This is a genomic window from Streptomyces sp. NPDC034037, from assembly GCF_055575715.1.
In genome coordinates this window covers 113330-214888 of record NZ_JBVISC010000011.1, presented here as the reverse complement: position 1 = coordinate 214888, position 101559 = coordinate 113330, and the positions used below count along the sequence as shown (strand labels likewise).

Here is a 101559-nt window from a genome sequence, read left to right as displayed (position 1 = left end):
TTCCGACTCTATCAGACTCTTTCGTGTCCGATTTCCTCGGTGCCTTTCCGGTTCCCGCTCCGGCCTTTCGGCTTTCGCGTTTCCCTTTCCGGCGGCTCCGACTTTATCAGAAGTTCTGAGTCGGATTTCCCGCCCCGGTCGGAGCAGCTCCTCGCACACAGTGCGCGGTGCTTCCCGGTTGGGCGGAGCCGTAAACCTAACGGAGCGGGGCGCCCCGATGCAAATCGAGGTGCCCCGCTCCGGAGATCACGCGGTCAGGAGGGTCAGACCTCGACGACCACGGGCAGGATCATCGGGCGTCGGCGGTAGTTGTCCGACACCCACTTGCCCAGCGTGCGGCGGATGAGCTGCTGCAGCTGGTGGGGCTCGACGACGCCGTCCTGGGCCGACTTCTCCAGGACCTCCTGGACCTTCGGGATGACGGAGGTGAAGACCCCGTCGTCGATGCCCGAGCCGCGGGCCTGGATGTGCGGACCGCCGGTGATCTTGCCGGTGCTGGAGTCCACCACGACGAAGACCGAGATGATGCCCTCGTCGCCGAGGATCTTGCGGTCCTTCAGCGCGGGCTCACCGACGTCGCCGACGGAGAGGCCGTCGACGTACACGTAGCCGGCCTGGACCTTGCCGACGATCTTCGCCTTGCCCTGGACGAGGTCCACGACGACGCCGTCCTCGGCGATCACGATGCGGTCGTGCGGGACGCCGGTGAGGGCGCCCAGCTCGGCGTTGGCGCGCAGGTGGCGCCATTCGCCGTGGACCGGCATCAGGTTCTTGGGCTTGCAGATGTTGTAGAAGTACAGCAGCTCGCCGGCCGAGGCGTGGCCGGAGACGTGCACCTTCGCGTTGCCCTTGTGGACGACGTTGGCTCCCCAGCGGGTCAGGCCGTTGATCACGCGGTAGACCGCGTTCTCGTTGCCGGGGATGAGCGACGACGCCAGGATCACCGTGTCGCCCTGGACGATGCGGATCTGGTGGTCGCGGTTGGCCATGCGGGAGAGCGCGGCCATCGGCTCGCCCTGAGAACCCGTGCAGACCAGGACGACCTGGCTGTCGGGCAGGTCGTCGAGCGTCTTGACGTCCACCACGAGGCCCGGCGGGACGCGCAGGTAGCCCAGGTCGCGGGCGATGCCCATGTTGCGGACCATCGAGCGGCCGACGAAGGCGACTCTTCGGCCGTACTCGTGCGCGGCGTCCAGGATCTGCTGGATGCGGTGCACATGGCTGGCGAAGCTCGCCACGATGATGCGCTTCTGGGCGCCGGCGAAGACGCCGCGAATCACGCCCGAGATGTCGCGCTCCGGCGGGACGAAGCCCGGCACCTCGGCGTTCGTGGAGTCGGAGAGGAGGAGGTCGATGCCCTCTTCGCTCAGCCGTGCGAACGCGTGCAGGTCGGTCAGGCGGCCGTCCATCGGCAGCTGGTCCATCTTGAAGTCACCGGTGGCGACGACCAGGCCCGCGGGGGTGCGGATGGCGACGGCCAGGGCGTCCGGGATGGAGTGGTTGACCGCGATGAACTCGCAGTCGAACGGGCCCAGGTGCTCGCGGTCGCCCTCGACGACCTCGAGCGTGTACGGACGGATGCGGTGCTCCTGGAGCTTCGCCTCGATCAGCGCGAGGGTCAGCTTGGAGCCGATCAGCGGGATGTCCGGCTTCTCGCGCAGGAGGAAGGGGACACCACCGATGTGGTCCTCGTGACCGTGGGTGAGGACAATGCCCTCGATGTCGTCGAGACGGTCCCTGATGGACGTGAAGTCCGGCAGGATCAGGTCGATCCCGGGCTGCTCCTCCTCGGGGAAGAGCACTCCGCAGTCGACGATCAAGAGGCGACCGTTGTACTCGAATACGGTCATGTTGCGGCCGATCTCGCCGAGGCCGCCGAGCGGGGTGACCCGCAGGCCGCCCTTCGGGAGCTTGGGCGGGGCGCCGAGTTCAGGATGCGGATGACTCAAAAGACTCTCCTCACCACGCGCGCCACGTACCTCCGGGGCACGTGGCGCGTATGACGTTCGTGCAGTAGCAGTTGTTGTTGGGTGGAACGTATTCAGTTGTGAAGTCCGTGGTTACAGCTGTACCCCGCCCGCGGCGAGGTCGATCTTGAGCTGTGCCGTCTCCTCGGCCGTCAGCTCCACCATCGGCAGGCGCAGCGGGCCGGCGGGGCGGCCCTGGAGGGCGAGCGCCGCCTTGGTCGTGATGACACCCTGCGTGCGGAACATGCCCGTGAAGACCGGCAGCAGCTTCTGGTGGATCTCCGTGGCCTTCTGGACGTCACCCGTGAGGTACGCCTCCAGCATCGCGCGCAGTTCGGGGGTGACGACGTGGCCCACGACGGAGACGAAGCCGCACGCGCCGACCGAAAGGAGCGGGAGGTTCAGCATGTCGTCGCCGGAGTACCAGGCCAGGCCGGAGCGGGCGATGGCCCAGCTCGCGCGGCCGAGGTCGCCCTTGGCGTCCTTGTTGGCGACGATCCGGGGGTGCTCCGCGAGGCGGACGATCGTCTCGGTGTTGATCGGTACGCCGCTGCGGCCCGGGATGTCGTAGAGCATGACCGGCAGCTCGGTGCTGTCGGCGATCGCCGTGAAGTGCCGCAGCAGTCCCTCTTGCGGGGGCTTGTTGTAGTACGGCGTGACGGTCAGGAGGCCGTGGGCGCCGGCCTGCTCGGCGGCGTGGGCGAGCTCGATGCTGTGCCGGGTGTCGTTCGTACCGACGCCCGCGACGACGTGGGCGCGGTCTCCGACGGCGTCCAGTACGGCCCGTACGAGCTCGTTTTTCTCCGCGTCACTGACAGTCGGGGACTCGCCGGTGGTGCCGTTGATGATCAGGCCGTCATTGCCTGCGTCCACCAGGTGGGCGGCGAGCTGCTGCGCGCCGTCGAGGTCGAGTGCGCCGTCCGCCTTGAAGGGCGTGACCATGGCGGTGAGGACCCTCCCGAAGGGGGTCTGCGGAGTGGAGGTCGGAGCCATGGGTAACACGCTACTCGCTGCTCAGCACGGGGTCCCCCCTCGGGGGACGTGAGCGGACCTGACAAGTGCGGAGCCCGGCACTGCCTGCTCGGGGGTTCAAGCAGTGCCGGGTCCGTTTGATCAGGCTAGATGAACTTCACGAAGTGCCGCAATACGGACACTTCGCTCCACGTACCCGTACATCAGTGCCTTACGGCGCCACGCGTCCGTTCTTGTTGAAGGCCGCATGGGTGAGAGGCATCAGTTCCGCCCAGTACTTTTCCATCTTCTCGCCGACCATCTCGATCTCCCGCTGCGGGAAGGACGGGACCTTGGCCAGCTCGTGCTGGGTGCGCAGGCCGAGGAAGTGCATCAGCGAACGGGCGTTGCACGTCGCGTACATCGAGGAGTAGAGGCCGACGGGGAGCACGGCGCGGGCGACCTCGCGGGCGACGCCGGCGGCGAGCATCTCCTGGTACGCCTCGTAGGCCTGGCGGTAGGAGTCCTCCATGACGCGGCCGGTCAGCTCCTGCTGGGCCGGGGTGCCCTCCACGAAGACGTACTTCCCGGGGCGGCCCTCCTGGACCAGCTTGCGGGACTCGTCGGGGACGTAGAAGACGGGCTCCAGCTCCCTGTAGCGCCCCGATTCCTCGTTGTACGACCAGCCGACGCGGTGTCGCATGAACTCGCGGAAGACGAAGATGGGGGCGCTGATGAAGAACGTCATCGAGTTGTGCTCGAAGGGGCTGCCGTGGCGGTCCCGCATCAGGTAGTTGATCAGCCCCTTGGAGCGCTCCGGGTCCTTCTGGAGCTCGTCCAGCGACTGCTCGCCCGCCGTGGAGACACGGGCGGCCCACAGGACGTCGGAGTCGGTGGCGGCGTGCTTCACCAGCTCGACGGTGACCTCGCTGCGGAAGCTGGGCTTGAGGTCTTCGGTGGGGGTCTCGCTCACAGGCGGGGGTCCTTCCATGTGCATCACTCGGGCGGCGCCCACTCTATGGCCCGCCGCCGACAATCGGCCGTTCGGTGACCCGCCACGACATTCTTCGACTAATTTGCCGAAACAGGGCACCTTTTGGGCGATACGAGCGTCTGTCCAGATGAGAGAGAAAGTTCGATACCCGTGAGGAGAAGCGCGCCCCATGTTCCGTCGGCGAGAGCCCGTCCCGTTCGCCTTCATCGCCGAAGCCGACAAGTTCCGCAGCAACATCACTCCCCCGCCCCGAGAGCGCGCGTCGGCCGGTCAGATCATGGGCCGCACGCTCATAGGCCTGACCGTGGTGGCCGGTCTCGTAGGCTCCCTGCTCTTCGGGATGCCCGCCATGTCGGCGGACCAGTCGCCCGCCAAGACGCAGCAGTCCGAGGCGTCGAACGGCCGCTGACCTGCCGGGGTCGCCGGCCGGGCGGCTTCTGACCCGCCCCCACTGCCCTGAAGGCGTGGGAGGCACCCCCATGGCCCCCCATGGGTGGTAGCGGGGGGCACGGCTCGATAGCCTCACCGGGCACAGCCCATGTGCGGATTGAGTGAGGATCAGCCCGTGCCCCTGCCTTTCCTGACCGCGGACCGCACTGTCGACGACGTGGCGGACGATGTACCGCTGCCCTTCGACGACCGTGATCAGTGGCGCCGCCCCTACCGCCCCGGCCCCTGGCGGGTCGGCGCCGCCGCGCTCTCGCTGCTGCTCGCCTCGTATCTGCTCTTCGCCGCCGTGATCGTCGCGTTCGCGGACTCGCTCACGGGTGGCGCGATCTGCGCCGCTCTGGCCGTGGGCGTCATCGTCGGCTCCCTGCGCCTGCTGCGCGTGGGCACCTGGGTGAGCGCGCGCGGGGTGCGCCGGGTCGGCTTCCTGCGTACGCGGACCGTGCCGTGGGAGCAGATCTCCGCCGTGCGGACCGCGCAGCAGCCCGTGCGGTGGATGGGGCTGCCCCGCACGGTGCAGGGGCAGGCCCTCATCCTCGTACGCCGTGGTGAGGCGGCCGACGGGCAGCTGCTGATGACCGACCGCAACGCCGACTTCCTGGCCCGGCACGAGGCCTTCAACCAGGCCGCCGACTCCATCGAGGGGTGGGCCGAGGAGTACCGGCCCACGGCCTGATCAGACGTTGACCGGCTTGCCCGCGTGCAGGGCGATCGCCCGCTGCATGGCCTTGCGCGCGCGGGGGGTGTCCCGCGCGTCGTGGTAGGCGACGGCGAGACGGAACCAGCAGCGCCAGTCGTCCGGCGCGTCCTCCGTCTCCGCCTTGCGGCGGGCGAAGACCTCGTCGGCCGAGTCGCGGTCGATGCGGCCGCCCGGGGTGCGCCTCAGCTCGTCGACGGGCAGTCCGCCCTCGGCCTCCAGCTCGGCGGCGAGACGGTTGGCGCGCTGGACGAACTGGGTGTTCTTCCAGAGGAACCAGATGCCGATGAACGGCAGGATCAGCACCGCGACACCGAAGGTGACGGTGAGCACGGTGCCGTGCTGGATCAGGAGCACGCCACGGCTGCCGACCAGGACGAAGTAGACGACGAGGACGGCCGCCGTGACGGCGTAGGTGATCTTCGCTCGCATGGGGTCCGCTTCCGGGTCAGCCGAGGTCCAGGAAGTGTTCCAGGCCGAAGGTCAGGCCAGGAGTGCTCACCACCCGGCGCGCGCCGAGCAGGATGCCCGGCATGAAGCTGCTGTGGTGCAGCGAGTCGTGGCGGACGGTCAGGGTCTCCCCCTCGCCGCCCAGCAGGACCTCCTGGTGCGCGAGGAGCCCCCGCAGGCGCACGGAGTGCACCGGTACCCCGTCGACGTCCGCGCCGCGGGCGCCGTCCAGCGCCGTCGACGTGGCGTCGGGCTGGGCCGGGCTGCCCGCGCGGCGGCGGGCCTCGGCGATGAGCTGGGCGGTGCGGGTAGCGGTGCCGCTGGGGGCGTCCGCCTTGTTCGGGTGGTGCAGCTCGACGACCTCGACGGACTCGAAGTAGGGCGCCGCGAGCTGTGCGAACCTCATCGTCAGGACGGCGCCGATGGAGAAGTTCGGGGCGATCAGCACGCCCGTCTCCGGGGACGCCGCCAGCGACGTACGCAGGTGCGCGAGGCGCTCGTCGGTCCAGCCCGTCGTGCCGACCACGGCGTGGATGCCGTGGCGCACGCAGAAGTCGAGGTTGCCCATCACCGCGTCGGGGTGGGTCAGTTCGACCGCGACCTGGGCGCCGGACTCGGTGAGGGTCTCCAACTGGTCCCCCCGGCCGAGCGCCGCGACCAGTTCCATGTCGTCGGCGGCCTCGACGGCCTTGACGGCCTCGGAGCCGATGCGGCCCCTGGCGCCGATGACCGCCACGCGCAGCTTGCTCATGTCCTTCATTCCTTACGTCGAGCCCTGAGGCGTTGAGCCTTGCGTGTCAGGCGACCACGTCGTGGAGGCGGGCCGCCTGCTTGTCCTTGAGCGGGCCGATGGCCGCGAGGGACGGGCGGCGGCCGAGGACGTCACGGGCCACTTCGCGCACCTCGTCGGGGGTGACCGCGGAGATCTTGGCCAGCATCTCGTCGACCGACATGTGCTCGCCCCAGCACAGCTCGCTCTTGCCGATGCGGTTCATCAGGGCGCCGGTGTCCTCCAGGCCGAGGACGGTGGAGCCCGCGAGCTGGCCGATGGCGCGGCCGATCTCGTCGTCCGACAGGCCGTGCTGCGCGACCTGGTCCAGCTCGTCGCGGCAGATCTTCAGCACGTCGTGCACCTGGCTCGGGCGGCAGCCCGCGTACACGCCGAAGAGGCCGGTGTCCGCGAAGCCCGAGGTGTACGAGTACACGCTGTAGGCCAGGCCCCGCTTCTCCCGCACCTCCTGGAAGAGGCGGGAGGACATGCCGCCGCCGAGCGCGGTGTTCAGGACGCCGAGGGCCCAGCGGCGCTCGTCGGTGCGGGCCAGGCCCGGCATGCCGAGGATGACGTGGGCCTGCTCGGTCTTGCGGTTGATGAGCTCGACGCGGCCCGAGGTGCGCAGGGCGCGGGAGCCCTGGCGCGGGGGCAGGGGGGTGGCGTCGGTGCGCCCGAGGGCGCCGGCCTTCTCGAAGGCGGCGCGGACCTGACGTACGACCTTGGTGTGGTCGATGTTGCCCGCGGCGGCGACCACCAGGTGCGTGGGGTCGTAGTGCTTCTTGTAGAAGCGGCGGATGCGGTCGGCGTCGAGGGCGTTGATGGTCTCCTCGGTGCCGAGGACCGGGCGGCCGAGGGGGGTGTCGCCGAGCATCGTGTGCGCGAACAGGTCGTGCACGCAGTCGCCCGGGTCGTCCTCGGTCATCGCGATCTCTTCGAGGATGACGCCGCGCTCGGCGTCCACGTCCTCCTGGCGGATCAGGGAGCCCGTCAGCATGTCGCAGACGACGTCGATGGCCAGCGGCAGGTCCGTGTCGAGCACGCGCGCGTAGTAGCACGTGTACTCCTTCGCCGTGAAGGCGTTCATCTCGCCGCCGACCGCGTCGAGCGCGGAGGAGATGTCCAGGGCGCTGCGCTTCTTGGTGCCCTTGAAGAGGAGGTGCTCCAGGTAGTGCGTGGCGCCGTTCAGTGACGGGGTCTCGTCGCGTGAGCCGACGTTCGCCCAGATGCCGAAGGTGGCGGAGCGGACGGAGGGCAGGGTCTCGGTGACGACGCGCAGGCCTCCGGGGAGGGTCGTCCTGCGGACGGTGCCGATGCCGTGCTCGCCCTTGATGAGGGTTTGGGTACGGGCGACGGCCCGCGCCTCCGAGGAGGTGCGGGCCGTCGTCGTGGTGCTACGCGACGTCACTTGTCGGTGTCGTCCTTCTGGTCGGCGGCCTGCTCGTCGCCCTCTTCGCCGTCGATGACGGGGATGAGGGAGAGCTTGCCGCGGGAGTCGATCTCGGCGATCTCGACCTGGACCTTCTGGCCCACGCCGACGACGTCCTCGACGTTCTCCACGCGCTTGCCGCCGGCGAGCTTGCGGATCTGCGAGATGTGCAGCAGACCGTCCTTGCCCGGCATGAGCGAGACGAACGCGCCGAAGGTCGTCGTCTTCACGACGGTGCCCAGGTAGCGCTCGCCGACCTCCGGCATGGTCGGGTTGGCGATGCCGTTGATCGTGGCGCGGGCGGCCTCGGCCTGCGAGCCCTGGGCGGCACCGATGTAGATGGTGCCGTCGTCCTCGATCGTGATGTCGGCGCCGGTGTCCTCCTGGATCTGGTTGATCATCTTGCCCTTGGGGCCGATGACCTCACCGATCTTGTCCACGGGGATCTTGACGGTGATGATCCGCGGGGCGTTCGGGGACATCTCGTCCGGGACGTCGATGGCCTCGTTCATGACGTCCAGGATGTGCAGACGCGCGTCACGGGCCTGCTTCAGCGCGGCGGCCAGGACCGAGGCGGGGATGCCGTCGAGCTTGGTGTCGAGCTGGAGCGCGGTCACGAACTGCTTGGTGCCGGCGACCTTGAAGTCCATGTCGCCGAAGGCGTCCTCCGCACCGAGGATGTCGGTGAGGGTGACGTAGTGCGTCTCGCCGTCGATCTCCTGGGAGATCAGGCCCATGGCGATACCGGCGACGGCGGCCTTCAGCGGCACACCGGCGTTCAGCAGCGACATGGTGGAGGCGCAGACGGAGCCCATGGACGTCGAGCCGTTGGAGCCGAGGGCCTCGGAGACCTGACGGATCGCGTAGGGGAACTCCTCGCGCGTCGGCAGCACCGGCACGATCGCGCGCTCGGCGAGCGCGCCGTGGCCGATCTCGCGGCGCTTGGGGGAGCCGACGCGGCCGGTCTCGCCGGTGGAGTACGGCGGGAAGTTGTAGTTGTGCATGTAGCGCTTGCGCGTCACCGGGGACAGCGTGTCGAGCTGCTGCTCCATACGGAGCATGTTCAGCGTGGTGACACCCAGGATCTGGGTCTCGCCGCGCTCGAAGAGCGCCGAGCCGTGCACGCGCGGGATGGCCTCGACCTCGGCGGCGAGGGTGCGGATGTCGGTGACACCGCGACCGTCGATCCGCTTCTTCTCCTTGATGACGCGCTCACGGACCAGGGACTTGGTCAGCGAGCGGTACGCGGCGGAGATCTCCTTCTCGCGGCCCTCGAACTTCGGGAGCAGCTTCTCGCCGGCCAGCGCCTTGACGCGGTCCAGCTCGGCCTCGCGCTCCTGCTTGCCGGCGATGGTGAGCGCCTGGGCCAGCTCGGTCTTGACCGCGGCGGTCAGGGCCTCCAGGACGTCGTCCTCGTAGTCGAGGAAGATCGGGAACTCACCGACGGGCTTGGCGGCCTTGGCGGCGATGTCCGACTGGGCCTTGCACAGGAGCTTGATGAAGGGCTTGGAGGCCTCGAGGCCGGCGGCCACGACCTCCTCGGTGGGCGCCTCGGCGCCGCCCTTGACGAGCTCGATGGTCTTCTCGGTGGCCTCGGCCTCGACCATCATGATCGCGACGTCGCCGTCCTCCAGGACGCGACCGGCGACGACCATGTCGAAGACGGCGTCCTCAAGCTCGGTGTGCGTCGGGAAGGCGACCCACTGGCCCTTGATGAGGGCCACGCGCGTGGCGCCGATCGGGCCCGAGAAGGGCAGGCCGGCCAGCTGCGTGGAGCAGGAGGCGGCGTTGATCGCGACCACGTCGTACAGGTGGTCGGGGTTGAGAGCCATGATCGTCTCGACGACCTGGATCTCGTTGCGCAGGCCCTTCTTGAAGGAAGGGCGCAGCGGGCGGTCGATCAGGCGGCAGGTGAGGATCGCGTCCTCGGAGGGGCGGCCCTCGCGGCGGAAGAAGGAGCCGGGGATCTTTCCGGCCGAGTACATGCGCTCCTCGACGTCCACCGTGAGGGGGAAGAAGTCGAGCTGGTCCTTGGGCTTCTTGGACGCGGTGGTGGCCGAGAGGACCATCGTGTCGTCGTCCAGGTAGGCCACGGCGGAGCCGGCGGCCTGACGGGCCAGACGGCCCGTCTCGAAGCGGATGGTGCGGGTGCCGAAGGTGCCATTGTCGATGACGGCCTCGGCGTAGTGGGTCTCGTTCTCCACTGTTCTCCTACGTGTCTACGTTTCGTCTTCTCGCCGTCCGGGCCCGTGTGGTCCGGAGGCGGCGCCCCGTGGGTCCTTCGTGGACCGGGACTGGGTGGAGAAGCGCGCCGTGGGTGCGGGCCGGTCTTCGATCGAAGCACCCGGGGATGTCTCCCGGGGGCCACTACCGAGGACCGGCGGCGGCGAGGTGCGCCTCTCCCTCATGGGGTCGTGCTCCATGTCCCGGGGGCCGGTGGATCTTCCGTGATCCCTACCCGCGGGGACGTGCTTTCATCACCCACACTACAAAAGCGTCGGTGGCAGCGCGCACGTACGGCAGCGCACGTACGGCAAAGGGAGCGGCCCCCTTCGAGTGCTTCGAGTGGGAACCGCTCCCTCCACGGCGTCTTACTTGGCGCCCGCCGCACCGCGGCGGATGCCGAGGCGCTCGACCAGGGCGCGGAAGCGCTGGATGTCCTTCTTGGCCAGGTACTGCAGCAGGCGGCGACGCTGGCCGACCAGGATCAGCAGACCACGACGGGAGTGGTGGTCGTGCTTGTGCGTCTTGAGGTGCTCGGTCAGGTCCGAGATGCGGCGCGAGAGCATGGCGACCTGGACCTCGGGGGAGCCGGTGTCGCCCTCCTTCTGGCCGAACTCGGTGATGATCTGCTTCTTCGTAGCAGTGTCGAGCGACACGCGTACTCCTCGTGATGTCTTCGAGTGCCTCCGAGTGCCCCTGGTCTACATCTCAGGGGAGCTTCCGTGACTCGGGAGGCGGGGATGAGCCGTCGGGCGCGGATTCCGGTCCCGGGGACCAGGGCGCAGACAGACGGTCGTCAAACAGGGTACCAGTCGGCTTGAGCGCGCTTCGCCTCCGGCGGCGGGGCCGTCAGCTCGTCATGGCTCTGGCCTTGGCGTAGACGTCGAAGACCGCGAGGGTCAGCGGCACCAGGGTCAGGAGGACGAAGCCCTCGGCGATCTCCAGGAAGCGGCCCCAGAAGGGTGTCACACCCGCGCGCGGGCCCGTGCGCGTGCCCGCGCGCGTGACGATCAGGGCGATGCCGGTGGCCAGCGCCGTGGCCGTGGCGATCGCGGCGGCGAGCCAGACGGTACGCAGGTCGAGCGCGGCCGGGTCACCGGCCCGGGCGGCGCGCAGGAGGCCCCGCGGCGGGTCGAGGCACAGCCCCGCGCCGAGCAGGACGAGCGCCGTGAGGCCGGCGGCGAGGGCCGCCGCGACCTGCGCGGTGTAGCGGAAGAGCTGGGCGCGGGTGAGCATCGCGATGCCGGAGGCGAGGGCGAGGAGCTGCGCCCATGCGTCGTCGGAGAAGCCGAGGACGGCCGCGGAGCCCACGACGACCAGGGCGCAGCCGCCCACCAGGCCGATCAGCAGCTCGTGACCGCGGCGGGCCCGGGCGGCGACGCGCTCGACGTCGATGGGTTCCTGTGGGGTGTGCTCCGGTTCGTGGGGGCCGTGGCCGCCGGCCGGGGGCTCGAAGCCGATGGGCAGGCGGGCGAACCGCATGGCGAGCCCGGGGAGGAAGGCGAGGGCTCCCACGGCGAAGGGGGCGCACAGTGCGGCCGTCTCGGCCGGTGTGAGGTGGCGGAGGGTGGCGAGGAAGGTGGCGAGGAGGCCTACCGCCGAGGCGAAGAGGCAGGCGACGAAGGGGCCGTCGCCGCGCGGGGAGATCAGGGTGAGGATCGTGGAGGCGACGAGTACGGCCGTGCAGGCGAGCAGGAACTGAAGGCGGCCGATGCCTTCGCCGTCGGCAGGCGGGAGCAGCCCGGAGCCCGCCACGGCGAGGTTCGGCAGGGCGCCGAGACCGAGCGCGAGTGCGGCGGCACGGTCGTCGTAGACGCGCGCCCGCACCCCGGAGAGCGTCAGCAGCAGGAGCCCTGCGACGGCGGCGAGGATCCCGGGCAGGCCGTTCATGTCGTGGCGCGGGGCGGCGGTCCAGGCGACGAAGGCCAGGAGCACCGAGAACGCCGCGGCGCCGGTGAGCCCGGCGGCCCGCGTCAGGTCGGCGCTCCACAGCATGCGGTCCCGGGTCACGGCGGCCGCGACCGCTTCGGACACGTCGTCGAAGACGGCCGGGGGCAACGACTCCGAGAAGGGGCGCAGCGTCAGCAGCTCCCCTTCGAGGATGCGCTGGGCGGCGAAGGAACGGGCGCTGTCCAGGACGGCCCCGTCACGGCGTACGAGGTGGTAACCGACCGGCGCGCCCGCGGCCGGGCCCTGCCGGGACAGTCGCAGGATCTCGGGGTACAGGTCCGCGACCGGGACGTCGTCGGGCAGTGCCACGTCGATCCGGCTGTCGGGGGCGACGATCGTGACGCGGCAGAAGCCGAATCCCGCGCTGGTCCCCGAAGCCGTCGCGTGACCGGTCCGTCCTGCTCCGCCGGTCGTCGCGGAGGCCGTCATGCCCACCTGGTGTTCCCCCTCGGTCGCCGGCACCGCGCCCGCGGCGCCCCGTACGTGTGTGAGCCGCGCGGGCGCCGGTCCGCACGGTGCCGTGCGACGCGCGCATCGGCACCCTATCGCCCGGACGTCCTCAAGGATGTCAGTAGGATCACCCGTCGGTCGCCGTTCGCCCGACACGGGGTGGCGGACGGAACGCCCCGGCCCGGCAAGGGATTTGGTGCCCAGTGAGCCACATCGTCGTCAAGCGCCCGCCTCGGGCCCTGCCCTCGGCAGTGTCCGGTGAGGAAGTGGTGTTGCGGCCTCCGCCCGAGCTGCCTCGGGACCAGCAGGAGGGCGCACTGATGCAGCTGCTCCCCATGCTCGGCATGGGCGGTTCCGTCGTCTTCTTCTTCATGCCGAACTCGCATCCGTTCATGAAGGTCATGGGCATGGTCATGGTCGCGTCGACGGTGGCCATGTCGGTGGCGATGCTCATCCGCTACCGGCGCGGGGCGCAGGGGCAGTTGGCGGATCTGCGGCGCGACTACTTGCGGTACCTGCAGCACACCCGGCGTGCGGCACGGGACACCGCGAAGGCCCAACGCGACGCGCAGTACTACCTCCACCCCTCCCCCGAGCAGCTGTGGGCGCTGGTCGCCGAGGGCAGCCGGGTGTGGGAGCGCCGCGCCGGGGACGAGGACTTCGGGCAGGTGCGCGTCGGTCTCGGCCCGCAGGAACTCGCCACGCCCCTCGTGCCGCCGCAGACCGCGCCGGTGGACGAGCTGGAGCCACTCACGGCAGACGCGATGCGGCGTTTCCTCGCCGCGCACAGCACCCTCGAAGACCTGCCGATGGCCGTCTCTCTGCGCGCCTTCTACCACGTGACGATCGGCGGAGACCCCGAGACGGCCCGCGGCACGGCCCGCGCTCTCGTCGCGTCCCTCGCCTCGCTCCACTCCCCCCAGGAGCTGGTGATCGCCGTCGGAGCGGGCCGGTCCGCCGCGCCCGCCTGGGAGTGGACCAAGTGGCTGCCGCACAGCCAGTCGCCGGGGGCCGCGGACGGGGCCGGCAGCCGCCGCCTCGTCACCGGTGACCCGACGGAACTGGAAGCCATGCTCGCCGCCCACTTCCAGGGGCGGCCGCGCTTCCACCCCGAGGGCGCGCCGCTGCCCGAAGAGCCGCACATCGTCGTCCTTCTCGACGGCCTGTCGCCGCCCGCGCTGTCGGCGCTCGCCTCGCCCGAGGGGCTCCAGGGCGTGACGGTCGTGGAGTTGGTGCCGGGAGAGCCGGCCGACGGGCGTGGCGGCCTGTCGCTCGCGGTCCGCCCGGGGATGTTGCGGATCGAGTCGGGCCATGGCCTGGTGTACGAGGGCACGCCCGACGTCCTGTCCTACGAGGGGGCCGAGGCGCTGGCCCGCCAACTGGCGCCGCTGCGCGTACCGTCCGGCGGTGACGAGGCCGAACCCCTGCTGGCCAACCTGGAGTTCACCGACCTGCTGAACCTGGGCGACGCGGAGTCGGTGGACACCGGCAGGACGTGGCGCCCGCGCACCCAGGCGGAACGGCTGCGCGTCCCGATCGGGGTCGGTGAGGACGGCCGCCCCGTGATGCTCGACCTCAAGGAGGCCGCGCAGGAGGGCATGGGTCCGCACGGGCTGTGTGTCGGCGCCACCGGTTCCGGCAAGTCGGAGCTGCTGCGGACGCTGGTGCTCGGTCTCGCCGTGACGCACTCGTCGGAGACCCTCAACTTCGTCCTCGCCGACTTCAAGGGCGGCGCCACCTTCGCGGGCATGGCCCAGCTGCCGCACGTCGCGGCGGTCATCACCAACCTCGCCGACGACCTGACGCTGGTCGACCGGATGGGCGACTCGATCCGGGGCGAACTCAACCGCCGCCAGGAACTGCTGCGCGACGCGGGCAACTACGCGAACATCCACGACTACGAGAAGGCGCGGGTGGCGGGGGCCCCGCTCCAGTCGATCCCCTCGCTCGTCCTGGTGATCGACGAGTTCAGCGAGCTGCTCACCGCCAAGCCGGACTTCATCGACATGTTCGTGCAGATCGGCCGCATCGGTCGGTCGCTCGGCGTGCATCTGCTGCTCGCCTCGCAGCGCTTGGAGGAGGGGCGGCTCCGCGGTCTGGAGACCTATCTCTCGTACCGCGTCGGGCTGCGCACGTTCTCCGCCGCCGAGTCGCGGGCGGCACTCGGGGTGCCGGACGCCTACCACCTGCCGAACGTCCCCGGCTCCGGTTATCTGAAGTTCGGCACGGACGAGATGGTGCGGTTCAAGGCGGCCTACGTCTCCGGGGTGTACCGCTCGGGCACCGCGCGGGCCGCCGCGGTCAGTGGGCCGCGCCCCGTCGACCGCCGTCCCGTGCTCTTCACGGCGGCCGAGGTGCCGGTGCGGTATGCGCCGGCGCCGGTTCCGCGTCCGCGCCCGGCGGCGGGTTCCGGCCCGGGGCCCGAGGCGGACGACGCGCTCGCCGACACCGTTCTCGACGTCATCGTGCGCCGCCTGGAGGCACAGGGCCCGGCCGCCCACCAGGTGTGGCTGCCGCCGCTGGAGAGCCCGCCCTCCTTGGACACGCTCCTTCCCGGACTGACGGCCGTCGAGGGCCGCGGGCTCACCCCGGCCGGTTACGCGGGCGCGGGCCGTCTCGTCGTACCGCTGGGACTGGTCGACAAGCCGTTCGAGCAGCGCCGCGAGCCCCTGTGGTGCGACTTCTCCGGCGCGGCGGGCCACATGCAGGTCGTGGGCGGCCCGCAGTCCGGCAAGTCGACCCTGGTGCGCTCGTTGATGGCGGCCTTCTCCCTCACCCACACACCGCACGAGGTGCAGCTCTACGGCCTCGACTTCGGCGGGGGCGGCATGGCGGCCGTCGCCGCGCTCCCCCACGTCGGCGGGGTCGCCTCGCGCCTGGACCCCGAGCGGGTGCGGCGCACCCTCGCCGAGGTGTACGGCGTGCTCACCCGGCGCGAGGAGTACTTCCGTACGGCGGGCATCGCGTCGATCGCCGACTTCCGGGCGCGCCGGGCCCGCGGGGACATCCCGGTGACGGACCAGCCGTGGGGTGACGTCTTCCTGGTCATCGACGGGTGGGGCACGTTCCGGTCCGAGTACGAGGGCCTGGAACCCGCCGTCCTGGACATCGCGGCACGCGGACTTGGCTACGGCGTCCACCTGGTCCTCACCGCGTCCCGGTCCATGGAGGTGCGCGCGAACCTCAAGGACCACCTGATGAACCGGCTCGAACTGCGGCTCGGCGACACCTTGGACTCCGAGTTCGACCGCAAGGTCGCGGCCAACGTCCCCGCCGGGGTTCCCGGCCGGGGCCAGACGCCGCAGAGGCAGCACTTCATGGCGGCCGTGCCCCGTATCGACGGGGTCTCCCGCGACACCGACCTCGCCGACGCGACGGCCGCGCTGGCCGCCGAGGTGTCCCGGCACTGGACGGCCCCGGGCGCACCGGCGGTCCGCCTGCTGCCGCGCGAACTCCCGGCCGACGAGCTGCCACCGGGCCACCTGTTCCCCGACCGGGGCGTCTCCTTCGCTCTGGACGAGAACAACCTCGAACCGGTCTTCGTCGACTTCGAGCAGGACCCGTTCTTCCTCGTGCTCGGGGAGAGCGAGTCGGGCAAGTCCAACCTGCTCAGGCTGCTCGTCCAGCGGCTGACGGAGCGCTACAGCGGTGACGTCTGCAAGCTCTTCGTGGTCGACAACCGCCGCTCGCTCCTCGACGCCACCCCGGCCTCGCACCTGGCCGAGTACATCCCGATGTCGAACGCCATGGACCACCACATGGCGGCGCTGGCCGACCTGATCCAGCGGCGCACCCCGCCCGCCGACGTGACCGCGCGCCAGCTCCGCGAGCGCAGCTGGTGGCGGGGCCCGACGGTGTACGTGGTCGTCGACGACTACGACCTGGTGTCCACCTCCAGCGGCAACCCGCTGGGCGTCCTCACGGAGCTGCTCCCCTTCGCGCGTGACGTGGGCGTCCGCTTCATCATCGCCCGCTCGACGGCAGGCGCGGGGCGGGCCGCGTACGAGCCGTTCATGCAGCGGATGAAGGAACTCGGCGCGCAGGGGGTGATCCTGGCCGGTGACCCCGACGAGGGTGACCTTCTGGGCGGCGTACGACCGCGTCCGATGCCGGCCGGGCGGGGCATCTTCGTGTCCCGGAGACGGGGGAAGCCGATGGTGCAGACGGGGTTGGTGGAGGGAGACGGCTGACGGCCGTCGCGGTGCCGCCGGCGGTTCCCTCCGGAGAGCCGTCCGTTGCGCGATCCGTTGTGCCGTCTGCTGTGCCGTCCGGGGAGCCCGAGCGCGGGCTGCCGCAACGTCTGAACAGGGGAGGATCACCCCAAGTAGGGTGGACGCGCAGCTCTTTCGTCGCTCTTTCGTACGTTGTGAAGGGACCCCTCCGCCATGACCGACGCCCACGACACCGAGGCCCAGGACATCGAGACCAAGGACATCGAGGCCCAGGAGAAGGCGCGTAAGGAACGCGAGAAGGAGGAGCTCTACGCCCTGGACATCTCCGGCGCCGAATGGCACAGCGCGCCGGGCACCGAGGAGCACGAGGAACGGGTGGAGATCACCTACCTCCCCGAGGGCGCCGTGGCGATGCGCTCGTCGCTGGACCCGGAGACGGTGCTGCGGTACACGGAGGCGGAGTGGCGGGCGTTCGTGCTGGGGGCCAGGGACGGGGAGTTCGACCTGGAGCCGTCGCCGCGGAATGGCGGGGTTGCTGCGGAGTGATGTCGGGGCCCCTGCCGGGTGGCGCCGGGGTTTCTGGCGAGTGACGGCAGGGTTCCTGCCGGGTGGCGGCGGGGTCCCTGTCGACGGACGGCGGGGCTTCCGCCGAGGGATGACGGGGACGAGACGGGGTGGGCGCCTCCCGCGTGCGTCCACCCCGTCCGGCCCTCAGCCCTGCGTACGTCCGGGGCAGCACGTCCCGGCGCTCGGGCTCACTGGAAGTAACTGGCGCCCTTGAGGTCGCCGCCGCGGTAGTCGCCGCCGGCCTGGCCGACCTTCTGGCCGATCTCGACGAGAGCCCGGTGGATCGCCTCGACGTGGTTGTCCCATTCCTTCTGCTTCACGGTGTACGCCGTGTGGGCCTCGCCCTCCCAGCCCTCGGCCACCTTGGCCACGGCCCGCTTGATGTCGGCGAGGTCGGCCTCCAGCTGCTTGGCCTGGATGCCGAGTTCGGTGGTGATGGCGTCGAGGCCGCCGTATTTGACCGCGAGTTCGTCCAGGTGAACGTTTGCCATGCCTGCCCCGTTTCTCAGTGGTGGGTTCTCAGTGATGGGTTTCGGTGGGCTTCGCCGACTGATCCGGCGCTCAGTAGCTGCTGATGGCCGAGTGCTTGCCGCCGTACTGGACGTCGATGCTGTTCATCGTCGACTGGACCTGGTCCTCGAGGCCGTCCACGAGCTTCTCGTTGCCGCTGATGCCTTCGAGGAAGTCCACCAGGAGGTTGCCGATCGCCCGCATGTGCTCGTTGATCTCGGTCTGCTTCTTGTCGAAGGCGTGGGCTCCGATGCCCCGCCAGTTGCCCTCCATCATGTCGAGCGTGCCCTGGAGACGCTTGAGCTGCTTCTGGACGGAGTCGTACTTGCCGACGATCTCCTTCTTCAGAAGCGCCACTTGCTGGTTGTTCAACTTCTGGCCGTCAGCCATGGCTGGCCCCCTTCGTCAACCTTCTTGAACTTCCTGGATATGCGCTGATTGGAATGGTGCCGCGGCGAGTTCAGGAGCGGCGTCGCGCTCGCACCGCCGCGAAGGTGCCCCCGGCGATCACAGCGGCTGCGGCGATGCCGCCGAGCACCATCCACAGCTGGTCGATACCTTCGTCGGCACCAGATTCGGCACCGGCAACGGCATCGGAGGGCTGCGAGGAGGCGGCGGGAGCGGAGGCCGAGGCGGACGGAGCGGCGCCGCCGACGGCAGAGCCGGTGACCGGTGTCTTCTTGTTCGTGATCGGGTCGATATCCGCGGGCCCGGGCCTGCCCTCGCCCTTGACGACATTGCGGGCGGGACGGATCAGCCCGTAGCCGAGGTAGTCACTGGGCTCGTCCTTGGGCCAGTCGCGTCCCGCGGTGTCGATGAGGACGCGGAGGACCTGGTTGGCGGTCCAGTCCGGATGCTTGGACCAGACGAGGGCAGCGGAGGCGGAGGCGATGGCAGCGGCGGAGCTGGTGCCGCCGCCTTCTTCGCAGTAGGAGCGGAAGGTGGCGTCGCACCAGCGGGGGATGTCGATGCCAGGGGCGGCGAAATCCACGTAGGGGCCGAATTCCGAATACTTGGCGACCTTGCCGGACCTGTCGGCCGCGGACACCCCCGTGACGTTCGGGTGTGCGGCCGGGTAGTCGATGGTGTTCTTCTTCTCTGCCTCATTGCCGACAGAGGCGAACATCAGCTTCCCTCTCGAGTGCGCGTAGCGCACCGCCTCCTTGACAGAAGGCCTCATAAATTCATCGCCGAAGGACATGTTGATGATCTGAGCCTCACTGTCGGCGGCAGCTCGAATTGCCGCCGGAACACTGTCCGGCTTGTCCGCGAAGCGCTTTCCCATACCCACACGGAAGGAGATGACCTCCGCTCCGGGCGCCAGGCCCTTGAGTCCCCCTCGACCGGACCCGACAATCAGCTCGGCCATAGTGGTCCCATGGCTGCTGTAGTCGTCCAAAGGCCCGCCCGACGCTCGCGTCAGATCCTTGCCGGGCTGCACACGTCCCTTGAGAGAGGGTGTCTCCGAGACGCCCGTGTCGATGACCGCCACCTTGACGCCTTGGCCCGTGCTGGCCTTCCACAGGTCGTCGGCACTCATCGCCTCCAAGTACCACTGCTTCGACACAACGGAGTCGGCAACCGCGCAGGGCGTGAACCCCACGGACAGGAGCGCAACGACACCGACCACTGAACCTATGGATGAGAGACGTCTCCCTGTGCCGCCCCGTGAAGAGGCGTCCCTTCTGCTGTGTCGGCCGAGTCCTGGCTCCATGCCCTGCACGCTCTCGCTCACTGTCAGTCGATCACTGGTGGTACATGGCGACGCTCGCCCGGCAGACGCGTTTCATCCCCCTGGACCTCTTCACCGGGCTTCTGCGTGCTTTCGTCGTTCTCCCGGTCGGAACGTTGCCGCTTGGCCGCGGTACGCCGTGCCAGGCCGGTGCCGCCTGCGGTGAATCCACTGCGGCGGCCTCCTCCGCCAGGCGCACGATCTTTCGGGGTTCCGATCACTCCCGTGGTGCCGCCGGCGGCGCGACTTCGCGGCGCCGAGGCCCCGGGCGGGCCGGAAAGAGTGTTCGACACGGGCCGTCCCCCGACGACCCCTTGGGTTCGCTGAGCACCGGTGGTGTGAGGGGCCCCGGAATGCGGGCTCGGCGCGCCTATGGACCGCGGGGCGCCCCCGGTGACGCTGCGCCCTACGGGCGGTTGCCCGGGCGCCGTCGGCGCATTGCCGCTCCTCCCCTGAGCGATCGGGCCAACAGGAGCCGCCCGCCCGGTCGGCGCTCCAAGAGCGCGTCCAGAGCCTTCGTACACACCCCTCGGGCCGCCCGCGCCTGGTCTTCCCGGCGGCGGCGACGTCGTCGGTCCGGGCTGGACACGGCCGCCGCCCCAAGGCGCGACGAGAGTGCTTTCAGGGGGTACTGGCGGCAACGGCGCCGAAGGGGGCCCGGCTGCCGGGCTCGTGGTCTGCGGGGGCAATGTGCCGACGCTGTCGATCTCCGTACCCACCGGACGACTCGGAGATTCGATGGGCCCACGCACTTCATGGCCGGACGGCAAGGGGTCGTCGGCCGTACTCCTGTCCTCTGCGGCAACGGACGAGCCCTTGGTCTCTGGCGTGCCAGAACCGGGGCCGGAACCGACCGGGTCAAGAGACGAAGCGGGCCCGTGGGGGGCAACTGCCGCAGCCGAGGGCGAGTTCCCTTGCGTCTCCCCCGGCATCCAGGGCTTCCAGCCCGGGGACGGTTCCGGCACCCCCACGTTCGGCATCGCCGAGAACGCGGGCGGCTCCTGCCTCGCCATCCCGTCCTGTGACACCAGATAGAACGACGCCAGCCGATTCATCTGGTTGATCGCCTCTTGGCGATGCTGCTCGGCTTTGACGGCGGCCCTGAAATCCTCGTTGCCGTCGACCCGCTTCCGAGGAGGGATGTCCTTCACCGCCTTGGGGTCCGCCCGGTCGTCGCGAGGTGGCATGGAGGCCCGGACCGATGCCAGCCCCGCGCCCGCCGCGGCCAGGTGCACACTCGCGGCGTCAGCGAAGTCCGACAGCTTGTGGGTGTCCTTGACGAGGTTCTTGCCCCACTTGCGAAACGCCTGCCCCGCCTCGCCTTCCCAGTCGACCCGGTCGATATGTGCGCCCAGCTCCCCGGCGGCGGCAGCGATCGCGTCGCGCGCCTTCTGGAGTGCCTCGCCCGCGCTCTCCAGATCGCTCGGCCTGGCCTGCTCGACCAAGTCGATCATGTCGTTGAGGCTGTGTCCTTCGAAGCCCACTACGACCACCCCGTATCGGACTTGTCGCTGCCATGACCGCCTTGCGCGTCGGGCCTGCCCTCACGTTCGCGCCCGAACGCCGCGTGCTCGCGGTCGACCTTGGTCTGGATCGTCCAGAAGCGCCGGCGCAGATCGTCTTCAAGGTTGTCGAACCCGATGTCCGCGCCGTGCACGGCGATCCCCATGGCCTCGATCTGATGACCCAGCATCTTCGAGAGCGAGGTCAGTCGTTCGTGTACCTGGTCGTACTGCGAGTACAGGCCGTCGGCCTCAGGAAACGCGCTGCCAGTGCCGCTGAACGAGGTGCGGGCGACACGTTGGGAGCCGACCTTCGACGCGCTTCCGGCCGAGCACTCGAACTCGGTGAGCAGCGTATCGATGCGCCTTCGGAACGTCTTCAGCGCTTCCAGACCGCGTCTGACATCAGCACCTGACGACGGCGCGACACCCCCGTGCCCGTCCGTAGGAAGCACTAAGCCTTCCCTCCCCGTTACCCACCCGCCCGACCGCCTCGTGATCGCGCCGGCCGGTGGTCACTTATCGCGCGTGCGCCACTCTAGGCACACTCCGTGGCCGCACCAACTGCGATGTCGAGTCGGAGGGTTGGAAACCGGCCACCGTCGCCCGCGCTGTCAGCCATACGCTGCATGGTGTCGCCCTCGCTCGGCGGGCGCACCGCACCCCCTACTCAATCCGCCTGAGTACACCTACTCAATCCCCAGCAGCCAACTGGCACTACTCTCACGCACGTTCACGACGTCATCCGGAGCGCGGCTGACGTCCACCACATGGGCGCGCGAAGGAGGGAGTCACTTATGGCATGGGACGAGTGGGAGCGGCTCAAGGCCGATGCGGCTGGGCGCCAATCCGCTCAGATGGAGCTCAATCAGGCCCCAACCGCTCCTGGTGACGCGGGGGGTGGAGGCGGCACCGGGACTCTTCGGCACACCAGTAAGCCCTGGAATCGCGCCGCTCAGACGGCACATGACCTGAGGGTCGGTACCGCCCAGGCAAAGAGGGATCTGTCCGCCGGACACGAGGGCGTAGCCAGCGGCGCGGAGGGACTGGCAAGTCTCGGCGCCTTGAAAGCCGTCCTCACTTCGTGGGAGAAGCGTCTGGCCACCGTGCGGGATGAATGTGATGCGCTGGAGCCCAAGCTGCGTGGCGTCGCCAGGGAACTGGGCGAGGTGGACACCAGAGTCGGCATGAAGGCGAACGCGGTCGACTTGCCTGACCCCAGACGAGAGAGGTGAGCCCGTGCTGACTTGGCAGCAGTTACGAGATCTGAAGCTTTCGGAACTCGATGATGCGGGAGACAGCTGGGGGACCGTGTCACGCCAGGCGGACTCAGCACGTACGTCTGTGGAAGGGGGAATGTCGGGCGCATTGTCGAAAACGCAGGAGAGCGAATCGGCACAGGCCGCCGTCCGCCGACTGAAGCGGCTTGAACGCAATTTTCATTACGTCCAGACGGAGTCGGGTCTGATTCGCTCGACACTGCACGGCTTGGCACAGGAATTGGGCGCCCCTCAGCGACAGTTGAAAGACGCCTTGGACGACGCAGCCGCACTGTCTTACACAGTGAACGCGGACGGCAGTATCGATTACCCGGCCGGCGGCGAGAGTCCGGTCACCGGCCAGAAGAACCCGGGCGGAACGGCCGTGGGCCATAACGGGATGCTCACATCAGGCAACAGAGGCCTGTATCCGCCGGACAGAAAAGGCCTGTATCAGCCTGGTGCAGGTCCCGGTGACACCAAGATCCTCGTTCCCAATCCTCACCATGCGAAGGCTCAGGCCATAGCTGATCGTATCGCGCGCGCCCTCAGGGAAGCCCAAGAGATCGACGCACGGTACAGCTCCGCACTGCACAAGCTAAAGGCCGCCCCGGGCCTGAGTGTCGACACCAAGACATGGACTGATGCCGCCGCTGACGCCGATGCAGTCAGAGCAGCAGCGAAATATCTGTCCGATGAAATCCCTTACGACAAGTCCGCCACCGAGCGTATGAAATGGTGGGAGGGGCTGTCCGAGGAGCAGCGCGAAGAATATATGGCCGTATACCCGAACGAGATTGGAAATCTCGACGGGATTCCGTCGGAGGTTAGGGATAAGGCCAACCGCGAGAACTTGCAACTCCTCATGGGGAAACTCGAGGGGCAGGACGATGAAAAGTCTCGGACGCAGCTGGCAGGGCTGAAGGAAATCGACCGGCAGCTCATGTCCGGCAGTAAACCACCCATGTTCCTTCTCGGTATCGGAGACGAAGGGAATGGCCGTGCCATCGTCAGTTTCGGCAACCCTGACACGGCAAGGAATGTCTCCGCCTACGTCCCGGGCCTGGGCACAGCGTTGGACAAGGACTTCGCCAAGAACGACCTCAAACGGGCGCGCGATACGGCCATCGGGGCGCAGGGGTACGACTCGTCCAGCGCTTCGATCGTTTGGCTGGGGTACGACGCGCCGCAACTTCCCGACAAGGAGCATCTGTTGGGCAATGTCGCCGTCATGGGAACGGAGCGGGCGGAGAAGGGGGCTCCGGCCTACAACAGCTTCATGGACGGGTTGGATGCCACGAATCATCACGGGGATCCACATCTCACCGCCATCGGCCACTCGTACGGTTCTCGCACGGTGGGCGCGGCAACTCAAGAGGCCGGCGGCATCCCGGGCGCGGACGACATCATCCTCGTGGGCAGCCCTGGTGTCGGCGTCGACCACGCCGAGGATCTCGGCGTCGGAAAAGATCATGTGTTTGTCGGCGCTGCGGAGAACGACCCGGTGTCGCACCTTCCCTCCAAGAGGCAAGCAGCAGCCGGAACCGCGGGGTTCTTCACCAGCGGGCCGATAGGGTCCTACATCCTTGGTGACTTGGCGGACCAGGGAGACGACGATCTCTGGTTTGGCAAGGATCCGGCCAGCGAAGCATTCGGCGCCAGACGTTTCACCGTGGACGACGGCCCTCGTCCGTTCATTGACGGCCATGGGCCTACGCCCGCGCACTCCAACTACTTCGCGCCAACGAAGGACCACGTGTCAGCAGACGCCATCGCCAGGATCGTCTCCGGAAATTCCGACCAAATCAAAGTGGAGCGCTACCGATGACTCCCTGGCCGCGGCTGGCCGCGACAGTCGCCCTAGGTTGCACCCTGTTGATCGCAGGATGCGGTTCACCTGACCAGAAAGAGCCTTCCGGCGACAAGAAAGCACGGTCCGCCATGAATATGCAAGAGGCCGCCGAACAGGCCGACGCGATGCTCGACGCCACCTTCTCCGCCATCAAACCCGAGGTCAACTGGGCTCACGGCCCTACCACTGCCGGAAGTTGCGAGGTCTCACGGCGACGCACCGTGATGACGGTCATTTCAAAGGAACGACGCGGCAACTTCCTGGGCATCGTCGAACGCCACTGGCGGAGTCGCGATTACCGCATCACCGAGGTGAACAAAAGCAAGGAATTCCCTGCCATTTTCGCCAAGTCGCCGGATGGTTTCGGAATCAGTTTGACCATCGGAGGCGCTGGTCAGGCATTCTTCGAAGTCTCGACCCCATGCGTCACGGAGTCGAAAGTATCAGACCCCACGACCACACCTAATGGGCCGTCATACGATGATGTGTACCCCCTCCCCCGCCCCAATGTTCGTTCAGAATTTTGGTCCTCCACTGCCCCTCTGGGTGAAACCCGTAAGAACCACGGCGGGTGACGCCCGCGTCAGGAGGCACGGCGGGGGCGTCTGCGTCGGGCGTCTCGGGTGACCACTGCCGTTCCGCCGAGTCCCGCGAGCAGCACCGCCGCCCCCAGGACCACATACGTGGCGAGCCGCGCCGTGCGTTCCTGTGAGGTCTCGCCGACACTCAGGTCCGCGGGAGTCGGGGCTTCCGCTCGGGTGAGGCCCTCTGTGGGGGCAGGCGTCTCGCTCGGGTGGTCGTCTTCCGTCAGGGCGCGGACCGGGTCCACGACGCCCCAGCCGACCAGGCGGTCGTGGCCGGCCACAGAGCGTTCCGCGGTCTGCTTGATCTGGGTGGTGATCTGACGTGCCGTCCAGTCCTTGTGCTTGGCCTTGATCAAAGCCGCGACCCCGGCCGCGTACGGGGCGGCGAAGCTGGTCCCGTTGTCGGTGCAATGGCCGCCACCGGGCACGGTGGAGATCATGTCCACGCCGGGCGCCGCCACGCCCACGAACTCGCCGGACTGGGAGAAGGGGGCGCGTTCGTTGTTGCGGTCCGAGGCCGCCACGGCCAACACCCCCTCGTAGGAAGCGGGATACGTCCGCTTGACGTTGCCGCCGAGGCCGTCGTTGCCCGCCGAGGCGACGATCACCCGCTGCCGTCCGAGCGCCCTGTTCACCGCCTCTTCGAGTTCCGGTGCGGGCTTCACCGCGTCGGCCGTGTCCTGGGAGATGTTGATGACGTCCGCCCCCGCGTCGACGGCGTAGTCGATGGCCTGCGCGAGTGTCCGCGCGGTCCCGTGGCCCTCCGCGTCGTTCTGCTGGACCGGAATGATCGTCGCCTTGGGGGCGAGGCCCACGAAGCCCGTGCCCCTGGAGGGGCGTGCCGCGATGATGCCCGCGACCCGCGTGCCGTGGCCGACGAGGTCCGTCGTGCCGTTCGCCTTGCCGCGTTCGACCTTCTTGCCCTCGGCGTCCTTTACCGGGAGGTAGTTGCGGCCGCGTGCGGCGTCCACCGCCCGCGTCAATTGCGGGTTCTTCACGTCCACTCCCGTGTCGATCACCGCGACACGTACGCCTTCCCCTGTGGACTGGCGCCACAGCTCGTCCAGGAGGACGCGTTGCAGCGCCCACGGGCGGCCGGAGTACTTCTTGGACGGAAACGTGCACTGCCCCGCGGCCTCCGGCTCCGCGGCCGCAGGAGGGCACAGGGCCACCGTGCAGAGCAGTGCGGCGGCCACGGAGGCGGCGCCTCTGGCCGCTCCAGGGGCCCACGTGCGTACGTACGTCATGACCATGGCCGGCTTTCCCCGCGAACCTAGGAGCCCTGCGGCTGACGCGCCGCCGCTGTCGACAGTCGGGGCCCGGTCGGCAGCAGGTTCGACCAGGCGGCGGGCACTGGGGTCACCTCCGTGTCCCCGTAGCCGAGGCGGGTCTGGGCCTGCCGCGCTTCCTGCCGCTCCCGCTTCTGCTGCCGGGCGGACGTGCCGATGCCCTCGTCGTCCGTCGCACTGTCGCTGTTGGACTGCATGGCGTAGCGCAGGCCCGTGTCGGTCACCAGGAACACGGTGCCCGCCTCGGTCTCCGATCCCAGGAAGTGTCGGTAGAGCTGGCCCGAACCAGGAGTGACGTACGCGCTCGACGAGCCAGTGGGGAGGTCCGCCGGGAAATCGGAGCCCGCCCACGTGCTCAATGTCGTCCTGCCGCTGTCCGCGTCGACGCGCCGCAGAACGTTGCACACGGTGGTGCGGCCGCCCCTGCCCGGGGAGTCGCCGTCGGCGGACGAGGGCTTCTCCGTCGGCCAGGCGTACCGCGCGTCGAAGTCCTCGGTGGCGGGGGTGAATGCTCCGGCGCTGATGTCCCGGGCCCGGCCCGGCTGTCCCAGATGGGCCAGGCTGCGGCTGCTCAGCAGCAGCGTCGCGGTGAAGTCGGAGACCGGTGCGACCCGCCCCGGCAGGACCACGTAGTGCTGCATCCTGTCGCCGTTGTTCGCCCTCAGGACCATCCCCACCCTGTTCACGGCGGGGTCCCGCAGGCCGGGCACTTCGGCGCTGTCCCCAGGAGTGCCGGGCACCTTCGGGAAGGTGATCGGGTCACCGCGGTGCAGCGTCTCGAGCCACCGTGCGGAGACCCGCTGCGGGGTGTGGTCGGATCCCACGAGCGTGCGTGCCAGGAGTTCGTCCTTCGCGGAGACCCGGTAGGCGGTGCCGCGCGCGTCCACGACGTAACGCATGTGGTCGGGGCCGACGACGTACAGCAGCTCGCCTCCCCGCAGCCGCTCCCGCCCGTCGGTTTTCTTCTCGTCACGGGCGGCCAGCACGAACGCGGCCTTCTGGATGGCCCGGCCTCCCTGGACCTGGCGCTCGCACGCCGCCCAGCGCTTCGCGGTCCCGGCCTCCGATGACGACGGCATCCGGTCGGGGGCGTAGGGAATGCCGATGGTGGCGCCGTGCGGAATCGTGCCGTTGTCCAGCACGGACTCGTCGACGTTGATGACGTCGCCCTTGCCGTCGTCGAGGAGGAGCTTCGCCGACGCCATGTTGAGGACCGGGTGCAACTGCCGATCGCCGTGGGTCCTGAGGACGACGTACCGGGTCGTCGAGTCGCTCGCGATGATCACATGCTCTTTGGGCTTGTCCCAGCCGGGCACGGCCACCGGCTTGAACATTCCCCAGGCGCCGAAGACCGCCAGCACGATCACTCCGACGATCAGACCGGGCAGCACGCCGCGCAGTGGCCGGGGAGCACCTTCCTCCGAGCCGGAGGGAGAGGGCTGGACGAACGCGGCCAGCGTGCGGCGTTTCGCGAAGATGTAGGCGTTGAGTTCGTCTCGCCGTGATGCCATGTGCGCCAGCTTCTCCCCGTGCGATGCCGGGGCGCGTGGCCCCCACCCTTCGCTGTCAGACCGAGCCCCTACTATGCCTGTTGTGTGATCGCGCGTGCGTGGTGGGTGAGGAGTTCGAGACTCCATGGAGCGACAAGACCCCATCACCACTTGCCGGTTCAGGTGACTTACGGGGGATTGGGCTGATGGCTTCCGCACTGCGCAGCAGGGCCCGAGGACGTACGGAGGCGACAAGTCGGTTTCCGGCGAATCGAGTTGCGGACGGTTCCGCGAGCCGGGCGAGGTCTCCCGTGACGTTCCAGTTGCGGGCCCACTCGGGACCCCATGGCGCGACGCGCCTGCGAGGGCTTGTTCTCATCGAGCTCGCGGCCGCCTTGCCGCTGACCGCCTGGGTCGTGGACCCGGTGCTGGTCGCGCCGGCGGCCTTGGCCGCGGCCGTGCTCGTGCTGTTCGCCGTCGTACGTCGCCACAGGCGTCCTTGGCCGGAATGGCTGGTCGCGGCCCAGGGGCTGCGTGCCCGCAGAGACCGCGCCACGAGGTCACCGGTACCTCCGGGCACGGATCCCTCCTTCGCCCCCGCCGTGGAATGCGACCCCGCGCTGCGGACGTACGCCTGCGCCACGCGGGACCGCCGGCAGCTGGGAATGGTCGGGGACGGCACCTTCGTGACGGCGGTGCTGCAGATCGAGTCGGACTCGGCTCCACTGCGGGACGGGCGAGGGCAGCGGCCGTTGCCGCTCGGGCTGGTGCGCGACACCTTGGAGGTGGACGACATCCGGCTCGAGTCGGCCCAGATCGTGCTGCACACGCAACCCGCGCCCGCGCTGCACCTGCCGCGCGAGTCCGTGGCCGTGAGCAACTACGCTCCCCTGCACGCACAATCCGGGGCGCCCGCGGTGCGGATCACCTGGATCGCCCTCAAGCTCGACCCCGAGCTGTGTCCCGAAGCCGTGGCCGCGCGCGGCGGTGGTCTCGTCGGCGCCCAGAGGTGCCTGGTGCGGGCCGTGGACCACTTGGCGAGCCGCCTGTCCGGGGCGGGGTTCCGCGCCACGCCGCTGAGCGAGGAGGGCCTCGCCTCCGCCATCGCCACGTCGGCGTGCGCCAACCCCCTCGTGACGGCGGAGGCCGGCCGGGCCGAGGAACCGCCACGGCGGACCGAGGAGACCCCGCACGCCTGGCGCTGCGACAATCGGCGCCACACGTCGTACTGGGTGCGGCGCTGGCCCCGGCTCGGGGAGACGGGGGACGCCTCGCTCCCCCGCCTGGTGGCCACGCTGACCGCTGTTCCGACCCTGGCCACGACCTTCAGTCTGACGCTGGGCCGTGCCGAGCGGCAGGAAGTCGCGCTGCGCGGGCATGTGCGGGTGACCGGCCGCAGCGAGGCCGAACTCGCCGCCGCGCGGGACGCCGTCGAGCGGGCGGCCCGTCGGACCGGCACGGCCTTGACGCGGCTCGACCGCCAACAACTGCCCGGGATGCTCGCCACGTTGCCGCTGGGAGGCACCCGCTGATGACCGTGCCGCCGACCGCCCCTGCCCGGTCGAACTCCGCCGCCGCCCTGCCGGGCGCGGACCACGGCATTAGGACCGCGCTGCGCCGGGGCTTCGGGCTCCTCGGGCCGCGGCACGGGCGGCATACGCTCCCCGCCGTCGATGTGGACATGCTCGCGTTGCCGCTCGGTGACGACGGGGTGGTGATCGGTGTCGACGCGCAAGGCCGATCCGCCGTGCTCGGCGTCAGCCGGCCCACTCCCTACGACGTACTGCTCATCGGCGGACTCTGGACCGCGCAGGTCATCGCGTTGCGCGCGGCCGCGATCGGGACGCGGGTGGCCGTGGAGACCGGGCGGGCCGAGGCCTGGGGAGAGCTTGCGCAGGCGCTCGGGGTGGGGCCGAGCGGGATGGCCGTGCATGACGTGGGACGGGTGCCGCCTCAGGGGGCCTCGGCCGGGAGTCCCGTGTTGGTGGTGCGGGACTGCGGGATGCGGCCGCCCCGGGGGCGGGTCGTCTCCGGGGCCTGGCAGTCCGTGTTGACCGTGCTGCCCTATCTGAGTCCCGTCGCGCCTCGGCTCATTCGGCAGGCGCGGCTCGTCGGGGTGCAGCGGGTGTCGCCCGACGAGGCGGTGCAGATCGGGCGGTCGGTGGGATTGTCCCGGGAGGACGTGGAGTCGTTGCCGACGCTCTCGGACGGGGTCACGCTGTGGTGTGCCGATCGTGCTCGGCAGTACGTGATGACGCAGGCCACGGACGTCGAGACCGGATTGTTGGGTGCCGCTCGGCGGATCGATTGAGGGCGGGGGCGGGTCGTTCATGCGCTGCGGATTCGGGGCGTTCCGGGCACCGTTGAGTGGTTTGTCCGGCGCCTTTCGTGGCGTGTGGATCACCCCTGCGCCGAGCGGGGCGCGAAGGGCGGCGCGGGCGGGGTGGGCTGCCCTGCCGTGCCGGTGGTTTTGGTGATTAGTCTGGGGCGGGACGCGACGCCGGAAACCCGCCAGCGGGCCGCGGGCGTCCTCAACGGGGAGAGCCAGGCGGATCGGACGACAGGAACGGTCGCCCCCCACCACGGCACGAGGGTGCTCGACCACACCAGGAGGCATTGTGAACAGCGATCGGGACGAGATCCGCGGGGGCTGGGACACACCCGTCGATGATCAGTCCGACGCGGAGTCCGCCGCCGAGACGACGGGCGAGTTCACCATCGACTACGCGCCGCCCGCCTGGTATACGCAGAACGCTTCGGGCAGTACGGAGGAGACGCCCTCGGGGGCGTCCACCAACCCTGTTTCGGGCGGCTCCGACGACTCCGGTTCGGGCGGTTCTGAGGACTCTGGCGCGGGTGACGCCGACGGCTCCGATTCGGGCGGTTCTGACGACTCCGGTTCGGATGGTTCTGGCGGCTCCGGTTCGGGCGGCTCCGGTCCGGCTCTTCCTGCGTCGGACGGCTCTACTCCGGTCGTCTCTGGGGCGGGCGGCTCTGATTCCGAGGGTTCGGCTCCCTCTGCGGGCAGTGAATCCGCGTCGGGTCGTTCCGGCGGCGCGGCGGAGGTGCCGTCGGTTCCTGCCATGCCTTCCTTCGCTCCGCCCGTTGGGCCTGTGCCGCCCGCCCCTGCCGAGGCGCCGGTCGAGGACGCCTCGGACTCCGTGCCCAGCGTCGTGCCGAAGCTTCCGGTGGGGAGTGGGTTCCGGCCTGCCGCTCGGGATGAGGAGCCGGCGGCCGGTGGCGGGGTCACCGACTGGAGCAGCGCCGTTGCCGGGCCCGCCGCCTCCGTTCACGTGACCGGTGTCGTACCCAAGGACGAGGTCGATGCCCTCGCGGAAGCCAAGGCCAAGGCCGAGGCGGAGGCGGAGGCGGAGTCCGAGCCTGAGGCTGAGGCCGTCAAGCCCCTCGACGGGAGTGGCGACCTTGAGAGCGGGGCCACCATGCGGTTCTCCGCTCGCGCCCTCCAGCGGGAGATCGAGAAGCGCGCTGCCGCCTCGGCACCCGAGTCGAGGGAAGCGGCAGGGGCTGAGGCAGAGGCAGAGCCGGCGGTTGCGGTCGTCCCTGTCGCCCGGGGTGAGGCTCAGTCGGAGGCCGATGATGACGCCGTTGCGGGTGGCTCCCCTGCGAGTGACCCCGACGTGAGCACCGGTGGGGTAGCCAGCGGGGTCTCCGGTGGCGCCGAGCCTCCCGTGGGCGATGAATCCGTCGGTTCCCCGGCCTCCACCGGGGAGCACGGTGTGCCGCCTCAGGACTCCGCCCCCGCCGTCAGCGCTGACGACGTGCAGGACTCCGTGCCGCGCTCGTGGGCTCCGCCGCCGCCCGCGCCGCAGAGCGGCATTCCGCCGTTGCCGCCCGCCTACCAGCCCGCGGCCCCGACTTCCGCCCCGCAGTGGCCCGCGCCCACGCACGCCTCACCGCCCGCGGCCCCGGTTCAGGCCGAGCCGGCGCCCGCGCCCGCTCCGCCCGCCCCCGAGCCCGTACAGGCGCAGACTCCGCCTCCCGTCGCGGTGCCTCAGCAGGCGCCGGTCCAGCCCCAACCGCAGCCGCAAGTCCCGGTCCAGCAGCCTCAGGGTGCATACGGTTTTCCGCAGGCGGCGCCCGGCGCGCCCTTCACGCCTGCGCAGCCTCCCGTCCAGGCCCAGCCCCCCGCGCCTACGCCCGCGCCCGCACCGCAGGCCGGATACGGGTTCCCGCAGCAGGGCGCCTCTGCCGCCGCCGGGGCCAACTCGCCCGCACCCGGGGCCGGTTACGGCTTCCCCCAACCGCCCGCCCCGCAGGCACAGCAGCCGCAGGCGCAACCGCCTCAGGTCCCGCACCAACAGGCCCCGCAGCCTCAGCCTCAGCCTCAGCAGGGCCAGCCGCCCGTCGACCCCCGTACCGGCACCGCCTGGCCGCAGCCCGTGCGGCACGATCAGCGGGAGCGGACCAACCCGGGGGCTCCCCTCGGTTACACCGCCGCCGTCGAACTGTCCTCCGACCGGCTGCTGCGCAACACCAAGCCGAAGGCCAAGAGCAGCCGGGCCGGGGGCGGTTCGCGGTTCAAGCTCGGCGGCAAGAAGGAAGAGGCCGAGCGGCAGCGCAAGTTGGAGCTGATCCGCACGCCGGTGCTCTCCTGCTACCGCATCGCCGTCATCAGCCTCAAGGGCGGCGTGGGCAAGACGACCACGACCACCGCGCTGGGCTCGACGCTCGCCACCGAGCGGCAGGACAAGATCCTCGCCATCGACGCCAACCCCGACGCCGGTACGCTCGGGCGGCGCGTGCGGCGCGAGACCGGGGCCACCATCCGTGACCTCGTCCAGGCGATCCCGTACCTCAACTCGTACATGGACATCCGGCGCTTCACCTCGCAGGCGTCGTCCGGTCTCGAGATCATCGCCAATGACGTCGACCCGGCCGTGTCGACCACGTTCAACGACGAGGACTACCGGCGCGCGATCGACGTACTCGGCAAGCAGTACCCGATCATCCTGACGGACTCCGGTACGGGCCTGCTGTACAGCGCCATGCGGGGCGTGCTCGATCTCGCCGATCAGCTGATCATCATCTCGACGCCGTCGGTGGACGGGGCGAGCAGCGCGTCCACGACGCTGGACTGGCTGTCCGCGCACGGGTACGCCGATCTCGTCTCGCGGTCCATCACCGTCATCTCCGGTGTGCGCGAGACCGGCAAGATGATCAAGGTCGATGACATCGTGTCCCACTTCGAGACGCGCTGCCGGGGCGTCGTCGTCGTTCCCTTCGACGAGCATCTCGCCGCCGGCGCGGAGGTCGATCTCGACATGATGCGGCCGAAGGTGCGGGAGGCGTACTTCAACCTGTCGGCGATGGTGGCCGAGGACTTCGTACGGGCGCAGCAGCAGCAAGGGCTCTGGACGTCGGACGGGAATCCGCCGCCGCACGTGGCTCCGCCGCTGCCCGGCCAGCAGGTCGCCTCGCCCGGCGGGCAGCCTCAGCCGTACGCCCCCGCGCCGCAGCCTCAGCCCTACGCTCCTGCCCAGCCGCCGCAAGGACAGCAGCCACACCCGCCGGCACCCCAGCACCAGCAGCCGCCGGCGCCCCAGCAGACGTACCCCCCGCAGCCGGGTGCGCCCCAGGCGTGGCCGTCGCAGGCGCCGCACCAGCCCCAGCAGCCCTACCAACCGCAGCCCCAGCAGCAGCCCTACCAGCCCCAGCCGCATCAGCCCCCCGCCCACGACGGCCAGGCGCCCCCGCCCGCCATCCAGCCCGGGGCACCCTTCCAGCCGCCCCAGCCCCAGCAACCGCAGCCGCAGCCGCCCCAGCAGTAAGCTCCGTCAGCAAGACCCGTCGTCCCCAGTGGGCCCGCGCCATTCCCCGGCGCGGGCCCGTTCCCGTTCCGCCCCTCGCGCGCCGGGCGGAACGCCTGCCCACGGCGTGGCCCGCCGTACCGCCACCCCCTCACCAGCCACGCGTCAGAGGTCTTGACCAATGCGGGTGAAATTCCGGTCAACTCGTTATTTCCGCAGGCCACATGGGGTTCACCTGCCGTTGACTCGCCCAGACCGCCGCTGGTAGACACACACATCAACCCGCTGACGTCCCTTGATCTACCAGCGTGCCACCAGCCATCCCTGCGCGAGCGATGACGCGAGGTCACCGACCCATGGACACACAAGATCAGCACGGCAGACCAGCACCCCCCGACGCATCACCGGCCGCCCCCGCGCCCGCCCTCGCCCCCGGGACCCACCCGCGGAGCGACGGCACGCGCCGTCGCCGCCTGAAGCCCCTCCTCGCCGCGGGCGCCGCCGCGTTCACCCTTACGGCCGGTCTCGCCACGCCTCTCGCCCCCGCCCCGCAGCAGGCCGCGGCCGAGGACGGCGGGGGCAAGAAGGTCCTGACCGTCGCCGTGGCGCAGAGTGTCGACTCGCTCAGCCCCTTCCTCGCCCAGCGGCTGCTCAGCACCAGCGTCCACCGGCTGACGTACGAGTACCTGACGAACTACGACGCCGAGAACAACAAGGCGATCGCCGGGTTCGCCACCGACTGGAAGCCCTCGGCCGACAAGCTGACCTGGACGTACACCATCCGCTCCGACTCCACCTGGTCGGACGGCAAGAAGGCGACGGCCGCGGACGCCGCCTGGACGTTCAACAAGGTGATGTCCAAGGAGGGCACCGCCACCGCGAACTCCAACTTCGTCACCAACTTCCGCAAGGTGACCGCGCCCAGCCCCACCAAGCTCGTCATCGAGCTGAAGAAGCCGCAGGCCACCATGGCCGCGCTCGATGTGCCGATCGTTCCCCGGCACGTGTGGGAGAAGGTCGACGACCTCTCGAAGTTCAACAACGACAAGGACTTCCCCGTCGTCGGCAACGGCCCGTTCGTCCTGACGGACTACAAGGTCGACCAGTACGTGCGGCTCAAGGCCAACAAGCACTTCTGGCGCGGCGCGCCCAAGTTCGACGAACTGGTCTTCAAGACGTACAAGGACCAGGACGCGGCCGTCTCCGCCCTCAGGAAGGGCGAGGTCTCCTTCGTCGCCGGGCAGCCCGCCCTCACGCCGGCGCAGGCCACGTCCCTGGAGAACGAGAAGAACATCAAGGTCAACGAGGGGCCCGGCCGCCGCTTCTTCGCCATCGCCACCAACCCGGGCGCGAAGACGCGGGACGGGAAGAAGTTCGGTGACGGGCACCCCGCGCTGCTGGACAAGCGGGTCCGCAAGGCGCTGTTCCTCTCCGTCGACCGCAAGACCCTCGTGGACAAGGTGTTCCAGGGCAACGCCGTCGAGGGCGCCGGCTACATCCCGCCGCGCTTCTCCGACTACGCCTGGAAGCCCGCCGCCGGCCAGGAGATGACGTACGACCCGAAGAAGGCCGCGCGCCTCCTCGACGAGGCCGGGTACGAGGAGAACGGCGACGGCGAGCGCGTCGGCAAGGACGGCAGGCCGCTCAACCTGCGCATCCTGTGTCACGCCACCGACCCCAACGACAAGGCGGTCGGCAAGTACCTGAAGGAGTGGTGGGGCGACCTCGGGATCGGGCTCAAGGTCAACTGCCTCGACGACGTCTCCGTGCCCTGGTACGCGGGTGAGTACGATCTGGCGTTCGACGGCTGGTCCGTCAACCCCGACCCCGACTTCGTGCTCGGCATCCACACCTGCGCCGCGCTGCCGGTGAAGGCCAAGGAGAGCGCCGCCACCGACAACTTCATCTGCGACAAGAAGTACGACGAGCTGTACGCGCAGCAGCTGGCCGAGTACGACCCCGCCAAGCGGGCAAAGATCGTCAGGCGGATGCAGTCGTGGCTGTACGACTCCGGGTACATGAACGTCCTCGCGTACCCGAACGCCGTCGAGGCCTACCGTACCGACCAGATCAAGTCCATCACCACCATGCCGAAGGCCGCGGGGAACATCTACGGCCAGGACGGATATTGGAGCTGGTGGTCGGCGGTCCCCGCGGAGGGGAAGAGTTCCTCCAAGGACGGCGGCTCGACCGGTGTCATCATCGGTATCGCCGCTGCCGCGGTGGTGCTCGTGGGCGGCGGAGTCCTGTTCGCCCTGCGCCGCCGTTCTACCGCAGAGGACCGCGAGTAACGCATGACCGCTGACAGCAACCCCGCACTGCTCGACACCGAGGGCCCGCTGGGCCCCGGGGCCGGCGGCGGCCCGGCCGATGCCGGGTCGCCGTCGGCCCGCGGGCCACGCGCCCGCACCACCCGCGCCTATCTCCGCTATGTGGCGGGCAAGCTCGGCGGCGCGATCGTCTCGCTGTTCGCCGTGCTCGTCACCAGCTTCTTCCTCTTCCGGCTCATTCCCGGCGACCCCGTCAAGCAGATGACGGGCGGCAAGCGCGTCTCGGCCGAGCAGCTCGCCGCCATGCGCGAGGAGTTCGGCCTCGACCAGCCGGTCATGACCCAGTTCCTCGACTACACCGGCAACGTCCTGACCGGTGATTTCGGCACGTCCTACCAGTTCCACGCGCCCGTCCTCGACAAGATCACGGAGGCGCTGCCCGCCACACTGCTCCTCACCGGAACGGCCTACGTCCTCTACACGCTGCTCGGCATCTGGCTGGGCACGCGCACTGCCTGGCGCAACGGCGGACTCGGCGACCGCCTCAACACCGGGCTCGCGCTGACGCTGTACTCCGTGCCGTCGTTCTGGCTCGGACTGCTGCTGATCATCACCTTCTCGGTGGGGATCGGGCCGATTCCCGGCATGTTCCCCACGGGTGGCCTGGAGTCGGGCGGCGAGACGGGCTTCGCGTACGTCGTCGACGTCGCCCACCACATGGTGCTGCCCGTCATCACGCTGGTCGCCGTCGGATACGCCCAGACGCTGCTCGTGATGCGGTCCTCGCTCCTGGACGAGATGGGCGGCGACTACCTGACGACCGCGCGGGCCAAGGGGCTCCGCGACGACCTCGTGCGCCGCCGGCACGCCGTGCCCAACGCGCTGCTGCCCACCGTCACCCTGATGTTCGTCAATCTCGGCACGGTGGTGGCGGGCGCCATCCTCGTCGAGACCGTCTTCTCCTGGCCGGGGCTCGGCGGGCTGTTCTACTCGGCGCTGAGCGTGCCCGACCTGCCGCTCGTGCAGGGCCTGTTCTTCGTCTTCTCCACCGCGGTGATCCTGATGAACACCCTGGCCGACGTGATCTATCCGCTGCTCGATCCCCGGGTGGGCCGATGACGACCGAATCCGCACCGACCACCCCCGCCGCGCCGGTCAAGAGCGCGCGCTCCCTCGCCCGGACCCGGCGCCGGCACTCCGCGGCACGCTTCTGGCGGGAGTACCGCACGCACCGGGCCGGCCTCGTCGGCCTCGCCGCGCTCGTCGTGATCGCCCTCGCCGCCGTCCTCGCGCCGCTGCTCGTCGGCTCGGACGCGCAGAGCGTGACCGACGCGCCGGGCAGGCCGATGGAGTCGCCGAGCGCCGCGTACCCGCTCGGCACCGACCAGTTCGGGCGCGACCTGCTCGGCCTGCTGGTGTGGGGCGCGCGCATGTCGCTGACCGTGGGGCTGCTCGCCGCCGTGCTCTCGGTGGCCATCGGCACGCTCGTCGGCATCACGGCGGGCCACTTCAAGGGGTGGTACGCCACGGTGATCATGCGTGTCACCGACTGGTTCCTGGTGATGCCGACGCTGGTCCTCGCCATCGCCCTCGCCGCGGTGCTGTCCGGCTCGATCTGGACGATCATCCTGGCGATCGGCGTGACGACCTGGCCGACCACGGCCCGTCTGGTGCGCGCGCAGACGCTCGCGGTCGAGTCCCGGCCCTACATCGAACGGGCCCGGGCGCTCGGCGGCGGCCACGGCCACATCATGACCCGGCACGTCCTGCCCAATGTCATGCCGCTCGTCCTCGCGCAGACCACCCTCGTCATCTCCGGTGCCATCCTCACCGAGGCGACACTGGCCTTCCTCGGCCTCGGCGACCCGACGAGCGTCTCCTGGGGCGGTCTGCTCCAGGACGCCCGTGAGGCCGGGGCGGTCAGCGCCGGCCACTGGTGGTACCTCGCCCCGCCCGGCCTCGCCATCGCGATCGTCGCCCTGGCGTTCACCCTGTGCGGGCGCGCCGTGGAATCCGTGCTCAACCCCAGGCTGGGGGCCACCCGTTGAACGACGTACGAAAGACGCCAGGGGCCCGGCTCCTCGACGTGCGCGACCTGGAGGTGACGTACCCGAACGGCGCCGCCGCCGTGCGTGGCGTGCACCTCCATGTCGACGCGGGCCAGAAGCTCGGTGTCGCCGGCGAGTCGGGCTGCGGCAAGTCCACGCTCGCGCTGGCCCTGCTGCGGCTGCTCCCCGCGGGCACGAAGGTCTCCGGTGAGGTCCTGCTCGACGGGGAGGACGTCCTCACCATGAAGTGGGGGCGGGTCCGCGCGGTGCGCTGGGCGGGCGCCTCGATCGTCTTCCAGGGCGCGATGCACTCGCTGAACGCCGTGCACCGCGTCGGCGACCAGATCGCCGAGCCGATCCTGCTGCACAAGAAGGCGACGCAGGCCGGCGCGCGCAAGAAGGTCGGCGAGCTGCTCGAACACGTGGGGCTGCCCGCCGCCCGCGCGCAGGCCTACCCGCACGAACTGTCCGGCGGCCAGCGGCAGCGCGTGATGATCGCCATGGCGCTGGCCTGCGACCCCCGGCTGATCGTCGCGGACGAGCCGACCACCGCGCTCGACGTGATGATCCAGGCGCAGATCCTGCGCCTGATCCAGCAGCTGGTCCGTGAGCAGGACCTCGGTCTGGTGATGATCAGCCACGACCTGGCGGTGCTCTCCGACACCTGCGACCGGCTCGCGGTGATGTACGCGGGCCGCGTCGTCGAGGAGGGCCCGGCCACACAGGTCTACGAGAGCGCCCGGCACCCCTACGGGCAGGCCCTGTCGGCGGCCTTCCCGAGGATCGGGGACGCGGCGTCCCGGTTCGCGCCGCGCGGTCTGCCGGGCGACCCGCCCGACCCCTCCGCGCTGCCCACCGGCTGCACGTTCCATCCGCGCTGTCCCGTCGCCCTGGACGTCTGCGCGACACAGGACCAGACGCTGCGGGACGCGGGCCCGCACCACCGCGCGGCGTGCGTCCACGCGGGGGCTCCGCTGCCCGCGCAGCCCACCTCGGCGCCCCCGGCCGCGGAGCGCGCGCCGTGACCGAAAGCCTCCGTGACCCCGTGAAGAGGAACCGCGCATGACCACTCGCGAGCCCGGCGGCCCCCTGCTGTCCGCAGCCGATCTGCACATCGCCTTCCCCGGCCGCCGGGGCGCGCCGACCGCGCGGGCGGTGGACGGCGTCGACCTCGACATCCAGGGCGGTGAGATCGTCGCCCTGGTCGGCGAGTCGGGCTGCGGCAAGACGACGCTGGCCCGCTCCCTGCTCGGGCTCGTGCCGCCGACCTCCGGCACGGTGACGTTCGCCGGGCGGCCGCTGGACTACTCGGGGCGCGCCCTCAAGGCGTACCGCAAGCGCGTCCAGCTGGTCCTCCAGGACCCCAGCGGGTCGCTCAACCCCCGGCACACGGTGTACGAGGCCGTCGCCGAGGGGCTGCGCATCCACCGGTACGCGGGCGACGAGCGGGCGGCGGTCGCCGAGGCACTCTCCCGGGCGGGGCTGCGGCCGCCGGAGCGGTTCTTCCTGCGCTACCCGCACGAGCTGTCGGGCGGCCAGCGCCAGCGGGTCGTCATCGCGGGCGCGCTGGTCCTGCAACCGGAACTCATCGTCGCCGACGAGCCGGTGGCGTCCCTGGACGCGTCGGTGCGCGGGGAGATCCTGGCGCTGCTGCTGCGCCTGCGGGCCGAACTGGGCCTGTCCGCGCTGGTGGTGACGCATGACCTGGGCCTCGCGTGGAACATCGCGGACCGCGTCGCGGTGATGTACCTGGGGCGCATCGTCGAGACGGGCACGGTGGAGGAAGTGCTGACGGCGCCTCAACACCCGTACACGCGGGCCCTGTTGTCGGTGCTGCCGGAGGCGCCGGGCTCTCCTGTCGTCCTCAGCGGTGAGCCGCCGGACCCCTCGCGGATTCCCGGGGGGTGCCGGTTCCACGTGCGGTGCCAGGTGCTCGCCTCGGGCGAGGCGGAGGCCGCGGGGGTCGCGAGCCGGTGCCGTACGCAGGACCTGGCCGTGCTGTCCGGCGCCGGGCGGACGCAGGTGGCCTGCCACTGGGCGGCGGCCGGCGGGACATCCCAGGGGGCGCCCCAGACGGCGGCCGGCACCTAGGCGGCGGCCTCCGCGATGAGCTCGCGGGACTTCTTCACGTCGTCCGCGATGGCGACGAGGAGCGCGTCGATGGAGTCGAACTTCGCCTGGCCCCGCACGAAGGCGAGGAAGTCCACGGCGACGTGCAGCCCGTACAGGTCGAGCCCGACGCGGTCGATCGCGTACGCCTCGACGGTCCGCTCGGTGCCGTCGAACTGCGGGTTCGTGCCGACGGAGATCGCCGCCGGCATCGCCTCGCCCTGGGCGTGCAGCCACCCGGCGTAGACGCCGTCGGCGGGGATGGCGGTGTGCGGCAGCGTCTCCACGTTGGCGGTGGGGAAGCCCAGCTCGCGGCCGCGCTGGGCGCCGCGCACGACGACGCCCTCGACGCGGTGCGGTCGTCCGAGGATCTCGGCGGCGCCCGTCACATCGCCCTCGGCGACCAGGCTCCGGGTCAGCGTGGAGGAGAAGGGCCGACCGCCACCGGCCTCTCCGGTGACGTACAGGTCGATGACGTCGACCTCGTAGTCGTACGTCCGGCCGAGCTCGGCCAGGACGTCGACGTTGCCCGCGGCCTTGTGGCCGAAGCGGAAGTTGGGGCCCTCGACGACCACGCGCGCGTGCAGCTTGTCGACGAGGACCTTCACCACGAAGTCGGCGGGCGACAGCTTGGAGAACTCGCTGGTGAAGGGCAGGATCAGCAGCGCGTCCACCCCGAGGTCGGCCATCAGCTCGGCGCGCCGGTGGTGCGGGGCGAGCAGCGGCGGGTGGCTGCCGGGGCGCACGACCTCGCTGGGGTGCGGGTCGAAGGTGACGACCACGGCGGGCACACCCAGATCCCGGGCGCGCCGCACGGCGCGGCCGATGATCAGCTGATGACCGCGGTGCACGCCGTCGTAGGAACCGATGGTGACGACGCTGCGCCCCCAGTCCTGGGGGATGTCCTCCAAGCCACGCCAGCGCTGCACTTCTTTGCTCCTCGCCGAACCCGTGTATGTCACGTACGTCTGTGCGTACCCATTGCCGATTGCGCAGGTCTAAGACTGCCATGCCGACCGGTCCCCTCCGCCATCGGTGTCTCTTCGGAGGGGGTGGCGGGGGTCACTCCGGGCCGGGCCGGCACCCGGGCGCCGCCGGGGGCGAGGCCGAGAATCGTCCGGGAGGCGCTCGGGCCGGCCAGGGCGGCCCACTCCCCGGGTGCGTCGCTGAGCCAGTGCGCCACGAGCGCGGCGAAGCGCGGCTCGCGACGGGCCGCTTCGACCAGGCACCGGTCGAAGCGGGCCGCGCCTTCCAGGGTGCGCCCGAGGAGCAGTCCGACGCGGTGCACACGCGCGCGGGCGCGGACCTCGCCGCCCCGCACCGCCTCCCGGGCGACGGCCCGCAGCACGCTCTCCAGGACCGCCGGCTCGCGCTCCTTGGCGAGCAGTACGTCGAGCAGCTCGTCCCGCAGCTCCCGCGAGGCGGCGGTGCCCCGGGCGGCGAGGACGGGGGCGAGGGCGGCGCGTACCTGAGCGGGGCGGCTCCGCAGCAGACCGGCGATCAGCGGGAGGAGGACGGAGCGCGCTCCGGGACGCTGTTCGAGCAGGTGGTCGAGGTGGGCGGCGGCGGTGGTGGCCGTCTCGGGGCGGGCCTCCAGCAGGTCCCGCACCAGGTCGGCGACGCGGCAGGCGAGGGCGGGCGTGGTGCTGTCGAGGAGGCGGCGCAGCACGTCGTCGGCGTCCGGGCCCGCCGTGTGCAGCCGGGTGCCGAACGCGGCGAGCACCGGCTCGGGGTGGGTGGTCAGGGCTTCGGCGAGGGCGTCGGCGGGCAGGCGCGCGTCGCCGGCGGCGAAGCGGCGAAGGGCGCGGGCCAGGTGGTGCGGGCGGGTCGTCGGGTCGCGGACGAGGAGGGCGAGCGCCGCGCCGTGCAGGGCGTCGTCGCGGGGGCGGGCGAGCAGGGCGAGGGCCGCGTTCCGCAGCCGTGCGCGGTCGGCGTCGGCGGTGGTGTGCCGGGCGGCTCGCGGGCCGTGGGAGGCGGCGGCCGCGCGCCGGTCGGGCCGCGCGTCGCGCGCCCATCGCTCGACGGCGCGGCACAGGGCCGCGGGCTCCTCCTCGGCGAGGGCGGCGAGCAGCTCGTCGGCGCGGGCGTGGCCGCAGTCGACGAGGGTTTCGGTGAGGTCGTCGACGGCCCGGCGCCGGTGGGTGTGGAGCAGTGCCTGGGCGGCGGAGGCCACGGTGGCCTCGGGCGCGGCGTCCAGCGGCCGCGCGTCGGTGAACCAACCCACCAGATGGCGTGGTACGCCGACGGGATCGGCGGCCAGGAGGCGGGCGACGGCGTCGAGGCAGCGGCCCGGGGTGCCGGGCGGCCCGTCGCGGACGATGCGCCGCCGCAGCAGCGCGAAGCGTTCCGCCGGCCCGAGCGGCAGCGCCAGCCAGAAGGCGGCCTCGAACTCCCCGCGCTCGGCCAGCGCTTCGAGCACCGGGAAGTGGGCCGCCGCGTCCGGCACGCGCACCAGTACGCCGCGCAGCAGGTGCGCGGCCCACCACCGGGCGTCAGCGGCGGCGTCCGCCTCGCGGTCCGGCGCCTGTGCCGTGAGGTCGGCCAGCGCGTGCGTCAACTCCCGCAGCCGCTCGTCCAGTTCGGCAGGCCCCCGCTGGCGGCCGAGCGACAGCAGGGCCTGGATCACGGGGCCGACACGGTGGCGCGGCACCGGGATCGGGCGGGTGGCGGCGGGTCCTCGGCCGCGCTGCTCGGGGACCACCGGGGAGCGCGCGGTTCGCCGGTGCCGGTGGACCAGGCAGGCCAGCGCGCCGTCCACGTCCAGGTGGGCGCCCTGAAGCCAGTCGGCCACCTCTTCGTGCGCGAAGCGGTAGCCCGCGCCCGCCGGCACCAGCAGCCCTTCCGTCAGCACGGCCGGGGCCCACCCGGTGCAGCCGTGGGCGCCGGGGAGCGCGCCCCAGGGGAAGAGCGCCTCGAAGGACGCGCGGTCCAGCTCCCCCTGGCCCGGCCCCAGGCAGCGCCGTGCCGCCTCGTGGACCTGCCCGGCCACCTTCGCCGCGAGCCGGCGTACGGCTGTGCCGCGCAGGCCGTTCGGCGCCGCGAGGCGCACGGCGACCCGGAGGCACAGCAGGTCCAGGTAGGCGGCGAAGACCTCTTCCCGGCCGGGGGTGCCGGGCGGTGGCGCGTCGCGCAGGGCGGCCCGCACCTCGGAGAGGAGCCGCAGCGTCAGCGGATGCCGCGCGTCGGCGCCGGTGAGCGCCCCGTCCGGGATGCCGTACCGTGCGCGGGCCCGGCGGGCCCGCGCTTCCGGCAGGTCGTCGAGGCGCACGCACGCAGGGAACGCGGCCGGGCCGGGACCGCGGGCGCCGGGCGCGCGTAGCCCCTCCTCACCCGACGCGCCGTGCAGCAGCGCCCCGTCGAAGTGGGCCCCCGCCTGCTCCCAGTACTCGGCCCGGCAGGCGATCACGAGGCGGGCGCCCGTCTCCCGCAACCACGCTGCCGTGCCCTGGCTCCACGCGGCGAGGCGGTGGGCGAGCGCGGGCGGCATCTCCTCGGGCCCGTCGAGCAGCAACAGCAGGGGCCGCCCCGCGTCCCGCGCGAGCCGTGCCACGCGGTCCGCCGAGACGTCCGCCTGGTGGTCGCCGCCCGGTGCCTCCCGCGCGGCCGCGAGGATGCGGCCGGCCCGGTCCAGGGCCCGCTCCACCGCGTCGCCGATGCCCGTGTCGGTGTGCCGCAGGTCGGCGCCGCGCAGCCACAGGGTGGGGGCCGGCTCGGCGCCCCTGGCCCGTCGGGCGGCGAGCGCGGCCAGCTCCGTCGTACGCCCTGTGCCCGGGTCGCCGACGAGGCCGAGCACGTGCGCCGGGCCGTCGGTGAAGAGGGTGAACTCCCGCGCCACGGCCGGCCGTTCGACGGGGTCGGGCCGGGTGGCGCGGGGCCCGTCGGACCCCGCGGACGTGGCCGTCAGGTGCAAGGCGCCCGCCAGGTTGAGGTCGGCGCCGTACGCGGGCACGGTCGCGGCGTTGCGGGCGACGAGCGCGGCGAGCGGGCCGCCCGGGTCGGCGGCGGCCGCCTCCCGCAGCGGGATCGCGAAGCCGGGCGGGCGGTGGGTGACGGGCGCCTCGCCCAGCGGGCCGGGGGCGGGCTCCTGAGGCAGCAGCGCGGTGCCGAGGACGGCGAGGACCGCGCCGGACGAGGCGTCCACCACCGGTCCGCCCGCGGCCCCGCGGCCGCGCCGCAGCGCGTCGGCGCCCTCCGTGCCGATCGCCAGCCCCAGGGCGGTGCCGAGCAGGTGGAGGCGGTCGGTCGCCGGGTACGTGACCGGGGAGCAGCCGAGGACGCGGGCCTCGCGCCAGCCGAGCGCGGCGATCCGCACATAGGTCCCGGTCGGCACGGTGTCGCGCACGCTCAGGGGCAGGGGACGCAGTCCCAGCCCCTCGGTGCGCACGAGCGCGAGATCGGTGTCGGGCAGCGCCACCACGGCGTCGGCGGCCACCACGCAGGTGCGCCCGCCCGGGGCGTGCAGGACGATTCCGGCGAGTCCGTCGACGGCCTCATGACTGGTGATGACCGTGCCGTGCTCGTCGGCGGCGAATCCGGTGCCTCGGGGGCGGCCCGCCGGGTCGCACACCCGTACTAGGGCACGGTCGAGCGCCGCGGAGGCGCCCCGCTCCCCCGCGCCCGCGGTGTCCCCGGCGCCTGCGGCCCGCGGACCCCGTCCCGCCATGCTCGAACCTCCCGGCTGTTCCCCGTGTCCCGACCGTAGGTCGGCGGTGATCGGCCGGACAGGACGCGGTGCGAACGCGCCCCCTTCCGCTCCCTCGGTTCACTCCGAGCGCCTGTCCGAAGGGGTGAATCGGGGCGGCGCGGTGGATAGACCTTGAGTGGGGGAATGGTGGGGGGAGCGTGGAGCGGCGTACGGAGGTCCGCCGCTCCACGACGAAGCGGGATGCCGGCGCCCCCCGGAGCGAGACGCCGCCGCCGCACGCCGAAGCGGGAGGCCGGCGGACCGGCTCAGGCGAAGACGGCCAGGCTCTTGGCCTTGCCCCGCGACTCCTCCGCCAGGACCAGGAAGCGGCCCTCCTGGTCGAAGACGGCGACGGCGCCCGCCCCCGCGTACTCCTCGGGCATGTCGATCCGCACGCCGTTGAGCAGCAGCCGGCCGCGCTTGTCGTCCACGTCCCAGCGCGGGAAGGCCTGCCGCGCGGCCTCGGCCACCGGCATCACGGTCAGCTCCTCCTGGAGCTGGTCGAGGGTCTTGGCCGTGTCCAGCTTGTACGGGCCGACGCGGGTGCGGCGCAGCGCGGTCAGATGGCCGCCGACGCCGAGGCCGGCACCGAGGTCGCGGGCGAGCGCCCGGATGTAGGTGCCCGAGGAGCAGACGACGGAGACGACCAGGTCGAGGACGGGGGTGCCGTCCTCGGCGACGGCGTCGCGGACGTCGTACACCGTGAAGGCGGAGACGGTCACCGGCCGGGCCGGGATCTCGAAGTCCTCGCCCTTGCGGGCGCGCGCGTACGACCGCTTGCCGTCGATCTTGATGGCGCTGACCTTGGAGGGCACCTGCATGATGTCGCCGGAGAGTTTGGCGATGCCCGCGTCGATCGCCTCGCGGGTGATCTTCGAGGCGTCGGCCGACGAGGTGATCTCGCCCTCGGCGTCGTCGGTGAGGGTGTCCTGGCCGAGGCGGATGGTGCCCAGGTACTCCTTCTCGGTCAGCGCCAGGTGACCGAGGAGCTTGGTGGCGCGCTCGACGCCGAGCACGAGGACACCCGTGGCCATCGGGTCGAGGGTGCCCGCGTGTCCGACGCGGCGGGTTCTGGCGATCCCGCGCATCTTGGCCACCACGTCGTGCGAAGTGAAGCCGGACGGCTTGTCGACGATGACAAGTCCGTCCGGCGTTGTGGTGCTGCTCATGCGCGGGCGTCGCCGTCCGTCTCGTCTGCGTCGTCCTCGGGCTTCTTGTACGGGTCGGCGTCGCCCGCGAACTCGGCGCCCGCGGAGACCTCCCGGACCTTCTCGTCGGACATCCGCGCCTTGTCGAGGAGGTCCTCGATGGCCCGGGCGTTGTCCGGCAGGGCGTCGGCCACGAAGGCCAGCGTCGGCGTGAACTTCACGCCCGCGGCCTGGCCCACCGCCGAACGGAGGACGCCCTTGGCGCTCTCCAGGCCGGCGGCCGCGGCCGCGCGGTCCTCGTCGTCGCCGTAGACCGTGTAGAAGACCGTGGCCTCCCGCAGGTCGCCGGTCACCCGGGTGTCCGTGATCGTCACATGCGTCCCGAGCCGCGGGTCCTTGATCCCGCGCTGCAGCTTCTGGGCAACCACCTCCCGGATGAGGTCCGCCAGCCTTTTCGCCCGCGCGTTGTCGGCCACTGCTCCGTCTCCCTTATCCCCGGGCATTCCCTGGGCTTGTCTTGCTGTTGTTCAGTCGTCGTCGCCGTGCAGCCGCCGTCTGGCCGACAGCAGCTCCACTTCGGGCCGGGCGGCGACCAGGCGCTCGCACCGGTCCAGTACGTCCGTGAGATGGCCCCAGTCGCCCGACACCGCGGCGAGGCCGATCTCGGCCCTGCGGTGCAGGTCGTGACCGCCCACCTCCGCCACGCTCACCGCGTACTTGCGCTGGAGCTCGGCGACGATCGGGCGGACGACGGAGCGTTTCTCCTTCAGCGAATGTACGTCGCCGAGGAGCAGGTCGAAGGACAGAGTCCCCACATACATGTGTGTCCGGATGTCCCGCCGGTACGGGGTCGGCGCCCCGCCAACCACTTGGCGGGGACACCAGAACCGTACACGCAACGGCCGGGGCCGATCGACGGGATTTCCCCCGTCGACCGGCCCCGACACCACCGCGCGCATCGGACTGCGGTGAGGCAGTCGATCAGCCGCGCGGCTTCTCGCGCATCTCGTACGTCGCGATGACGTCGTCGATCTTGATGTCGTTGAAGTTGCCGAGGTTGATACCGCCCTCGAACCCTTCGCGGATCTCGGTGACGTCGTCCTTGAAGCGGCGCAGACCCTCGATGTTGAGGTTCTCCGCGATGACCTTGCCGTCGCGCAGGAGGCGTGCCTTGGTGTTGCGCTTGACCTCGCCCGAGCGGATGAGGACACCGGCGATGTTGCCGAGCTTGGACGAGCGGAAGACCTCGCGGATCTCCGCGGTGCCGAGCTCGACCTCCTCGTACTCCGGCTTGAGCATGCCCTTGAGGGCCGCCTCGATCTCCTCGATGGCCTGGTAGATCACCGAGTAGTAGCGGACGTCGACGCCCTCGCGCTCCGCCATCTGCGCGGCACGGCCGGCCGCGCGGACGTTGAAGCCGATGACGATGGCGTCGGAGCCCATCGCCAGGTCGATGTCCGACTCGGTGACCGCACCCACACCGCGGTGCAGGACGCGGATGTCGACCTCTTCGCCGACGTCGAGCTGGAGCAGCGAGGACTCGAGAGCCTCCACCGAACCGGACGCGTCGCCCTTGATGATGATGTTGAGGTCCTGGACCAGGCCCGCCTTGAGCACCTGGTCGAGGTCCTCGAGGGACACCCGGCGGGTGCGCTTGGCGAACGCGGCGTTGCGCTCACGGGCGGCACGCTTCTCGGCGATCTGACGGGCCGTACGGTCCTCGTCGACGACCAGGAAGTTGTCGCCCGCGCCCGGGACGTTGGTGAGACCGAGCACGAGGACCGGAGTCGACGGGGTCGCCTCCTCCACGTTCTCGCCCTTGTCGTCGAGCATCGCGCGGACTCGGCCGTAGGCGTCACCGGCGACCATCGTGTCGCCGACGCGGAGGGTACCGCGCTGGACGAGGACGGTCGCGACGGCGCCGCGGCCCTTGTCGAGGTGGGCCTCGATGGCGATGCCCTGCGCGTCCTGCTCCGGGTTGGCCCGCAGGTCGAGCGAGGCGTCCGCGGTCAGGACCACGGCTTCGAGCAGCTGCTCGATGTTGAGGCCCTGGCGCGCGGAGATGTCGACGAACATCGTGTCGCCGCCGTACTCCTCGGCCACCAGACCGAACTCGGTGAGCTGACCGCGCACCTTGACCGGGTCGGCACCCTCGACGTCGATCTTGTTGACCGCGACCACGATCGGCACGTCGGCCGCCTTGGCGTGGTTCAGCGCCTCGATCGTCTGCGGCATCACACCGTCGTTCGCCGCGACCACGAGGATCGCGATGTCGGTGGACTTCGCACCACGGGCACGCATGGCGGTGAACGCCTCGTGACCGGGGGTGTCGATGAAGGTGATGGCGCGCTCTTCGCCGTTGACCTCGGTCGCGACCTGGTAGGCACCGATGTGCTGGGTGATGCCACCGGCCTCGCCCGCGACGACGTTCGTCTTGCGGATGGCGTCGAGCAGGCGGGTCTTGCCGTGGTCGACGTGACCCATGACGGTGACGACCGGCGGACGGGAGACGAGCATCTCCTCGCCGCCCTCGTCCTCGCCGAACTCGATGGAGAACGACTCCAGGAGCTCGCGGTCCTCCTCCTCCGGGCTGACGATCTCCAGGACGAAGTTCATCTCGTCCGCGAGGAGCTTCAGCGTCTCGTCGGAGACGGACTGCGTGGCGGTGACCATCTCGCCGAGGTTCATCATCACGCCGACGAGCGACGCCGGGTTGGCGTTGATCTTCTCGGCGAAGTCGGTGAGCGAGGCACCGCGCGACAGGCGGACGGTCTGTCCGTTGCCGCGAGGCAGCATGACGCCGCCGACCGACGGGGCCTGCATGGCCTCGTACTCCTGGCGCCTCTGCCGCTTCGACTTGCGGCCACGACGGGCGGGCCCGCCGGGACGGCCGAACGCGCCCTGCGTGCCACCACGGGCACCGGGGCCACCGGGACGTCCACCGAAGCCGGGACGGCCGCCGAAGCCACCGCCACCGCCGGGACGACCAGCGCCGCCGCCACCGGGACCGCCGGGACGGCCGGCGAAGCCGCCGCCGCCACCACCGGGACCGGCCGGACGGCCGGCGAAGCCGCCGCCACCGGGACGACCGGCGCCGCCACCCGGGCGACCGCCGCCGCCACCGGGACCACGGCCACCGCCGGGGCCACCACCGGGACGCGGGCCCGCGGCGGGACGCTGCGGCATCATGCCCGGGTTCGGACGGTTACCGGCGGGACCGCCGCCGGGACGAGGCGCCTGCGGGCGGGGCATGCCGCCCGGGGTCGGACGGGCGCCGCCCTGACCCTGCGGACGCGGGGCGCCACCGGGGCCGCCCTGGCCCTGCGGGCGCGGGGCGCCGCCGGGGCCACCCTGGCCGCCGGGACGCGGGGCGCCGCCGGGACGGGGCGCCTGGGGGCGCGCCATGCCGGTGGAGCCACCAGAGGTGAACGGGTTGTTGCCCGGACGCGGACCCGCGGGGCGGGCACCGCCGGGACGCGGGGCGCCCTGGCCACCGGGGCGCGGGGAGCGCTCGGGGCGCTCGCCACGACCGCCCTGGCCCTGGGCCTGGCCACCCTGACCGGGGGCCGGACGGCCACCGGGCTTGGGGGCGCCGGGACGGGCCGCGGCCGGACGCGGGGCCTGCGACGCCGCGGGGGCGGCGGGGGCGGCCGGAGCGGCCGGCGCCGCCGGGGCGGCGGGCGGAGCCGTGAACTCCGGGGTGGTCGGCGCCGGGGAAGCCGGGGCCGGCTTGGGAGCCGGGGGCTTCGGGCCGGGGCGCGGGCCCGGAGTCGCCGGAGAAGCCGCGGGCTTCTCGGCCGCGGGCTTGGGGGCCGGCGGCTTGGGCGCGGCCGGACCCGGACGGGCGGCCTGCGCGGGAGAGGGGGACGCCGAGCCCGAGGGGGCCGGCGGCTTGGGGGCGGCCTGCTTGCGCGGCGCGCCGGGCTTGGCGGCGGACTTGCCGCTGCCGCCCTGCTGGAATGCGTCAGTCAGTTTGCGTACCACGGGCGCCTCGATCGTCGAGGACGCCGAACGTACGAATTCACCGAGTTCTTGAAGCTTGGCCATGACGGCCTTGCTCTCTACCCCGAACTCCTTGGCGAGTTCGTATACCCGGACCTTAGCCACTTCGCTCCTTTTAGGTCCGGGTTACGCCGGACCGTCGCTACTTCATGGGCGTACTCATCGCGTGCTCATCGAGTGCTCATCGCAATCTCGACCTACTTCCAACTCGCGGAATACCAAGGCCGCACGGGGTTCCGTGCGACCACGTCTTACGGTGTTGCCTGCTCGGCAACTGTCTCGACGAGGCGGCGCAACGCCTCTGTGCCGAACGGTCCCGGGGCCCGGAAGGCCCTCGGAAACGCCCGGCGGCGGACCGCCAGGTCCAGACAGACCAGGGCGGGGTGCACATAGGCGCCCCGGCCGGGCAGCGTACCGCTTGGGTCGGGGACGCAGGCGCCCTCGATCGCCACGATGCGCAGCAAATCGCTCTTGGCCGCTCGCTCCCGGCACCCCACACAGGTGCGCTCAGGGCATGCGCGGGCATGCGTCCGGCCAGACACGCTTAAGTCTACCTCCCCGCACCGACCTCACCCCTTTGGGGCAAGAATCGAACGGCTACTCGCCACATACTGTCGTGATCCAAGCGGTGCGCGCCCGGATTTATTCCCGCGGCCGTCGGCGGAGCGGGTCCGCCGGTGGCCGTGGTGCCGGTCCGCTACTGGTCGGCGGGCTGCTCGGTGTCGGGCCTGATGTCGATGCGCCAGCCGGTGAGCCGGGCGGCCAGGCGGGCGTTCTGCCCCTCCTTGCCGATGGCCAGCGAGAGCTGGTAGTCCGGCACGGTCACGCGGGCCGAGCGGGCGCCGAGGTCGACGATCTCGACCTTGCTGACGCGGGCCGGGGAGAGCGCGTGGGCGACCATGTCCGCCGGGTCGTCCGACCAGTCGACGATGTCGATCTTCTCGCCGTTCAGCTCGGCCATGACATTGCGCACACGGCTGCCCATCGGGCCGATGCAGGCGCCCTTGGCGTTGAGCCCCGAGCGCGTCGAACGCACGGCGATCTTGGTGCGGTGGCCGGCCTCGCGGGCGATGGCCGAGATCTCGACGGAACCGTCGGCGATCTCGGGCACCTCCAGCGCGAAGAGCTTCTTGACCAGGTTCGGGTGCGTGCGCGACAGCGTCACGGACGGACCGCGGACACCCTTGGCCACCCGGACGACGTAGCTGCGCAGGCGCATCCCGTGGGGGTACTCCTCGCCGGGGACCTGCTCCTGCACCGGCAGGATGGCCTCCAGCTTGCCGATGTCGACCAGCACGTTCTTCGGGTCGCGGCCCTGCTGGACCACGCCGGTGACGATGTCGCCCTCGCGCCCCGCGTACTCGCCGAGCGTCGCGTCGTCCTGGGCGTCGCGCAGCCGCTGCAGGATGACCTGCTTGGCGGTCGTCGCGGCGATGCGGCCGAAGTCGGACGGGGTGTCGTCGAACTCCTTGGCCTCCTGGCCCTCTTCGAGGTCCGCCGGGTCCTCCGTCGCCCACACCGTGACGTGGCCGCTCTCGCGGTCCAGCTTCACCCGGGCACGACGGAAGCTTCCCTCGGTGCGGTGGTAGGCGATGAGGAGGGCCGACTCGATCGCCTCGACGAGGAGGTCGAAGGAGATCTCCTTCTCCCGGACCAGACCCCGCAGGGCACTCATGTCGATGTCCACGGCTACGCCTCCTCTTCCTTCTTGTCCTTGCGGTTGAACTCGACCTGCACACGCGCCTTGTCGATCTCGCCGAAGGCCAGGCGGCGGGAGGTGGCCTTGCGGCCCTTCACGCCGGGCACCTCGAGGTCGAGTCCCTCGTCGTCCACGGTGAGGATGCGGGCGGTCACCTCGCCGCCCTCGGTGAGCTGGAAACGCACCAGGCGGCCGACGGCGCGCACGTAGTGGCGGTGCTCGCTCAGCGCGCGCTCGGCACCGGGGGAACCGACCTCCAGGTCGTACTCGCCCTCGCCCATCGCGTCGGTCTCGTCGAGCTTCGCGGAGAGCAGGCGGCTCACTTCCGCGATCTGGTCCAGATCCACGCCGTCCTCGGAGTCGATCACGACTCTCAGCACACGCTTGCGTCCGACCGAGGCCACTTCGATCTCTTCGAGATCCAGGTCCTGGGAGCTGACGAGCGGTTCCAGTAGTTGCCGCAGCCTCTCGCTCTGGGTGGTGCTCATCCGGGTGACTCCTCGGCCGCGTGTGCTGTTGTGGGTGCGTTGCAAGTCTGCGTGTCAGGTCAAAGGGTATCCGGTCCGAAGGGGTGTCGCCGCCCACCTGGGGGTCGTGCCCCGGTCGGCGCCGAGCCGCTCACACGTACGGACACCGTCCGAAGGTACGGTGATCACCGGGCCCGCGCCCACCTCCTTCCTTCTCGCTCGCGCCTTTTGGCCTTCCTTCCGAGGACGTCTGCCGTGCCGTCGTACCCCACCGCCCCACGGTCCCGCCCGCGACCGCGCCGCAGGAGCCTGCTCGCCGGGGCCGCCGGTGTCGCGTCCGCGGCGCTGCTCACGGGCTGTTCGGACGCCGCGGATCCCGGCGCCGAGGAGCGCTCCGCCGCGCGCCGCCTGCGCGCCGCGGCGGCCAAGGACAGCCGGGAACTGCTCACGCGCTACGACGCCGTACTGGCCGCCCACCCCTCGCTCGCCGGGCGGCTGCGGCCGCTGCGGGCCGAGGTGGACAAGCACGCCGAGGCGTTCGCGGACGGCCGCGCGCCGGCGCCCGCGCCGACCGCGCGCGGTGCCGCCTCCCCCGCGCCCGCGGTCTCCTCGGATCCCAAGAAGGCGGTACGGGAACTCGCCGAGGCCGAGCGGCAGCTGGCCGACCGGCGGGGGGCGGCGCTGGTCGACGCCCCGGCCGAACAGGCGAGGCTGCTCGCCTCGGTGGCCGCCGCGGGGGCCGCCCACGCGTATCTGCTGACGGAGGGGGACAAGTGAGCGAGGCCAAGGACGAGGAGCTGAAGGCCGTCCAGGCCGCCCTGGGCGCCGAGCACGCCGCCGTGTACGGCTACGGCGTCGTCGGCGCCCGGATCGGCGAGGGGCGCAGGGACGAGGCGCGCACGGCGTACGACGCGCATCGCGCACGGCGCGACGCGCTGCAGCGCGCCGTGCGCGACCTGGGCGCCGAGCCGCAGCCCGCGGACGCCGCCTACGCCCTGCCCTTCCCGGTCCCGGACGCCCCCGCCGCCGCCCGGCTCGCCACCGAACTGGAGGACCGCCTCGCCGGCGTCTACTCCGATCTCGTACGCGCCTCCTCGGGCCACCGGCGTGACACCGCCGCCCGGGCGCTGCGCGAGGCGGCGGTCCGGGCGGCGCGCTGGCGGGGCGGGAGCGTAGCCTTCCCTGGGCTCGCCGAGCGGACGTCACCCGCGTCGGCACCGGCGACACCCAAGGCGTAACGCGCTCAGAAGGGAACAACTCGCGCATGGCTTTCGAAACGCCGCGGCGCCTCGTCACCGCACTCCGCGAGACGGCGCAGCCCGGCGACGACTGGCTGGAGCAGCTGCCCGAGGCGGTGGAACGGGCCGTCGCGCTGCGCGAGTTGACCGTCGAGCGAGTCCATGTCCCCGGCGGGCGCAGCGGCCTGGTCGTGCTGGTGCGCCGGGCCGACGGTACGCCCGCCGTGCTCAAGCTGGTGCCGCCCCGCTCCCGCCCGCAGAGCGAGCGGGCCGCCCTCGCGCACTGGGCCGGGCTCGGCGCGGCCCGGCTGCTCGACCCCGAGTCCTCGGACGGCGCGCTGCTCCTCGAACGGCTGCACCGTGACGTCTCGGTGCGGTCGCTGCCCGAGGCCAAGGCGCTGCTGGAGGCCGCGGGGACGCTGCGGCGGCTGTGGGCCGCGCCGCCCACCGGGCACCGTTTCGAGACCGTCGCCGAGCGGACCGGGCGCCAGGCCGAGGCGATGCGGGCCTCCGCCGCCGCGGACGCGGACGTCGCGCCGCTGGTCGACGCGGCGCTCGCGGCGCGGGAGGAGTTGCTCGCCGGGGGCGGGGAGCCGCGGTTGCTGCACGGCACGTTCCGGCAGAGCAAGGTGCTGGCCGGGGAGCGGATGCCGTGGCTGGCCGTGGGGCCCGACCCGGTGGTCGGTGACCCCGCGTTCGACCTGGCGCGGCTCGTCCGGGACCGGGTGGAGGACCTGATCGCCTCGCCGTCCGGCGCGTCGATCACGCGGCGGCGCGTGAAGAAGCTCGCGGAGTCCCTGGAGGTGGACCAGGAGCGGCTGCGGGGGTGGACGCTGTTCCGGGCCGTGGAGTCCGGCGTGCGGGCACTGCGCGTGGGGCGCGGACAGGACGCGGAGCTGCTGCTGGAGTTCGCCGGGTGGTTGTGAGCGGTTGGTCCGGGGGCGTGGGCCGTTGACCCGGAGGGCCTGAGCCGTCGACCCCGGGGGCGTGAGCCGTCGACCCGGAAGGGCTGAGCCGTCGACCCCGGGGGCGTGAGCCGTTGCCCCCCGGGGGCGTGAGCCGTTGGCCCGGGGGTGCGGAGGCTGCGGGACGGGTGTGGCCGGTCGCGCAGTTCCCCGCGCCCCCCAGGGTGCTTTCCCTACGCGGTGAGGCGGGCGACGGCCTCCGCGACCGTCAGTTCCTCGCGCTCGCCCGTGCGGCGGTCCTTCAGTTCCACGACGCCCTCGGCGGAGCGGCGGCCCGCGACGAGGATCTGCGGGACACCGATCAGCTCGGCGTCGGTGAACTTCACGCCCGGGGAGACCCCGGCGCGGTCGTCCACCAGGACGCGGGCGCCCGCGGCGCCGAGCTGCTCGGCGACGTCCAGGGCCAGCTCCGTCTGAAGGGCCTTGCCCGCGGCGACCACGTGGACGTCGGCGGGGGCGACCTCCTTGGGCCAGCACAGGCCCTTGTCGTCGGCGGTCTGCTCGGCGAGCGCCGCCACCGCGCGGGAGACGCCGATGCCGTAGGAGCCCATGGTCACGCGGACCGGCTTGCCCTCCTTGCCGAGGACGTCGAGCTGGAAGGTGTCGGCGTACTTGCGGCCGAGCTGGAAGATGTGGCCGATCTCGATGGCGCGGTCCAGCTTGAGGCCGGTGCCGCAGTTGGGGCACGGGTCGCCCTCTTCGACCACGACGACGTCCAGGTAGTCGTCGACCTCGAAGTCACGGCCGCACACGACGTTCTTGGCGTGGGTGTCCTGCTTGTTGGCGCCGGTGATCCAGGCCGTGCCGGGCGCGATGCGCGGGTCGGCGATGTAGCGGACCTTGCCCAGGCCCTGCGGGCCGACGTAGCCGCGTACGAGGTCGTCGCGGCCCTCGAAGTCCTCGGCGGTGACCAGCTCGACCTCGGCCGGGGCCAGGTGCTCGCCGAGCTTGCCGAGGTCGACCTCGCGGTCGCCGGGGACGCCGACGGCCACGATCTCGCCGTCGACCTTGACCAGGAGGTTCTTCAGGGTCGCCGACGCGGGGACGCCGAGGTGCTCGGCGAGGGTCTCGATGGTCGGGGTGTCGGGGGTGTCCAGCTCCTCGGCGGGGCCGTGCGCGGAGCCGTCGACCGGGGCGAGCGCGAAGGTGACGGCCTCCGTGTTGGCGGCGTAGTCGCACGCCGGGCAGTCCACGAAGGTGTCCTCGCCGGCCGGGGCCGGGGCGAGGAACTCCTCGGACTTCGAGCCGCCCATGGCGCCCGCGACGGCGGACACGATGCGGTAGTCGAGACCGAGGCGCTCGAAGATGCGCTGGTAGGCGCCGCGGTGCAGGGCGTAGGACTCGGCGAGGCCCTCGTCGGTGGTGTCGAAGGAGTACGAGTCCTTCATCTGGAACTCGCGGCCGCGCAGCACGCCGGCGCGGGGGCGGGCCTCGTCGCGGTACTTGGTCTGGATCTGGTAGAGGATCACCGGCAGGTCCTTGTAGGACGAGCACTGGTCCTTGACGACCTGGGTGAAGATCTCCTCGTGGGTCGGGCCGAGGAGGTATTCGGCGCCCTTGCGGTCCTTGAGGCGGAAGAGCAGGTCGCCGTACTCCTCGTAGCGGCCGGACGCCTCGTAGGGCTCCTTGGGCAGCAGCGCCGGGAGGAGCACCTCCTGGCCGCCGATGGCGTCCATCTCCTCGCGCACCACGCGGGCGATGTTCTCGTAGACCTTCTTGCCGAGCGGCAGCCAGGTCCAGATGCCGGCGGCGGTACGGCGGACGTAGCCGGCCCGGACGAGGAGCTTGTGGTTGAGCGTCTCGGCGTCCGCGGGGTCGTCGCGCAGTGTCTTGACCATCAATCGGGACATGCGCTGGACCTGGGCCATGATCAACTCCTGCTACAAGGGGGTCCCCTCTGCTCGGCACGGCCGAGAGCGTGGGGAGGGTAATGAACAGGAGGTTAGCCGGGGCGCGGGCGCGGGCGGAAATCGGTTTGGGTCCGGGCCCCGGCCGGTTCTCCTTCGGACCCCGGCCCTCCTCGTCTCAGACGCGGCGCGGCAGGGGCAGCGGGGCGCCCATCACGGCGTACGGCTTGGCGGCGCTCGGGAAGAGCACGCGGCGCGCCAAGTCCGTGTAGCCGAGGGAGCGGTACAGGCCGCGGGCCGGGCTCTCGACGTCGATCGCGGAGAGGATCGAGCGGGGCTCGGCGACGCCCTCCGTGATGGTGGTGATCAGCGCCCGGCCGATGCCGAGGTTCTGGTGGCCGGGGCGCACGTGGAGTTCGGTGATGACGAAGGAGTCGTCGAGCCAGTCGTCCAGGTCCCGGCCGCGCAGGTAGGGCTCGACGACCGTCGACCACCAGTGGTGGCGGTCGTTGGGCATGCCGTAGACGAAGCCGACGAGCCGGTCGTCGGGCGTGGTCGCGCCGAACGAGCGGGCGCCACGGTAGGTGAGGTGGCGCAGGACGATCTGGCGCCGCACGGCCACCTCCTCGTCGCTCAGCCCGAAGGCGTGGGCCTGGACGTCCAGCGCTTCGTCCACCCGCGCGGCGAGGTCGATCGGCCCGATCACGACGTCGTCAGTCATGGGGCCGACCCTACTTGGCGCTGCCGCGCTTCTGAACAGGGCGCTCGGGCGGCGGCGGGCGGCGTCAGAACAGGACGCTCATGAACGCGCCGACCTCCTGGAAGCCGACGCGTCGGTACGCGGCTCTGGCCGCGGTGTTGAAGTCGTTGACGTACAAGCTCGCGACGGGGGCGATGTCCGCGAGGGCGTAGCGCAGGACGGCCGCCATGCCGGGGGCCGCGAGGCCTTGGCCGCGGTACTCGGGCGCCACCCAGACGCCCTGGACCTGGCAGGCGTGGGGCGTCACGGCGCCGATCTCCGCCTTGAAGACGACCTTGCCGTCGTCGTCGAGGCGGGCGAACGAGCGGCCCGAGCCGACCAGTTCCGCGACGCGCGCCTGGTAGAGCAGGCCGCCGTCGCCGGCCATCGGCGAGACGCCGACCTCCTCGGTGAACATCGCCACGCAGGCGGGCATGATCGTGTCCATCTCGTCCTTGCGGACGCGTCGGACGCGCGGATCGGGGGCGATGTCGTCCGGGAGCCGGTCGGCGACCATCAGGGGCTGGCGGGCGCGGACCTCGCGGGCGGGGCCCCAGGAGGGTTCCAGGAGGCGCCACAGCTGGGCGGTGGGGGTCGCGGGGCCCACGATCGAGGAGCAGCGGCGACCGGCCCTGCGGGCGCGGTCGGCGAAGCCGCGGACGGCTCGCGGGGTCGCGCAGATCGGGACGAGGTTCGCTCCCGCGTAGCACAGGGACGCCAGCATGCCGTCCTCGTACCAGCCCCACATCTCGCCGCCGAGGCGCCAGGGGTCGAGGCCGGCCACCTGGACGCGGGCGGTCACGAAGGCGTTCGTGACCGGCTCGCGGTCGAGCACGGCGAGCGCGGCGTCCAGGTCACTCGGGTCGAGGACCCTGGTGGTGGTCTGAGTCAACACGTGCGGGGGCCTCACCATACGGTTTGCTGATCTCCGCACTGTACCTGGCGGGGGCGCCTTGTGCGGGGCGCCTTTCGTCCGCCCGTAGTGGGGGTGGCTCTCCCTCTGCCTAGGGGCTTTTGCCGCTTCGCGGCGGGTCTCCCACCCACCCACCCGTTTACCCGGGGTCGACTCGGTGCCGTAGGGGCGGGGGGGCTCCCGCTCGTCCGTTTACCCCGGGGCAGCGGGGTGCCGTAGGGGCGGGGGGGGCTGGGGGCGCCGCAGGCGAGAGGGTGGGGTCCTGAGGGGGTGAGGTGGGGAGATGGGGGTGCCCCGGCGCTTGGGGAGCGGCGGGGCAGTGTGGGAAAGGGGCGGGTTGGAACCGTACCGGCGTGGGCCGGGGGGGTCAGCCGGCGATGGCTACTGTGGGTTCGCCGGAGGGGACGCCGTCCTTTTCCATCTGTTCGGCGATCTTCAGCGCCTCTTCGATGAGCGTCTCCACGATCTTCGACTCCGGGACGGTCTTGATGACCTCGCCCTTGACGAAGATCTGGCCCTTGCCGTTGCCGGAGGCGACGCCGAGGTCGGCCTCGCGGGCCTCGCCGGGGCCGTTCACCACGCAGCCCATGACCGCGACGCGCAGCGGGACCTCCATGCCGTCGAGGCCCGCCGTGACCTCCTCGGCCAGCTTGTAGACGTCCACCTGGGCGCGGCCGCAGGAGGGGCAGGAGACGATCTCCAGGCGGCGCTGGCGGAGGTTGAGGGACTCCAGGATCTGGATGCCGACCTTGATCTCCTCCGCCGGGGGAGCCGAGAGGGAGACGCGGATCGTGTCGCCGATGCCCTCGGAGAGCAGCGCGCCGAACGCGACCGCCGACTTGATCGTGCCCTGGAAGGCGGGACCGGCCTCGGTGACGCCGAGGTGCAGGGGGTAGTCGCACTGGGCCGCGAGCTGGCGGTAGGCGTTGACCATGACCACCGGGTCGTTGTGCTTGACCGAGATCTTGATGTCCCGGAAGTCGTGCTCCTCGAAGAGGGACGCCTCCCACAGGGCCGACTCGACGAGGGCCTCGGGGGTCGCCTTGCCGTACTTCTTCAGGAGACGGGCGTCCAGGGAGCCGGCGTTGACGCCGATGCGGATCGGCGTGCCCGCGTCCTTGGCGGCGCGCGCGATCTCCTTGACCTTGTCGTCGAACTGCTTGATGTTGCCCGGGTTCACCCGCACCGCCGCGCAGCCCGCGTCGATCGCCGCGAACACGTACTTCGGCTGGAAGTGGATGTCCGCGATCACCGGGATCTGCGACTTCTTGGCGATGACGGGCAGCGCGTCGGCGTCGTCCTGCGTGGGGCAGGCGACGCGCACGATCTGGCAGCCGGACGCCGTCAGCTCGGCGATCTGCTGGAGCGTGGCCCCGATGTCCGACGTACGCGTGGTCGTCATCGACTGCACCGACACGGGCGCGTCGCCGCCGACGGCCACCGAACCGACCTGGATCTTGCGGCTGACCCTGCGGTCGGCGAGCTTGGTCGGAACGGACGGGATTCCGAGCGATACGGCAGTCATCTGGCGAGCATCCCCAAGAGTGTGGATCACAGAGTGCGGGTCACCGGAGTGTGGATCTCGCTCCCGAGATCGGCGGGCTCCGGGCTTCGAGATTACGGCACCCCGGGGGGCCCGGGCACATCACGTCCGCAAGACCACCCGATGGAAGGCGGCCCGGCACGGTCCGCGCCGGGCCGCCGTGCACCACGTAGGGCTAGGAGATCCGCACCGGATTCACCACGTCCGCGATGAGCACCAGGATCGTGAAGCAGATGAAGATCCCCGCCACCACGTAGGCGACCGGCATCAGCTTCGCCACGTCGAACGGGCCCGGGTCGGGCCGGCGCAGCACCTTCGCCACGTTGCGGCGCACGGACTCCCACAGGGCGCCCGCGATGTGCCCGCCGTCGAGCGGGAGCAGCGGCAGCATGTTGAAGAGGAACAGCGAGAGGTTGAAGCCCGCGATGAGGAACAGCATCATCGCGATCTGGTTCTGCGGCGGGATGTCCAGGGTGAACACGTCACCGCCGACGCGCGCGGCGCCGACCACGCCCATGGGCGAGTCCTGCTTGCGCTCCCCGTCGCCGAACGCCGCGTCCCACAGGTCGGGGATCTTGGACGGCAGGGCGATGATCGACTCGACGCCGCTCTCCATCATGTCGCCCATGCGCTCCACGGAGTCGCCGAAGGACTGCTGGACGATGCCGGTGGCGGGGGTGAAGCCGAGGAAGCCGGCGTAGACGTACTTGCCCTCCACGTAGGCGCCCTCGCCGTCGGTCTTGGTGACCTGGTTCTTGATGAGGTCGGCGTGCATGTCCAGGCGCTTGCCGTCGCGCTCGACCGTGAGGGTGGCCGGGCCGATGGTCCCGCGGATCCGCGACTGGAGCGTGGACCAGTCGTCGACGGGCCGGCCCTGGAAGGCGACGATCTTGTCGCCGGGCTTCAGGCCGGCCGCCTTGGCGGGCGCGGCCTTGTCGCCCTTCTCGCACTTGGCGCGGTTCTCGCTCTGCTGGATGACGCAGTCCGAGACCTTGCCGACCTGGGTGGTCTGGGTGCTGATACCGAACGTCATCATCACGCCGAGGAAGATCGCCACGGCGAGGACGAGGTTCATGAAGGGCCCGGCGAACATCACGATCACGCGCTTCCAGGGCTTGCGCGTGTAGAAGAGGCGGCTCTCGTCGCCCGGCTTCAGCTCCTCGAAGGCCGCCGAGCGGGCGTCCTCGATCATGCCGCGCCAGGGGGACGTCGAGCGGGCCTCTATGCGGCCGTCGGCTCCCGGCGGGAACATGCCGATCATGCGGATGTAGCCGCCGAGGGGGATCGCCTTGATGCCGTACTCGGTGTCGCCCTTCTTGCGCGAGAACAGGGTCGGGCCGAAGCCGACCATGTACTGCGGCACGCGGATGCCGAACATCTTGGCGGTCGACAGGTGCCCCAGCTCGTGCCAGGCGATCGAGAAGAGCAGCCCGATCACGAAGACGACTATCCCGAGGATCATCATCAAGGTCGTCATGCACGAGCCTCCGCGGTCGTCTTGGCTGCCAGTTCGCGTGCCCGGGCGCGCGCCCAGGTCTCCGCTTCGAGGACGTCCGCGACGGTCAGGGAAGTTCCCGACGCCGCCGTGCCGGGGTCGCCGTGTTCGTCCACCACCCGCGTCACCGTCTCCATGATGCCGTTGAAGGGCAGCGCGCCCTTGAGGAACGCGTCCACGCACTCCTCGTTGGCGGCATTGAACACCGCCGGGGCCGTGCCCGCGAGCTGTCCGACGTGCCGGGCGAGGCCGACCGAGGGGAACGCCTCTTCGTCGAGGGGGAAGAACTCCCAGCTCGACGCCTTGGTCCAGTCGAAGGCGGGCGCCGCGTCGGGCACCCGTTCGGGCCAGCCGATGCCGATGGCGATCGGGCCGCGCATGTCGGGTGGGGTGGCCTGGGCGAGGGTCGAGCCGTCGGTGAACTCCACCATGGAGTGCACGTAGGACTGCGGGTGCACGACGACCTCGATGCGGTCGAAGGGGATGTCGTAGAGGAGGTGCGCCTCGATGACCTCCAGGCCCTTGTTGACCAGCGTGGCGCTGTTGACGGTGATCACGGGGCCCATGGCCCAGGTGGGGTGCGCGAGCGCGTCCTCGGGGGTGACGTGCGCGAGGTCGGCCTTGGTGCGTCCCCGGAAGGGGCCGCCGGAGGCGGTGACGACGAGCCTGCGCACATCGGCGCGGGTGCCGGCCGCCAGCGCCTGGAAGAGGGCCGCGTGCTCGGAGTCGACCGGGATGATCTGGCCGGGCGCGGCGATCGCCTTGACGAGCGGGCCGCCGACGATCAGGGATTCCTTGTTGGCGAGCGCGAGGGTGCGGCCCGCTTCGAGAGCGGCGAGCGTCGGCGCGAGGCCGATGGAACCGGTGATGCCGTTGAGGACCGTGTGGCAGGCGGAGGCGGCGACCTGCGTCGCGGCGTCCGGTCCGGCCAGGATCTCGGGGAGCGCCTCCCCCGCCTCGTACTGCCCCGCCAGGGCCTCGCGCAGCGCCGGTACGACGTCCTCGCGGGCGACGGCGACGGTGCGCACCCGCAGCCGGCGGGCCTGCTCGGCGAGGAGGCCGACGCGGCCGCCCGCGGCGGAGAGCGCGGTGACGCGGAACCGGTCGGGGTTGCGCAGGACGAGGTCGATGGCCTGGGTGCCGATCGAACCCGTGGACCCGAGGATGACGATGTCCCGCGGCCCCGTCCCGTCCCTGCCGTCGGTGACGGGGAGGGGGTCGAAGACGCGATGCGGGTCGGCGAGGGGAGATGGGCTGTCGCTCATGCCCCCATTGTGGCCGCTGCGCCTCCCCGCCCGGACCGCGCGCGCCCGGCGGGCGGGGAGGTGTCGGCCTCCGTACGGCTTGCTTCGGGAAATGTCCCGACTTTTCCCGGTCGCCTCAGCGGATGGGACGGTGGACGTTGTCGCGTGTGGAGGGGCCGGGGGCGGCTTCCGCGATCCAGGGGCCTTCGCCGGAGGAGTCGATGACGCCCGCTTCGAGCCAGGTGTAGGTGCCGGACAGGACGCCCTTGACCACCTTGCGGTCGAGGTCGTCGGTGTTGGTCCACAGGCGGGCGAAGAGTTCCTCCACGCGGATGCGGGACTGGCGGCAGAAGGCGTCGGCCAGCTGATAGGCCTCGCGGCCGTGGTCCTCGGTGGTGCGCAGGAGTTCGGCGCGTACGCAGGCCGCGCTCATCGCGAACAGTTCGGCCCCGATGTCGACGATCCGGCCGAGGAAGCCCTGTTTGCTCTCCAGCTTTCCCTGCCAGCGGGACATGGCGTAGAAGGTGGAGCGGGCCAGCTTGCGGGCGCCGCGCTCCACGTAGCGCAGATGGCCGGAGAGGTCGACGTGGCCGGGCGGGTGGAACTCGGCGTAGGAGCGCGGGAGCTGGCCCGGGCCCGCGACCAGCTTCGGCAGCCAGCGCGCGTAGAAGCCGCCGGCCCGCGCGCCCGCCCGCGCCTTGTCGGTGAGGGTCTTGTCGGGGTCGATGAGGTCGCCCGCGACCTTCAGGTGGGCGTCGACGGCCTCGCGGGCGATCAGCAGGTGCATGATCTCCGTGGAGCCCTCGAAGATGCGGTTGATGCGCAGGTCGCGAAGGATCTGCTCGGCCGGCACGGCGCGCTCGCCGCGGGCCGCGAGGGACTCGGCGGTCTCGAAGCCGCGGCCGCCGCGGATCTGGACCAGTTCGTCGGCCATCAGCCAGGCCATCTCGGAGCCGTAGAGCTTGGCGAGGGCGGCCTCGATGCGGATGTCGTTGCGGTCCTCGTCGGCCATCTGCGAGGAGAGGTCGAGGACGGCTTCGAGGGCGAACGTCGTCGCCGCGATGAAGGAGATCTTCGCACCGACCGCCTCGTGGTACGCGACGGGCTTGCCCCACTGCTCGCGGGCCCCGGACCACTCGCGGGCGATCTTCAGGCACCACTTGCCGGCGCCGACGCACATGGCGGGCAGGGAGAGCCGCCCGGTGTTGAGGGTGGTGAGGGCGATCTTCAGGCCCGCGCCTTCGGGGCCGATGCGGTTCGCGGCCGGGACGCGCACCCGGTGGAAGCGGGTCACGCCGTTCTCCAGGCCGCGCAGGCCCATGAACGCGTTGCGGTTCTCCACGGTGACGCCCTCGGCGGTCGCCTCGACGACGAACGCCGTGATGCCGCCCTTGTGACCCTCGGACTTCGGCACTCGCGCCATCACGACGAGCAGGTCCGCGACGACACCGTTGGTGGTCCACAGCTTCACGCCGTCCAGGACGTAGTCGTCGCCGTCCGGCACGGCCGTGGTGGCCAGGCGGGCCGGGTCGGAGCCGACGTCCGGCTCGGTCAGCAGGAACGCCGAGATGTCGGTGGTGGCGCAGCGCGGCAGGAAGGCGTCCTTCTGCTCCTGGGTGCCGAAGATCTTCAGGGGCTGCGGTACGCCGATCGACTGGTGCGCGGAGAGCAGCGCGCCGATCGCGGGGCTCGCGGAGCCGGCGAGGGCGAGGGCCTTGTTGTAGTAGACCTGGGTGAGGCCGAGTCCGCCGTACTTCGTGTCGATCTTCATGCCGAGGGCGCCGAGTTCCTTGAGGCCCTTGACGACCTCGTCGGGGATGCGCGCCTCGCGTTCGATGCGGGCCGAGTCGACCTTCGTCTCGCAGAAGTCGCGGAGCCGGGCGAGGAACTCCTCGCCGCGCCGCGCGTCCTCGTCGGCGGGCAGGGGGTGCGGGTGGACCAGGTCGAGCCGGAAGCGGCCGAGGAAGAGTTCCTTGGCGAAGCTCGGCTTTCGCCAGTCCTGTTCGCGCGCCGCCTCGGCGACCTGCCGGGCCTCGCGTTCGCTCACGGACGGCTTGGGGGTTGGTGCGGTCATGAAGCTCACCTCGCCGCGCAGAGGGGTCGGATGCTGCTTCGGTCTTCGGTTACCGGCTGGTGCTACTGGATCGTTGGTACCCCATTCGTCCCGACCCCACCAGTCCTCGCGCGGCGTTCGTACGAGATGCGCCCGTCCGTACGCCGGGCCCCAACCCCGCGTCCGCACGCGAACGGCCGGAGCCCCCGCACAGTGGGCTCCGGCCGTGTCCTTGGGATGACGTCGCCTACAGGGCGAGGCCCGTCAGCACCATGACGCGCTCGTAGGTGTAGTCCTCCATCGCGTAGCGGACGCCCTCGCGGCCGACGCCGGACTGCTTGACGCCGCCGTAGGGCATCTGGTCGGCGCGGTAGGAGGGGGCGTCGCCGATGACCACGCCGCCGACCTCCAGGGCGCGGTGCGCGCGGAAGGCGGTCTGCAGGTCGTGCGTGAAGACGCCCGCCTGGAGGCCGTACTTGGAGTCGTTGACGGCGGCGAACGCCTCGGCCTCGCCGTTCACCTTCTTGAGGGTGAGGACCGGTCCGAAGACCTCCTCGCGGGCGAGGGTCACCTCGGCCGGCACGTCGGCGAGGACGGTCGGCGCGTACGTGGCGCCGTCGCGCTTGCCGCCGGTGAGCAGCCGCGCGCCCGCCTGGACGGCCTCGTCGACCCAGGACTCCACGCGCTTGGCGGCGTCCTCGTTGACCAGCGGGCCGACCTCGGTCGCCGGGTCGGCGGGGTCGCCGGTGACCTGGGCCTCGACGGCCTTGACGACGCGCTCCACGAGCCGGTCGTAGACGGTGGCGTCGGCGATGACCCGCTGCACGGAGATGCAGGACTGGCCGCCCTGGTAGTTGGAGAAGGTCGCGATCCGCGAGGCGGCCCAGTCCAGGTCCTCGTCCGAGGAGAAGTCGTCGAGGACGACGGCAGCGCCGTTGCCGCCCAGCTCCAGGGTGCAGTGCTTGCGCGGCACCGAGTCCATGATCGCGTAGCCGACCTTGTCGGAGCCGGTGAAGGAGATGACCGGCAGACGCTCGTCCTGGACGAGGGCGGGCATCTTGTCGTTGGCGACCGGCAGGACCGACCAGGAGCCGGCGGGCAGCTCGGTCTCGGCGAGCAGCTCGCCGAGGATCAGGCCGGACAGCGGGGTCGCGGGGGCCGGCTTCAGGATGATCGGCGCGCCGACGGCGATGGCCGGGGCGACCTTGTGCGCGCAGAGGTTCAGCGGGAAGTTGAACGGCGCGATGCCGAGGACGACGCCCTTGGGGAAACGGCGCGTCAGGGCGAGGCGGCCCTGGCCGCCGGCGTCGGTGTCCAGGCGCTGGGCCTCGCCGCCGTTGAAGCGGCGGGCCTCCTCCGCGGCGAACCGGAAGACGGAGACCGCGCGGCCCACCTCGCCGCGGGCCCACTTGATCGGCTTGCCGTTCTCGGCGGAGATGAGCTGCGCGATCTCCTCGGTGCGCTCGACGAGCCGGCGGCTCACGTGGTCGAGGGCGGCGGCGCGGGCGTGGGCCGGGGTCGCGGCGAACTCGTCGCGCACGGCGTACGCGGCGGCCACGGCCTCCTCGACCTGGGCGTCGGTCGGGACGGCCGCCTTGGCGACGAGCCGCCCGTCCCAGGGCGAGGTGACGTCGAACGTGGTCTCGCCGGTGGTCTGGCGACCGGCGAGCCAGAAGGCGTGGATGGAAGTCATGCGAATTCCCGGCCCTTCCGCGGAGCTGTGTCTGGAGGTACGTCCCTCACCGTAGGGGCAGCGGAAGTCCGGAGCGTTTGTCCGACTCGGAGTACTGCCGGGGGGCGTCGCACCGCTTTGGCAGGGGCGGGAGTCCTTGTACGCGGAAGGCGTCCGGCTCAGTCCGATCCCGTCGACGTCGCCTTCAGCGAGAGCCACAGCTCCATGCGGACGTCGGGGTCGTCCAGCGAGCGGCCGAGGATCTCCTCGACCCGGCGCATGCGGTAGCGCAGGGTGTGCCGGTGGACGCCGAGGTCCGCCGCCGCCGCGTCCCACTGGCCGTGCCGCGAGAGCCAGGCCCGCAGCGAGGCCACGAGGTCGCCGCGGCCCGTCGCGTCGTGCTCGCGCAGGGCCCGGAGCAGTCCGTCGGCGAAGGCGCGCACCGCGTCGTCGGCGAGCAGCGGCAGCACCGATCCGGCGGCCAGCTCCTCGTGCTCGACGAGCGCCCGCCCGCGCCTGCGGGCGACGGACAGTGCCTGCTCGGCCTGCTTGTACGCGGTGGCGGCGGCGATCGGCCCGGCCGGCGCGGACAGGCCCATCACCAGCTCGGCCTCCTCGCCGGACGCCGTGGCCTCGCGCCCCGCGGCGCCCCGCCCGGCCTCCAGGGCCGCCGCGTACTGCGCGCAGGCCCGCGCCGCCGCGCCGCCGTCCACGACCAGCAGCACCAGCCGGCGGCCGTAGGGGACGACGAGCAGTGCCTCGCCGGAGCGGGCGGCGGCGGCGTCGACGACGTCGACGAGCGCGGCGAGCGGATCGCCGCCGCCCGAGGCGTCGGCCGCCACGGCGAGGACCGCGGCGGAGGCCGAGGCGGGGGCGGCGGTCTGTGCCGGAGCAGCGCCGCTCTCGGCGCCCTCGCCGGGTGCCGCGCCCGCCCGCACCCGGGCCGCCGAGGCGGAGGCCACCTCGGCGACGACGAGCCGGAAAGGGGCGTCCAGGAGGCTTCCGTAGAGGTCGCCCGCGACGGTCCGCGCGTGGTCGGGCTCCCCCGCGAGCAGCATGCGCAGCACGGCGGCGCCGATGCGCTGCTCGGCGGCGTGCAGGGAGCGGGAGCGCTCGGTGGTCAGGGTGAGCAGGGCGATGGCGGAGTGCACGGCGTAGCGCTCGGCGGTGCCGAGGGTGGAGGCCGTGCCGACGGCGAGGGCGGCGCGCGGTCTGCGGCCGGTGCCCAGCGAGTGCAGCTCGACGCGGTCCTCGGCGCCGGCGACGACCGAGCTGGCGGGCGCGGGCCGCTCCCTGAGGCGCTCGACGTCGGCGGTGAGGCGGGCGGCGCGGCGCGTGGCCCACTCCGGGGCGGTGGCGACGACGGCGCCCGAGGCGTCGTACAGCGCGGCCCAGCCGTCGACCTGTCCGGCGAGCGCGAGCAGCAGGCCCTCGGGGCCGTCGCTGAGCGCCTGTTTGGTCAGCTCGCGCTGGGCGGAGAAGCCGGCGGTGACGGCGCGGTACTGCTCCTCGGCGATGGCGGCGGAGACGGCCTTGCTGATGGCGAGGAACGGGGTGCGCCGGGGCACCTCGATGAGCGGCAGGTTCGCCTCGGTGGCGGCGTCCAGGAGGGCCTTGGGGATGTCCGGGTAGTGGACGCCGACGGCGAAGCCGAGGCCGACGACGCCGGCGCCCGCGAGCCGCTTCACGTAGCGCCGCATGGCCTGCGGGTCCTCCGCGTCCAGCTTGAGCGCGGTGATCAGGAGCAGCTCGCCGCCCTCCATGTAGGGCACCGGATCGGCGAGCTCGCTCGCGTGCGCCCAGCGCACGGGGGTGTCCAGGCGCTCCTCGCCCGCACGCACGGTCAGCTTGAGCGCGGAGTGGTGGACGAGCGAGGCGAGCGTGGGCGGCATGGGACCTTCAGGTCTGCGGCGGTGTGGGGTGGATCTTTTGGCCGGTCCGTATGAACGACCTGTGTCGATTCTGCCTCACCGTACGGTGGGGACAAGACGGAAGCCCGCCGTCCGCACCCGTCCTCACCCGGTCTGGCCGACCGCCGCCCCGCTCCGCAGATCTACGAGCAGCGGTGGCGCGTGCTCGCCGTCCACGGTGGTGAGCGAGAGCACGGCGTGGCCGGGCGGCAGCGCGTGGGCGAGGTCGGAGGCGGACCAGCGCTCCCGCTCGATCTTGCGTACGGTGACCGCGTCCGTGGTCACCGCCTTGCCGGTGACGAGCTTGCGCAGCGAGTGCAGCGCCCGTGTCATCGGCTGGTCGGCGAAGACGGTGTGCTGGGCGACTTCCTTGGTCTCGATCCACTCGGTGCCCCAGGCCTCGGTGAACCGGCGCCCGTCCCACGTCGTCACCCCGGAGAAGGCCATCCGGCAGCCGACCGCCGCGTACAGCGGCCCCTGGAGCGCCTCCGGCACCTCTCCTATGGTGCGCAGGCCCAGCACGACGCCGGCGTTCAGCGAGCGCAGCCGCTGGATGGCGCGCACGCTCTCGGCGGTGAGCGTGCGGGAGGCGTCGTCGAGGATCAGTCCGACGAAGTGCGTACGACGGGCACGGCCGCGCGCCACGTAGGTGAACTGGGCGAGCAGCAGGCGCGCCAGCAGCCGCGAGGCTTCCTCGTGGCCGTGTTCGGGCAGGTCCACGCGCACGCGCAGCGGGTGGTGGGCGACGGCCCGCATGGAGAAGGGGTGCCCGTCGCCGCCAGGGTCGAAGAAGTCGGCGAACGCGGGCCGGTCGAGCAGGGCGAGCCGGTCGGCGAGCGCGGGGCCCGGGTCGTTGGGGGAACCGGACTGGCGGATGCGGGCGTCCAGCTCACGGCGCATGGCGGCGTGTTCTCCCACGCCGAGGCCCGCCTGGAGGGCGGTGAGCGCGGCGGGGTCCCCTTCGAGCAGTTCCCGCAGCACGGGCACGGAGGGGAAACGTCCGTGCAGGGCGCGGTAGGGGCCGAGCAGCTGGGCGAGGGTGGTGGCGGCGCGCCGGGTGTCGACGGCTTCGAGGTCGCCGACCAGGCCCTCGGCGAGGAAGGAGGCCGCCTCGTCCGCGTCGGCGCAGTCCGCGTACAGGTCTATGTCGTGGACGGACGCCGGGTCACCGGGTTTGACCACGACGTCGTACGTCTCGTCGGCGCCCAGCCGGGTGCCGGCCGCGCACACCACGACGACCGCGCACTGTCCGGTGAGGGCGCCGAGGGCGAGCGACTCGGCGACGGGCCGCATGAGGCGGCCGGTCTTGCCGGCGCCGGAGGGGCCCACGGCGAGCAGCGAGGTGCCGAGCACCCTCCGGTCGAGGGCCGCGCCCGCCTCGCGTACGGCGTGGGGGTTGCGTTCGTCCTTCGCGAAGCGGCCGATCCTGACCTGGCCGGTGAGCAGGTCGTGGACGGCGGCGCGGGCCGGCAGGTCGCGCTGGCCCGAGGGGTGGACCCAGGCGGCGGCGCCGTTCCTCGCGACGGTGTCGACGAACCCGGCGAGGGCGGCCGGGTCGGGGGCGGCCGTGCGCCAGGCGTGGGCGAGGCGGGCGCAGTCGACGTCGGTCATGCGACCGGCGAGCAGTTCGCCGCAGAGCAGGTCCGCCGTCTTGTCCTGGCCGGCCGCGCGCAGCTCGGGCCAGTGGGCGTGCGCGGGGGCGGCGGGGGGACGGGGCGGGGCGGGGCGGCGCGCGCCGGCGCTCCTGGCCTCGCGGACCGCCTGCCACCAGCCGCCGATCCGGGCGAAGGGCCACAGCACGGCGAGCGTGATCAGGCCGTACAGGGCGTCGATGACCACGGGTGAGGCGAAGACCTCGTAGCCGCCCGTGACCAGCGCGACCAGGGAGAAGACGGGGTCGGCGACGGGCAGCGGCCGCATGTCGAGGCCGAGGGCGCTCGGCCAGACGAAGGCCAGGGCGGCCACCGCGGCGACGGAGGCGAGCACGGTGCGGGACGGCTGCGGGCGCCGCACCACGAAGTGGCGGATCGAGTCGGGCCAGGCGCCGAGCCGTCCCACGGTGTACACCAGCGCGCCGAAGACCACCCCGTCGTAGACGATCCGGGCGTCGGTGCCCTGCCACGTCTTGGGCTGGGTGCTGCCGATCCACCACCACTCCCCCGGGGTGAACAGCTTCAGCAGGGCCCACTGGTAGGGGATGCTCCCCTGGCGCCACAGCGACCAGAACAGCAGGCCGAGCAGGGTGGAGATCACCATGCCGACGACCAGGCGCCGGTCGGCGCCCTCGGTCTCGGCCTCGGGCGCGGGGGGCCGGTGGCGGTAGCGCCAGATGCCCGGGGCGGCCTGGGGGCGGGGGGCGGCGAGCCAGTCGGCGACGGTGGCGGGGCGGTCGTCGCCGGGCGGCCGCCGGGGCATCGGCGGCGCGGCGGGGGGCGCCGGTGGGGCCGGGCGCGGTGCCGGTGCGGCCCGCTGCCCGTCGCGTGCCCCGTGCGTGCCCTCGGTGTCCATGGCCGTTGCCCCCTGACCTGCCGGTCCGTCCGTCGATCCGGGCTCAATCTAGTGCCAGCGGGTGGGGAGTTCACCGGTTACGCGCCCGGTCCCTGCGCGCGGCCGTACGGCGCCTTGTGTCCAAGTCGGACAACCCTGCCGAGCGACCCCACCCCGATGGAGCATGACCGGCCGCCCGTCCCACCCCTAATCTGCGAGAAACCCCCGTCGAACCAGGCAATCCCGTCGCCCGGCGCCGGCACAGCCGTTCAACCCGAGAAATACAGGAGCCCCGCATGAGCGACATCCCGCAGGAGCGCCGCGTCGTCACCGCCATTCCCGGTCCGAAGTCGCAGGAACTGCAGGCCCGCCGTGCCGCCGTGGTCGCCGGTGGTGTGGGCTCCGTGCTGCCCGTCTTCACCGCTCGCGCGGACGGCGGCATCATCGAGGACGTCGACGGCAACCGGATGATCGACTTCGGCTCCGGCATCGCCGTGACGTCCGTGGGCGCCTCCGCCGAGGCCGTGGTGCGCCGCGCCTCCGCCCAGCTCCAGGACTTCACGCACACCTGTTTCATGGTCACGCCGTACGAGGGCTACGTGGCCGTCGCCGAGGCGCTCGCCGAGCTGACGCCGGGCGACCACGAGAAGAAGTCGGCGCTGTTCAACTCCGGCGCCGAGGCCGTCGAGAACGCCGTCAAGATCGCCCGTGCGTACACCAAGCGCCAGGCCGTCGTCGTCTTCGACCACGGCTACCACGGCCGTACGAACCTCACGATGGCGCTGACCGCCAAGAACATGCCGTACAAGCACGGCTTCGGCCCGTTCGCCCCCGAGGTCTACCGCGTCCCGGTCGCCTACGGCTACCGCTGGCCGACCGGCGCCGAGAACGCCGGCCCCGAGGCCGCCGAGCAGGCCATCGACCAGATCACCAAGCAGGTCGGCGCGGAGAACGTCGCCGCGATCATCATCGAGCCGGTGCTCGGCGAGGGCGGCTTCATCGAGCCCGCGAAGGGCTTCCTGCCCGCCATCGTGAAGTTCGCGAACGACAACGGCATCGTCTTCGTGGCGGATGAGATCCAGTCCGGCTTCTGCCGCACCGGCCAGTGGTTCGCCTGTGAGGACGAGGGCATCGTCCCCGACCTGATCACCACCGCCAAGGGCATCGCGGGCGGTCTGCCGCTCGCCGCCGTGACCGGCCGCGCCGAGATCATGGACGCCCCGCACGCGGGCGGCCTCGGCGGCACCTACGGCGGCAACCCGGTGGCCTGCGCCGGTGCGCTCGGCGCCATCGAGACGATGAAGGAGCTCGACCTCAACGCCAAGGCGAAGAGCATCGAGGCCACCATGAAGGCCCGCCTCACCGCGATGGCCGAGAAGTTCGACATCATCGGTGACGTCCGCGGCCGCGGCGCCATGATCGCCGTCGAGCTGGTCAAGGACCGCGCGACCAAGGAGCCCAACCCGGAGGCCACCGCCGCCCTGGCCAAGGCTTGCCACGCGGAGGGCCTGCTGGTCCTGACCTGCGGCACTTACGGCAACGTGCTGCGCTTCCTGCCGCCGCTGGTCATCGGTGACGAACTGCTGAACGAGGGCCTGGACATCATCGAGGGCGCCTTCGCCGGGCTCTGAGTCCGGACGGGCGTCGGGGCGGGCGTCGGGGCGTGTGAAGAAGGTGTGCGGGCCCCATGGCAGGTTGCCGAGGTGCCTGTCGGCCCGCCCCCCTCTGCCGTACGGTTTTCCGCAGATGAGAGAGACACCCCGCCCACAGGAAACGGTGGGCGACGCCAGGGCGGAGCCTCCCCGGCCCCGTCCCGGCCGTGCCTTCGCGCACACCCCCGGGGCCCCTGGCCCCGGAACTCCTCACCGATCGGACGGCCGCACGCCCCACACCCCCCGGGGCGCGCGGCGCCCCGGTCCTCCCGACCGCCCCGGAACCTCCCCCCCTGTTCCGGGGCGGTCGTGCCTTTTTCTCGTGCCGGCTCTCGGGGCCCTGCTCTTCGCGCTGTGCACCTGGCAGGTCGTGGCGGGCGGGCCGTTGCGCCGCGCCGACGAGCGCCTGGGGCGGGCCGTCGCGGGCTGCGGTTTCCCCGAGGGCGTCGCGGAGTTCCTCGCCGATCTCGGCAACGCGAGTGTCGCCGTGCCGGTCCTCGTCGCCGTCATTGCCCTGGTGACCTGGCGCGGGCGTCGCGCCGGTGCGCCCCGCTGGTGGCTGCCCGGCGCCGCCTGCGCCCTCGCCCTGGCCGCGGTGCCCGCGCTCGTCGTCCCGCTCAAGGCGGCCGTCGGGCGGCCCGGCCCGCCCGGCATGCCCGGCCACGACGGCTTCTACCCCTCGGGCCACACGGCGACGGCCGCCGTCGCCTATGGAGGGGCGGCGCTGCTCCTGCTGGCGCTGCCGCGCTCTTCGTACGGGCGCGTCGCCCTGCTCATCGGCTGCGCGGCGCTGAACCTCGCCGTCGGCTTCGGTCTCGTCCGGCGCGGGTATCACTGGCCGCTGGACGTGGTGGCCTCGTGGCTGCTGTGCGGGGTGCTGCTCCAGATCGTGGCGGTGGCGGTGGGGCGGCTGCAAAGGCTCACCGCTCCTGATCCCGGGCCCCCTGCGTGAGGCCCGCGGCCGCCTCGTGCATCGCCAGTTCGAGCAGCGCGGGGTCCGTCAGGGTGCCCGAGCCGTCGGGGGCGATCAGCCAGCGGACGCCGCTCGCGGCGCGGCCCGGGTGGGGCACGACGATCCAGGTGCCGTGCCCCGCGCCGCGCACGCCCGTGCCGAGCCAGCGGGCCGCCGTGCCGGCCGGGACGAAGAAACCCGTGCGCCCGTCCCCGAAGTCGGTGAGCACCGGCCCGGGGCGGTCCACGCAGCGGCTCAGCACGTCCAGCGTCGGACGGCCGAGGTCGCCGGGCAGAATCAGCACGTCCCAGCGGCGCCCGGCGGGCAGCAGCGCGACGCCGAGGGGGTTGCGCTCCCATTCCCAGCGGCAGGCGTCCGGATCCGGTGCCACCGACACCAGCCATTCGACCGCCGCCCTCGCTCCCGAGCCACCCGAGCCAGTCATGGCGGGACCTCCCTTTCCTGTACGACAACGGTGCGCGTCACAGGAGAGAGAGGCCCCGGGGCGGATCATTACGCGAGTTCGCCTACTTGCCGGTAGCGCGGCGGCGCGCGGTGAGCCCACCGGCGTACGCCGTGACCGTGATCCGACCGGCGTGCGCCGGTTCAGCTGTCGAAGCCGAGGCCCAGTCTGTCCATCGTCTTCAGCCAGAGGTTGCGCTTGCCGCCGTTGGCGTCGGAGCGGGCCAGCGACCATTTGGTGAGCGCGACACCGGTCCACGCGAACGGCTCGGGCGGGAACGGCAGCGGCTTGGTGCGGACCATCTCCAGGCTCGTGCGCTCGGTCCGCTCGCCGGAGAGCAGGTCCAGCATCACGTCGGCGCCGAACCGGGTGGCCCCGACACCGAGACCCGTGTACCCGGCCGCGTAGGCGACGCGCCCCTGGTGCGCCGTGCCGAAGAACGCCGAGAACCGCGAGCAGGTGTCGATCGCGCCGCCCCAGGCGTGCGTGAAGCGGACCCCCTCCAGCTGGGGGAAGCAGGTGAAGAAGTGCTCGGCGAGCTTCGCGTACGTCTCGGGCCGGTCGTCGTACTCGGCGCGCACCTTCCCCCCGTACGGGTAGATCGCGTCGTAGCCGCCCCACAGGACGCGGTTGTCGGCGGAGAGGCGGAAGTAGTGGAACTGGTTCGCGCTGTCGCCGAGCCCCTGCCGGTTCCGCCAGCCGATCGCGGCGAGCTGCTCGCCGGTCAGCGGCTCGGTCATCAGCGCGTAGTCGTAGACCGGGACGGTGTACGCGCGGATCCGCTTGACGAGCGAGGGGAAGATGTTCGTGGCGAGCGCGACCTGGCGGGCGAAGACCCTGCCGTACGGCGTGCGGACCGCCATTCCGGCGCCGGACCGGGCCAGTTCGAGGGCGGGCGTGTGCTCGTAGACGCGTACGCCCTTCTCCAGGCAGGCCCGCTTCAGGCCCCAGGCCAGCTTCGCCGGGTGCAGCATGGCGACGCCGTCGCGGTCCCACAGGCCGCCGAGGAACGTCGGTGAGTCGACCTGCTCGCGCACGGCGTCCGCGTCGAGGAGTTCGGCGCCGCCGGCCAGGCCGTGGGCGGTCATCTCTTCGTACGTCTCGCGCAGTTCGGCCACCTGGTGCGGCGCGGTGGCGACGTCGATCTCACCGGTGCGTTCGAAGTCGCAGTCGATGGAGTAGCGCTTGACGGCCGCCTCGATCGCGTCGAGGTTGCGGGCGCCCAGCTCCTCCAGCTTCTCGATCTCGCCGGGCCAGCGGGCCAGGCCGTTGGCGATGCCGTGCGTGAGGGAGGCGGCGCAGAAGCCGCCGTTGCGGCCGGAGGCGGCCCAGCCCGCCTCGCGGCCCTCGACGAGGACGACCTCGCGGCGCGGGTCGCGCTCCTTGGCGTTGAGCGCGGTCCACAGGCCGCTGTAGCCGCCGCCGACGACGAGCAGGTCGCACCGGTCGTCGCCGGTGAGGGCGGGCTCGGGGGCGGGCCTGCCGGGGTCGTCCAGCCAGTACGAGACCGGCTGGGCGTCGGAGAGGGACTTGGTCCAGCGGGTCATGGCGCTTGGGGCCATGATTTCCACTCCTTCAGAAATTGCGGGGGTGATGAGATTTCTTACCGGGACTTCTTACCGGGACTTCTTGCCGGGACTACTGGGACTGCTTGTTGCGGCGCTTGCCGGCCAGCATTCCGGCGAGTACGAGCAGCACCGCGACGAGGAACATCGCCGTACCGATCACATTGATCTGAACGGGCGTACCGCGCTGTGCCGATCCCCAGACGAACATGGGGAAGGTCACGGTCGAGCCCGCGTTGAAATTCGTGATGATGAAATCGTCGAAGGAGAGCGCGAAGGCGAGCAGCGCGCCCGCCGCGATGCCCGGGGCGGCGATGGGCAGCGTGACCCGCAGGAAGGTCTGCACGGGGCCGGCGTAGAGGTCCTGGGCGGCCTGTTCCAGGCGGGGGTCCATCGACATGACGCGCGCCTTGACGGCGGTCACCACGAAGCTGAGGCAGAACATGATGTGGGCGATGAGGACGGTCCAGAAGCCCAGCTGCGCGCCCATGTTGAGGAAGAGCGTGAGCAGCGAGGCGGCCATGACGACCTCGGGCATCGCCATCGGCAGGAAGATCAGCGAGTTGATGGCGCCGCGCGCCCGGAAGCGGTAGCGCACCAGGGCGAAGGCGATCATCGTGCCGAGCACGGTCGCACCGATCGTCGCCCAGGTGGCGATCTGCAGGCTCAGGCTGAGCGAGCCGCACATGTCGGCGACGCCGCACGGATCTTTCCAGGCGTCGGTGGAGAACTCCTGCCAGGAGTAATTGAAGCGCCCCTTCGGCTTGTTGAAGGAGAACACGGTGACGACGACGTTCGGCAGGAGCAGATAGGCGAGCGTGCACAGGCCCGCGATGACGACGAGATTGCGCCGCAGCCAACGAAGAACAGCCATCAGACCAGATCCTCCGTTCCGGACTTGCGGATGTAGAAGGTCACCATGAAGAGAATGGCGGCCATGAGGATGAAGGACAGGGCGGCCGCCGTCGGGTAGTCCAGGATGCGCAGGAACTGCGTCTGGATGACATTGCCGACCATGCGGGTGTCGGTCGAGCCGAGCAGGTCCGCGTTGACGTAGTCGCCCGCGGCCGGGATGAAGGTGAGCAGCGTCCCGGAGACGACGCCGGGCATGGAGAGCGGGAACGTCACCTTGCGGAAGGTCGTGGACGGTTTGGCGTAGAGGTCGCCGGCCGCCTCGTGCAGCCGTCCGTCGATGCGCTCCAGCGAGGTGTAGAGCGGCAGGATCATGAACGGCAGGAAGTTGTAGGTGAGGCCGCAGATCACCGCGAGCGGGGTGGCGAGGACCCGGTCGCCGGAGGTGACGCCCAGCCAGCTCGTGACGTCCAGGACGTGCAGGGAGTTGAGGGCGCCCACCAGAGGGCCGCCGTCCGCGAGGATCGTCTTCCACGCCAGCGTACGGATGAGGAAGCTGGTGAAGAACGGCGCGATGACCAGGACGAGGATGATGTTGCGCCAGCGGCCCGCGCGGAACGCGATGAGGTAGGCGAGCGGGTAGCCGAGCAGCAGGCACAGGACGGTGGCGGCGCCGGCGTAGAACACCGAGCGCAGGAACTGCGGCCAGTACTCGGTGAGGGCGTCCCAGTAGGTGGCGAAGTGCCAGGTGACCTTGAAGCCGTCTTCGAGCGAGCCGGTCTGCACGGATGTGGAGGCCTGGTAGACCAGCGGCAGCGCGAAGAAGACGATCAGCCAGAGGATGCCGGGGAGCAGCAGCCAGTAGGGGACGAGGCGGCCGCGCCTGCGGGTCTTGCGGGGCGCCGGCCCCGGGGTCCCGGGGTCTTTCGCCGGGGGCGCTTCGGTGGGGGCGGTGGTCATGCGGAGGCGTCCTCCTCGACCTTCGCGGCGCCGGCCTCGATGTCCTGGGCGGCGTCCAGGCCGAAGGTGTGCGCGGGGTTCCAGTGCAGGACGACCTCGGCGCCCGGGGTGAGGCGGCCGTCGCGCTCGATGTTCTGCGCGTACACCTCGAAGGAGTCGCAGGCCGGGCTGTCGATGACGTACTGCGTGGAGACGCCGATGAAGCTGCTGTCGGCGATGCGTCCGGTGACGCGGTTGCGGCCGGCGGGGATCTGGCCCGCGTCGTCGGTGTGCGTGAGGGAGATCTTCTCGGGCCGTACGCCGACCAGGATGCGGCTGCCGGTGGCGGTGGGGCCGGTACATCGGGCGGCGGGCAGCGTCAGCGTGCAGTCGCCCGCCTTGAGGATCAGGTCGTCGCCGCTCTCCGCCGTCACCTCGGCCCCGATGAAGTTGGAGGTGCCGAGGAAGTTGGCGACGAAGGTGGTGCGCGGGTTCTCGTAGAGGTCGGCGGGGGCGCCGAGCTGCTCGACGCGGCCGCCGTTCATCACGGCGACGGTGTCGGCCATGGTCATGGCCTCCTCCTGGTCGTGCGTGACGTGGACGAAGGTGATGCCGACCTCGGTCTGGATGCGCTTGAGTTCCAGCTGCATCTGGCGACGCAGTTTGAGGTCGAGGGCGCCGAGGGGCTCGTCGAGCAGGAGCACCTTGGGGTGGTTGATCAGCGCGCGGGCGACGGCGACGCGCTGCTGCTGGCCGCCGGAGAGCTGGTGCGGCTTCTTGCGGGCCTGTTCGCCGAGCTGGACGAGGTCGAGCATCTCGCCGACCTGCTTCTTCACGGACTTGATGCCGCGGCGGCGCAGGCCGAAGGCGACGTTCTCGAAGATGTCCAGGTGCGGGAAGAGCGCGTAGGACTGGAAGACGGTGTTCACGGGCCGCTTGTACGGCGGCAGGGCCGTGACGTCCTGCTCGCCGAGGTGGACGGTGCCCGAGCTGGGCTCCTCCAGGCCGGCGATCATGCGCAGCGTGGTGGTCTTGCCGCAGCCCGAGGCGCCGAGCAGCGCGAAGAAGGAGCCCTGCGGCACGGTGAGGTCGAGAGGATGCACGGCGGTGAAGGAGCCGTACGTCTTGCTGATCCCGGTGAGACGGACGTCGCCGCCGTGTTCTTGAGCAGTCGTCATGATGGGTCCAGGGGAATCGAGGGGGAACAGAGGCGCCCCGTCAGGGGCGCGGGGCTGTGACACTTGTGGCTCCGCCACGGGACTTTCACCACACGCCCTAGACGCCGGTGAGCTTCGCGAACTTCTCCTCGTACGCGGTCTCTTCCTTGGGAGTCAGCGACCGGAACGCCCGGGACTTCTCCTTCATCTCCTTGTCGGGAAGGATCAGCGGGTTCGACGCCGCGTCCTTGTCGATCCTCGCGAGGGAGTCCCGCACCCCGTCCACCGGGCACACGTAGTTGATGTAGGCGGCGAGGCGGGCCGCCGGTTCGGGCTCGTAGTAGTAGTCGATGAGCCGCTCGGCGTTCTTCTTGTGGCGCGCCTTGTTCGGGACGAGCAGGTTGTCCGTGGACGTGATGTAGCCCTGGTCCGGGATGTGGAAGCCGATGTCCGGGTTGTCCGCCTGGAGCTGTACGACGTCGCCGGCCCAGCCGAGACAGGCGGCCATGTCGCCCTTGGCGAGGTCCGACGTGTAGTCGTTGCCGGTGAAGCGGCGGATCTGCTTCTTGTCGACGGCCTTCTGGAGGCGGGCGATGGCCGCGTCGAAGTCGTCGTCGGAGAAGTCCGCGGGATTCTTGCCCATGTCGAGAAGCGTCATGCCGACGGTGTCGCGCATCTCGGAGAGGAATCCGACCCGCCCGCGCAGCTTGGGGTCCTCCAGCAGCTGCGCCACCGAGGTGATCTTCTTCCCGCCGGTCGCCTTCTTGTTGTAGGCGATGACGGTGGAGATGCCGGTCCAGGGATACGAGTAGGAGCGGCCGGGGTCCCAGTCGGGGGTGCGGAACTGGCTGGAGAGGTTCGCGTACGCGTGCGGCAGGTTCGCGGGGTCCAGTTTCTGGACCCACCCGAACCGGATGAGCCGGGCGGCGAGCCAGTCCGTGACGCAGATGAGGTCGCGGCCGGTCTCCTGGCCCGCGGCGAGCTGCGGTTTGACCTTCCCGAAGAACTCGACGTTGTCGTTGATGTCCTCGGTGTACTTGACCGTGATCCCGGTGCGTTTCGTGAACGCCTCCAGGGTGGGCCGCCGGTTCTCGTCCTTGTCGTCGACGTCCATGTACTCGGTCCAGTTGGAGAAGGTGATGTGCTTCTCCCGCGCCGAGTGGTCGTCGGACGAGACCTCGCCCTGCCGCTTGCCCGCCGCGGGGATCCCGCAGGCGCTCAGCGCCCCGAGACCGCCGAAGGCGAGCGCGCCGCCCGTGGAGGCGCGCAGCAGGGAACGGCGGGTCAGGGAGCCCCTGCCGTTTCGCAGACTGCGCCGCATGGCGGCCCATTGGGCCGGGGACAGGCTGTCGGGCTGGTTCTGCTCCATGCGCGTGGTTGCCCTTTCGGGAATCAGGCGGCCGCTGGTCGGGCGGCCTGTGACGACGTGGCTACGTGACTAGCGGTCCCCGAAGATCGTGCGGTGCCAGTCCTTGCGGACCACCGCGGTGTTGTCAAACATGACGTGCTTGATCTGCGTGTACTCCTCGAACGAGTACGCGGACATGTCCTTGCCGTAGCCGGACGCCTTGTAGCCGCCGTGCGGCATCTCGCTGAGGATCGGGATGTGGTCGTTGACCCAGACGCACCCGGCCTTGATCTCCCGGGTGGCGCGGTTCGCGCGGAACACGTCGCGGCTCCAGGCGGAGGCGGCGAGACCGTAGGGGGTGTCGTTGGCGAGCCGGATGCCCTCGTCGTCGCCGTCGAAGGGCAGCACGACCAGCACCGGCCCGAAGATCTCGGACTGCACGATCTCGCTGTCCTGCGCCGCGTCCGTGACGAGGGTGGGCCGGTAGTAGGCGCCCGGGTGGGCGAGCGCCTCGCCGCCGGTCACCACGCGCGCGTAGGAGCGGGCGCGCTCGACGAACCCGGCGACGCGGTCGCGGTGCGCGTGGGAGATGAGCGGCCCCATGTCGGTGCTCGGGTCGAACGGGTCGCCGAGCCGCACGCTCCGCATGAGGTCGGCGACACCCTGCACGAAGGCGTCGTAGAGCGGGCGTTGGACGTACGCGCGCGTGGCGGCCGTGCAGTCCTGCCCGGAGTTGATGAGCGCTCCGGCGACCGCGCCGTGCACGGCGGCCTCGAGGTCGGCGTCGTCGAACACCACGAAGGGCGCCTTGCCGCCGAGTTCCAGGTGCAGCCGCTTGACGGTGGCGGTGGCGATCTCCGCGACGCGCTTGCCGACGCCGGTGGACCCGGTGAAGGAGGTCATCGCGACGTCGGGATGGCCCACGAGGTGCTCACCGGCGTCCCGGCCCGCGCCCGAGACGACGTTGACGACACCGTCCGGGATACCGGCCTCGGTGGCGGCCCGCGCGAAGAGCAGCGAGGTGAAGGGGGTCAGCTCGGCGGGCTTGAGGACGATGGTGTTGCCGGCCGCGATGGCCGGCAGGACCTTCCAGGCGGCCATCTGGAGCGGGTAGTTCCAGGGCGCGATGGACCCGACGACGCCGATGGGCTCCCGGCGTACGTAGGAGGTGTGGTCCCCGGTGTACTCACCGGCCGACTGGCCCTGGAGATGCCGGGCCGCGCCCGCGAAGAAGGCGGTGTTGTCGACCGTCCCCGGGACGTCGAACTCCCGGCTCAACTTGATCGGCTTGCCGCACTGCAACGACTCGGCCTGCGCGAACTGCTCGGCGCGGTCGGCCAGGACGCCGGCGAAGCGGTGCAGGGCGTCGGAGCGCTCGCCCGGGGTGGCGCCGGCCCAGCCGGGGAACGCCTCGGCTGCGGCGGCGACGGCGGCGTCCACGTCGTCGCGCCCGGCGAGTTCGTACGTGTGGACGTCGTCGCCCGTCGCGGGGTCCACGACGGTGTGGGTCCGGCCGGACGTGCCCTTGACCGGGCGGCCGGCGATGTACTGCGCGCCGTCCGCGAAGTGGTCCCGCGCCTGGAAGTTGTGCATGACGCTCTCCTCCGCCGCCCGCCCCGTCCCGCCGGGGTCGACGTAGCTCCAGATCGATTTGAGTGCCGATCCTGACAGAGCAGTGATGGTCCAACAAGTGATTCCGTTGTTGCCTTTTGGTTACGCGACGGAATCTGTCGACCAGGTGTCGAGTCGTCCCGGAAAACCCGGGACGGAGTGTCCGTGGTGCGTGCCAGACTCGCGTGCATGACGGGAATCGAGTCGATCCGCTCGGTGAAAGCGCTGGTCGGCGCGGTGCGCGCGGGCGAGAAGGTGAAGTACCTGCACTTTTGGGGACATACGCCGAGACGGGACGGTTCGCTCGGCGCGAGCTGCCTCAGCCAGTGGTGGCCGGCGCCCTTCACCGTGGACGGCGTGCGGTACGCGACCGCCGAGCACTGGATGATGGCGGCCAAGGCCCGCCTCTTCGGCGACCCGGACGCGGAGCGGACCGCCCTCGCGGCGCGGACCCCCGCGGAGGCGAAGACGGCGGGGCGGCTCGTACGGGGCTTCGACGAGGCGACGTGGGCGCGCGAGCGGTTCGGGATCGTGGTCGAGGGCGGCGTGCACAAGTTCTCCGCGGATCCGGCGCTGCGGGACTTTCTGCGGGGGACGGGATCGCGGGTCCTGGTGGAGGCGAGCCCCCTGGACCGGGTCTGGGGCGTGGGCCTGGCCGCGGACGACCCGCGCGTGGAGGACCCCGAGAAGTGGCGGGGCCCCAACCTGCTGGGCTTCGCGCTGATGGAGGCGCGGTCCCGCCTCTGACCGGCGGGGCGCCTCAGGCGCTTCGGGGCGTCAGGCGCTTCGGGGCGTCGCGGCCTCGCCGGGCGCGGGGGCGCCTGTCGCGGCGGAGTCCTGCCGGGCCGGCCGGGTCAGCCGCTTCCGTACGAGACGGCGTTGCGCCGCCACCGTCACGAGCACGCCCGCGCCGAGGACCGGCCAGGCGAGCGGGCCCGCCGCGATCACGGCGGTGACCAGGAGCGGTCCGCCGCTGCGCTGGGCCGACGAGGACAGCCCGTGCACCCCGAGGTAGGCACCCTGGGCGTCGTCGGGGGCGAGCGCGATCGACAGCTCCCAGGAGGCGATGGCGTGGAGTATCTCCGCGAAGGTGAGCGCGGTCGCCGCGACCGTGAGGGCGGCGACGGCGAGCCACGTGTCGCCGAGCGTGGAGACGGTCAGGGCGGCGCACCCGGCGACGAAGCAGGCCGCCAGGGGGAGCAGGAGTGCGCGGGCCCGGTCGGGGGTGCTGCCGAACCGGGACAGCGGTACCTGGCAGCAGACGACCAGTACGCAGTTGAGCACCATGAGGAGCGGCGCGAGACCGTGCGGGGCGTCGGTGGCGTGGACGATCCACAGCGGGATGCCGACCTGGAGCACCGCGTCGTCGAGGAAGAGGGCCGCCTCGGTCAGGGTGAAGAGCAGGTAGGAGCGGTCGCGCCAGGGGTTGGACGGCGGGGCGACCGGTGCGGTGGCCGTGGAGTCGGTGATCATGCGGGTCGGTGAAGGCGGTTCGCCGCAGCGCAGGGTGAGCGCCGCGGCGGCGAGGAAGCTGAGTACGTTGCCGACGAGCAGCGCCTGGTAGGCGTGGGTGGTGCCGACGGCGAGCGCGAGCGCACCGGCGAGACCGCCGATGGCCCAGCCCGCGTTGGAGACGGTGCGCTGCACGGCCTGGTACGTGGTGCGGTTCGGGCCCGCGACGCGGGCGGCGTACAGCTTGGTGAGCACGTTGGCACCGCGGTCGGCGAGGCTGTTGACGGCCGAGTACAGCAGGAGCAGCGCGAAGTGGTCGGTGGTGAGCAGGGCCAGCAGCGCGACGGCCTGCTGGAGTTGGGCGCCGATGATGACGCGGGTGACCGGGAAGCGGTCGGCGAGGTGGCCCGCGAGCGGCGCACCCGCGATGCCGGCGGCGCCCGAGACGCCCAGGAGCGTGCCGACCTCCGCCACGGACAGGCCGGTGACCAGGGTGAAGTAGAGAGCGGCCGCCCCCATCCACAGGCCGGTCCCCGCCTTGTTGACCAGAGCGATCCAGAGCATGCGGCGGCCGTCGGCACCCCCCGGTATGCGTGCGTACAGCGCGGACCGTCGACGAGCGAGGCTCACCCATCCCCCCTTGACCCAGCGTTTTGTATCGGTACATACTTACTTCTGTGGCAGCACAATATTCGATCAGTGGGTCGACCGCCAAGGGCATTACCGCGTCGGTCGAACAGGCCGTGGCCGACGGCGGGTTGGCGCCGGGCGCCGCGCTGCCCCCGGTGCGCCGGCTCGCCGACGAGCTCGGGGTCAGCGCCGGCACGGTGGCGACGGCCTACAAGGAACTGCGGCAGCGCGGCATCGTGGTGACACGCGGTCGGGGCGGCACGGTCGTGGCACAGGCCCCGGCGGTCGGGACCCGCAGGCCGCCCAGAGCCCCGGGGGGAGTACGCGACCTGGCGGGCGGACATCCGGACTCCGCTCTGCTGCCGGTCCTGGCGCCACCTGCCCGGGTGGAGCCGGTGGGCGGTTCGCACCGCGCGGCGCCGCGCCTCGCGGAGCTGGAGGACGTGGCCCGGGAGTGGTTCGCGCGGGACGGGGTGCCCGCGGAGCGGGTGACCTTCGCGCACGGAGCGCTGGACTGCATGGCCCGGCTCCTGTCGGTGGAGCTGAAGCCGGGCGACGCGGTGGCCGTGGAGGACCCGGGCTTCCACCATCTCCTCGACCTCGTGCCGGCGCTCGGCCTGCGCATGGTGCCGGTGGCCGTGGACGACGAGGGCATCGGGCCGGAACCGCTGCGGCGGGCGCTGCGGGCGGGCGCCAGGGCTCTGGTGTGCAGCCCGCGCGGGCAGAATCCGACGGGCGGCCGCTTCACCGCGGCGCGGCGCGCGGCGCTGCTCGACGTCCTCGGCGGTCACCCGGACGTGCTCGTCGTCGAGGACGACCACAACGCCGAGGTGGCGGGGGCGGCCCCGCACTCGCTGGCGACCGGTGGACTCGCGCGCTGGGCGCAGGTGCGCACCGTCTCCAAGCACCTGGGCATCGACCTGCGGTGGGCGGCCCTCGCCTGCGACGCCACCACGCTGGCCAGGCACGAGGGGCGGATGCTGCTCACCTCGGGGTGGGTCAGTCACGTCCTGCAGGAGACGGTCCGGCGGACGATGACCGACCCCGTGGCGCGCGAGGTGGTGGGCCGGGCCGAGCGCGCCTACGCGGAGCGGCGCGAAGCGCTGATCCGTGAGCTCGCGCGGCACGGGATCGCGGCGCGGGGGGCGAGCGGGATGAACGTATGGGTGCCCGTACGGGACGAGTCCGCGGTCGTCAACGGACTGCGCTCGCGGGGGTGGTGGGTGGCCGCGGGGGCGCGCTTCCGCATCGCCGCGCCCACCGCCGTGCGTGTCACCACGGCCGCGCTGGGGACGGCGGACGCCGCCCGGCTGGCCGCGGACTTCGCCGCCGTGCTGGACGAGTCCGAGGCCACGTACGGGGGGTGAGCCCGCGCCGCGCCCGGGACGCCGGCTAAGACCCGGCGACCGGCATGGCCGTTGTCGCCGACATGGCTGAACGGCCCGCGTCCATGTCCTCGTCCGGCACCACGAGGAGGACCACCAGCAGGGCCACGCCCAGCACGATGCCGACCGCGCCGCAGATGATCCCGGCGAGGGCCTGGCCCCCGTTGGTCGCCTCGCCCCGCCGCGCCCTCCCGCGTCCCACCGCGCCGAAGATCACCGCGAGGACGCCGAGCACGATGGGCAGCGGCCCCAGGAAGAAGACGACGGTCGCGATGACGCCGAGGACCAACGCGGCGACCCCCATCCCGTTCGCGGGCGCCCCCGGCATGCCCGGCCAGCCGTATCCGGGCCCGCCCTGACCGACGGGGTAGCCCCCAGGCCCCGGGTACCCGTACGGCGACTGCGGCTGCGGCTGCCCCGGCCCGTCCGGCGAGATCGGCGGCGGCGGCACCGGTTCTCCGGGCACCGCGAAGGGGTAGGCGTCTGCCGCGTGCGGGGACGCTCCCGGCATGGGGGTGGCCGTCCACCGACGGTGCGCCCCTTGGTCGCGGGGCGACTGGCTTCGGGGGGACTGTCCGTGGGCCGGCTCACCGGGGGCCGGCTGGGCGTAGGGCCACTGGCCATAGGGCGTCGACGGCCCCCGCCTCTTCTTCCGCGGCGTCGTGTCCTCCGGCGGCGGCGCCCACGGGTCGCGCTCCTCCGGCGCCCCCGCGCCACCCGCGCCGCCCGCGCCGGGCACCGCGTCGTCGTCCTCGGGCTTCGCGGACATGGCGGGTCACCCCTTCCCTGCGTTCCGTCATGCTACGGCCCCCGCTTCCCCCGGGCCCATCGCCGCCTACGATGATCCCGACCCACCCGATCAGCCGATCAAGTCCGTTCCTGGGGAGGAAACCGTGACCGAGCAGCAGCAGCCCGCAGCCGCGACAGCCGAAGACCCGCACGCCTTCATCGCAGGACTGCCCAAGGCGGAGCTGCACGTGCACCACGTCGGCTCGGCCTCCCCCCGCATCGTCTCCGAGCTGGCCGCCCGGCACCCGGACTCCGCCGTGCCGACCGACCCCGAGGCGCTCGCCGACTACTTCACGTTCACCGACTTCGCGCACTTCGTGCAGGTCTACCTCTCCGTCGTGGACCTGATCCGCACCCCGGAGGACGTCCGCCTGCTCACCTACGAGGTGGCCCGGGACATGGCCCGGCAGAACGTGCGCTACGCCGAGCTGACCATCACCCCGTACTCCTCCGTCCGTCGCGGCATCGACGACCGCGCCTTCATGGACGCCATCGAGGACGCCCGCAAGGCCGCCGAGGCGGAGTTCGGCACGGTGCTGCGCTGGTGCTTCGACATCCCCGGCGAGGCCGGTCTGACGGCGGCCGAGGAGACGCTGCGGCTCGCCACCGACGAGAAGCTGCGCCCTGAGGGGCTGGTCTCGTTCGGGCTCGGCGGCCCCGAGATCGGTGTCCCGCGTCCGCAGTTCAAGCCCTACTTCGACCAGGCCATCGCGGCCGGCCTGCGCTCCGTACCGCACGCGGGCGAGACGACCGGGCCCCAGACCGTCTGGGACGCCCTGGTCCACCTCGGCGCCGAGCGCATCGGCCACGGCACCACCTCCGCGCAGGACCCGAGGCTCCTCGCCCACCTCGCCGAGCACCGCGTCCCGCTGGAGGTCTGCCCGACCTCGAACATCGCCACGCGCGCGGTGCGCACCCTGGACGAACACCCGCTCAAGCAGTTCGTGGACGCCGGTGTGATCGTGACGATCAACTCCGACGACCCGCCGATGTTCGGCACCGACCTGAACAACGAGTACGCCGTCGCGGCCCGCCTCCTCGGCCTGGACGAGCGCGGCATCGCGGCCCTCGCCAAGAACGCGGTCGAGGCGTCCTTCCTCGACCCGGCGGGCAAGGCCCGGATCGCCGCCGAGATCGACACGTACACGGAGACGTGGCTCGCCCCGTGATCCGCCGGCACCACACAATGGGTCCATGCGCACCGTGACAGCTGTGGCCCACCGAGGCGATCCCTACCGTGTCCGCGAGAACACCCTCCCTTCCCTGCGCTCCGCGTTCGAACGGGGCGCGGACGCGGTGGAGATCGACGTCCGCCTGAGCAGTGACGGTGTACCCGTCCTGCTGCACGACGCGACGCTCGAACGGCTGTGGGGGTACGCGCGTCCGCTCGGCGCCCTGTCCGCCGCCGAGCTGGACGGTCTCACCGAGGGCGGCGTGCCGACGCTCGAAGCGGCCCTCGCGGCCACGGAGGGCCGCCGGATCATGATCGACCTGCCGGGCGCGACGCACGACGCCGTCCGTACGGTCGTCGGGACCGTCGCGGAGTGCGGGGCGGCCGAGCGCGTGTACTACTGCGCGGGCGGTCAGACGATGCTCGCGCTGCGCGACGCCGATCCGGCCGCGGAGATCGCGCTGACCTGGACCACGCTGGCCCCGCCCCGCCGCGTACTGCTCGACGCGGTGAAGCCGCGCTGGCTCAACTACCGCTTCCCGCTCGTCGACGGCGAGCTGGTCCGCCAGGTGCACCGGGACGGTTTCCTCGTCTCGGCGTGGACCCCGGACACGCGCCGCTCGATGCGCCGGCTGCTCGACGCGGGGGTGGACGCCATCACCACCAACCGCATCGACGTCCTGGAGTCGCTGCGCGCCTCCTGAGACATCGGGGGCGCGTCGGGCGCACCTCGGGGTACCCGGACGGGATGAACGACATTCTGGTGGGGACCTGTTCGTGGACGGACCGCGCGCTGCTGGCCAGCGGCTGGTACCCGCGGGGGTTCAAGGACGCCGAGGGGAGGCTGCGGCACTACGCCGGCCGTTTCCCGGTGCTGGAGGTGGACGCGACCTACTACGCGCTCCCCCGCGAGGAGACCTGCCGGCTGTGGGCGGACCGCACGCCGGACGGCTTCCGCTTCGACGTGAAGGCGTTCTCCCTGCTCACCGGGCACCCGACCCGGCAGGCGGCCCTGCCGCCGGATCTGCGGGGCGAACCGGTAGGCCCCTGGCTGCTCGACGCCGTGTGGCAGCGTTTCAGCGGGGCGCTCGAACCGCTGCGCCGGGCGGACCGGCTGGGGACGCTGCTCTTCCAGTTCCCGCCGTGGTTCACCCCGGGGCCCCGGGCGGAGAAGGCGCTGCACGAGTGCGCCGAACGCGCGGCGGGCTGGCCGGTGGCCGTGGAGTTCCGCCACCCCGCGTGGTGGCACGAGGACCAGCGGGCCCGCAGCGAGGCGCTGCTGACGGAGCTGGACCTGGCGGCGGTCGCGGTGGACACGGCGCAGGGCCTGTCCGGCTCCATGCCCCCCGTGGCCCCGGTCACCGCGGCGCGGCACGCGGTGGTCCGCTTCCACGGTCGCAGTGCGGCGTGGGGCACCGGTTCCAAGGAGGACAAGTTCCGGCACGTGTACGCGGCGGCGGAACTCGCCGAGTGGGTCCCGCGGATACGCTCCATGGCCGAGCGCGCCGACGAGGTCCACGTGCTGTTCAACAACTGCTGCGGGGATGCGGCGGTCCGTGCGGCCGAGTCGATGAGCCGACTCGTCGCCTCGGACTCCCCGGAAGCCCCCGAGCCCCCCGAGGCCCCCGAGGCCCCCGAGGCCCCCGACGACGCGATGCTCCCCCTGGACTGGACGCCCCTAGGGGACAACCCCGGGGACTCCCCCGGCACGTAGGCTCCTTGACCCCGGTGCGGTCCAGGGCACGCACCCTCCCTGCGGACGATCCACCGCCCCGCCATGATCACGAGGATGAGGACACCAGGTACCAGACCACAACCGCACCAGGAGTCCCCGTGAAGGTCCCCGCCCGCGCCACTCTCGCCACCGCCCTCATCCTCGGCCTGACCGGCGCCGCGACCGCCCCCGCCCTCGCGCACACCCCGGCCCGCGGGACGACCGTGGACGCCCTCTCGGCCCGCCCCGACTCGGCCCGCCCCGACTCCAAGGCCCTGCGCGAGGCGATCAAGGGGCTGCCGAACGCCGACGCGACCGCGGCCCTCGTCCGCGTCGGCGGCACGGACGGCACCTGGCGCGGCAGTGCGGGCGTCCACGACCTGGTCACGCACCGTCAGGCCGACCCGCGGGGCCGGTTCCGCGCCGGGTCCACGACCAAGATCGTGACGGCTGCCGTCGCCCTGCAACTGGCCGCCGAGGGCGCGCTCGACCTGGACGAGCCGGTGCAGCACTACATGCCGGAACTGTTCGGGAACGAGTTCCGGCCCATCCCCGTCCGCAGCCTCCTGAACTACACCAGCGGCCTCAAGCCGGGCGACGGCTTCGACGACGAATACGCCCACCGCTACGACACGTTGGACCCGCGGACCGTCGTCGCCTCCGCCCTCGCCAAGGGCCCCCAGCACGACCCGGGCGCCGAGCAGCACTACCGCAACATCGGCTACACCGTGCTCGGTCTGCTGATCGAGAGGGTCACCGGAGACACGTACGCCCATCAGGCCCGGCAGCGGATCTTCGAGCCGCTGCACATGCGCGACACGTACTTCCCGGGCACCGACCCCCGTATCCGCGGGCCGCACAACCGCGGCTACCAGACGATGGAACGCCCGGACGGCACGGCCCGGCTGGTGGACGTCACCGAGTGGAACCAGTCCGACCGCTTCGCGGCGGGCGACATGATCTCATCCACGGCCGACCTGGAGACCTTCACACGGGCCCTTTTCGGGGGACAGGTACTGCCGGACGCCCAGCTGAAGGAGATGCTCACGCTGCCCCGCCTCGCGCCGGGCGTCCCCGAGGCGGTCTACGGCGGGGGCCCGCAGCACATGAAGATCGGCGGCAAGGACATCTGGCTCAAGACCGGCGCACGCTACGGCTACACGAACCTGATCGCCGCCACCGAGGACGGCTCACGCACCCTCGTCTACTCGGTCAACGCGACCGACGCGAAGGGCTCGGGCAAGAACCCGGTGGCCGAGCGCATCGTCGGGGCCGCGCTGCAGTGAGAGACCTGACCGGCCGACCTACGTGCCGTTCCGGAAGCCGCCGCCGTGGTCCACGTGGCGGTACGCCGCCGAGGACGCCTGGCACGCCCGTGCGGCGCCGCCGTTCCTGAGGCGGCGCCGCACGGAGTCCCGGGCCGGTTACTTCGCGGACTCCACCGCGTGGCCGCCGAACTGGTTGCGCAGCGCGGCGATCATCTTCATCTGCGGGGAGTCGTCCTGGCGGGACGCGAAGCGGGCGAAGAGGGACGCGGTGATCGCCGGGAGCGGGACCGCGTTGTCGATGGCCGCCTCGACGGTCCAGCGGCCCTCCCCGGAGTCCTGCGCGAAGCCGCGCAGCTTCTGAAGGTGCTCGTCGTCGTCCAGCGCGTTGACCGCGAGGTCCAGCAGCCAGGAACGGATGACCGTGCCCTCCTGCCAGGAGCGGAAGACCTCGCGCACGTCCGTGACCGAGTCGACGGCCTCCAGCAGCTCCCAGCCCTCGGCGTAGGCCTGCATCATGGCGTACTCGATGCCGTTGTGGACCATCTTGGAGAAGTGGCCGGCGCCGACCTTGCCCGCGTGGACGTAGCCGAAGTCGCCCTCCGGCTTGAGGGCGTCGAAGACCGGCTTGACGCGGGCGACGTGCTCGTCGTCGCCGCCGACCATGAGCGCGTAGCCGTTCTCCAGGCCCCAGACGCCGCCGGAGACACCGCAGTCCACGAAGCCGATGCCCTTGGCCTTCAGCTCCTCGGCGTGCTTCTCGTCGTCCGTCCAGCGGGAGTTGCCGCCGTCGACCACGATGTCGCCCTCGGACAGGAGGTCCTTCAGTTCGTCCACGGTCGACTGGGTGGCCGCGCCCGCCGGGACCATCACCCAGACGACGCGCGGGCCTTCGAGCTTGTCGACCAGTTCGGCGAGCGAGGCGACGTCGGAGACGTCGGGGTTGCGGTCGTAGCCGATGACGGTGTGGCCGGCGCGGCGGATGCGCTCGCGCATGTTGCCGCCCATCTTGCCGAGGCCGATGAGTCCGAGCTGCATGTCAGTTGCTCTCTTTCCGGGGGTCAGCGGAGGTCGGGGTTCAGGAGGTGCGGCCGCGCAGGGCGCGGTAGGTGGCGACGAGCGCCTGCGTGGAGGCGTCCAGGCCGGGGACCTCGGCGCCCTCGGTGAGGGCGGGCTCCACGCGCTTGGCGAGGACCTTGCCGAGTTCGACGCCCCACTGGTCGAAGGAGTCGATGTTCCACACGGCGCCCTGGACGAACACCTTCTGCTCGTAGAGGGCGATGAGCTGGCCGAGGACCGAGGGCGTCAGCTCCTTGGCGAGGATCGTCGTCGTGGGGTGGTTGCCCTGGAACGTCTTGTGCGGGACCAGTTCCTCCGGCACACCCTCGGCGCGCACCTCATCGGGCGTCTTGCCGAACGCGAGGGCCTGGCCCTGCGCGAAGAGGTTGGCCATCAGCAGGTCGTGCTGCGCGGCCAGCTCGCCCAGCTCCTCGACGGGCTTCGCGAAGCCGATGAGGTCGGCGGGGATCAGCTTCGTGCCCTGGTGGATGAGCTGGTAGTAGGCATGCTGACCGTTGGTGCCGGGGGTGCCCCAGACGACCGGGCCCGTCTGCCACCGCACCGGGCGGCCCTCGCGGTCCACGGACTTGCCGTTGGACTCCATGTCGAGCTGCTGGAGATAGGCGGTGAACTTCGACAGGTAGTGCGAGTACGGCAGCACCGCGTGCGACTGCGCGTCGTGGAAGTTTCCGTACCAGATGCCCAGCAGGCCCATCAGGAGCGGCGCGTTGGCCTCGGCGGGTGCCGTGCGGAAGTGCTCGTCCACGAGGCGGAAGCCGTCCAGCATCTCGTGGAAGGCGTCCGGGCCGATGGCGATCATCAGGGAGAGGCCGATGGCGGAGTCGAAGGAGTAGCGGCCGCCGACCCAGTCCCAGAACTCGAACATGTTGGCCGTGTCGATGCCGAAGTCGGAGACCTTCTCGGCGTTCGTCGACAGGGCCACGAAGTGCTTGGCCACGGCCGCCTCGTCGCCGAGGGAGGCCAGCAGCCAGGCGCGGGCGGCCTTGGCGTTGGTGATCGTCTCGATGGTGGTGAACGTCTTCGAGGCGATGACGAACAGCGTCTCGGCGGGGTCGAGGTCGCGGACGGCCTCGTGGAGGTCGGCGCCGTCGACGTTGGAGACGAAGCGGACGGTGAGGTCGCGCGCGGTGTAGGGGCGCAGCGCCTCGTAGGCCATCGCGGGGCCGAGGTCGGAGCCGCCGATGCCGACGTTGACGACGTTCTTGATGCGCTTGCCGGTGTGGCCGGTCCACTCGCCCGAGCGGACCTTCTGCGCGAAGGCGGCCATCTTGTCGAGGACGGCGTGCACCTTCGGCACGACGTTCTCGCCGTCGACCTCGATCACGGCGTCGGCGGGTGCCCGCAGGGCCGTGTGCAGGACGGCGCGGTCCTCGGTGGTGTTGATCTTCTCGCCGCGGAACATGGCGTCGCGCTGCCCGAACACGTCGGTGGCGGCGGCCAGTTCCTGGAGGAGGGCGAGCGTCTCGTCGGTGACGACGTGCTTGCTGTAGTCGATGTGCAGGTCGCCGACCTGGACGGTGTAGCGCTCGGCGCGCCCCGGGTCGGCGGCGAACAGGTCGCGCAGGTGGGTGCCGTTGAACTTGGCGCGGTGGTCCTCCAGCGCGGTCCACTGGGGGCGGCGCGTCAGGAGGGGCTTGCTGTCCTTGGTGTCAGGCATGGTGAACGGACTCCTTGGTACCGAGGGCGTCTCCGTGCAGCGCGACGGCGTACATCTCGTCGGCGTCGAGGCGGCGCAGCTCTTCGGCGATCAGCTCGGCCGTCGAGCGCACCTTCAGGGCGAGGGTGCGCGCGGGCTGGCCGGGCAGGGACAGGGTGGCGAGGGGGCCCTCGGGGCGGTCGATGCGGATCTCCCCGTCGGCCGTGCCGAGGCGGACCGCCGTGACGACGGGCCCGGCGGTGGTGACGCGCTCGACCGCGACGCCCAGCCGGGCGCCGAGCCAGCGCGCGAGCAGTTCGGCGCTCGGGTTGTCGGCCTCGGACTCGACGGCGGCCGACGTCACCTCGACGCGGGCCTGGTCGAGGGCGGCGGCCAGCATGGAGCGCCAGGGCGTGAGGCGGGTCCAGGCGAGGTCGGTGTCGCCGGGGGCGTAGGACGCGGCGCGGGCCGCGAGGGCGGCGAGCGGGTCCTCGACGGCGTACGCGTCGGTGATGCGGCGGGCCGCGAGGGCGCCCAGCGGGTCCTTGGCGGGATGTTCCGGCGCGTCGACCGGCCACCAGACGACCACGGGGGCGTCGGGCAGGAGCAGCGGCAGGACGACGGAGTCGGCGTGCTGGCCGACCTCGCCGTACAGGCGCAGGAACACGGTCTCGCCGGTGCCGGCCTCGGAGCCGACCCGCACCTCTGCGTCCAGGCGGTTGCCCTGGCGGTCGCGCGGGGAACGGGCGGTGCGCCGGATGACGACGAGGGTGCGCGAGGGGTGCTCGCGGGAGGCCTCCTCGGCCGCCTTGACCGAGTCGTAGGCGTTCTCCTCGTCGGTGACGATGACCATCGTCAGGACCACGCCGACGGCGGGCGTGCCGATGGCCCGGCGTCCTTCCACGAGCGCCTTATTGATCTTGCTTGCCGTGGTGTCGGTCAGATCGATCTTCATGGCCTGCGCCAGCTCCGTCCGTCTCGTGCGAGCATCTCGTCCGCTTCCTCGGGGCCCCAGCTGCCCGAGGCGTACCGGGCGGGCCTGCCATGGTGGTCCCAGTGCTCCTCGACGGGGTCGAGGATGCGCCAGGACTCCTCCACCTCCTCCGTGCGCGGGAAGAGGTTGGCGTCGCCCAGCAGCACGTCCAGGATCAGCCGCTCGTACGCCTCCGGGCTGGACTCGGTGAACGACTCGCCGTAGGCGAAGTCCATCGACACGTCGCGGATCTCCATCGACGTACCCGGGACCTTCGAGCCGAAGCGCACGGTCATGCCCTCGTCGGGCTGGACGCGGATGACGATGGCGTTCTGGCCGAGCTCCTCGGTGGCCGTGGAGTCGAACGGCGAGTGCGGGGCGCGCTGGAAGACGACCGCGATCTCGGTGACGCGGCGGCCCAGGCGCTTGCCGGTGCGCAGGTAGAAGGGGACGCCCGCCCAGCGGCGGTTGTCGACCTCCAGTTTGACGGCGGCGTAGGTGTCGGTCTTCGACGCGGGGTCGATGCCGTCCTCCTGGAGGTAGCCCCTGACCTTCTCGCCGCCCTGCCAGCCCGCGGCGTACTGGGCACGGACCGTGGAGGCCGCGAGGTCGTCGGGCAGGCGCACCGCCTTGAGGACCTTCAGCTTCTCCATCACGAGCGACTCGGCGTCGAACGCGGCCGGCTCCTCCATGGCGGTCAGCGCCATCAGCTGGAGGAGGTGGTTCTGGATGACGTCGCGGGCGGCACCGATGCCGTCGTAGTAGCCGGCGCGGCCGCCGATGCCGATGTCCTCGGCCATCGTGATCTGCACGTGGTCGACGTACGACCGGTTCCAGATGGGCTCGTACATCTGGTTGGCGAAGCGCAGCGCCAGGATGTTCTGGACGGTCTCCTTGCCGAGGTAGTGGTCGATCCGGAACACCTGGTCCGGGGCGAACACCTCGTGCACGATCGCGTTCAATTCCTTGGCCGACGCGAGGTCGTGGCCGAAGGGCTTCTCGATGACGGCGCGGCGCCAGGAGCCCTCGGGGGCGTCCGCGAGGCCGTGCTTCTTGAGCTGCTGGACGACCTTGGGGAAGAACTTCGGCGGTACGGAGAGGTAGAAGGCGTAGTTGCCGCTCGTGCCGCGCTTGTCGTCCAGCTCCTCGACGGCCTCCCGCAGCTGGCGGAAGGCGGTGTCGTCGTCGAAGTCGCCCGGGATGAAGCGCATGCCGTCGGCGAGCTGCTGCCAGACCTCCTCGCGGAAGGGCGTACGGGCGTGCTCGCGCACCGAGTCGTGGACGACCTGGGCGAAGTCCTGGTCCTCCCACTCGCGGCGGGCGAACCCGAGGAGCGAGAAGCCCGGCGGGAGCAGTCCGCGGTTGGCGAGGTCGTAGACGGCCGGCATCAGCTTCTTGCGGGACAGGTCGCCGGTGACGCCGAAGATGACGAGCCCGGAGGGGCCGGCGATGCGCGGCAGGCGCCGGTCGCGGGGGTCCCTGAGGGGGTTGTGCCAGTCGGTGGCGCTCACTTGGTGCCGGCCTCCTTGTCCCGCAGGCGGGTGGCGACCGTGCCGAGCAGGTCGGTCCAGGCGGCCTCGAACTTGGCGACGGCCTCGTCCTCCAGCTGCTGGACGACCTCGTCGTAGGAGATGCCGAGCTTCTCGACGGCGGCCAGTTCGGCGCGGGAGGCGTCGTAGGTGCCGGTGACCGCGTCGCCGTGGATGTCGCCGTGGTCGGCGGTGGCCTTGAGGGTGGCCTCCGGCATGGTGTTGACGGTGCCGGGGGCGGCCAGCTCGTCGACGTACAGGGTGTCCTTGTACGCCGGGTCCTTGACGCCCGTCGAGGCCCACAGCGGGCGCTGCTTGTGGGCGCCCGCGGCCTCCAGGCGGGCGGCGCGGTCGGAGGCGAAGACCTGCTCGTAGGCCTCGTAGGCGAGGCGGGCGTTGGCGAGGGCGGCCTTGCCCTTGAGGGAGGCGGCCTCGTCCGTGCCGACCTTCTCGAGGCGCTTGTCGATCTCGGAGTCGACGCGCGAGACGAAGAAGGAGGCCACCGAGTGGATGCCGGCCAGGTCGATGCCGCGCTCGTGCGCCTTCTCCAGGCCCGCGAGATAGGCGTCCATGACGGCCTTGTAGCGCTCCAGGGAGAAGATCAGCGTGACGTTGACCGAGATGCCGAGGCCGATGACCTCGGTGATGGCGGGCAGGCCGGCCTCGGTCGCCGGGATCTTGATCATGACGTTCGGGCGGTCGACGAGCCAGGCGAGCTGCTTGGCCTCGGCGATGGTGGCGGCGGTGTCGTGGGCCAGGCGCGGGTCGACCTCGATGGACACGCGGCCGTCGCGGCCGCCGGTCGTGTCGTACACGGGGCGCAGCACGTCGGCGGCGGCGCGGACGTCGGCGGTGGTCATCATGCGGACGGCCTCCTCGACGGTGACCCGGCGCACGGCCAGGTCGGCGAGCTGCTCCTCGTAGCCCGCGCCGGAGCCGATGGCGGCCTGGAAGATCGAGGGGTTCGTGGTGACGCCCACGACGTGGCTCTTCTCGATCAGTTCGGCGAGGTTGCCGGACTCGATGCGGGTGCGGGAGAGGTCGTCCAGCCAGATGGAGACGCCTTCGTCGGACAGGGCCTTCAGGCGCGCGGCGGCGGTGGCGGGGGCAGCGGGTGCGGCGCTGGTCATGTGTGTCATCTTCTTTCGGGTGTTACGGGAGGTCAGGCGCGGGCGGCGGCGAGGGACTCATGTGCCTTCGCGGCGACGTTCTCGGCGGTGAAGCCGAACTCGGCGAAGAGGACGTCGGCGTCCGCGGAGGCGCCGAAGTGCTCCAGGGAGACGATGCGTCCGGCGTCCCCGACGTAGCGGTACCAGGTCAGGCCGATGCCGGCCTCGACGGCGACGCGGGCCTTGACGGCGGGCGGCAGGACGCTGTCGCGGTACTCCCGCGGCTGCTCCTCGAACCACTCGACGGACGGCATCGACACGACACGCGTGGCGACGCCCTCGGCCTCCAGCCGCTCCCGGGCCTCGACGGCGAGGTGCACCTCGGATCCGGTGGCGATCAACACGACGTCCGGGGTGCCCGTGGATGCCTCGGCCAAAACGTAGCCGCCCTTGGCGGCCAGCTCGTTGGCCTCGTACGTGGGCACGCCCTGCCGGGTCAGCGCCAGGCCGTGCGGGGCCGGCTTGGCCGAGCCGCGGCGCAGGATCTCGCGCCAGGCGACGGCGGTCTCGTTGGCGTCGGCGGGGCGTACGACGTTCAGGCCCGGGATGGCGCGCAGCGAGGCCAGGTGCTCGACCGGCTGGTGGGTCGGGCCGTCCTCGCCGAGGCCGATGGAGTCGTGCGTCCACACGTAGGTGACGGGCAGCTGCATGAGGGCCGACATGCGCACGGCGTTGCGCATGTAGTCGGAGAAGACGAGGAAGGTGCCGCCGTAGATCCGGGTGTTGCCGTGCAGCGCGATGCCGTTCATCTCGGCGGCCATCGAGAACTCGCGGATGCCGAAGTGGATCGTGCGGCCGTACGGGTCGGCCTCCGGCAGCGGGTTGCCCTCGGGCAGGAACGACGACGTCTTGTCGATCGTGGTGTTGTTGGAGCCCGCGAGGTCGGCGGAGCCGCCCCACAGCTCGGGGACGACCGGGCCGAGGGCCTGGAGGATCTTGCCGGACGCGGCGCGCGTGGCGAGCTTCGTGCCGGCCTCGAAGGCGGGCAGCGCCTGCTCCCAGCCCTCGGGGAGGCGGCCGGCGACGACGCGGTCGAGCAGGCGCGAACGCTCGGGGTCGGCGGCGCGCCACTCGGCGAGCCGCTTGTCCCAGGCGGCGTGCGCCTCGGCGCCGCGGTCGAGGGCCTTGCGGGTGTGGGCCAGGACGTCGTCCTCGACGGTGAACGACTGCTCGGGGTCGAAGCCGAGGACGCGCTTGGTGGCGGCCACTTCCTCGTCGCCGAGGGCCGAGCCGTGCGCGCCGGCGGTGTTCTGCGCGTTCGGCGCGGGCCAGGCGATGACCGTGCGCATCACGACGAGGGACGGGCGCTCCGTCTCGGCCTTGGCGGCGGCGAGCGCCTCGTACAGGGCCTTGACGTCGATGTCGCCGTCGGGCTGCGGGGTGACGCGCTGCACGTGCCAGCCGTAGGCCTCGTAGCGCTTGGCGACGTCCTCGGAGAACGCGGTGTCCGTGTCGCCCTCGATGGAGATGTGGTTGTCGTCGTAGAGGAAGACGAGGTTGCCGAGCTTCTGGTGCCCGGCCAGGGAGGACGCCTCGGCGGAGACGCCTTCCTGCAGGTCGCCGTCGGAGACGATCGCCCAGATGGTGTGGTCGAAGGGGCTGGCGCCCCGGGGGGCGTGGGGGTCGAACAGGCCGCGCTCGTAGCGGGCGGCCATGGCCATGCCCACCGCGTTGGCGACGCCCTGGCCGAGCGGGCCCGTCGTCGTCTCGACGCCGGCGGTGTGGCCGTACTCGGGGTGGCCCGGGGTCTTGGAACCCTGCGTGCGGAACGCCTTCAGGTCGTCGAGGTCCAGCTCGTAGCCGGCGAGGAACAGCTGGGTGTACAGGGTGAGGCTGGTGTGGCCCGGGGAGAGGACGAAGCGGTCGCGGCCGGTCCACTCCGGGTCGGCCGGGTCGTGCCGCATGGCCTTCTGGAAGAGGGTGTACGCGGCCGGGGCGAGGCTCATGGCGGTGCCGGGGTGGCCGTTGCCGACCTTCTGCACGGCGTCGGCCGCCAGGAGGCGGGCGGTGTCGACGGCACGCCGGTCGAGTCCGGTCCACTCGAAGGGGCGCTCGAAGGGGTCCAGGCCGTCCGGTGTCTGCGTGCTCATCTGTATGACTTCCTTCGCATCCGTGGTGCTTCCTCGGTGCCGGGGGGCACCGGCGGTCCGGGGCCAAAGGCCCTGGTCCAGCCACCTCCGAACTTAAAGGTCATACTTTTGCCGAGGAAGGTGCGCCCGTGTCACCGTCCGGTGAAAATGGGACAGCCGGGGCGGGCGGAAGCCGCCCGGACCCACCAGAGACGGAACAGACCCCGGGAACACGCATGACCGAGCGGGCCGACGCGCATCCGAGCGCGCACATGGGCGACGCGGAGCACATCCGTACCTACCCCTTCGACGCGAGCGCGAGCGTCTCCGGGGTGGGGATGCAGGTCGGCCCGATGGGCACGGACGGCCCCTGGGCGGGCGGCGTCGGCCTCTCCCGGCGCGTGCACCGCATCGACTTCCACGTCCTCCTGTTCTTCCGCGCGGGCCCGGTCCGCCACATGGTCGACTTCACGGAGTACGAGGTCGGGGCCGGCGACGTGCTGTGGATCCGGCCCGGCCAGGTGCACAGCTTCTCGGCGACCGACGCCTACGTCGGCACCGCGCTCACGATGCAGCCCGGTTTCCTGCCGCGCTCGATCGTGGAGGCGACGGGCCTGTACCGCTACGACCGGCCGCCGCTCCTGCGTCCAGACCAGGGCCAACTCGCGGCCCTGGACGCCTCGTTGGAGCAGCTCCAGCGCGAGTACCTGGACACCTCGACGCTGCCGCCGAATCTGCACACCTCGGTGCTGCGGCACTGCCTGACGGCCTTCATGCTGCGGGTGGCGCACGTGTCGGCGCAGGCCGCGGCCGACGAGGGCAGGCCGCTGCCGGACTCGGCGTTCTCCCGGTTCCGCGGCGCGGTCGAGCAGAACTTCACCACCAACCACAGCGTCAGCGCCTACGCCGACCAGCTCGGCTACTCCCGCCGCACCCTGGTCCGCGCCGTGCGCGCGGCCACCGGCCTGACCCCGAAGGACTTCATCGACCGGCGCGTGATCCTGGAGGCGAAGCGGCTCCTGGCCCACACCGACCTGCCGGCGGGGCGCATCGGGGCGGCCGTCGGCTTCGCGGACTCGGCGAACTTCTCGAAGTTCTTCCAGCAGCGGACCGGGGTCACGCCGGCGGGGTTCCGGTCGGAGCAGGCCTGAGGCCGCGCCCACGCCCGGGCGGGGCCCCGGGGTCAGCCTCGGCGCAGGGCCGCCAGGTACCCGCGCAGGGTGCGGCCGGTGCGCTCGGCGCTCCACAGCCTCAGCACCTCGGCGTCGTCCGACGGCCCGGCGGCGGCGATGCGCCCGTGGGTGGGCCGGTGGAGCTGGCGCTTGGCGAGGGCGTAGACGTCCGACGGCGCGCGGCTCAGCTCCCGCGCCCGCAGCAGCGCGGCGGCGAGCAGCTCGTCCGGCTCGACGAGCGTGTGCACCAGATTGACGGCGAGGGCCTGCCGGGGCGTCAGACGGCCGGCCCCCAGCACCATCGCGTCGAGCGCCGGGCCCACGGCGTGGCGTACGACCTCCAGGCACACCGTCGGGAAGGGCACCCCGGCGGCGAGTTCGGTGAGCCCGATGGAGCCGTCGGACATCAGCCGCAGGTCGCAGGCGGCGACCAGCACGCAGCCGCCGGCCAGGGCGTGCCCGTTGACCGCCGCGACCACCGGCCTCGGGTGGTCGAACAGGGCGAGGGTCGCGCGGTGCAGGGCGGGCAGGAAGGCCTCGGCGTACTCCGCCCCGCCGTCGATCACCCGCTTGAGGTCCACCCCCGCCGAGAAGGACCGCCCGCGTCCGGTGAGCACCACCGCGCGGGCGTCGGCCACGTCCTCCAGGGCCTCGGGGAGGCGGGTGAGCAGCTCCTCGTCCAGGGCGTTGACCGGCCCGTGGTCCAGGGTCAGGAGCGCGATGCCGTCGTGGTCGGAGACGTCGATCACTGGTCGGTCCTCCGCGCGGTCAGTCCGCGTAGCCGTCGAGGTCGGTGAGCGGGATCTTCGAGACCGTGTACGTGCCCTGTCCGGCCGCCACCAGTTTGCCGCTGTCGCTGTAGATGTCGCTGCGCGCGACGTAGAGCGTCCGGCCGGCGGTGACCACGTGGCCGACGGCGTAGATGCCCTCTTTGCGCACCGGCCGGATCAGGTTGATGTGGTAGTCGACCGTCAGGACGCTGAAGGTCTCCTCCATGGAGTTGGCCGCGACGAATCCGGCCGTGTCGCCGACCTCGAACATCATGGCGGCGTGCAGGAAGTCCGCGTTCTGGGTGAGGTCGCCGTGGAACGGGATGGCCACCCGGGCCCGCCCCGCCTCCTCGATCTCGATGGTCTTGTCCAGGAAGCGCGAGATCTTGCAGTTCATGCAGCAGCGCGTGAGCTTCTCGAAGTGCGTGGACACGTTTCTCCTCTGCTGGGGGGGGTGGGGGCGGCGACGCGGTCAGGGGCGGGACACGACGAGGCCCGCGTTGATCCCGCCGAAGCCGAACGCGTTGATCAGACAGCGGCGGATCTCCCTCTCGCGGACTTCGCGGGCGAGGTCGGCCTTGACGAACTCCGGGTCGGTCTCCTTCAGGTGCAGCGTGGGCGGGACGGCCTGGTGGCGCAGCGCCATGAGGGCCCCGGCGAGGTTCAGCGGCCCGTTCGCGGCGAACGTGTATCCCAGGTGCCCCTTGATCGACGTGATGACCGGCCGGTGACCGGTGTCCTCGGTGAGCGCGCGCAACGCCTCCAGTTCGGCGGCGTCGCCCTGCACCATGCCAGACGCCTGGGCGAACACGCAGTCGATCGCGGCAGGTTGTACGCCCGCGTCGGCGAGGGCGCCGCTCATGCAGCGGGTGACGTGGCGGGCCGAGATGCCGGTGAGGTCGGCGCCCCCGCTGTTGGCGTCGAAGCCGGTCAGTTCGCCGTGGATCACCGCGCCGCGCGCCTTCGCGTGCGCGCGTTCCTCCAGCACGAAGACGGCGGCCCCTTCACCGACCACGATGCCGTCCCGCGAGCGGTCGAAGGGGCGGGGCGTGGACTGCGGGTCGTCGTGCCGGCTGAGCACCCGCATCGCCTGGAAGCCGGAGTAGGTGATCGGGGTGATGACCGCCTCCGCCCCGCCGGCGACCGCCCAGGCGCGCCTGCCGGACCTGATGGCGCGCATCGCCTGCCCGATGGCCTGGCTGCCGCTCGCGCAGGCGCCGGCGACCGTGACCTGCTCCTCCTCGATGCCGTGGCGCAGGGCGATCACGCTCGCCGCCATGTTGGGGATGAGGGAGGGGATCAGGAACGGGCTGGTCCTGCGCACCCCCTGCCGCTCCTGGCGCAGGACGCCCGCCTCGATGCTGGGCAGCCCGCCCATGGCCACGCCGAGGTACACGCCGCCCCCCGGCGGATACCCCCGACGGGCCACTCCCCCGTCCGCCCCGGGCTCCGTGACCCCGTGCAGCCCGCTGTCCTCGAGCGCCCGGTCGGCGGCGAAGAGCGCGTACCGCGCGAAGGCGCTCATGCGCCCCGTCTCGAACCGGAGCGGGCCGGGTGCGAACGTGACGACGGAGTCGTCCACCTCACCGGCGTGCCGGGCGCTGAACCGGCCGGCGTCGAAGCGGGTCAGGGGAGCGATCCCCGAACGCCCGGCGACGAGGCCCCGCCACAGCTCGTCGACCGTCGAGCCGAGCGGGCACAGCACCCCCGCCCCGGTGACCACCACGCGGTGTCGCGGCACGTCCGGCTCCGTCAGGCCCGCTGCTCCGCGGCGTCCAGGGTCCGCCGTATGTACTGCTCCAGATCCCGCATGGTCTGCAGATCGTCCATGACGGACTCGTCGAAGTCGACGCCGAAGCAGTCCTCAAGGAACAGGAGCAGCTCGACCATCTTGAGCGAGCTCATGCCCTCGATGGAGTTGCCGATGTTCGACTGCGGGGTCAGATGGGACACGTCGGCCTCGACGAACTCGCCGATGTGCTGCACGATCCTGTCGAAAAGCTCCTGGTCCCGCTGGTCATCCTGCATCTGGTGCCCCTCCGGAGGTCACACGCTTCGATTCGTCGATAGGTCGGAACGGCGGGCGTTCCTCGATGATCTTTCGGCAGAGATGGCGCTGGATCTTGCCGCTGGTGGTCCGGGGCAGCTGCGCCCGCCGGATCCAGTGGAAGGTGACGCCGCTGACCCCGAACGCCTCGGCCAGCGCGGCGCGCACCTCGTCGGTGACGTGCTGCCGGTCGCGGCCCTCACCGATGCGTTCGTCGAGCAGGAGATGCAGCTGTTCGGTGCGGAGCATCGGGTCGGGGACGCCGACCGCGACGACCGCGGGGGTGCGCGGGCTCTTGGCGACGGCCTCGACGAACCTCTCGATCTGGTCGGGGACGTAGTTGCGGCCGGAGATGATCACGATCTCCTTGCGGCGGCCGGTGACGTACAGCTCGCCGTCGACCTGGTAGCCGAGGTCGCCGGTGCGCAGGTAGCCGTCCGGCCGCCTGAGCCGCTCGTCGGCCGGGCCGGTCCGCGAGGCGGCGCCCTGGTCCGGCGCCTCGGGGCGCGCGGCGTCCTCCCGTGCCGGGAGATAGCCGTCGATCAGGCTAGGCCCGGACACCTCGATCTCGCCGATCACGCGGT

At 71.7% G+C, this 101559-nt stretch carries 82 protein-coding genes (1 of these 82 running past the window's edge); 27 read left to right on the top strand and 55 right to left on the bottom strand.

The genetic code is table 11. The features are described from left to right. Window positions 1-263: 263 nt before the first annotated feature. The 3 genes from ACZ516_RS30780 to thyX form a co-directional block, all read right to left on the bottom strand. Entirely contained in the window at window positions 264-1949 is a 1686-nt protein-coding gene (locus tag ACZ516_RS30780; RefSeq protein ID WP_358583184.1) for a ribonuclease J, read from the bottom strand. A gap of 111 nt (window positions 1950-2060) precedes the next feature. Continuing rightward, window positions 2061-2960 carry a 4-hydroxy-tetrahydrodipicolinate synthase gene (dapA, locus tag ACZ516_RS30775; protein WP_358583186.1) on the bottom strand — a complete coding sequence of 300 codons (900 nt, stop codon included), beginning with the start codon at window positions 2958-2960 and terminating at the stop codon, window positions 2061-2063. Between the two features lie 190 nt (window positions 2961-3150). Continuing rightward, on the bottom strand, window positions 3151-3891 hold the full coding sequence (gene thyX, locus ACZ516_RS30770; RefSeq protein ID WP_358583188.1) for an FAD-dependent thymidylate synthase: 741 nt from the start codon (window positions 3889-3891) through the stop codon (window positions 3151-3153). A gap of 190 nt (window positions 3892-4081) precedes the next feature. Between thyX and ACZ516_RS30765 the strand changes: the two genes are divergently transcribed. After that, window positions 4082-4321 (top strand): hypothetical protein, encoded by a 240-nt coding sequence (locus tag ACZ516_RS30765; RefSeq protein ID WP_358583189.1) that lies wholly within the window; start codon window positions 4082-4084, stop codon window positions 4319-4321. 156 nt (window positions 4322-4477) lie between these two features. Further along, window positions 4478-5035 (top strand): PH domain-containing protein, encoded by a 558-nt coding sequence (locus ACZ516_RS30760; protein ID WP_469012825.1) that lies wholly within the window; start codon window positions 4478-4480, stop codon window positions 5033-5035. On the opposite strand, the gene ACZ516_RS30755 is transcribed toward ACZ516_RS30760, so the two are convergent. The 6 genes from ACZ516_RS30755 to eccD form a co-directional block, all read right to left on the bottom strand. Next, entirely contained in the window at window positions 5036-5488 is a 453-nt protein-coding gene (locus ACZ516_RS30755) for a tetratricopeptide repeat protein (protein WP_358583193.1), read from the bottom strand. Between the two features lie 16 nt (window positions 5489-5504). After that, window positions 5505-6257, bottom strand: a complete 753-nt coding sequence (gene dapB, locus ACZ516_RS30750) for a 4-hydroxy-tetrahydrodipicolinate reductase (RefSeq protein ID WP_361083418.1) — start codon at window positions 6255-6257, stop codon at window positions 5505-5507. A gap of 46 nt (window positions 6258-6303) precedes the next feature. Continuing rightward, window positions 6304-7683, bottom strand: coding sequence for a M16 family metallopeptidase (locus tag ACZ516_RS30745; RefSeq protein WP_361083416.1), 1380 nt, complete (start codon window positions 7681-7683; stop codon window positions 6304-6306). Next, window positions 7680-9908, bottom strand: a complete 2229-nt coding sequence (locus ACZ516_RS30740) for a polyribonucleotide nucleotidyltransferase (protein WP_358583199.1) — start codon at window positions 9906-9908, stop codon at window positions 7680-7682. The genes ACZ516_RS30745 and ACZ516_RS30740 overlap by 4 nt, the downstream gene beginning before the upstream one ends. Before the next feature lie 387 nt (window positions 9909-10295). Further along, window positions 10296-10583, bottom strand: a complete 288-nt coding sequence (gene rpsO / locus ACZ516_RS30735) for a 30S ribosomal protein S15 (RefSeq protein ID WP_030784357.1) — start codon at window positions 10581-10583, stop codon at window positions 10296-10298. A gap of 193 nt (window positions 10584-10776) precedes the next feature. After that, complete coding sequence (gene eccD, locus ACZ516_RS30730) at window positions 10777-12306, bottom strand: type VII secretion integral membrane protein EccD (RefSeq protein WP_469012820.1); 1530 nt, start codon at window positions 12304-12306, stop codon at window positions 10777-10779. 224 nt (window positions 12307-12530) lie between these two features. Between eccD and eccCa the strand changes: the two genes are divergently transcribed. Together eccCa and ACZ516_RS30720 are read left to right on the top strand one after the other, a co-directional pair. After that, on the top strand, window positions 12531-16517 hold the full coding sequence (gene eccCa / locus ACZ516_RS30725; protein WP_469012818.1) for a type VII secretion protein EccCa: 3987 nt from the start codon (window positions 12531-12533) through the stop codon (window positions 16515-16517). 195 nt (window positions 16518-16712) lie between these two features. After that, on the top strand, window positions 16713-17045 hold the full coding sequence (locus ACZ516_RS30720; protein ID WP_469012815.1) for a DUF397 domain-containing protein: 333 nt from the start codon (window positions 16713-16715) through the stop codon (window positions 17043-17045). 209 nt (window positions 17046-17254) lie between these two features. Here the strand turns inward: ACZ516_RS30720 and ACZ516_RS30715 are convergent, their stop codons facing one another. The 5 genes from ACZ516_RS30715 to ACZ516_RS30695 form a co-directional block, all read right to left on the bottom strand. Next, window positions 17255-17557 (bottom strand): WXG100 family type VII secretion target, encoded by a 303-nt coding sequence (locus ACZ516_RS30715; RefSeq protein WP_358583207.1) that lies wholly within the window; start codon window positions 17555-17557, stop codon window positions 17255-17257. A 70-nt stretch (window positions 17558-17627) separates the two neighbouring features. After that, entirely contained in the window at window positions 17628-17966 is a 339-nt protein-coding gene (locus tag ACZ516_RS30710) for a WXG100 family type VII secretion target (RefSeq protein WP_358583209.1), read from the bottom strand. Between the two features lie 70 nt (window positions 17967-18036). Continuing rightward, window positions 18037-19116 (bottom strand): S8 family serine peptidase, encoded by a 1080-nt coding sequence (locus ACZ516_RS30705; RefSeq protein WP_469012813.1) that lies wholly within the window; start codon window positions 19114-19116, stop codon window positions 18037-18039. A gap of 197 nt (window positions 19117-19313) precedes the next feature. Beyond that, window positions 19314-20762 carry a hypothetical protein gene (locus tag ACZ516_RS30700; RefSeq protein ID WP_469012811.1) on the bottom strand — a complete coding sequence of 483 codons (1449 nt, stop codon included), beginning with the start codon at window positions 20760-20762 and terminating at the stop codon, window positions 19314-19316. Between the two features lie 29 nt (window positions 20763-20791). After that, the gene (locus tag ACZ516_RS30695; RefSeq protein ID WP_361083406.1) at window positions 20792-21265 is read right to left on the bottom strand and encodes a hypothetical protein; all 474 of its coding nucleotides are present in this window, start codon (window positions 21263-21265) and stop codon (window positions 20792-20794) included. 342 nt (window positions 21266-21607) lie between these two features. On the opposite strand from ACZ516_RS30695, the gene ACZ516_RS30690 reads away from it, so the two are divergent. The 3 genes from ACZ516_RS30690 to ACZ516_RS30680 are packed head-to-tail and all read left to right on the top strand — an operon-like array spanning window position 21608 to window position 24496. Then, complete coding sequence (locus ACZ516_RS30690) at window positions 21608-22045, top strand: amino acid ABC transporter permease (RefSeq protein ID WP_361083404.1); 438 nt, start codon at window positions 21608-21610, stop codon at window positions 22043-22045. A gap of 4 nt (window positions 22046-22049) precedes the next feature. Beyond that, the gene (locus ACZ516_RS30685; RefSeq protein WP_469012809.1) at window positions 22050-23897 is read left to right on the top strand and encodes an alpha/beta hydrolase; all 1848 of its coding nucleotides are present in this window, start codon (window positions 22050-22052) and stop codon (window positions 23895-23897) included. Next, entirely contained in the window at window positions 23894-24496 is a 603-nt protein-coding gene (locus ACZ516_RS30680; protein ID WP_469012807.1) for a hypothetical protein, read from the top strand. The genes ACZ516_RS30685 and ACZ516_RS30680 overlap by 4 nt, the downstream gene beginning before the upstream one ends. An 8-nt stretch (window positions 24497-24504) precedes the next feature. Here ACZ516_RS30680 and mycP read toward each other — a convergent pair whose 3' ends face one another. Both mycP and eccB read right to left on the bottom strand, forming a co-directional pair. Then, a complete protein-coding gene (mycP, locus tag ACZ516_RS30675) occupies window positions 24505-25752 on the bottom strand; it encodes a type VII secretion-associated serine protease mycosin (RefSeq protein ID WP_469012805.1) in 1248 nt (415 codons plus the stop codon). 26 nt (window positions 25753-25778) lie between these two features. Further along, on the bottom strand, window positions 25779-27305 hold the full coding sequence (gene eccB, locus ACZ516_RS30670; RefSeq protein ID WP_469012802.1) for a type VII secretion protein EccB: 1527 nt from the start codon (window positions 27303-27305) through the stop codon (window positions 25779-25781). Window positions 27306-27490: 185 nt separating this feature from the next. Here eccB and eccE point away from each other — a divergent pair, with 185 nt between their 5' ends. From eccE to ACZ516_RS30630, 8 genes are all read left to right on the top strand, one after another. After that, on the top strand, window positions 27491-28816 hold the full coding sequence (gene eccE / locus ACZ516_RS30665; protein ID WP_469012800.1) for a type VII secretion protein EccE: 1326 nt from the start codon (window positions 27491-27493) through the stop codon (window positions 28814-28816). Further along, window positions 28816-29595, top strand: a complete 780-nt coding sequence (locus tag ACZ516_RS30660; protein ID WP_469012798.1) for a hypothetical protein — start codon at window positions 28816-28818, stop codon at window positions 29593-29595. The genes eccE and ACZ516_RS30660 overlap by 1 nt, the downstream gene beginning before the upstream one ends. Window positions 29596-29902: 307 nt before the next feature. Then, window positions 29903-33073 carry an SCO5717 family growth-regulating ATPase gene (locus tag ACZ516_RS30655; RefSeq protein WP_469012795.1) on the top strand — a complete coding sequence of 1057 codons (3171 nt, stop codon included), beginning with the start codon at window positions 29903-29905 and terminating at the stop codon, window positions 33071-33073. A gap of 335 nt (window positions 33074-33408) precedes the next feature. Then, the gene (locus ACZ516_RS30650; protein ID WP_469012792.1) at window positions 33409-35343 is read left to right on the top strand and encodes an ABC transporter substrate-binding protein; all 1935 of its coding nucleotides are present in this window, start codon (window positions 33409-33411) and stop codon (window positions 35341-35343) included. A gap of 3 nt (window positions 35344-35346) precedes the next feature. Beyond that, window positions 35347-36441, top strand: coding sequence for an ABC transporter permease (locus tag ACZ516_RS30645; RefSeq protein ID WP_358699289.1), 1095 nt, complete (start codon window positions 35347-35349; stop codon window positions 36439-36441). Next, window positions 36438-37370, top strand: a complete 933-nt coding sequence (locus ACZ516_RS30640) for an ABC transporter permease (RefSeq protein WP_361083386.1) — start codon at window positions 36438-36440, stop codon at window positions 37368-37370. The genes ACZ516_RS30645 and ACZ516_RS30640 overlap by 4 nt, the downstream gene beginning before the upstream one ends. Next, the gene (locus tag ACZ516_RS30635) at window positions 37367-38395 is read left to right on the top strand and encodes an ABC transporter ATP-binding protein (RefSeq protein ID WP_469012789.1); all 1029 of its coding nucleotides are present in this window, start codon (window positions 37367-37369) and stop codon (window positions 38393-38395) included. The genes ACZ516_RS30640 and ACZ516_RS30635 overlap by 4 nt, the downstream gene beginning before the upstream one ends. 37 nt (window positions 38396-38432) lie before the next feature. Continuing rightward, complete coding sequence (locus ACZ516_RS30630) at window positions 38433-39461, top strand: ABC transporter ATP-binding protein (protein ID WP_361083382.1); 1029 nt, start codon at window positions 38433-38435, stop codon at window positions 39459-39461. On the opposite strand, the gene ACZ516_RS30625 is transcribed toward ACZ516_RS30630, so the two are convergent. The 9 genes from ACZ516_RS30625 to rimP all read right to left on the bottom strand — a co-directional run bounded on the left by ACZ516_RS30625 (window position 39458) and on the right by rimP (window position 51500). Then, a complete protein-coding gene (locus tag ACZ516_RS30625; RefSeq protein ID WP_361083380.1) occupies window positions 39458-40408 on the bottom strand; it encodes a bifunctional riboflavin kinase/FAD synthetase in 951 nt (316 codons plus the stop codon). The two genes, ACZ516_RS30630 and ACZ516_RS30625, sit on opposite strands and share 4 nt — an antisense overlap. A gap of 29 nt (window positions 40409-40437) precedes the next feature. Next, window positions 40438-44142, bottom strand: a complete 3705-nt coding sequence (locus tag ACZ516_RS30620; RefSeq protein WP_469012786.1) for a trypsin-like peptidase domain-containing protein — start codon at window positions 44140-44142, stop codon at window positions 40438-40440. Between the two features lie 287 nt (window positions 44143-44429). Then, window positions 44430-45332 carry a tRNA pseudouridine(55) synthase TruB gene (gene truB, locus ACZ516_RS30615; RefSeq protein WP_358590398.1) on the bottom strand — a complete coding sequence of 301 codons (903 nt, stop codon included), beginning with the start codon at window positions 45330-45332 and terminating at the stop codon, window positions 44430-44432. Then, window positions 45329-45787 carry a 30S ribosome-binding factor RbfA gene (gene rbfA / locus ACZ516_RS30610; protein ID WP_358590395.1) on the bottom strand — a complete coding sequence of 153 codons (459 nt, stop codon included), beginning with the start codon at window positions 45785-45787 and terminating at the stop codon, window positions 45329-45331. The genes truB and rbfA overlap by 4 nt, the downstream gene beginning before the upstream one ends. A gap of 51 nt (window positions 45788-45838) precedes the next feature. Further along, complete coding sequence (locus ACZ516_RS30605) at window positions 45839-46132, bottom strand: DUF503 domain-containing protein (protein ID WP_361083374.1); 294 nt, start codon at window positions 46130-46132, stop codon at window positions 45839-45841. A 160-nt stretch (window positions 46133-46292) separates the two neighbouring features. Next, window positions 46293-49418: a translation initiation factor IF-2 gene (infB, locus tag ACZ516_RS30600; protein ID WP_358913819.1), complete on the bottom strand. Its 3126-nt coding sequence runs from the start codon at window positions 49416-49418 to the stop codon at window positions 46293-46295. Window positions 49419-49564: 146 nt separating this feature from the next. Then, entirely contained in the window at window positions 49565-49855 is a 291-nt protein-coding gene (locus tag ACZ516_RS30595) for a YlxR family protein (RefSeq protein ID WP_358587995.1), read from the bottom strand. 155 nt (window positions 49856-50010) lie between these two features. Further along, entirely contained in the window at window positions 50011-51000 is a 990-nt protein-coding gene (gene nusA, locus ACZ516_RS30590; RefSeq protein ID WP_125515430.1) for a transcription termination factor NusA, read from the bottom strand. 2 nt (window positions 51001-51002) lie between these two features. Beyond that, window positions 51003-51500, bottom strand: coding sequence for a ribosome maturation factor RimP (gene rimP / locus ACZ516_RS30585; RefSeq protein ID WP_358587990.1), 498 nt, complete (start codon window positions 51498-51500; stop codon window positions 51003-51005). Between the two features lie 234 nt (window positions 51501-51734). On the opposite strand from rimP, the gene ACZ516_RS30580 reads away from it, so the two are divergent. From ACZ516_RS30580 to ACZ516_RS30570, 3 genes are read left to right on the top strand one after another with little or no spacing between them, the layout of a single operon-like run. Then, a complete protein-coding gene (locus ACZ516_RS30580; RefSeq protein ID WP_361083371.1) occupies window positions 51735-52256 on the top strand; it encodes a hypothetical protein in 522 nt (173 codons plus the stop codon). Continuing rightward, complete coding sequence (locus tag ACZ516_RS30575) at window positions 52253-52717, top strand: ferritin-like domain-containing protein (RefSeq protein ID WP_358587985.1); 465 nt, start codon at window positions 52253-52255, stop codon at window positions 52715-52717. The genes ACZ516_RS30580 and ACZ516_RS30575 overlap by 4 nt, the downstream gene beginning before the upstream one ends. 26 nt (window positions 52718-52743) lie before the next feature. Beyond that, on the top strand, window positions 52744-53643 hold the full coding sequence (locus ACZ516_RS30570; protein WP_469012780.1) for an aminoglycoside phosphotransferase family protein: 900 nt from the start codon (window positions 52744-52746) through the stop codon (window positions 53641-53643). Between the two features lie 212 nt (window positions 53644-53855). Here the strand turns inward: ACZ516_RS30570 and ACZ516_RS30565 are convergent, their stop codons facing one another. From ACZ516_RS30565 to ACZ516_RS30520, 10 genes are all read right to left on the bottom strand, one after another. Next, window positions 53856-55550, bottom strand: coding sequence for a proline--tRNA ligase (locus ACZ516_RS30565; RefSeq protein WP_361083366.1), 1695 nt, complete (start codon window positions 55548-55550; stop codon window positions 53856-53858). A gap of 157 nt (window positions 55551-55707) precedes the next feature. Further along, window positions 55708-56250 carry a GNAT family N-acetyltransferase gene (locus ACZ516_RS30560; RefSeq protein ID WP_358587979.1) on the bottom strand — a complete coding sequence of 181 codons (543 nt, stop codon included), beginning with the start codon at window positions 56248-56250 and terminating at the stop codon, window positions 55708-55710. A 64-nt stretch (window positions 56251-56314) separates the two neighbouring features. Next, window positions 56315-57163, bottom strand: coding sequence for a GNAT family N-acetyltransferase (locus ACZ516_RS30555; RefSeq protein WP_358587976.1), 849 nt, complete (start codon window positions 57161-57163; stop codon window positions 56315-56317). Between the two features lie 385 nt (window positions 57164-57548). Next, on the bottom strand, window positions 57549-58706 hold the full coding sequence (gene ispG, locus ACZ516_RS30550) for a flavodoxin-dependent (E)-4-hydroxy-3-methylbut-2-enyl-diphosphate synthase (RefSeq protein WP_358587974.1): 1158 nt from the start codon (window positions 58704-58706) through the stop codon (window positions 57549-57551). 193 nt (window positions 58707-58899) lie between these two features. Next, complete coding sequence (locus tag ACZ516_RS30545) at window positions 58900-60201, bottom strand: M50 family metallopeptidase (RefSeq protein WP_469012775.1); 1302 nt, start codon at window positions 60199-60201, stop codon at window positions 58900-58902. Next, on the bottom strand, window positions 60198-61484 hold the full coding sequence (dxr, locus tag ACZ516_RS30540; RefSeq protein ID WP_361083359.1) for a 1-deoxy-D-xylulose-5-phosphate reductoisomerase: 1287 nt from the start codon (window positions 61482-61484) through the stop codon (window positions 60198-60200). The genes ACZ516_RS30545 and dxr overlap by 4 nt, the downstream gene beginning before the upstream one ends. Before the next feature lie 115 nt (window positions 61485-61599). After that, on the bottom strand, window positions 61600-63537 hold the full coding sequence (locus ACZ516_RS30535) for an acyl-CoA dehydrogenase family protein (RefSeq protein ID WP_358913829.1): 1938 nt from the start codon (window positions 63535-63537) through the stop codon (window positions 61600-61602). A 226-nt stretch (window positions 63538-63763) separates the two neighbouring features. Further along, a complete protein-coding gene (locus tag ACZ516_RS30530; protein ID WP_358913830.1) occupies window positions 63764-65209 on the bottom strand; it encodes an aldehyde dehydrogenase family protein in 1446 nt (481 codons plus the stop codon). Window positions 65210-65367: 158 nt separating this feature from the next. Further along, on the bottom strand, window positions 65368-67080 hold the full coding sequence (locus tag ACZ516_RS30525) for a PucR family transcriptional regulator (protein ID WP_361083355.1): 1713 nt from the start codon (window positions 67078-67080) through the stop codon (window positions 65368-65370). Window positions 67081-67203: 123 nt separating this feature from the next. Further along, entirely contained in the window at window positions 67204-69606 is a 2403-nt protein-coding gene (locus ACZ516_RS30520) for an ATP/GTP-binding protein (RefSeq protein WP_469012772.1), read from the bottom strand. A 275-nt stretch (window positions 69607-69881) separates the two neighbouring features. Between ACZ516_RS30520 and gabT the strand changes: the two genes are divergently transcribed. Both gabT and ACZ516_RS30510 read left to right on the top strand, forming a co-directional pair. Then, window positions 69882-71216: a 4-aminobutyrate--2-oxoglutarate transaminase gene (gabT, locus tag ACZ516_RS30515; RefSeq protein ID WP_469012769.1), complete on the top strand. Its 1335-nt coding sequence runs from the start codon at window positions 69882-69884 to the stop codon at window positions 71214-71216. A gap of 343 nt (window positions 71217-71559) precedes the next feature. After that, on the top strand, window positions 71560-72189 hold the full coding sequence (locus ACZ516_RS30510) for a phosphatase PAP2 family protein (RefSeq protein ID WP_469012766.1): 630 nt from the start codon (window positions 71560-71562) through the stop codon (window positions 72187-72189). Here the strand turns inward: ACZ516_RS30510 and ACZ516_RS30505 are convergent. The 7 genes from ACZ516_RS30505 to ACZ516_RS30475 all read right to left on the bottom strand — a co-directional run bounded on the left by ACZ516_RS30505 (window position 72158) and on the right by ACZ516_RS30475 (window position 80106). Beyond that, on the bottom strand, window positions 72158-72634 hold the full coding sequence (locus tag ACZ516_RS30505) for a bifunctional DNA primase/polymerase (RefSeq protein ID WP_358913834.1): 477 nt from the start codon (window positions 72632-72634) through the stop codon (window positions 72158-72160). The genes ACZ516_RS30510 and ACZ516_RS30505 overlap by 32 nt on opposite strands. 161 nt (window positions 72635-72795) lie before the next feature. Next, on the bottom strand, window positions 72796-74214 hold the full coding sequence (locus ACZ516_RS30500) for an NAD(P)/FAD-dependent oxidoreductase (RefSeq protein WP_469012764.1): 1419 nt from the start codon (window positions 74212-74214) through the stop codon (window positions 72796-72798). 76 nt (window positions 74215-74290) lie between these two features. Next, entirely contained in the window at window positions 74291-75091 is an 801-nt protein-coding gene (locus ACZ516_RS30495; protein WP_358698014.1) for an ABC transporter permease, read from the bottom strand. After that, entirely contained in the window at window positions 75091-76029 is a 939-nt protein-coding gene (locus tag ACZ516_RS30490) for an ABC transporter permease (protein WP_469012762.1), read from the bottom strand. The genes ACZ516_RS30495 and ACZ516_RS30490 overlap by 1 nt, the downstream gene beginning before the upstream one ends. Then, a complete protein-coding gene (locus ACZ516_RS30485) occupies window positions 76026-77186 on the bottom strand; it encodes an ABC transporter ATP-binding protein (protein WP_361083342.1) in 1161 nt (386 codons plus the stop codon). The genes ACZ516_RS30490 and ACZ516_RS30485 overlap by 4 nt, the downstream gene beginning before the upstream one ends. Before the next feature lie 97 nt (window positions 77187-77283). Further along, a complete protein-coding gene (locus tag ACZ516_RS30480; protein ID WP_469012760.1) occupies window positions 77284-78534 on the bottom strand; it encodes an ABC transporter substrate-binding protein in 1251 nt (416 codons plus the stop codon). A 69-nt stretch (window positions 78535-78603) separates the two neighbouring features. Beyond that, a complete protein-coding gene (locus tag ACZ516_RS30475) occupies window positions 78604-80106 on the bottom strand; it encodes a gamma-aminobutyraldehyde dehydrogenase (RefSeq protein ID WP_361083340.1) in 1503 nt (500 codons plus the stop codon). A gap of 207 nt (window positions 80107-80313) precedes the next feature. Here ACZ516_RS30475 and ACZ516_RS30470 point away from each other — a divergent pair, with 207 nt between their 5' ends. Continuing rightward, window positions 80314-80871: an NADAR family protein gene (locus tag ACZ516_RS30470; protein ID WP_469012757.1), complete on the top strand. Its 558-nt coding sequence runs from the start codon at window positions 80314-80316 to the stop codon at window positions 80869-80871. 30 nt (window positions 80872-80901) lie between these two features. On the opposite strand, the gene ACZ516_RS30465 is transcribed toward ACZ516_RS30470, so the two are convergent. Further along, a complete protein-coding gene (locus ACZ516_RS30465; RefSeq protein ID WP_469012756.1) occupies window positions 80902-82140 on the bottom strand; it encodes an MFS transporter in 1239 nt (412 codons plus the stop codon). Between the two features lie 113 nt (window positions 82141-82253). Here ACZ516_RS30465 and ACZ516_RS30460 point away from each other — a divergent pair, with 113 nt between their 5' ends. Then, on the top strand, window positions 82254-83573 hold the full coding sequence (locus tag ACZ516_RS30460) for an aminotransferase class I/II-fold pyridoxal phosphate-dependent enzyme (protein WP_361083334.1): 1320 nt from the start codon (window positions 82254-82256) through the stop codon (window positions 83571-83573). Between the two features lie 25 nt (window positions 83574-83598). Here the strand turns inward: ACZ516_RS30460 and ACZ516_RS30455 are convergent, their stop codons facing one another. After that, window positions 83599-84360, bottom strand: a complete 762-nt coding sequence (locus ACZ516_RS30455) for a DUF4190 domain-containing protein (RefSeq protein WP_469012753.1) — start codon at window positions 84358-84360, stop codon at window positions 83599-83601. A gap of 124 nt (window positions 84361-84484) precedes the next feature. Here ACZ516_RS30455 and ACZ516_RS30450 point away from each other — a divergent pair, with 124 nt between their 5' ends. The 4 genes from ACZ516_RS30450 (at window position 84485) to ACZ516_RS30435 (ending at window position 88551) form a co-directional block, all read left to right on the top strand. Next, a complete protein-coding gene (locus ACZ516_RS30450) occupies window positions 84485-85549 on the top strand; it encodes an adenosine deaminase (protein WP_358579195.1) in 1065 nt (354 codons plus the stop codon). A gap of 25 nt (window positions 85550-85574) precedes the next feature. Next, entirely contained in the window at window positions 85575-86255 is a 681-nt protein-coding gene (locus ACZ516_RS30445; RefSeq protein WP_358579193.1) for a glycerophosphodiester phosphodiesterase, read from the top strand. Window positions 86256-86299: 44 nt separating this feature from the next. Next, window positions 86300-87265 (top strand): DUF72 domain-containing protein, encoded by a 966-nt coding sequence (locus ACZ516_RS30440; RefSeq protein WP_469012752.1) that lies wholly within the window; start codon window positions 86300-86302, stop codon window positions 87263-87265. A 119-nt stretch (window positions 87266-87384) separates the two neighbouring features. After that, complete coding sequence (locus tag ACZ516_RS30435) at window positions 87385-88551, top strand: serine hydrolase domain-containing protein (RefSeq protein ID WP_469012749.1); 1167 nt, start codon at window positions 87385-87387, stop codon at window positions 88549-88551. 138 nt (window positions 88552-88689) lie between these two features. On the opposite strand, the gene gnd is transcribed toward ACZ516_RS30435, so the two are convergent. The 6 genes from gnd to tkt are packed head-to-tail and all read right to left on the bottom strand — an operon-like array spanning window position 88690 to window position 97007. Continuing rightward, a complete protein-coding gene (gene gnd, locus ACZ516_RS30430) occupies window positions 88690-89595 on the bottom strand; it encodes a phosphogluconate dehydrogenase (NAD(+)-dependent, decarboxylating) (protein WP_358913841.1) in 906 nt (301 codons plus the stop codon). 13 nt (window positions 89596-89608) lie between these two features. Then, complete coding sequence (gene pgi, locus ACZ516_RS30425) at window positions 89609-91267, bottom strand: glucose-6-phosphate isomerase (protein ID WP_469012746.1); 1659 nt, start codon at window positions 91265-91267, stop codon at window positions 89609-89611. Continuing rightward, window positions 91260-92201, bottom strand: a complete 942-nt coding sequence (gene opcA / locus ACZ516_RS30420; RefSeq protein ID WP_358579183.1) for a glucose-6-phosphate dehydrogenase assembly protein OpcA — start codon at window positions 92199-92201, stop codon at window positions 91260-91262. Before opcA ends, pgi begins: the two co-directional genes overlap by 8 nt. Further along, entirely contained in the window at window positions 92198-93730 is a 1533-nt protein-coding gene (zwf, locus tag ACZ516_RS30415) for a glucose-6-phosphate dehydrogenase (protein ID WP_361083321.1), read from the bottom strand. The genes opcA and zwf overlap by 4 nt, the downstream gene beginning before the upstream one ends. Further along, window positions 93727-94878, bottom strand: a complete 1152-nt coding sequence (gene tal / locus ACZ516_RS30410; RefSeq protein WP_469012744.1) for a transaldolase — start codon at window positions 94876-94878, stop codon at window positions 93727-93729. Before tal ends, zwf begins: the two co-directional genes overlap by 4 nt. A 32-nt stretch (window positions 94879-94910) precedes the next feature. Then, window positions 94911-97007: a transketolase gene (tkt, locus tag ACZ516_RS30405; protein WP_361083319.1), complete on the bottom strand. Its 2097-nt coding sequence runs from the start codon at window positions 97005-97007 to the stop codon at window positions 94911-94913. Window positions 97008-97222: 215 nt separating this feature from the next. Here tkt and ACZ516_RS30400 point away from each other — a divergent pair, with 215 nt between their 5' ends. Further along, entirely contained in the window at window positions 97223-98137 is a 915-nt protein-coding gene (locus ACZ516_RS30400; RefSeq protein ID WP_469012741.1) for a helix-turn-helix domain-containing protein, read from the top strand. A 32-nt stretch (window positions 98138-98169) separates the two neighbouring features. On the opposite strand, the gene ACZ516_RS30395 is transcribed toward ACZ516_RS30400, so the two are convergent. The 5 genes in view from ACZ516_RS30395 to ACZ516_RS30375 are tightly spaced (at most 39 nt apart) and all read right to left on the bottom strand, a layout consistent with a single transcriptional unit that may run on beyond the window. After that, a complete protein-coding gene (locus tag ACZ516_RS30395; protein WP_361083315.1) occupies window positions 98170-98907 on the bottom strand; it encodes an enoyl-CoA hydratase/isomerase family protein in 738 nt (245 codons plus the stop codon). Window positions 98908-98926: 19 nt separating this feature from the next. Continuing rightward, window positions 98927-99361 (bottom strand): PaaI family thioesterase, encoded by a 435-nt coding sequence (locus ACZ516_RS30390; RefSeq protein WP_358579167.1) that lies wholly within the window; start codon window positions 99359-99361, stop codon window positions 98927-98929. Between the two features lie 39 nt (window positions 99362-99400). Beyond that, entirely contained in the window at window positions 99401-100669 is a 1269-nt protein-coding gene (locus tag ACZ516_RS30385) for a beta-ketoacyl-[acyl-carrier-protein] synthase family protein (protein WP_361083312.1), read from the bottom strand. A gap of 11 nt (window positions 100670-100680) precedes the next feature. Further along, on the bottom strand, window positions 100681-100956 hold the full coding sequence (locus tag ACZ516_RS30380) for an acyl carrier protein (protein WP_469012739.1): 276 nt from the start codon (window positions 100954-100956) through the stop codon (window positions 100681-100683). Next, window positions 100946-101559: the 3' portion of a fatty acyl-AMP ligase gene (locus ACZ516_RS30375; RefSeq protein WP_469012736.1), read on the bottom strand. It continues 1162 nt past the right edge of the window; 614 of the gene's 1776 nt are visible here — the last part of the coding sequence; the start codon falls outside the window, past its right edge — the gene reads right to left on this strand; the stop codon is at window positions 100946-100948. Before ACZ516_RS30375 ends, ACZ516_RS30380 begins: the two co-directional genes overlap by 11 nt.

Coding starts and splice junctions, on each gene's coding strand:
- dapA (WP_358583186.1), bottom strand. CDS start 2,960: ATGGCTCCGACCTCCACTCCGCAGACCCCCTTCGGGAGGGTCCTCACC.
- ACZ516_RS30765 (WP_358583189.1), top strand. CDS start 4,082: ATGTTCCGTCGGCGAGAGCCCGTCCCGTTCGCCTTCATCGCCGAAGCC.
- ACZ516_RS30755 (WP_358583193.1), bottom strand. CDS start 5,488: ATGCGAGCGAAGATCACCTACGCCGTCACGGCGGCCGTCCTCGTCGTC.
- dapB (WP_361083418.1), bottom strand. CDS start 6,257: ATGAGCAAGCTGCGCGTGGCGGTCATCGGCGCCAGGGGCCGCATCGGC.
- eccD (WP_469012820.1), bottom strand. CDS start 12,306: ATGACGGCCTCCGCGACGACCGGCGGAGCAGGACGGACCGGTCACGCG.
- ACZ516_RS30720 (WP_469012815.1), top strand. CDS start 16,713: ATGACCGACGCCCACGACACCGAGGCCCAGGACATCGAGACCAAGGAC.
- ACZ516_RS30715 (WP_358583207.1), bottom strand. CDS start 17,557: ATGGCAAACGTTCACCTGGACGAACTCGCGGTCAAATACGGCGGCCTC.
- ACZ516_RS30710 (WP_358583209.1), bottom strand. CDS start 17,966: ATGGCTGACGGCCAGAAGTTGAACAACCAGCAAGTGGCGCTTCTGAAG.
- ACZ516_RS30705 (WP_469012813.1), bottom strand. CDS start 19,116: ATGAGTGCCGACGACCTGTGGAAGGCCAGCACGGGCCAAGGCGTCAAG.
- ACZ516_RS30700 (WP_469012811.1), bottom strand. CDS start 20,762: ATGATCGACTTGGTCGAGCAGGCCAGGCCGAGCGATCTGGAGAGCGCG.
- ACZ516_RS30690 (WP_361083404.1), top strand. CDS start 21,608: ATGGCATGGGACGAGTGGGAGCGGCTCAAGGCCGATGCGGCTGGGCGC.
- ACZ516_RS30680 (WP_469012807.1), top strand. CDS start 23,894: ATGACTCCCTGGCCGCGGCTGGCCGCGACAGTCGCCCTAGGTTGCACC.
- mycP (WP_469012805.1), bottom strand. CDS start 25,752: ATGACGTACGTACGCACGTGGGCCCCTGGAGCGGCCAGAGGCGCCGCC.
- eccB (WP_469012802.1), bottom strand. CDS start 27,305: ATGGCATCACGGCGAGACGAACTCAACGCCTACATCTTCGCGAAACGC.
- eccE (WP_469012800.1), top strand. CDS start 27,491: ATGGCTTCCGCACTGCGCAGCAGGGCCCGAGGACGTACGGAGGCGACA.
- ACZ516_RS30660 (WP_469012798.1), top strand. CDS start 28,816: ATGACCGTGCCGCCGACCGCCCCTGCCCGGTCGAACTCCGCCGCCGCC.
- ACZ516_RS30650 (WP_469012792.1), top strand. CDS start 33,409: ATGGACACACAAGATCAGCACGGCAGACCAGCACCCCCCGACGCATCA.
- ACZ516_RS30645 (WP_358699289.1), top strand. CDS start 35,347: ATGACCGCTGACAGCAACCCCGCACTGCTCGACACCGAGGGCCCGCTG.
- ACZ516_RS30640 (WP_361083386.1), top strand. CDS start 36,438: ATGACGACCGAATCCGCACCGACCACCCCCGCCGCGCCGGTCAAGAGC.
- ACZ516_RS30630 (WP_361083382.1), top strand. CDS start 38,433: ATGACCACTCGCGAGCCCGGCGGCCCCCTGCTGTCCGCAGCCGATCTG.
- ACZ516_RS30620 (WP_469012786.1), bottom strand. CDS start 44,142: ATGGCGGGACGGGGTCCGCGGGCCGCAGGCGCCGGGGACACCGCGGGC.
- truB (WP_358590398.1), bottom strand. CDS start 45,332: ATGAGCAGCACCACAACGCCGGACGGACTTGTCATCGTCGACAAGCCG.
- ACZ516_RS30605 (WP_361083374.1), bottom strand. CDS start 46,132: ATGTATGTGGGGACTCTGTCCTTCGACCTGCTCCTCGGCGACGTACAT.
- rimP (WP_358587990.1), bottom strand. CDS start 51,500: ATGAGCACCACCCAGAGCGAGAGGCTGCGGCAACTACTGGAACCGCTC.
- ACZ516_RS30570 (WP_469012780.1), top strand. CDS start 52,744: ATGGCTTTCGAAACGCCGCGGCGCCTCGTCACCGCACTCCGCGAGACG.
- ACZ516_RS30565 (WP_361083366.1), bottom strand. CDS start 55,550: ATGGCCCAGGTCCAGCGCATGTCCCGATTGATGGTCAAGACACTGCGC.
- ACZ516_RS30560 (WP_358587979.1), bottom strand. CDS start 56,250: ATGACTGACGACGTCGTGATCGGGCCGATCGACCTCGCCGCGCGGGTG.
- ispG (WP_358587974.1), bottom strand. CDS start 58,706: ATGACTGCCGTATCGCTCGGAATCCCGTCCGTTCCGACCAAGCTCGCC.
- ACZ516_RS30545 (WP_469012775.1), bottom strand. CDS start 60,201: ATGACGACCTTGATGATGATCCTCGGGATAGTCGTCTTCGTGATCGGG.
- dxr (WP_361083359.1), bottom strand. CDS start 61,484: ATGAGCGACAGCCCATCTCCCCTCGCCGACCCGCATCGCGTCTTCGAC.
- ACZ516_RS30535 (WP_358913829.1), bottom strand. CDS start 63,537: ATGACCGCACCAACCCCCAAGCCGTCCGTGAGCGAACGCGAGGCCCGG.
- ACZ516_RS30530 (WP_358913830.1), bottom strand. CDS start 65,209: ATGACTTCCATCCACGCCTTCTGGCTCGCCGGTCGCCAGACCACCGGC.
- ACZ516_RS30525 (WP_361083355.1), bottom strand. CDS start 67,080: ATGCCGCCCACGCTCGCCTCGCTCGTCCACCACTCCGCGCTCAAGCTG.
- ACZ516_RS30520 (WP_469012772.1), bottom strand. CDS start 69,606: ATGGACACCGAGGGCACGCACGGGGCACGCGACGGGCAGCGGGCCGCA.
- gabT (WP_469012769.1), top strand. CDS start 69,882: ATGAGCGACATCCCGCAGGAGCGCCGCGTCGTCACCGCCATTCCCGGT.
- ACZ516_RS30505 (WP_358913834.1), bottom strand. CDS start 72,634: ATGACTGGCTCGGGTGGCTCGGGAGCGAGGGCGGCGGTCGAATGGCTG.
- ACZ516_RS30500 (WP_469012764.1), bottom strand. CDS start 74,214: ATGGCCCCAAGCGCCATGACCCGCTGGACCAAGTCCCTCTCCGACGCC.
- ACZ516_RS30495 (WP_358698014.1), bottom strand. CDS start 75,091: ATGGCTGTTCTTCGTTGGCTGCGGCGCAATCTCGTCGTCATCGCGGGC.
- ACZ516_RS30490 (WP_469012762.1), bottom strand. CDS start 76,029: ATGACCACCGCCCCCACCGAAGCGCCCCCGGCGAAAGACCCCGGGACC.
- ACZ516_RS30485 (WP_361083342.1), bottom strand. CDS start 77,186: ATGACGACTGCTCAAGAACACGGCGGCGACGTCCGTCTCACCGGGATC.
- ACZ516_RS30480 (WP_469012760.1), bottom strand. CDS start 78,534: ATGGAGCAGAACCAGCCCGACAGCCTGTCCCCGGCCCAATGGGCCGCC.
- ACZ516_RS30475 (WP_361083340.1), bottom strand. CDS start 80,106: ATGCACAACTTCCAGGCGCGGGACCACTTCGCGGACGGCGCGCAGTAC.
- ACZ516_RS30470 (WP_469012757.1), top strand. CDS start 80,314: ATGACGGGAATCGAGTCGATCCGCTCGGTGAAAGCGCTGGTCGGCGCG.
- ACZ516_RS30465 (WP_469012756.1), bottom strand. CDS start 82,140: ATGCTCTGGATCGCTCTGGTCAACAAGGCGGGGACCGGCCTGTGGATG.
- ACZ516_RS30455 (WP_469012753.1), bottom strand. CDS start 84,360: ATGTCCGCGAAGCCCGAGGACGACGACGCGGTGCCCGGCGCGGGCGGC.
- ACZ516_RS30445 (WP_358579193.1), top strand. CDS start 85,575: ATGCGCACCGTGACAGCTGTGGCCCACCGAGGCGATCCCTACCGTGTC.
- ACZ516_RS30440 (WP_469012752.1), top strand. CDS start 86,300: ATGAACGACATTCTGGTGGGGACCTGTTCGTGGACGGACCGCGCGCTG.
- pgi (WP_469012746.1), bottom strand. CDS start 91,267: ATGCCTGACACCAAGGACAGCAAGCCCCTCCTGACGCGCCGCCCCCAG.
- opcA (WP_358579183.1), bottom strand. CDS start 92,201: ATGAAGATCGATCTGACCGACACCACGGCAAGCAAGATCAATAAGGCG.
- tal (WP_469012744.1), bottom strand. CDS start 94,878: ATGACCAGCGCCGCACCCGCTGCCCCCGCCACCGCCGCCGCGCGCCTG.
- tkt (WP_361083319.1), bottom strand. CDS start 97,007: ATGAGCACGCAGACACCGGACGGCCTGGACCCCTTCGAGCGCCCCTTC.
- ACZ516_RS30400 (WP_469012741.1), top strand. CDS start 97,223: ATGACCGAGCGGGCCGACGCGCATCCGAGCGCGCACATGGGCGACGCG.
- ACZ516_RS30380 (WP_469012739.1), bottom strand. CDS start 100,956: ATGCAGGATGACCAGCGGGACCAGGAGCTTTTCGACAGGATCGTGCAG.